The organism is Rodentibacter caecimuris (genome assembly GCF_010587025.1).
Lineage (GTDB): Bacteria > Pseudomonadota > Gammaproteobacteria > Enterobacterales > Pasteurellaceae > Rodentibacter > Rodentibacter caecimuris.
This window is the reverse complement of the sequence record NZ_CP040863.1, coordinates 173,015-288,357: the sequence shown is the minus strand read 5'-3', so window position 1 is coordinate 288,357 and position 115,343 is coordinate 173,015. Positions and strand designations below refer to the sequence as shown.

Annotated in this window: 104 protein-coding genes, 1 other RNA gene, 4 pseudogenes and 1 riboswitch (1 of these 110 cut by a window edge); of the genes and pseudogenes, 56 read left to right on the top strand and 53 right to left on the bottom strand. The window is 40.5% G+C overall.

The features are described from left to right. Positions 1-353: 353 nt before the first annotated feature. The 3 genes from FEE42_RS01365 to FEE42_RS01355 form a co-directional block, all read right to left on the bottom strand. Positions 354-11,888, bottom strand: coding sequence for a two-partner secretion domain-containing protein (locus tag FEE42_RS01365; RefSeq protein ID WP_164027527.1), 11,535 nt, complete (start codon positions 11,886-11,888; stop codon positions 354-356). A gap of 30 nt (positions 11,889-11,918) precedes the next feature. After that, on the bottom strand, positions 11,919-13,607 hold the full coding sequence (locus tag FEE42_RS01360; protein WP_077663997.1) for a ShlB/FhaC/HecB family hemolysin secretion/activation protein: 1,689 nt from the start codon (positions 13,605-13,607) through the stop codon (positions 11,919-11,921). Positions 13,608-14,267: 660 nt separating this feature from the next. After that, positions 14,268-14,954: a hypothetical protein gene (locus tag FEE42_RS01355; protein WP_135969251.1), complete on the bottom strand. Its 687-nt coding sequence runs from the start codon at positions 14,952-14,954 to the stop codon at positions 14,268-14,270. Between the two features lie 123 nt (positions 14,955-15,077). On the opposite strand from FEE42_RS01355, the gene yfaE reads away from it, so the two are divergent. Next, positions 15,078-15,326 carry a class I ribonucleotide reductase maintenance protein YfaE gene (yfaE, locus tag FEE42_RS01350; RefSeq protein ID WP_059368822.1) on the top strand — a complete coding sequence of 83 codons (249 nt, stop codon included), beginning with the start codon at positions 15,078-15,080 and terminating at the stop codon, positions 15,324-15,326. On the opposite strand, the gene dapB is transcribed toward yfaE, so the two are convergent. The 7 genes from dapB to FEE42_RS01315 all read right to left on the bottom strand — a co-directional run bounded on the left by dapB (position 15,321) and on the right by FEE42_RS01315 (position 19,806). Next, positions 15,321-16,133 (bottom strand): 4-hydroxy-tetrahydrodipicolinate reductase, encoded by an 813-nt coding sequence (gene dapB, locus FEE42_RS01345; protein WP_164027526.1) that lies wholly within the window; start codon positions 16,131-16,133, stop codon positions 15,321-15,323. The genes yfaE and dapB overlap by 6 nt on opposite strands. 15 nt (positions 16,134-16,148) lie before the next feature. Next, the gene (locus tag FEE42_RS01340; protein ID WP_164027525.1) at positions 16,149-16,778 is read right to left on the bottom strand and encodes a homoserine/threonine efflux transporter; all 630 of its coding nucleotides are present in this window, start codon (positions 16,776-16,778) and stop codon (positions 16,149-16,151) included. A 3-nt stretch (positions 16,779-16,781) separates the two neighbouring features. Further along, a complete protein-coding gene (locus FEE42_RS01335; RefSeq protein WP_164027524.1) occupies positions 16,782-17,270 on the bottom strand; it encodes a phosphatidylglycerophosphatase A family protein in 489 nt (162 codons plus the stop codon). Positions 17,271-17,274: 4 nt separating this feature from the next. Beyond that, positions 17,275-18,273, bottom strand: coding sequence for a thiamine-phosphate kinase (gene thiL / locus FEE42_RS01330; protein WP_164027523.1), 999 nt, complete (start codon positions 18,271-18,273; stop codon positions 17,275-17,277). A 61-nt stretch (positions 18,274-18,334) separates the two neighbouring features. Continuing rightward, positions 18,335-18,769, bottom strand: a complete 435-nt coding sequence (gene nusB / locus FEE42_RS01325; protein ID WP_164027522.1) for a transcription antitermination factor NusB — start codon at positions 18,767-18,769, stop codon at positions 18,335-18,337. Positions 18,770-18,772: 3 nt separating this feature from the next. Beyond that, the gene (ribH, locus tag FEE42_RS01320; RefSeq protein ID WP_164027521.1) at positions 18,773-19,246 is read right to left on the bottom strand and encodes a 6,7-dimethyl-8-ribityllumazine synthase; all 474 of its coding nucleotides are present in this window, start codon (positions 19,244-19,246) and stop codon (positions 18,773-18,775) included. A 119-nt stretch (positions 19,247-19,365) separates the two neighbouring features. Then, entirely contained in the window at positions 19,366-19,806 is a 441-nt protein-coding gene (locus FEE42_RS01315; protein WP_174435485.1) for a YcgN family cysteine cluster protein, read from the bottom strand. 287 nt (positions 19,807-20,093) lie between these two features. Here FEE42_RS01315 and pxpB point away from each other — a divergent pair, with 287 nt between their 5' ends. The 4 genes from pxpB to FEE42_RS01295 are packed head-to-tail and all read left to right on the top strand — an operon-like array spanning position 20,094 to position 23,628. Then, positions 20,094-20,744, top strand: a complete 651-nt coding sequence (pxpB, locus tag FEE42_RS01310; protein WP_164027520.1) for a 5-oxoprolinase subunit PxpB — start codon at positions 20,094-20,096, stop codon at positions 20,742-20,744. Then, positions 20,741-21,673, top strand: a complete 933-nt coding sequence (locus FEE42_RS01305) for a 5-oxoprolinase subunit C family protein (RefSeq protein ID WP_164027519.1) — start codon at positions 20,741-20,743, stop codon at positions 21,671-21,673. The genes pxpB and FEE42_RS01305 overlap by 4 nt, the downstream gene beginning before the upstream one ends. Further along, entirely contained in the window at positions 21,660-22,403 is a 744-nt protein-coding gene (gene pxpA, locus FEE42_RS01300) for a 5-oxoprolinase subunit PxpA (RefSeq protein ID WP_059366144.1), read from the top strand. Before FEE42_RS01305 ends, pxpA begins: the two co-directional genes overlap by 14 nt. A 37-nt stretch (positions 22,404-22,440) precedes the next feature. After that, positions 22,441-23,628, top strand: coding sequence for an NRAMP family divalent metal transporter (locus FEE42_RS01295; RefSeq protein ID WP_164027518.1), 1,188 nt, complete (start codon positions 22,441-22,443; stop codon positions 23,626-23,628). A 177-nt stretch (positions 23,629-23,805) separates the two neighbouring features. On the opposite strand, the gene glnS is transcribed toward FEE42_RS01295, so the two are convergent. After that, positions 23,806-25,479, bottom strand: coding sequence for a glutamine--tRNA ligase (gene glnS / locus FEE42_RS01290; protein WP_164027517.1), 1,674 nt, complete (start codon positions 25,477-25,479; stop codon positions 23,806-23,808). Positions 25,480-25,723: 244 nt separating this feature from the next. Between glnS and FEE42_RS01285 the strand changes: the two genes are divergently transcribed. The 4 genes from FEE42_RS01285 (at position 25,724) to FEE42_RS01270 (ending at position 30,971) form a co-directional block, all read left to right on the top strand. Continuing rightward, positions 25,724-26,899 carry an efflux RND transporter periplasmic adaptor subunit gene (locus FEE42_RS01285; RefSeq protein ID WP_164027516.1) on the top strand — a complete coding sequence of 392 codons (1,176 nt, stop codon included), beginning with the start codon at positions 25,724-25,726 and terminating at the stop codon, positions 26,897-26,899. A gap of 17 nt (positions 26,900-26,916) precedes the next feature. Beyond that, complete coding sequence (locus FEE42_RS01280; RefSeq protein WP_164027515.1) at positions 26,917-28,848, top strand: MacB family efflux pump subunit; 1,932 nt, start codon at positions 26,917-26,919, stop codon at positions 28,846-28,848. 70 nt (positions 28,849-28,918) lie between these two features. Continuing rightward, positions 28,919-30,286 (top strand): toxin/drug exporter TdeA, encoded by a 1,368-nt coding sequence (gene tdeA, locus FEE42_RS01275; RefSeq protein ID WP_164027514.1) that lies wholly within the window; start codon positions 28,919-28,921, stop codon positions 30,284-30,286. A 55-nt stretch (positions 30,287-30,341) separates the two neighbouring features. After that, on the top strand, positions 30,342-30,971 hold the full coding sequence (locus tag FEE42_RS01270) for a histidine phosphatase family protein (RefSeq protein WP_164027513.1): 630 nt from the start codon (positions 30,342-30,344) through the stop codon (positions 30,969-30,971). A 172-nt stretch (positions 30,972-31,143) separates the two neighbouring features. On the opposite strand, the gene rnm is transcribed toward FEE42_RS01270, so the two are convergent. Beyond that, entirely contained in the window at positions 31,144-31,968 is an 825-nt protein-coding gene (rnm, locus tag FEE42_RS01265; protein WP_164027512.1) for an RNase RNM, read from the bottom strand. Next, positions 31,968-32,987, bottom strand: coding sequence for a quinone-dependent dihydroorotate dehydrogenase (gene pyrD, locus FEE42_RS01260; RefSeq protein WP_164027511.1), 1,020 nt, complete (start codon positions 32,985-32,987; stop codon positions 31,968-31,970). Before pyrD ends, rnm begins: the two co-directional genes overlap by 1 nt. Positions 32,988-33,312: 325 nt before the next feature. Between pyrD and FEE42_RS12735 the strand changes: the two are divergent. Beyond that, positions 33,313-33,537, top strand: a pseudogene (locus FEE42_RS12735) (type I restriction-modification system subunit M N-terminal domain-containing protein); the annotation flags it as partial. Then, a pseudogene (locus FEE42_RS13005) lies at positions 33,462-34,399 on the top strand (DUF3387 domain-containing protein). The pseudogenes FEE42_RS12735 and FEE42_RS13005, both read left to right, overlap by 76 nt. Before the next feature lie 47 nt (positions 34,400-34,446). On the opposite strand, the gene aroG reads toward FEE42_RS13005, so the two are convergent. The 18 genes from aroG to FEE42_RS01160 form a co-directional block, all read right to left on the bottom strand. Then, complete coding sequence (gene aroG / locus FEE42_RS01245; protein ID WP_164027508.1) at positions 34,447-35,532, bottom strand: 3-deoxy-7-phosphoheptulonate synthase AroG; 1,086 nt, start codon at positions 35,530-35,532, stop codon at positions 34,447-34,449. Positions 35,533-35,642: 110 nt separating this feature from the next. Continuing rightward, a complete protein-coding gene (gene lolE / locus FEE42_RS01240) occupies positions 35,643-36,893 on the bottom strand; it encodes a lipoprotein-releasing ABC transporter permease subunit LolE (protein WP_164027507.1) in 1,251 nt (416 codons plus the stop codon). Beyond that, a complete protein-coding gene (gene lolD / locus FEE42_RS01235) occupies positions 36,890-37,576 on the bottom strand; it encodes a lipoprotein-releasing ABC transporter ATP-binding protein LolD (protein ID WP_059365246.1) in 687 nt (228 codons plus the stop codon). Before lolD ends, lolE begins: the two co-directional genes overlap by 4 nt. Before the next feature lie 96 nt (positions 37,577-37,672). Continuing rightward, positions 37,673-38,314 carry a dethiobiotin synthase gene (gene bioD / locus FEE42_RS01230; RefSeq protein WP_164027506.1) on the bottom strand — a complete coding sequence of 214 codons (642 nt, stop codon included), beginning with the start codon at positions 38,312-38,314 and terminating at the stop codon, positions 37,673-37,675. Positions 38,315-38,323: 9 nt separating this feature from the next. Then, positions 38,324-39,097: a malonyl-ACP O-methyltransferase BioC gene (gene bioC / locus FEE42_RS01225; RefSeq protein ID WP_164027505.1), complete on the bottom strand. Its 774-nt coding sequence runs from the start codon at positions 39,095-39,097 to the stop codon at positions 38,324-38,326. Next, positions 39,088-39,732, bottom strand: coding sequence for a pimeloyl-ACP methyl esterase BioG family protein (locus FEE42_RS01220; RefSeq protein ID WP_059365249.1), 645 nt, complete (start codon positions 39,730-39,732; stop codon positions 39,088-39,090). Before FEE42_RS01220 ends, bioC begins: the two co-directional genes overlap by 10 nt. Before the next feature lie 7 nt (positions 39,733-39,739). Then, on the bottom strand, positions 39,740-40,882 hold the full coding sequence (gene bioF, locus FEE42_RS01215) for an 8-amino-7-oxononanoate synthase (RefSeq protein ID WP_164027504.1): 1,143 nt from the start codon (positions 40,880-40,882) through the stop codon (positions 39,740-39,742). 8 nt (positions 40,883-40,890) lie between these two features. Next, positions 40,891-42,180: an adenosylmethionine--8-amino-7-oxononanoate transaminase gene (gene bioA / locus FEE42_RS01210; protein ID WP_164027503.1), complete on the bottom strand. Its 1,290-nt coding sequence runs from the start codon at positions 42,178-42,180 to the stop codon at positions 40,891-40,893. Positions 42,181-42,206: 26 nt separating this feature from the next. Continuing rightward, positions 42,207-43,388: a lipoprotein-releasing ABC transporter permease subunit gene (locus FEE42_RS01205; RefSeq protein ID WP_164027502.1), complete on the bottom strand. Its 1,182-nt coding sequence runs from the start codon at positions 43,386-43,388 to the stop codon at positions 42,207-42,209. 1 nt (position 43,389) lies between these two features. Then, on the bottom strand, positions 43,390-44,337 hold the full coding sequence (locus FEE42_RS01200) for a 2-hydroxyacid dehydrogenase (protein ID WP_164027501.1): 948 nt from the start codon (positions 44,335-44,337) through the stop codon (positions 43,390-43,392). 67 nt (positions 44,338-44,404) lie between these two features. Further along, positions 44,405-45,259, bottom strand: coding sequence for a 3-deoxy-8-phosphooctulonate synthase (kdsA, locus tag FEE42_RS01195; protein ID WP_164027500.1), 855 nt, complete (start codon positions 45,257-45,259; stop codon positions 44,405-44,407). 12 nt (positions 45,260-45,271) lie between these two features. Beyond that, entirely contained in the window at positions 45,272-46,075 is an 804-nt protein-coding gene (locus tag FEE42_RS01190) for a SirB1 family protein (protein ID WP_059365255.1), read from the bottom strand. After that, positions 46,075-46,953: a peptide chain release factor N(5)-glutamine methyltransferase gene (gene prmC, locus FEE42_RS01185; RefSeq protein ID WP_164027499.1), complete on the bottom strand. Its 879-nt coding sequence runs from the start codon at positions 46,951-46,953 to the stop codon at positions 46,075-46,077. The genes FEE42_RS01190 and prmC overlap by 1 nt, the downstream gene beginning before the upstream one ends. Next, positions 46,953-47,381, bottom strand: a complete 429-nt coding sequence (locus FEE42_RS01180; RefSeq protein ID WP_135969231.1) for an RDD family protein — start codon at positions 47,379-47,381, stop codon at positions 46,953-46,955. The genes prmC and FEE42_RS01180 overlap by 1 nt, the downstream gene beginning before the upstream one ends. Positions 47,382-47,430: 49 nt before the next feature. Further along, positions 47,431-48,513 carry a peptide chain release factor 1 gene (gene prfA / locus FEE42_RS01175; protein WP_059365258.1) on the bottom strand — a complete coding sequence of 361 codons (1,083 nt, stop codon included), beginning with the start codon at positions 48,511-48,513 and terminating at the stop codon, positions 47,431-47,433. Between the two features lie 165 nt (positions 48,514-48,678). Next, positions 48,679-49,215, bottom strand: a complete 537-nt coding sequence (locus FEE42_RS01170) for an elongation factor P hydroxylase (protein ID WP_059365259.1) — start codon at positions 49,213-49,215, stop codon at positions 48,679-48,681. Between the two features lie 38 nt (positions 49,216-49,253). Continuing rightward, positions 49,254-50,321 carry a DNA polymerase IV gene (gene dinB / locus FEE42_RS01165; RefSeq protein WP_164027498.1) on the bottom strand — a complete coding sequence of 356 codons (1,068 nt, stop codon included), beginning with the start codon at positions 50,319-50,321 and terminating at the stop codon, positions 49,254-49,256. A 111-nt stretch (positions 50,322-50,432) separates the two neighbouring features. Further along, on the bottom strand, positions 50,433-50,927 hold the full coding sequence (locus FEE42_RS01160) for a hypothetical protein (RefSeq protein WP_059365261.1): 495 nt from the start codon (positions 50,925-50,927) through the stop codon (positions 50,433-50,435). A gap of 107 nt (positions 50,928-51,034) precedes the next feature. Here FEE42_RS01160 and ssrA point away from each other — a divergent pair. The 20 genes from ssrA (at position 51,035) to FEE42_RS01060 (ending at position 66,384) form a co-directional block, all read left to right on the top strand. Further along, positions 51,035-51,399, top strand: a transfer-messenger RNA (tmRNA) gene (gene ssrA / locus FEE42_RS01155). A 199-nt stretch (positions 51,400-51,598) separates the two neighbouring features. After that, positions 51,599-52,792, top strand: coding sequence for a tyrosine-type recombinase/integrase (locus FEE42_RS01150; RefSeq protein ID WP_164027497.1), 1,194 nt, complete (start codon positions 51,599-51,601; stop codon positions 52,790-52,792). 780 nt (positions 52,793-53,572) lie between these two features. Beyond that, entirely contained in the window at positions 53,573-53,785 is a 213-nt protein-coding gene (locus FEE42_RS01145; protein WP_164027496.1) for a helix-turn-helix transcriptional regulator, read from the top strand. Then, on the top strand, positions 53,775-54,443 hold the full coding sequence (locus FEE42_RS01140) for a hypothetical protein (RefSeq protein WP_164027495.1): 669 nt from the start codon (positions 53,775-53,777) through the stop codon (positions 54,441-54,443). Before FEE42_RS01145 ends, FEE42_RS01140 begins: the two co-directional genes overlap by 11 nt. Before the next feature lie 64 nt (positions 54,444-54,507). Beyond that, positions 54,508-55,245: a GPO family capsid scaffolding protein gene (locus FEE42_RS01135; protein ID WP_164027494.1), complete on the top strand. Its 738-nt coding sequence runs from the start codon at positions 54,508-54,510 to the stop codon at positions 55,243-55,245. Then, entirely contained in the window at positions 55,238-56,260 is a 1,023-nt protein-coding gene (locus FEE42_RS01130; protein WP_164027493.1) for a phage major capsid protein, P2 family, read from the top strand. Before FEE42_RS01135 ends, FEE42_RS01130 begins: the two co-directional genes overlap by 8 nt. Before the next feature lie 2 nt (positions 56,261-56,262). After that, entirely contained in the window at positions 56,263-56,907 is a 645-nt protein-coding gene (gene gpM, locus FEE42_RS01125; protein WP_164027492.1) for a phage terminase small subunit, read from the top strand. Positions 56,908-57,019: 112 nt separating this feature from the next. Further along, entirely contained in the window at positions 57,020-58,204 is a 1,185-nt protein-coding gene (locus FEE42_RS01120) for a hypothetical protein (protein ID WP_164027491.1), read from the top strand. Between the two features lie 191 nt (positions 58,205-58,395). Then, positions 58,396-58,584 carry a helix-turn-helix transcriptional regulator gene (locus FEE42_RS01115; protein WP_164027490.1) on the top strand — a complete coding sequence of 63 codons (189 nt, stop codon included), beginning with the start codon at positions 58,396-58,398 and terminating at the stop codon, positions 58,582-58,584. Then, entirely contained in the window at positions 58,577-58,879 is a 303-nt protein-coding gene (locus FEE42_RS01110) for a hypothetical protein (RefSeq protein ID WP_136126130.1), read from the top strand. The genes FEE42_RS01115 and FEE42_RS01110 overlap by 8 nt, the downstream gene beginning before the upstream one ends. Positions 58,880-59,024: 145 nt before the next feature. Next, on the top strand, positions 59,025-59,585 hold the full coding sequence (locus FEE42_RS01105; protein ID WP_164027489.1) for a host cell division inhibitor Icd-like protein: 561 nt from the start codon (positions 59,025-59,027) through the stop codon (positions 59,583-59,585). Then, complete coding sequence (locus FEE42_RS01100; protein WP_164027488.1) at positions 59,578-59,889, top strand: hypothetical protein; 312 nt, start codon at positions 59,578-59,580, stop codon at positions 59,887-59,889. The genes FEE42_RS01105 and FEE42_RS01100 overlap by 8 nt, the downstream gene beginning before the upstream one ends. Positions 59,890-59,951: 62 nt before the next feature. Further along, entirely contained in the window at positions 59,952-60,176 is a 225-nt protein-coding gene (locus FEE42_RS01095; RefSeq protein ID WP_164027487.1) for a hypothetical protein, read from the top strand. Further along, positions 60,166-60,480: a hypothetical protein gene (locus FEE42_RS01090; protein WP_164027486.1), complete on the top strand. Its 315-nt coding sequence runs from the start codon at positions 60,166-60,168 to the stop codon at positions 60,478-60,480. The genes FEE42_RS01095 and FEE42_RS01090 overlap by 11 nt, the downstream gene beginning before the upstream one ends. After that, positions 60,477-60,674: a hypothetical protein gene (locus FEE42_RS01085; RefSeq protein WP_164027485.1), complete on the top strand. Its 198-nt coding sequence runs from the start codon at positions 60,477-60,479 to the stop codon at positions 60,672-60,674. Before FEE42_RS01090 ends, FEE42_RS01085 begins: the two co-directional genes overlap by 4 nt. A gap of 9 nt (positions 60,675-60,683) precedes the next feature. Further along, a complete protein-coding gene (locus tag FEE42_RS01080; RefSeq protein ID WP_164027484.1) occupies positions 60,684-61,688 on the top strand; it encodes a tyrosine-type recombinase/integrase in 1,005 nt (334 codons plus the stop codon). Positions 61,689-61,697: 9 nt separating this feature from the next. After that, a complete protein-coding gene (locus FEE42_RS01075) occupies positions 61,698-62,000 on the top strand; it encodes a hypothetical protein (RefSeq protein WP_164027483.1) in 303 nt (100 codons plus the stop codon). A gap of 42 nt (positions 62,001-62,042) precedes the next feature. Next, a complete protein-coding gene (locus FEE42_RS01070) occupies positions 62,043-63,410 on the top strand; it encodes a DNA primase family protein (protein WP_164027482.1) in 1,368 nt (455 codons plus the stop codon). 858 nt (positions 63,411-64,268) lie between these two features. Continuing rightward, positions 64,269-65,519 carry an integrase arm-type DNA-binding domain-containing protein gene (locus FEE42_RS01065; protein WP_164027481.1) on the top strand — a complete coding sequence of 417 codons (1,251 nt, stop codon included), beginning with the start codon at positions 64,269-64,271 and terminating at the stop codon, positions 65,517-65,519. A 70-nt stretch (positions 65,520-65,589) separates the two neighbouring features. After that, positions 65,590-66,384: a Fic family protein gene (locus FEE42_RS01060; protein WP_237184447.1), complete on the top strand. Its 795-nt coding sequence runs from the start codon at positions 65,590-65,592 to the stop codon at positions 66,382-66,384. Positions 66,385-66,731: 347 nt separating this feature from the next. Here FEE42_RS01060 and FEE42_RS01055 read toward each other — a convergent pair whose 3' ends face one another. Continuing rightward, positions 66,732-67,229 (bottom strand): DNA-binding protein, encoded by a 498-nt coding sequence (locus FEE42_RS01055; RefSeq protein WP_135969227.1) that lies wholly within the window; start codon positions 67,227-67,229, stop codon positions 66,732-66,734. Positions 67,230-67,507: 278 nt separating this feature from the next. Here FEE42_RS01055 and FEE42_RS13000 point away from each other — a divergent pair, with 278 nt between their 5' ends. The 3 genes and pseudogenes from FEE42_RS13000 to eno all read left to right on the top strand — a co-directional run. Beyond that, positions 67,508-67,579: a hypothetical protein gene (locus tag FEE42_RS13000; protein ID WP_110890483.1), complete on the top strand. Its 72-nt coding sequence runs from the start codon at positions 67,508-67,510 to the stop codon at positions 67,577-67,579. Positions 67,580-67,795: 216 nt separating this feature from the next. Continuing rightward, a complete protein-coding gene (locus FEE42_RS01050) occupies positions 67,796-70,315 on the top strand; it encodes an autotransporter outer membrane beta-barrel domain-containing protein (RefSeq protein ID WP_164027480.1) in 2,520 nt (839 codons plus the stop codon). A gap of 146 nt (positions 70,316-70,461) precedes the next feature. Next, positions 70,462-70,669: pseudogene (gene eno / locus FEE42_RS01045) on the top strand (phosphopyruvate hydratase); the annotation flags it as partial. A 161-nt stretch (positions 70,670-70,830) separates the two neighbouring features. On the opposite strand, the gene folC reads toward eno, so the two are convergent. The 3 genes from folC to truA form a co-directional block, all read right to left on the bottom strand. Continuing rightward, a complete protein-coding gene (folC, locus tag FEE42_RS01040; protein WP_059365264.1) occupies positions 70,831-72,135 on the bottom strand; it encodes a bifunctional tetrahydrofolate synthase/dihydrofolate synthase in 1,305 nt (434 codons plus the stop codon). Between the two features lies 1 nt (position 72,136). Continuing rightward, the gene (gene accD, locus FEE42_RS01035; RefSeq protein WP_059365265.1) at positions 72,137-73,042 is read right to left on the bottom strand and encodes an acetyl-CoA carboxylase, carboxyltransferase subunit beta; all 906 of its coding nucleotides are present in this window, start codon (positions 73,040-73,042) and stop codon (positions 72,137-72,139) included. An 85-nt stretch (positions 73,043-73,127) separates the two neighbouring features. After that, entirely contained in the window at positions 73,128-73,922 is a 795-nt protein-coding gene (gene truA, locus FEE42_RS01030) for a tRNA pseudouridine(38-40) synthase TruA (RefSeq protein WP_135969225.1), read from the bottom strand. Positions 73,923-74,264: 342 nt separating this feature from the next. On the opposite strand from truA, the gene FEE42_RS01025 reads away from it, so the two are divergent. After that, the gene (locus FEE42_RS01025) at positions 74,265-74,981 is read left to right on the top strand and encodes a hypothetical protein (RefSeq protein WP_059365267.1); all 717 of its coding nucleotides are present in this window, start codon (positions 74,265-74,267) and stop codon (positions 74,979-74,981) included. Positions 74,982-75,245: 264 nt separating this feature from the next. Here the strand turns inward: FEE42_RS01025 and rplY are convergent, their stop codons facing one another. Next, positions 75,246-75,533: a 50S ribosomal protein L25 gene (gene rplY / locus FEE42_RS01020; RefSeq protein ID WP_059365268.1), complete on the bottom strand. Its 288-nt coding sequence runs from the start codon at positions 75,531-75,533 to the stop codon at positions 75,246-75,248. Between the two features lie 210 nt (positions 75,534-75,743). Here rplY and FEE42_RS01015 point away from each other — a divergent pair, with 210 nt between their 5' ends. Further along, positions 75,744-76,349: a DedA family protein gene (locus FEE42_RS01015; RefSeq protein WP_059365269.1), complete on the top strand. Its 606-nt coding sequence runs from the start codon at positions 75,744-75,746 to the stop codon at positions 76,347-76,349. 50 nt (positions 76,350-76,399) lie between these two features. Here FEE42_RS01015 and FEE42_RS01010 read toward each other — a convergent pair whose 3' ends face one another. Next, on the bottom strand, positions 76,400-77,011 hold the full coding sequence (locus FEE42_RS01010) for a riboflavin synthase (RefSeq protein WP_059365270.1): 612 nt from the start codon (positions 77,009-77,011) through the stop codon (positions 76,400-76,402). Positions 77,012-77,061: 50 nt separating this feature from the next. Between FEE42_RS01010 and FEE42_RS01005 the strand changes: the two genes are divergently transcribed. After that, positions 77,062-78,456, top strand: a complete 1,395-nt coding sequence (locus FEE42_RS01005; protein ID WP_135969224.1) for an MATE family efflux transporter — start codon at positions 77,062-77,064, stop codon at positions 78,454-78,456. An 86-nt stretch (positions 78,457-78,542) separates the two neighbouring features. On the opposite strand, the gene FEE42_RS01000 is transcribed toward FEE42_RS01005, so the two are convergent. The 6 genes and pseudogenes from FEE42_RS01000 to FEE42_RS00975 all read right to left on the bottom strand — a co-directional run bounded on the left by FEE42_RS01000 (position 78,543) and on the right by FEE42_RS00975 (position 83,078). Continuing rightward, a complete protein-coding gene (locus FEE42_RS01000) occupies positions 78,543-79,853 on the bottom strand; it encodes an MFS transporter (protein ID WP_129582196.1) in 1,311 nt (436 codons plus the stop codon). A 51-nt stretch (positions 79,854-79,904) separates the two neighbouring features. Then, positions 79,905-80,573 carry a thiamine phosphate synthase gene (gene thiE, locus FEE42_RS00995; protein ID WP_077581651.1) on the bottom strand — a complete coding sequence of 223 codons (669 nt, stop codon included), beginning with the start codon at positions 80,571-80,573 and terminating at the stop codon, positions 79,905-79,907. Next, a complete protein-coding gene (gene thiD, locus FEE42_RS00990; RefSeq protein WP_135969223.1) occupies positions 80,574-81,404 on the bottom strand; it encodes a bifunctional hydroxymethylpyrimidine kinase/phosphomethylpyrimidine kinase in 831 nt (276 codons plus the stop codon). Continuing rightward, the gene (thiM, locus tag FEE42_RS00985) at positions 81,397-82,188 is read right to left on the bottom strand and encodes a hydroxyethylthiazole kinase (RefSeq protein WP_164028792.1); all 792 of its coding nucleotides are present in this window, start codon (positions 82,186-82,188) and stop codon (positions 81,397-81,399) included. Before thiM ends, thiD begins: the two co-directional genes overlap by 8 nt. A 19-nt stretch (positions 82,189-82,207) precedes the next feature. Continuing rightward, positions 82,208-82,855, bottom strand: a pseudogene (gene tenA, locus FEE42_RS00980) (thiaminase II). A gap of 13 nt (positions 82,856-82,868) precedes the next feature. Continuing rightward, complete coding sequence (locus FEE42_RS00975; RefSeq protein WP_059365277.1) at positions 82,869-83,078, bottom strand: hypothetical protein; 210 nt, start codon at positions 83,076-83,078, stop codon at positions 82,869-82,871. Positions 83,079-83,154: 76 nt separating this feature from the next. Beyond that, positions 83,155-83,246: riboswitch (TPP riboswitch) on the bottom strand. A gap of 165 nt (positions 83,247-83,411) precedes the next feature. Here FEE42_RS00975 and FEE42_RS00970 point away from each other — a divergent pair. Together FEE42_RS00970 and FEE42_RS00965 are read left to right on the top strand one after the other, a co-directional pair. Further along, on the top strand, positions 83,412-85,583 hold the full coding sequence (locus FEE42_RS00970) for a TonB-dependent receptor (RefSeq protein WP_164027479.1): 2,172 nt from the start codon (positions 83,412-83,414) through the stop codon (positions 85,581-85,583). Between the two features lie 57 nt (positions 85,584-85,640). Beyond that, the gene (locus tag FEE42_RS00965) at positions 85,641-87,401 is read left to right on the top strand and encodes an ABC transporter ATP-binding protein/permease (RefSeq protein WP_164027478.1); all 1,761 of its coding nucleotides are present in this window, start codon (positions 85,641-85,643) and stop codon (positions 87,399-87,401) included. Positions 87,402-87,674: 273 nt separating this feature from the next. On the opposite strand, the gene FEE42_RS00960 is transcribed toward FEE42_RS00965, so the two are convergent. Beyond that, positions 87,675-88,571 (bottom strand): DMT family transporter, encoded by an 897-nt coding sequence (locus FEE42_RS00960; protein ID WP_135969219.1) that lies wholly within the window; start codon positions 88,569-88,571, stop codon positions 87,675-87,677. Between the two features lie 326 nt (positions 88,572-88,897). On the opposite strand from FEE42_RS00960, the gene FEE42_RS00955 reads away from it, so the two are divergent. Next, positions 88,898-89,338: a nuclear transport factor 2 family protein gene (locus tag FEE42_RS00955; RefSeq protein ID WP_135969218.1), complete on the top strand. Its 441-nt coding sequence runs from the start codon at positions 88,898-88,900 to the stop codon at positions 89,336-89,338. A 30-nt stretch (positions 89,339-89,368) separates the two neighbouring features. On the opposite strand, the gene FEE42_RS00950 is transcribed toward FEE42_RS00955, so the two are convergent. The 6 genes from FEE42_RS00950 to FEE42_RS00925 all read right to left on the bottom strand — a co-directional run bounded on the left by FEE42_RS00950 (position 89,369) and on the right by FEE42_RS00925 (position 97,213). After that, a complete protein-coding gene (locus FEE42_RS00950) occupies positions 89,369-90,709 on the bottom strand; it encodes a replication-associated recombination protein A (RefSeq protein WP_135969217.1) in 1,341 nt (446 codons plus the stop codon). Positions 90,710-90,770: 61 nt separating this feature from the next. Then, positions 90,771-91,403, bottom strand: coding sequence for an outer membrane lipoprotein periplasmic chaperone LolA (gene lolA, locus FEE42_RS00945; protein ID WP_164027477.1), 633 nt, complete (start codon positions 91,401-91,403; stop codon positions 90,771-90,773). A 25-nt stretch (positions 91,404-91,428) separates the two neighbouring features. Continuing rightward, positions 91,429-94,212 carry a DNA translocase FtsK gene (locus tag FEE42_RS00940; RefSeq protein WP_164027476.1) on the bottom strand — a complete coding sequence of 928 codons (2,784 nt, stop codon included), beginning with the start codon at positions 94,210-94,212 and terminating at the stop codon, positions 91,429-91,431. A gap of 2 nt (positions 94,213-94,214) precedes the next feature. Next, positions 94,215-94,694, bottom strand: a complete 480-nt coding sequence (gene lrp, locus FEE42_RS00935) for a leucine-responsive transcriptional regulator Lrp (RefSeq protein ID WP_059365285.1) — start codon at positions 94,692-94,694, stop codon at positions 94,215-94,217. Positions 94,695-94,768: 74 nt separating this feature from the next. Beyond that, entirely contained in the window at positions 94,769-96,145 is a 1,377-nt protein-coding gene (gene radA / locus FEE42_RS00930; protein ID WP_059365286.1) for a DNA repair protein RadA, read from the bottom strand. 18 nt (positions 96,146-96,163) lie between these two features. After that, positions 96,164-97,213, bottom strand: coding sequence for a CYTH domain-containing protein (locus FEE42_RS00925; protein ID WP_164027475.1), 1,050 nt, complete (start codon positions 97,211-97,213; stop codon positions 96,164-96,166). Between the two features lie 351 nt (positions 97,214-97,564). Between FEE42_RS00925 and FEE42_RS00920 the strand changes: the two genes are divergently transcribed. From FEE42_RS00920 to FEE42_RS00845, 16 genes are all read left to right on the top strand, one after another. After that, entirely contained in the window at positions 97,565-98,245 is a 681-nt protein-coding gene (locus tag FEE42_RS00920; RefSeq protein WP_059365288.1) for a TIGR00153 family protein, read from the top strand. A 25-nt stretch (positions 98,246-98,270) separates the two neighbouring features. Continuing rightward, the gene (locus FEE42_RS00915) at positions 98,271-99,533 is read left to right on the top strand and encodes an inorganic phosphate transporter (protein WP_164027474.1); all 1,263 of its coding nucleotides are present in this window, start codon (positions 98,271-98,273) and stop codon (positions 99,531-99,533) included. 87 nt (positions 99,534-99,620) lie between these two features. Then, the gene (locus tag FEE42_RS00910; RefSeq protein ID WP_077581666.1) at positions 99,621-100,244 is read left to right on the top strand and encodes a TIGR04211 family SH3 domain-containing protein; all 624 of its coding nucleotides are present in this window, start codon (positions 99,621-99,623) and stop codon (positions 100,242-100,244) included. Positions 100,245-100,292: 48 nt separating this feature from the next. Continuing rightward, positions 100,293-101,543, top strand: coding sequence for a multifunctional CCA addition/repair protein (locus FEE42_RS00905; protein ID WP_135969214.1), 1,251 nt, complete (start codon positions 100,293-100,295; stop codon positions 101,541-101,543). A 66-nt stretch (positions 101,544-101,609) separates the two neighbouring features. Continuing rightward, positions 101,610-102,233 (top strand): lipoprotein insertase outer membrane protein LolB, encoded by a 624-nt coding sequence (gene lolB / locus FEE42_RS00900; protein WP_164027473.1) that lies wholly within the window; start codon positions 101,610-101,612, stop codon positions 102,231-102,233. Beyond that, positions 102,233-103,150, top strand: coding sequence for a 4-(cytidine 5'-diphospho)-2-C-methyl-D-erythritol kinase (ispE, locus tag FEE42_RS00895; protein WP_164027472.1), 918 nt, complete (start codon positions 102,233-102,235; stop codon positions 103,148-103,150). Before lolB ends, ispE begins: the two co-directional genes overlap by 1 nt. Before the next feature lie 17 nt (positions 103,151-103,167). Further along, positions 103,168-104,115: a ribose-phosphate pyrophosphokinase gene (locus tag FEE42_RS00890; protein ID WP_059365294.1), complete on the top strand. Its 948-nt coding sequence runs from the start codon at positions 103,168-103,170 to the stop codon at positions 104,113-104,115. A 154-nt stretch (positions 104,116-104,269) separates the two neighbouring features. Further along, positions 104,270-106,165 carry an FTR1 family protein gene (locus FEE42_RS00885; RefSeq protein ID WP_077581670.1) on the top strand — a complete coding sequence of 632 codons (1,896 nt, stop codon included), beginning with the start codon at positions 104,270-104,272 and terminating at the stop codon, positions 106,163-106,165. 23 nt (positions 106,166-106,188) lie between these two features. Continuing rightward, on the top strand, positions 106,189-106,707 hold the full coding sequence (locus tag FEE42_RS00880) for an iron transporter (RefSeq protein ID WP_077581671.1): 519 nt from the start codon (positions 106,189-106,191) through the stop codon (positions 106,705-106,707). 117 nt (positions 106,708-106,824) lie between these two features. After that, positions 106,825-108,231, top strand: a complete 1,407-nt coding sequence (locus FEE42_RS00875; protein WP_164027471.1) for a Fe-S-containing protein — start codon at positions 106,825-106,827, stop codon at positions 108,229-108,231. A 2-nt stretch (positions 108,232-108,233) separates the two neighbouring features. Beyond that, positions 108,234-109,565, top strand: coding sequence for an ABC transporter permease (locus tag FEE42_RS00870; protein WP_164027470.1), 1,332 nt, complete (start codon positions 108,234-108,236; stop codon positions 109,563-109,565). Continuing rightward, positions 109,552-110,685, top strand: a complete 1,134-nt coding sequence (locus tag FEE42_RS00865; RefSeq protein ID WP_059365299.1) for an ABC transporter permease — start codon at positions 109,552-109,554, stop codon at positions 110,683-110,685. The genes FEE42_RS00870 and FEE42_RS00865 overlap by 14 nt, the downstream gene beginning before the upstream one ends. A 52-nt stretch (positions 110,686-110,737) precedes the next feature. Beyond that, positions 110,738-111,409 carry an ABC transporter ATP-binding protein gene (locus FEE42_RS00860; RefSeq protein WP_059365300.1) on the top strand — a complete coding sequence of 224 codons (672 nt, stop codon included), beginning with the start codon at positions 110,738-110,740 and terminating at the stop codon, positions 111,407-111,409. Further along, a complete protein-coding gene (locus tag FEE42_RS00855; protein WP_059365301.1) occupies positions 111,399-111,881 on the top strand; it encodes a TlpA family protein disulfide reductase in 483 nt (160 codons plus the stop codon). The genes FEE42_RS00860 and FEE42_RS00855 overlap by 11 nt, the downstream gene beginning before the upstream one ends. A gap of 18 nt (positions 111,882-111,899) precedes the next feature. Beyond that, positions 111,900-112,217 carry a c-type cytochrome gene (locus FEE42_RS00850; RefSeq protein ID WP_059365302.1) on the top strand — a complete coding sequence of 106 codons (318 nt, stop codon included), beginning with the start codon at positions 111,900-111,902 and terminating at the stop codon, positions 112,215-112,217. 108 nt (positions 112,218-112,325) lie between these two features. Then, positions 112,326-112,943: a hypothetical protein gene (locus FEE42_RS00845; RefSeq protein ID WP_059365303.1), complete on the top strand. Its 618-nt coding sequence runs from the start codon at positions 112,326-112,328 to the stop codon at positions 112,941-112,943. 47 nt (positions 112,944-112,990) lie between these two features. On the opposite strand, the gene FEE42_RS00840 is transcribed toward FEE42_RS00845, so the two are convergent. The 3 genes in view from FEE42_RS00840 to FEE42_RS00830 are tightly spaced (at most 26 nt apart) and all read right to left on the bottom strand, a layout consistent with a single transcriptional unit that may run on beyond the window. Then, complete coding sequence (locus FEE42_RS00840) at positions 112,991-114,097, bottom strand: lytic murein transglycosylase (protein WP_059365304.1); 1,107 nt, start codon at positions 114,095-114,097, stop codon at positions 112,991-112,993. 26 nt (positions 114,098-114,123) lie between these two features. Continuing rightward, complete coding sequence (locus FEE42_RS00835; protein WP_059365305.1) at positions 114,124-114,927, bottom strand: glycosyltransferase family 2 protein; 804 nt, start codon at positions 114,925-114,927, stop codon at positions 114,124-114,126. Between the two features lie 14 nt (positions 114,928-114,941). Next, a protein-coding gene (locus FEE42_RS00830) for a glycosyltransferase family 2 protein (protein ID WP_059365306.1) crosses the window boundary here: on the bottom strand, positions 114,942-115,343 show its end. It continues 480 nt past the right edge of the window; only the last 402 of its 882 coding nucleotides appear in the window; the start codon falls outside the window, past its right edge; its stop codon occupies positions 114,942-114,944.

Here is a 115,343-nt window from a genome sequence, read left to right as displayed (position 1 = left end):
CTTCTCTTTCAATGCCATAAATGGTATTCCATTTTGAATGTACTAACTTGCTTAAGTATAGCGTAGATCATGGAACCGAAAATCGCTTTTTTAGGAATACCATTGCTTCTGCACCTAATGATAATGCTCTTGCTAACTTAATATTATAGGCAGATTACTTTTGTGAGTAGCTTTGTAGTTAAATTTTGGGAGATTATTGATAAAACAATAACAAGGCGTAACAAATGAATTTAAAAAAATGAGTAAAAATAATTTATCGCACTTTGATTTTAAACGGAGGAATTTTGTATTTGAATATTTTGATATAACAATCTGCCCATTTGATGGGCAGATTGCTATTTTAGACATGATGTTTAATTAAGATCTAATGACTTAAGCGGGTTTTCAATAACCTGATCCTTAATGGTAAACTTCAAGTTCGGGTTATCTCTGTAGTTTTCATACAGGTAACGTAACTCCCTTGATGTCACCGAATTATAGAATTCATAGTTCGGATCAAATAATTTCTTCAGATTACCCATATCTATTTGAGTTTTATCTTTATTGAACGTCGTTGTATCCGTTGCTAAACCATCTAACGCAAAATAGACTTTTCCGCCTCTTTCAAGGGTTTCTTTAGCAATCAGTTTGGTTTTTTCTGAAAAGAAATCTTCGCGACTTCTGTTCAGTTCACCTACTGCTGACAGATATTGTTCAATCGCTTCATTTTGCTCTTTAGTGAAAGAAGGTGAGGTTTTCGGATTATCTAAATCCAAATTCTCATTTTGTTTCAGTTTTTGAAATAACTGTTGCTCCTTTTCATTAAATTCAGCGATCCGTTTGAGAGAATCTACTGCAACCGGATTGTTGAGCAATTCCGTGATAATTTTTTTATTATCCTCGACATTGGCTTGATTGATACGGCTGCGAGAAGATGTTGCTAAGGCATTATCCGCCCCCAAATCTTGGAAGTTTGCAATATGATCAATGTCTTGTTGCGTCACTTTCCCTTGTTTAACCTTATCTGCCAATTTAGACAAATTACCAAATTCGTAGCCTAAATTTAACTCACCAATGTAACTATCCGCAAGAATTGGGTTTCGTTTCCCTTTATCGGCTTGGTTAGCACGGTTAATCAGTTCCTTACGCCCATCTTTTAAGCCATAAATCAAGGTATTATTGCCTAAATCTGTGCTTTGTGGTTTAAGGGTTTCCAGGTTGCTATTTGGGCTTGGTAAATGCTCAATCGATTGAATCTCCCGTTTGGCACCAGTATAGCCTTTATCCACCAATTTACTCAGTTGCTCACCTAATTTATGACCCGAGAAGAACGCCTCTCGCTCTTGCGGCTGCTTTTTATACTGCTGCATATTAGTCAGCCCCGAATTGATATAATAAACACCATTTAGCGCCATTAAATTCGCATCCGGTTTCATATGCTCTGGTAACTTATCCTTATGACGGATAATTTGTGCCTGATCGTGATGCGTTAATTCGTGAACGATAGTATCCAAAATTTCTTTGTTATTTTGTTTTCTCGTGCGTAAGAAGCTCAAAATAGGTGTCGCATTCATTTGAACAAGATCATTACCGTAAGAACCTTGTTTCATTGAAAGCGGGTTATTCCCCGTAAACTCCACTTTAGCACGGCTACCTTCAACGCCAGTGACTTCTTTTAGAGCTTCGAACTTCGCTTGTTCAACCAAACCGAATAAGCGTTTAATGCCTTCTTCATTGCCAGAGAGTTTTTGTTTCATTAACTGATGGAACTCTTGGTTTGAGTCCAGTTTATCTACAATCTTTTGGTTAATTTCGCCACGAGATTGTAAATAGGCAGCATCAAGCTCAATTTTACTCATCACTTTGCCCATATTTTTCACATTCTGTCCTTCAAATCCCTCAATAGTATCCGGACGGTGAATCTTATTACGCGTTTCTTTTGCTTTATTTGTTAAAGCCGTCGCTTCTTCAACACTTGAGCCATATGCTAAATCTTGTAATGCTTTTAATAAATGCTCTTTCGGCAAGCTTTCAGCATTTTCAGCCAAAATCTTTAATTTCTTTTCAGCCTCTTTCGCACTATCACGCTCACGCGCTTTTTGTTTCGCTTGTTCAAATAGCTTTTTGGAATCAATTTTCGGTTTATTTACGTCGTTACCGATTTGATTTTCCTCAGCAAGTCTTTGATTATTATTGCTGTTATTGCTATTGACTTTATTGCCAACCACTGCAGGGATTTCTGCGTAATCACTTTCAGCATTCTCGGCTTTGGCCTTATTTCCAACCACTGCCGGAATTTCTGCATAATCACTTTCAGCATTCTCTGCTTTGGCTTTATTGCCAACCACTGCAGGGATTTCTGCGTAATCACTTTCAGCGTTTTCTGCTTTGGCTTTATTGCCAACCGCAGCAGGAATTTCTGCGTAATCACTTTCAGCGTTCTCTGCTTTGGCTTTATTGCCAACCGCAGCAGGAATTTCTGCGTAATCACTTTCAGCATTCTCCGCTTTGGCTTTATTGCCAACCACTGCCGGAATTTCTGCGTAATCACTTTCAGTGTTCTCTGCTTTGGCTTTATTGCCAACCACTGCAGGGATTTCTGCGTAATCACTTTCAGCATTCTCCGCTTTGGCTTTATTGCCAACCACTGCAGGGATTTCTGCGTAATCACTTTCAGCGTTCTCTGCTTTGGCTTTATTTTCAATTACAGCTGGGCTTTCTGTAGAAGCGTTTGCTTTAGTTGGTTGATCAACGTCAGCCATATCCTCTTTTAAGCGTTTGATCGTCATATAATCACTGTTATCTTCACGCTGTACAGATTGCTTCTTCCCTAACGTTTCATCTTTCTCTTTCGAAATTCTAGCCGCTTTTTCCGCTTCTGATTCGGTTTTTACCCTTTTCTTACTCGGATCGATTTGAGCATAGATATCTTCCTCCTGACCTGCTGAATTTGAGGCAGCTTCAGTTGGCGCAAATTTAGGTTTAGCCTCATCGACCGATTTCTCACCTAAGAGACGTAAGAATTCGCTAATCACTTCCGGGCTACTTGCGCTGTCTTTGGTATTATCCGATTGCGGAATAATGGTTTCCTCAAATTTACTGCTAAACTTCGTAAACGGCGGGTATCCCGCATCCAGCAATAATTTATTGACAATAACACGAGCAACACGTCCATTACCTTCAGCAAACGGATGATAAGCAATCACACGTTGGTAAACCATACCGGATAACACACTTGGTTCAACCCCTCTGGCTTTAGCGTCATTAATAAACTCAACCATCTGTGCAAGTTGTAATTTAGATGCCTGCGGTCCAGAGAAAATTGCATCTTCTTTGGTTAAGGATTCTTTTTTATACAACGTTCTGTTTTCACCCTCGTCCGGACGTAAACCATGATTGAGTTTTTCAATACTTTCTACGGTTAGACCATTTTTGGTATCGTTTAAAAACTCTTCTACGGCACCTTTAAGCTTATCTTTTAACTCTGGTGAACGTTGAATCGTTTTTGACGTTTCCGCTAACGCATCGACGATACGTTGAGTTTGCTCCGGCACGCTCATAATTTCATCGCTTTTCGGCAATTTTTTCACTAATTGCTGGATAGCGTTAAATTCCTGTTCGCTTGGTTTAAAGTGTAAGGCTTCGTTGATCTTACGTTCGGTTCTTTTCGCACCGTCTGTGAGAATATCATCCAGCTCAGGTGAGCCTGCCATTTGTTTTAATACCGCTTCAGGGACGCTTTTCTTCGCTGCTTCACGGGCTTCGGCTAAAAACTCACTGTTATTGAGAATTTTTTGTTCAAATTCATCATAACGTTTTGCCTCAAGACTGAGTAACTCTTTCAAATTCAAATTGTCCTCAAGCTTCTCGTAGTTAGGTTTCCCGTTCGCTTGAGCTTCGGTGTCTAATGTTTGATTGCCTTTATTCGCATTTTCCTCTGCCTTTTTGGACGAAGTGCGGTCAGTTTTGAAAAAGTTTTTAATCTTTTGGAAAAATGACGGGGCACTTTGCGCACCGGTTTGTTCCACGTTTGCTGTTTCAGGCATTGTAGGCAATACACGGCTATTGTTGTTATTGCTATTTGCCTGTGCAAGGGAAGACTCGACATTATCGGATTTATTGCCGGTTTTGGCTAATGCAGGGATTTCTGCATAGTCACTTTCAGCGTTCTCCGCTTTAGCTTTATTGCTAACCACCGCAGGGATTTCTGCGTAATCGCTTTCGCCACTATTCGCTTTTGTATTACCACTCTGTGGTAACTCAGGTAAAGGACGTTTAGCTTTATTTTCCTGAGTTAAAGCAGGAATCTCTTCATAAATCGGCTCAGATTTGCCAGATTTAGCTTGAGCATTGCTATCGCCTAATTTTGCATACGGGCTATCCGGAATCTCTTCGTAGATAGGCTCTTGCGATTGTTTCGGTTTTGTCACTTCGCTGTAAATCGGATCGGACTCAGTTGATTTACGCTGAGCATTGGCATTTGCATCACCTAATTTCGCATACGGGCTATCCGGAATTTCTTCGTAGATAGGCTCTTGCGATTGTTTCGGTTTTGTCACTTCGCTGTAAATCGGATCGGACTCAGTTGATTTACGCTGAGCATTGGCATTTGCATCACCTAATTTCGCATACGGGCTATCCGGAATTTCTTCGTAGATAGGCTCTTGCGATTGTTTCGGTTTTGTCACTTCGCTGTAAATCGGATCGGACTCAGTTGATTTACGCTGTGCATTGGCGTTTGCATCACCTAGCTTCGCATAAGGGCTATCCGGAATTTCTTCGTAGATAGGCTCTTGCGATTGTTTCGGTTTTGTCACTTCGCTGTAAATCGGATCGGACTCAGTTGATTTACGCTGTGCATTGGCGTTTGCATCACCTAGCTTCGCATAAGGGCTATCCGGAATTTCTTCGTAGATAGGCTCTTGCGATTGTTTCGGTTTCGTCACTTCACTGTAAATCGGCTCGGACTCAGTTGATTTACGCTGGGCATTGGCGTTTGCATCACCTAATTTCGCATACGGGCTATCCGGAATTTCTTCGTAGATAGGCTCTTGCGATTGTTTCGGTTTTGTCACTTCGCTGTAAATCGGATCGGACTCAGTTGATTTACGCTGAGCATTGGCGTTTGCATCACCTAGCTTCGCATAAGGGCTATCCGGAATTTCTTCGTAGATAGGCTCTTGCGATTGTTTCGGTTTCGTCACTTCACTGTAAATCGGATCGGACTCAGTTGATTTACGCTGTGCATTGGCGTTTGCATCACCTAGCTTCGCATAAGGGCTATCCGGAATTTCTTCGTAGATAGGCTCTTGCGATTGTTTCGGTTTCGTCACTTCACTGTAAATCGGATCGGACTCAGTTGATTTACGCTGAGCATTGGCATTTGCATCACCTAATTTCGCATACGGGCTATCCGGAATTTCTTCGTAGATAGGCTCTTGCGATTGTTTCGGTTTTGTCACTTCGCTGTAAATCGGATCGGACTCAGTTGATTTACGCTGAGCATTGGCGTTTGCATCACCTAGCTTCGCATAAGGGCTATCCGGAATCTCTTCGTAGATAGGCTCTTGCGATTGTTTCGGTTTTGTCACTTCGCTGTAAATCGGATCTGACTCAGTTGATTTACGCTGAGCATTGGCGTTTGCATCACCTAGCTTCGCATAAGGGCTATCCGGAATCTCTTCGTAGATAGGCTCTTGCGATTGTTTCGGTTTTGTCACTTCGCTGTAAATCGGCTCGGACTCAGTTGATTTACGCTGAGCATTGGCGTTTGCATCACCTAGCTTAGCGTAAGGGCTATCCGGAATTTCTTCGTAGATAGGCGCTTCCGATTGTTTCGGTTTTGGCAATTGATCATTATTTGAAGCAATATCGTTCAATCCTCTTGCACTATTTTGATTTGATTTTTTATTTAATGCTTGTTTTGCCTTATTTAGGCCTTTTTGCCCCAATTCAGCCAAATCACCTAGTTCAAACCCAAAACTGGTACTTGCTAATTGTTCATCTCGATGAACGGTTTTAGATTTATTCAAATCCTGATTAATTGGTTTTTCAACAGGCTGAGAATCAATACCTGACAGAGTTGAGTGCTGGGTCGCGTCATAATGTTTTTGTGCCGAACGACCTCCTCTTATATTGGCTTGAGACGTTCCCCGTTCATTTAACCCTATAGATGCACCGAACTCACCACCATCTTTATGATGATAGTCTTCTAAAGAGCGATGAGTAACACTGCCCGTAGTGGTAAGGTCGTTATTCCCACTTTTATCAACAAAATAACCAGCGGTTAAATCCAAGTCTTTAATTTGACCAATCATTTTTCCAGCTTCAATGCCTGATTGCTGATTAACCATCCGACTCGTTTCATCTTCCTGACCATAACCCACTGTTACGCTACCTGTTGGTTTTACGGTTAAAGCCGTGGTTACCGAAGCCCCTACAGAGACACCCACATCCAAGCGTTTATTATGTCTTTCATAGGTATCTTGTTTAGATTCAATTGAGGTTTTCCCTTCCACTTTTGTACGATAAACATCCGCTTTAATATTAGCCCCCGATAGGGTGAGATCGCTTTCTGTATTGATCTCAATTTCATCACCCAACAATTGGCTATTTTGATAGGTAGTCGCGTTGGTATTTGTTGTAGAATATCCTGCTTCAACACCATTAGTTACACCAACTGCACAGCCTTGAGACATCACCCCACAAGACACTGTACCTCCAGCGGACACTTTTGCATGCCAAGATTCATCCGACTCTGTTCTTTCTGTTTTACCCGCATTTATGGTAACTTTATCTTTTGCATTTAGAGAAAGTTTGCCGCTCTTACTGCGTTCAACGTTATTTAACTCAATTCCCCCTTCTGTTGCACTCAAGACCAGATTACCGTTTAAAGTATTACGATTATCCGATTTTTCGTTAAAACCCGTATTAGATTGGCTATAGCCAGCTTGGGCTTTAACTGAGCCACCAACTAAATCACCTGTCACTAAATTAGCGATGTCACTCGTCACTTGTAATGCAGCCGTACCGTCTTGTTTAATGCCTTTTTTAGCATCTTCTGCTTGTTTAATTGAATGGCTGACAATATCAGCAACTGCAGAGTGGGCTTCGCCGACTAAACCTAATTTAAAAGAAGATTTAGACGATTTAAAATCAGTTTCATCTTGGTATTTGGTTGAAATAATTTCTTTGGCGGTTAATTTCAACTTATCATTACGCAGGTTTTTCTGAGCGTCAAAAAAGGCTTGATCTTTTTCCGCCATCAGTTCTTCAATTTCTTCTTTAGATAGCTTGCGTAAATTTGGATTAGTACCTTTTGTTTGATTATTTTCTACAGGCTTCTCTACTTCTGAAGCTTTATCTGTAGAATTGTCATCTTCTGTTTTATTCGCTTCTTCGTTGGTTGTTGACTGCGTTAATTCAGATGCGGATTCAGACATTGATTTATTAATATCAAGTCCACCGATATCTAAAGTCCCTAAAACCTGTAAATCACCGCTTTTCGCGTCAAGTTCGCTATTGACGTTTTTCAAGTCAGTTCTCGATGATTTTTCTTGCTCAAACTTTATGCCTAATTCAGCATTAGCCCCGGTGTAATCACTTTCTGATATTTGAGTCAAGACACCATCGACACTATCAGCAGAAGCCGAAACAGACTTACCGCCACCGGCAGCTAATGCGCTTGCAAATATACCAAAGACGCCTTTTGATTTATCCGTATGTTGGATATTTTGCCCTGTTTTAGTTTTATAATCACCTTGTATAACACCGGTTACACGATCTGCTTTTATCTTGCTACCGGTCTGTTCTACATCACCTTTTACAGCCAAATGAAGATGATCAAATTCTAATTCTGAACCAACGGATTCCGCACTATAAGTATCTTCCGTTTCTCCCCCAACTTTCTTTTGTATTCCAAACAATCCAGTAGCTAATATCTCTTTCTGTTTATGACTACTGCTAAATTTATGAGAATCTTTAGCTTTGAGATCTTTAGTTTTTACAAAACCAGTTTTTGCTTTTACATCAGAGGCTGTAATATTGATATCGCTATCTAAATCAGTTTCTAAATGTAGGTGTTGTTCTGAAGCTATCCTTGATTTCTGAATAACCGTATTTCCTTTCTCGTCAGCATAGGAAGTCGCGCTTGATTCAATTCCTTTATGACCTTTTAGACGAACCAATTCTTTGCCTAAAATATCCCCTGTATTTTTAATTTTATTCTCAGCCTCAATATCAACTCGGCTGCCTGCAATCGTGCCGGAATTTTGTACGTCTTTCGCCTTCAATTTCAATTCTCTGGCCTTTATGACCGCACTTCCTAATCCTTTATATTTTTCCGCATCTTCTAAAGTTTGTTTTGCAAAATAAACTTGAGGAATATACGTCTCTTTTCCATTAATGGTTGATTTGACATACCAAATAATATCCTCTTTTAAGTTATCTTGCTGTTCTTTAGTTAATGCTTTACCTAAGGTTAGATTTAGATCTCCAGACGTATGGTACGCATTATCCATTAAACGTTTAACCAACTCGACATTAGTCAAATCGTATTTTAGTGCCAAATGATTATCGACCTTTTTCTCAATACTACGAGTAATCAATTGGTGTTCAAAATAGCTATCGCCAATGACACTTACTTTGTCTTCCGTTCCTCTTGGAGCAATATTATTAAAGAAATAATCAGAACCGACATAATCATTTTGATTAATATACTTCATTCTGGTGTGATAAAGCGGATCAACCTCTACTCGAGCTCGATCCTTATCTAGCGGAATTTCTTTTTGTTTTGCCAATTCATCAGCTTTTCTTTTCTCTTCGGCTAATTTTTTCTCATACTCTTCGAGGCGTTGTTTTTCCTGTTCAGAAAGCGATTCTAGTTTTTTCTGTTCCTCTTCTAATTGTTTTTTTCTACGTTCTGCTTCTTCTAAACGCTCTTTTTCAAAAAGACGTTCTTTTTCTAGACGCTGTTTTTTCTCTTCTTCAGTTTCACCTAATAGATCTGTATCTTCTTTCGGAACTAAGATATTGGTGTTGTCCTCTTTTTTCTTATTAAACGAGCGATCAATGAATAAATTCGGATTAGACAATAATTCTAATAATGTGGATAAATCAATTTCGCTATTGCCATTATTTTCCGGCTGTACAACAAATGGTTTTAATTGAATCGGCGGTGCTTGGATTGTATGCTTCCCAATAGACACTTTATCATCAAAAGCTCCTTCCTCGCCTCTTTTACCATTTACTAAAATATTAGTATCTCCAATAAAAGAGCCGGCTAGTATTTTTGATTTTTTATTAGGATAAAGCTCTATATTTTTAGAACCAAGTTTACTTGCTCTTTCTGAAGCCTCATATGCTGCTTTTAATTCCATCAAAGATTTACTTTCCCAATTAGCACCTAATATAGTTGTTAATGTGGATTGTAATAATGGAGATCTGACTGATCTTAATAGTTTTAAAACTTGTACTTTATCTAGTGAGACAGGGAAAGCACGAGTTTTTTTTATGTAACGCTCAGTACCTTTCGTTTCAAAAAAGAATTTTATTAATTGAGCTACAGAGTTAAATTTATATATCATATTGCCCTGTAATGGAATTTCGATGCCATTGACAATAGGTTGGAATTTTATAGTAATATTTGCTGGTGAATTTAAATAATAATCAAATATATTAAATTTGGCACTTCTCATATCATTAATGATGCTTTTTGCTCCATTAGAAATTAGATTTCCTTGAATGTTAATAATGCCGTGATTAGTTATTCCTGCATCACTTAGCTTGGAATCTTTTTGAATAAATTCAAAGTCACTTTCACCACGAATATTACCTATATGAGAAATTTTTAAATTATTCCCTAATCTTGGAATAGAGCCGGAAATGCTATAATAATCCGTTCTGCTTGACCCTGGATCGATAATTGTCAACTCAATATTTTGATCATAATGGTATACACTGCCCTGAAACTCAATATCATTCAATAACTTTTCTGCTGATACAGTGATTTTTCCTTTTGAAAGAATTTCTCCCCGATTATGAATAATATCATCGGCATTTAAATTCATTACACCATCTGAATGTAAAACGCCAGTAGCATTATTGGTAATATTTGAGAAGGAAGTTAGATTTAAGCTGTTTTTTGCCCCTAATAAACCTTCGTTTATAATTTTTTGACCCTTTACAGATAATTGATTAGCGCTAGTTAATACCCCTTTATTGATAAAAACATCATCGTTTGAGTTGATATCCAGTGAAGATGATAATTGGTTTTCCGAACCTTTATCAAAAAAGATTTCTTTAGCAGAAAGCGTTAATTTTTCTCTAGCCTCCGGTAGTTTATGAGAAGCTGAGTGGAAATGGGTGACTCTAAACGTAAGGTTCGCAGTTCCTTTACTTTGAATAGTCCCATTATTGTGATAACCATCATCCGGAGTAATATTATTTTGGGATAAAATATTACCAAAGGTAGATATATCAAGCGTCTTTTCAGCTAGAATATCTTTCTTATTATTTAGCTTTTCTACATAAATTTTATTAAAACGAGCTGCAATCGTACCGCTATTTTCTAGATTCTTACCCTTAATATCCAGATTTGTTGCAATTACAGTTGAGTCCTTACCAATTTGAGTTGATTGACTATTGATATTAACGTTTGTACCTCTAATTTTGGCATTTTTGTCCGTTGCAGTTTTATCCGCAGAAATATCAACTTTTTGACTGCTTACCTTTGTATTTTGTTTTAGATTAACTTCAGTTGAGTTTAGATTGATTGCTTTCCCAGCCGAGATTTGGCCATTAATATCAAGCTTTTTACTGCCCTTTGAGGATAAGTTCTGTTTAGCTTGTAATGTAGCAACTTCAACCTTACCTTGTTCATTCTCAATTTGGATATCTTTCTCGGAAAGAATGATACCTTTGTGATTTACCCCTGCACCCGTATCTGTTGTGATAAATTGGATATGATTACCATACATAGCGCCGGCTTCTGTACCGGTAATTGCGATTTCCGTGGATTTAGCCTGCTTAGATTTCACCTTTCTTGCTTTCACATCGTATTCTGATGAACCTGCTACAAAGGTTATATTGGTTTCAACAGGCGCTTTATCATTAATGTTACGAACTGCTCCTTTTTGCTCAATTTTTTTCGCAACAATATCTAAATATTTCAATCCGTCAGTGGCAATCCCGTCTTTATCAATGGTTACGGTTCCTTTCTCAACAGACAGTTTTAAGCCGTTTTTCGGATCAATCACATTACTGGTTGAAGCTACAAAACGATCCGTATTGAATGTTTGTACACCGTTAATATTAATTCCGTTCGGGTTAATAATTAATAGATCTGCTTTATCACCAAAAACTTCTAATCCACCTTTAATTTTACTCATTTGGTTGCCTGTTACCTGAGTTAAAATAGCTTTGGCTGTATCTTTATCAAAGTTTTGGTTTTTGTCTAAATGACCGACTAAATAAGAACTTCCTTCCTTATTGCTGTTATTAAATACCGCACCATTGCCTACATTGAATTTTTGGAATTTATTATCAGAAATACCATCATATTGAGGTTTGGCAATCTCAATAATATGTACGCCATTGGTTGTTTCAGATATTTTTGTTTCATGATTACCTTTATCTAAAACGATATCCTTACTATTTACATTAGCAAATACGGTATTTGGTACAACAAATAAGAAGGCTAATGCTGCATTTCCCAGGTGCAACAAGCGTGATTTAATAAGACAAGAAAATGTAGATAGACGGAAGATATGTCGTCCTTCACTGCTAGATTCGCATTCTTCTTTATTTTCTACACTACCTGTGTCACCTGATTCATAATTAATATATTCAGCGACAGGAACCAAACATGATTTTGATTTACTAAAAATCAGTTTATATCTATTTTTATTCATACTAAGTTTCTCCTATATTAAAAATATGAATTAAAATGAAATTGAGCCGTTTACATAGTAAATGTGGGCATCACCTTTATTTACTTTTACATTCTTAATTGGCTTGGAATAAGTGAAAGATAAGTTAAGGCGACTGATTTGAACTTTTGTTCCAATAGCCATCCCTGCAATAGTTTCGTTACCTTGATTGAGATGTTTAAATATGCGACCGAAATCAACGCCTAAGAAAGGTTTGATTTGGGAAATAGACATTTTTTGAGGATAAAATGGGATATCAAATGTTTGCGAAATATAATAGCCACTGTCTCCAGAAGTAATTCCACCTTTAAATCCTCTTACGGTATATTCATCTCCGATAGAGAATTGATTATCAGAATACAAACTATAAGGAGAGTATTGGAATCCTAAACGAAGTTGATAATTAAGCGCTCTTTCTTTAACCAAAAAAGCTTTATACCAGCTCATTGTGCCTGATAATAAAGAGAGTGTTTTATCTCCTTTTGAATTATATGCAAGGCTATCGGCGCCAAACCAACCTAAACCGTTTGAATAAGAAATATCGTTATACAGTTTTCCTCCTAAAACATTTGTAATATAGGATAATCCGACTGTGAGTTTATTATTATTGTAATGGCTGACTAAACGATCCCCAATATAGTTTTTCTTTGTTTTAAATTCTAATTCGCCGTAACCTGAAAAAATCATATCTTTATTACGAGCAAGAACTTTAGCAAGTTTAATATTTGCAGTTTTAATTTTCCCCTCGGAGCTATAACTGTGAATACCTTTTATTTCTTTCTTACTATCCGATTGTGAAACTCTTAAATCTAATGTATAAGAAGAGAATGGTTGGCTATAACTTAATAGATAGTTTTGTTGATTATTTCGTTTATGTTTTTTGTATAATCGATATCCCGTTGAAAAATACCAACTATCATTAATTCCCAGTAAATCGCTCCAGCTAATACTTGCCGTAAGTTGATTCCGTCCGTTTTCGTTGTTTTCTGCACCGGAGTTATTAAAACCTAATGTAATACGGGGCAAATAGGTACGCTGAGTGATTAAATTAAAGTTAGACTCACCATCTTTCTCTGCCGCAATAACTTTTATTTCTGTGGATTTATTTGTTGTATTTAAAATTTCAACTAACTGATCAACATCATAGACATTAAGTAATTTATTTTTTAAATTAGGCAATACAAACAGCATTGCTTTATCTTTAAATGTTTCCGGAAGAGCACCATTGACAAAATAATCGCTAACATAGCCCCAATGAATAATAAAATCCAATTCGTTTTTATCGGTAACATTACTCTTTAAGCCAACGGCACTTGTTACATAGCCTGCACGGTACAGTACATCGGTTAAATCTTTAACTAATGCAAAAACTTGCTTAGTCGTCAGTGGCTTTCCTTCATACTGTTTAATGACAGAATCAAAATCCAAGCGAACGCTTTGTCCTGCTTGATCGACGGTAATGCGCTTAATGGTTCGATCTGTTTGTGTATCATCGGTCAATGTATTATCCGTTTTCGGATCAGCCTCTTTGCGCAGGAATTTCTCCGCCTTTTTTAAAGCTTCGTCAGTTTCTTGAATTATTCTTTGATGCTTTAACTGCTGCTGTTCTTGGGTAAGAACGTCTGTTGCAAAAGCCGTTCCCGAGAATAAAGATAAGTAAAATAAATAGCCGATAGATTTTCTCGCTATTGAAGATTTCATTAATTGGTCTCCTTAATATGTAATATGCCTAAGTTATTCAATTAGTAATAAAAATTAAGACGATAAGCTACTTTCTATGAAGTAGCCCTGATTCTGCTACTACAATATGTCAACGAACCTGTATATCCGGCGAAGGTCGAAACTTTATTACTCTACCGGACATAGCATTATGAGCTAAACTTAGCGGAGATGATTTTTCACCGTTTGTAGATTTGTATTTTTCAATAAGCAAAATCACACCCATATTAGACGGAGCTTTTCTTCAAAAATGACAAAAAAATGTAATAAACCTTCCCAAGCGAGCAAATAATAATCAAAATGATTATCACATAATCAAATCTTCTCAAATTTTTCCAAAAAGAAATGAGTTGAAATCAATTCGCCCTAAAATTTCATACTATTTTTGCGTTAAACAAGTTTATCAATGTGTCTTTCGCAAGTTGCAGAACGTTAAACTGTTACAGAGTAAAATGAATTGGTAATTTGGCATGGCGGTTGTGTGTGAAAATTTGATAGGAATAATGTTTATATATAGATGTTTGAACATTGGTTAAGTCTTAAAAAGTGGCTAGAGTTTCCCCTCTCCTCAGTGAGTTCAAACCTCACTTCCCGCCATCAATAAAAAATCCCTTAGTTAAAAAGCTAAGGGATTTTTGTTTTTTACCAGCAAAACCTTTCATTTACATGATTTTCCGATCGCTCTTTTTGCCACTTCGCTTTATTTTGTGGATCAGCAAAAAACTCATCCTGTGCCTTTAAACGAAGCTTCAATTTTTTTTCGGCTGCTTTTAATGCAACTTTGCGATCTTGAAATTTGGAGGGTAATGCTTTTATAAAAACCGTTTCATAAGGATGGGAAATCACCCAATTTACTGCCTCTTCCGCAGTTTTACGTTGTTTGTTTAAATCACAAAAAGCGTAGGGATTCACAAATTGCTCTACCACTTGGCTAAATCCCGTATTTTCCGCCACAGTTGCCTTTGGTAAATCCAACACATAAAATGCTGTAATTAAACGGTTTTGTCCACGATAAAACCATTTCACCGCCTCATCACGTAAGCCGAAATCATAAGCACGGGCTGCTAGAGTAAACAAGGTGATTGGCGAAATCCGTGCCGGATTTCTTTGCACAAATTCGACCGCACTTTGATACCCGTTTAAGGTATTTTCCCGCAACATCGGATCAAGTTGCTTATGTACAAATACGTTTCCTGCATTGCCCTTTTCCGAGGAATAATAAGGTTTCACATAAATATCAATAGATTTCACCGGCTCTTTGCTGATCGAGCTACAAGCGGTTAAACCAAGTGCGGTCAAAATTACAGGAATTTTTACGGCTAATTTCACAATGCCTCCAACAGGAAATAATCCTTGAAATGAACTTATATCTCATCAAAATTTTGGTGAATTTTAACAGAGTTTTCACTTTTTCCTATATAATTGGGCAACAAACCGAACATTATGCAGCATATGAAAATCCACTTAATTCGTAGTCAGATAACCCTTGATTTTAATAATGAAAGAAGCCTACTCGATCACCTCAAACGCAACAATATACACCACGAATACCAATGCCGTAGCGGTTATTGCGGTTCTTGTCGGGTGAAGATCAAAAAAGGCAAGGTATCCTATTCGGAAACTCCCCTTGCCTTTATCCAACCCGATGAAATTTTATTATGTTGTTGTCGTGTAGAAACGGATCTTGAATTGGAATTATAAATTATTCAAATCCAACACATCCGTCATATCAAATAAACCATGGGATTTATTTTCCAACCATTTCCCCGCCCGTACCGCACCGTTTGCAAAAGTCATTCGGCTTGAGGCTTTATGGGAAATTTCCACTCGCTCCCCAATATCGGCAAACCATACGGTGTGCTCACCCACGACATCAGCGGCACGAATGGTTGAAAAGCCGATTTCATCAGGCTTACGCTCGCCTGTAATGCCCTCACGACAAAATACGCCATGGGTTTTCAAATCACGTCCTAAAGTTTTTGCGATATGTTCCCCCATTGAAAGTGCCGTACCTGAAGGAGCATCGACCTTATGACGATGGTGTGCCTCAATAATTTCAATATCGCAATAATCGCCCATCACCTTGGCGGCTTTTTCCAATAATTTGAATACTAAATTCACGCCGACACTGAAATTAGAAGCAAATACAATGGCAATTTTTTTAGCGGCAGATTGAATTACATCTTTACCCGCCTCATCAAATCCTGTCGTACCAATCACCATTTTTTTATTATTCGCCACACAAAATGCAATATGTTTAAGCGTGCCTTCCGGACGGGTAAAATCAATCAGCAAATCAAAATTGTCTTTTTGTTCGTGAAAATCATCAGACACCTTAATACCTAAATGCCCAATACCTGCCAACTCACCGGCGTCCGTTCCTAATAATGACGATCCTTGACGCTCAAAAGCAGCACCCAAGGTGACGCCATCCGCACCATGAATCGCTTGAATCAATTGACGTCCCATTCTGCCGCCCGCACCGGCAACCGCAATTCTTAATGTCATATTTATACCCTTCTTTTAATTAATCATCTCAGTGATACCACTATAGATCAGTACACAACCAAAAAATAAAAATACCACGCCTGCTACATTATCAATATAACGGCTATATTGGCGATAAAATTGTTTCGCTACATTCCGTGAAAAAATAAATGAAATCAGGTAAAAATACAAGAATGTTACAATGACAATTAAACCGAACGCCAGCCCCATTTCCCATATTTCCGTCATTTTCGCTAAAACCAAAGACATTACACTGGAAAAATAAACGACGGCTTTGGCATTGGATAAATTCACAAGCAAACCTTTCAAAATTTCTTTTTTTGCATTGGTTTGTTCATTTAATTCTTTCGCTGAAAGCGGTGCAAATTCTGCATTTTGTCTGCTACGAATCAATAAAAAACCGAGATAACTCAAATAACTGCCGCCCAAAACCATAATAAGCCCATGTAAAGCCGGCATCATGGCGAATAACACCGTTAATCCCAGCATTGAAAGCGCAGCCCAAAATGACACCCCTAAGGTGATACCGATAACCCCATAAAAGGTATTTCGACGGGAATTACTCGCTGCCATTCGGGTAACATAGAAAAAATCAGGCCCCGGCGTCATTAAACCAAACAAATGAACAATCAGTAAATTTAACATCTTTTACCACACTATATTTAACAAAAAAATCACCATTACTGCATAAATAGCGGCAATGACATCATCCACCATAATACCGAAACCACTTTCCAGTTTTTCATCAAAATAACGAATTGGAAAAGGCTTGAGAATATCGAACAACCGAAACAACACAAAGGCTGTGAAAATCCATTGCCAAGACAAGCTCGGCACGGTAGCAAGGACGATAAACATGCCGACAAACTCATCCCACACAATAGAACCATGATCGTGTACGCCCATATCATCAGCGGTTTTTTGACATAAATAACAGCCTAAAACAAAACAAAGTGCGGTCAAAATTAAGAAGGTTTTTGTTCCTAAAAGCATGAGTAAAATCACGCCTAATAAGGTACCAAGCGCGCTGCCCCAGCTTCCCGGTGCGGGATGAAGCAAACCGGAACCCAACCCCACTGCAAGCAAATGGATAGGATTTTTTAAAGAAATTCGTTTTAACGGATTCTCTTCTCTCATATTTTTATTCCTTGAAATGATCGAAGCCAACATTTGGTGAATAGTCAATCGGCTGCCCATCACGCAAAAAACGGATGGAAAACGGACCGCACTTTTTCTGCTCAAATGCCGACACAACATGCCCAATACAGGTACAAGGCACATCAAGATTTTTTAGGCGAGACTCAAGTAAGGCTTGATTTTCGGGTGGAACGGTAAAACACAATTCATAGTCTTCTCCACCACTTAAGGCAAATTGCTCTGCTTGAGTGCGATCATAACGATTTAATAATGATGATGAAAGTGGCAAGTCGGAAAGATTAATTTCCGCCGCACATTGACTACGTTTAAGAATATGTCTGAGATCGGAATTTAACCCATCGGAAAGATCAATAGCTGCATGGGCAATATCGGCTAATGCTTGTCCAAGTGTAATCCGTGGCGTTGGGCGAAGATGGCGTTGCTGTAAAAATTCTTCGTCAAAACCGACCGCTCTTTTACCCGATAAAATTTGTTGCAAGCCTGCGGCACTATCGCCCAATGTGCCTGAGACATAAATTAAATCCCCTACTTTGGCTTGATGTCGGCACAATGCACTTCCTTTTTCAACAAAACCTTGTGCAGTAATCGTAATGGATAACGGGCCTTTTGTCGTATCGCCGCCAATTAATGTGACATTGTGGTGTTTTAACGTGCGTAACAAACTTTGACTAAAGCGGGTAAGCCAATTTTCATCAATGTTTGGTAAAGTTAATGCAAGGGAAACCCATTTAGGTTGTGCCCCCATTGAGGCTAAATCGCTTAAATTAGTGGCAACCGCTTTATAGGCTAGATCTTCCGCTGAAATGGAGGGCAAAAAGTGGGTATTTTCTACCATCGTGTCGGTGGTGATCGCAAGCCGGCTATTTTCCGGCACAGAAACTAAGGCACAATCATCGCCAATGGATAAGGCAACAAAGTCATCCGCTTGTCCCTGTGGCTGCTCAAAATAATGTTTAATTAAATCAAATTCACCCATTGCCATTGTTACCCTCCAAAATAAAAAGCACGCGTAAACACGCGCGCCATTTATAGATCATCTAAACTTATTTACGCCCTAATGCCGGTGCGATTTTATCCAATACGCCATTAATATATTTATGACTGTCGTCCGAACCAAACACTTTTGCCACCTCAATCGCTTCGTTAATCACGACTTTGTATGGAACATCAAGCTCAAAACGCAATTCATACACCGCTAAACGTAAAATGGCTTTTTCAATGGGATCAAGTTCTTCAAACGAACGGTCAATATAAGGAGCAATAGAAAAATCCACCTCTTCAATATTATCTACGGCTTGACGAAATAATTTGCGGAAATAAGGTTTGTCCACCCCCTCCATATCTTGATCAAGAAAGAATGCCAACTCCACCTGTTCTGCCGTATTGCCGGAAACCGCCCAAGAATACAATGCTTGCACGCTACATTCACGAGCCCGACGGCGAGCCGACGGTTTTTTCACTTGTTTTTGTTCCGCCATTGTTTATGCCACATCAATTTGTTGAAGAAGATTAATCATTTCAAGTGCGGTTAATGCCGCTTCCGATCCTTTGTTGCCCGCTTTTGTACCGGCACGTTCAATAGCCTGATCAATATTCTCCGTGGTTAAGACACCAAATGCTACGGGAATTTCAGCTTCCATCGCTACTTTGCCTAAACCACTGCTTGCTTCGCCCGCAACATATTCAAAATGCGCCGTACCGCCACGGATAACCGTCCCCAAGGCAACAATCGCATCAAACTTTTTGCTTTCCGCCAAACGACGGGCAACAAGTGGAAGTTCATAGGCACCCGGTGCACGCACAAGAGTAATATTTTCGTCTTTTACTTGGCCGATACGCTTTAATGTATCTACCGCACCTTCTAATAAGCTTTCATTGATAAAACTGTTAAAACGGGCAATAACTACTGACACTTTTGCGTTAGGTGCCGCGACTACGCCTTCTAAAACTTTCATACTTTTTCCTATGTTATTCGTCCTAATAAATTGGTGGCAGATTCTAGCATAAAAATTACCGCCTATCAGCATTTATCTTGTCTGTGCCAAAACTAAGTGCGGTCATTTTTGTATAAGTTTTATTCCTCATCAAGAACAAATTCAAACCAATCTATCACTTCATTTTCATGCACGCCGTTTATAATTAAAATGCCGGCATTTTTTACACTCCGTTCATCACCGGAAATCAATGGATGCCAATCAGGCAAAGGTTTACCTTCGTAAAGCAGCCGATAAGCACAGGTATCCGGTAACCAATGAAAATCAGGTAAATTCTTTTTGGTGAGTTTTGTACAATCTTTTTCGATGCTAAAACGTTCCGAATAATTACCGCACTTTCCACTTTCTATATCCAATAAATTACAGGCAATACGGGTGTAATAGAGTTTTTGTCGTTTTCCGCGACCTTGAATATATTTGCGATAACAGCATTTTCCGCAACCATCACACAACGCCTCCCATTCGGAGTCGGTCATTTCAAGTAGAGATTTGGTTTGCCAAAAATTAGGAGATAAATTCATCATTTTGGAACTTTTAAGTATAAAAACACATAACTTCAGATGACGTAAACTAGGCGCCATCCACCGAGAACCGCTCGATTATATTCAACGATCTCAAATCGAATAATCTTACCATTATATCCCTCAAAAAAACCAAACAATGCAAGATTATTCCCACATAGCCTAATTAAAATCTTGATATCGCTCACAATTTTGAAAATATTCATAATTTTTATAAGCCTTTTTATTGACTAGACAAAAAAATAGGAGTAAAAATTTTTAACAAAAAAGCAACGTAAGGACAACATATGCTAACCATTCATCACACTAGTGAATATTCCTTGATTTGCTCACTTCCTCCCCCTGCCGAGCTGTCAAAACAGCAGTCTATTTGGCAATTATCAGAATTGGTACAAGATCTTCCCGACGTAGTTGAAACAGTCGTCGGAATGAATAATCTGACACTTTTCTATCAGTTTCATATCGATCCTCTACCGCTTATTCATGAATTGCAGCAACTTTGGGAAAAAGTTCAATTACAAAAAACACATTTTCAAGGAAAATTAGTGGAAATACCCGTGCATTATGGTGGGGAGTTTGGTGAAGATTTACATTATGTGGCGAAATATCATCACACCACAGCAAAAGAAATTATTAATCGCCATACAGCCCCTGTCTATACGGTCTTTATGATGGGTTTCCAACCCGGCTTCCCTTATTTAGGCGGATTACCCGAATCACTCCATACACCACGCCGCGATGAGCCGAGAACAAGAGTACCCGCCGGTTCCGTAGGCATCGGAGGAAGCCAAACCGGAATTTATCCTTTCACTTCTCCCGGCGGGTGGCAACTATTAGGTAGAACTGAAATTCAACTTTTTGATGTGAATCAAAGCCAGCCCATTTTATTAAAAGCAGGCGATCAAGTACGTTTTGTTGTGGAGGATATGACCCTATGATTTATATTCAACATCTTCAAGGCTTTGCTCATCTACAGGATTTAGGCCGCTTTGGCTTACGCGGATTTGGTATCGGACATTCCGGTGCTATGGATTGCCTTGCATTGCAAGCGGGAAATTTATTATTGAAAAATGCCAATAATTTACCCGCACTTGAAATAGCTTTAGGAAGCCTGACAATAACCTTTGACTGTGACACACCATTTTGTTTAACCGGCGCATTATGTGAGGCGGAACTTGATGATAGCCCGATTTCACCTTACTGCCGTTACACGGCAAAAGCGCGCCAAACCCTCAAAATCAAACGAATTACCCAAGGCAACTATGCTTATCTTTGTGTCGCCGGAGGCTTTAAAGTACCTAAAGTATTAGGATCTTATAGCACCAATTTACAAGCAGGTTTTGGCGGATTTCAAGGACGTTTACTCAAATCCGGCGATCATATTGCGACAGGATTAAGAGATACGGTGCTTAGTCCCTTAGGTATTGAACCTATTCCTTTTACAAAAACCATTCATGCAACCACTTCATCAGAGTACGAGGCATTCAACCAAGAAACCCAAACATTGTTTTGGCAACAGGGCTGGATATTACAACGAAATAGCAATCGTATAGGGTATCGCTTTTCCGGTTCTCAAAAATTAATGCTTAATTCCCATCTTGAAATGCTTTCTTATGCCGTACCAATCGGCACAGTTCAAGTTCCTCCGGACGGTCAGCCGATTGTATTAATGGCAGATGCTCAAACAACGGGCGGTTACCCAAAAATTGCCTGTATTATTCAAGCGGATATTGGCAAATTAGCACAAATACCTTTTGGAGAAACCGTTTATTTTAAACAGGTTACCCATCAACAAGCGCGAGAATTGTACCGACAAGATCAAGATTATTTGACCTACATAAGGAGAAAAGTAAATGAAACGCGTTGATTTAAATGTTGATCTAGCCGAAGGCTATGCGAATGATGAAAAATTGTTGCAGTTAGTCAGCTCTGCAAATATTGCCTGTGGCTTGCACGCCGGTAGTTATAATGAAATGCGTAAAGCTATTTTATGGGCGAAAGAAAATAATGTGACAATCGGGGCACATCCGGGCTATCCCGACCGAGAAAATTTTGGTCGCCTTAATATGGATTTAACCGATGCAGAACTTCAAGCCAGTTTACTTTATCAGCTTGGTGCAATTAAAGCCTTATGTGAGGCTGAAGGTGTTGTATTAAATTACGTCAAACCGCATGGCGCACTATATAACCAAGCAGCAAAAGATCCGGCTCTCGCCCGTTTAATCGTACAAACCATTAAAAAATTTGATCCCGATTTAGCCCTAGTGGGATTATCCGGAAGTGCGATGCTCTCTGCCGCACAAGAAATCGGACTCAGAACCATTTCGGAAGTATTTGCCGATCGACACTATCAAGCCGATGGTTCATTAGTACCGCGCAGTTGTAATAATGCCTTGCTAGAAAATGATCAAGAAGCGGTTGCACAGGTTCTACAAATGGTGATTAAGGGAACCGTTCCTACTGTCGAAGGTTTCAATATACCTATTCAAGCCGACAGCATTTGCTTACACGGCGACGGTAACCATGCGATTGAATTTGCGAAAAAAATTCGTGCAGCATTACAAGCAGAACAAATCATCATTTCGGCAAAATATTAATAGCCTCAAGTTGCATAACAACCTATCGGAGATCAATATGGCAAATAATAACCGTAGCGCCCTACTCGGAGCGGCATTTTTAATGGCAACATCAGCTATCGGCCCGGGTTTTCTCACCCAAACCGCAACCTTTACCCAATCTTTACTCGCCAGCTTTGGCTTTGTGATTTTACTCTCTATCTTGCTTGATATTGGAGCTCAATTAAACATTTGGAGAATTATCACCGTTTCAGAAAAAAAAGCCCAAGATATTGCGAATGCTATTTTACCCGGCACAGGATATTTTCTTTCATTACTTATTGTTATGGGAGGATTGGCTTTCAACATCGGAAATGTTGGAGGCGCAGGATTGGGCTTAAATATTCTCACAGGTGTGTCACCTGAAATAGGGGCGATAATCAGCGGATCAATTGCCGTATGCATATTTCTTGTAAAAGAAGCCGGTAAAGCAATGGATCGTTTTGCTCAAATAATGGGATTCGTAATGATTGCCTTAACTATTTATGTCGCCGCCCAAACCAACCCTCCTGTTGGAGAAGCCGTATTCAGAACTTTCGTACCGGAGAAATTAGATGTCATCTCTATTGTTACCCTTGTAGGCGGAACTGTGGGCGGTTATATCACTTTTGCGGGGGCTCACCGTTTATTAGATGCCGGTATTAAAGGCAAAAGCTCTCTAAAAGAGGTCAGCAAAAGCTCAGTATCAGCAATTCTCATTTCTTCCATAATGAGAATTGTATTGTTTTTAGCCGTTTTAGGCGTCGTCTCACAAGGCATTACTCTCGATCCTAAAAACCCTGCCGCGAGCCCATTTTCATACGCAGCCGGTAATATCGGATTAATGATTTTCGGTATTGTCATCTGGGCGGCTTCAATTACCTCCGTTATCGGTGCAGCTTACACTTCCGTTTCTTTCATTACCAGTTTTTCACCTAAAATAGAAAAACATAAGAATTGTTGGATAGTGGCTTTTATTGTTATCTCGACTGCGGTGCTTGCAACTATTGGTCGTCCTGCCCAAGTATTAGTCTTTGTCGGCACATTAAACGGTTTAATTTTACCGATTTCTCTCGGTCTCATTTTGCTCGCCGCCTATAACACTAAAATTATTGGTGATTATAAGCACCCTATTTGGATGACTATTTCAGGTGCTATCGTTGTTATTTCCATGGCAATATTAAGCATGATAACGCTTGTGAAATATATCGGTAATTTATTGGCTTAGAGAGCTTTATTTAACTCGCTCCACGTTAAGTGTTTTCGGCTAAGAGGATATATAAATAAGATCTATAACAATTTTGCCGACAACACCGAAGAGCAAAACGTCCATAGATCCTAGATAATTGAAAAAAAGAGCGGTCAAAATCACGATTGTTTTTGACCGCTCTTACAATGATAAAAATTAAAAACTTTCTTTTAAGCTAACAGTAAGGTTAAACACCAAATGTTCCGGGTGGCTATCTTTGCTGTCCGCGCAAAAATAACCCTCGCGTTCAAATTGATAACCTTTTTCCGCTTCTGCATTACCAAGACTTTGTTCCACTACACCGTGTTTTACCACAAGGGAATTTGGATTGGCGACCGAACAAATATCTTCTTCCGCTCCCGGATTTGATACGGTGAACAAACGGTCATATAAACGGAATTCTGCTGGATGATTATATACCGCCGACACCCAATGAATCACCCCTTTCACCTTACGACCATCTGCCGGATTTTTGCCTAACGTATCCGGATCATAGCTACAAAAAATTGTGGTAATTTCACCATTTGCGTCTTTTTCCACACGTTCCGCTTTAATCACATAAGCATTACGCAAACGCACTTCTTTGCCAAGTACGAGACGTTTGTATTGCTTATTGGCTTCTTCACGAAAATCCGCACGATCAATATAAATTTCTTTGGTGAAAGGTAATTGACGTTCGCCTAATTCCTGACGATTTGGGTGATTTGGTGCCGTCAACATTTCTTCACCTTCAAAATTTTCAATGACTATTTTCACCGGATCAATCACTGCCATTGCACGGCAAGCATTTTGGTTGAGATCATCACGAATGCAGGCTTCTAATGCACTATATTCCACCACATTATCTTGTTTGGTGACACCAATACGGCGACAAAATTCACGAATTGATGCCGGCGTATAACCACGGCGACGTAAACCTGAAATGGTTGGCATACGCGGATCATTCCAACCATCAACAATGCCATCTGTTACCAATTTCAATAATTTCCGCTTAGAAGTTAATGTACCTTCCAAATTTAAACGTGAAAATTCATATTGGTGCGGTAAAGGACGTTCAATGGAAATATTATCCAATACCCAGTCGTATAAACGGCGGTTATCTTGGAACTCCAATGTACATAATGAATGAGTGATACGCTCAATCGCATCGGAGATACAATGAGTGAAATCGTACATCGGGTAAATACACCATTTATCACCGGTTTGATGGTGCTTGGCAAATTTAATCCGATAAAGTACCGGATCACGCATGACCATAAAAGGCGAAGCCATATCAATTTTTGCCCGTAAACTGGCTTTTCCTTCGGCAAACTCACCATTTTTCATTTTTTCAAATAAAGCCAAGTTTTCTTCTACACTACGATCACGATAAGGACTGTTTTTACCCGCCTCTGTTAAAGTGCCACGATATTCACGCATTTCTTCCGGCGAGAGTTCGTCCACATAAGCCAAACCTTTTTTGATTAATTCAATGGCATAATTATAGAGTGCGTCAAAATAATCCGAGGCATAATGCACTTCGCCCGCCCATTTGAAACCCAACCATTCCACATCTTCTTTGATGGAATCCACATATTCCACATCTTCTTTCAAAGGGTTGGTATCGTCAAAGCGTAAATTGCATAAACCGTTATAATCTTTCGCAATGCCAAAATTTAGACAAATTGATTTTGCATGCCCAATATGTAAATAACCGTTGGGTTCAGGTGGAAAACGAGTATAAACCTCGTTATGTTTACCGCTTGCCAAATCTTCATCAATAATTTGGGTAATGAAGTTATGCGAACGTGTATCTTCCGAATTTTCTAAGGTATGTTCTGTATTACTCATAGCTTTCTCGTAATAGAAAAAATAATCGGCTATTCTATATGTTTTATAAGAAAAAAGCGAGATATGAGAAATTAAGCGTTTGCTTCCTAATTTTCAGCTAATTTTGTCATGTAAAAATTCACCACCAAGACAAACTTTTTGAAAGAGACTTTGTCTCATCACCCAAATTTTTCGTGCAAAACACGAGATTTATCATTAAAATGCGCAAGCTGAACAAACGTTCATTATTTGGAATTTACGATCAATGAAGAAAATTTTAGTTGTACTCGGTTTATTAATTTTAGGCGGATTTGCCTATTACTTTTTTTCGTATAGCCATCATCAACAAGCCGCCTACCTCACCGAAAAAGTCATTCGTGGTAACGTTGAAAAAACTGTTGTTGCATCAGGATCTATCAGTAGTATCAATGAAGTAGATGTGGGTGCCCAAGTTTCTGGTAAAATCACTAAACTTTACGTCACTCTCGGACAAGAAGTGAAAAAAGGCGACTTGATTGCAGATATTGACTCCACTACACAAATTAATAATCTTAATACCAAAAAAGCTGCCCTTGCCAGTTATCAAGCACAATTAAAGGCAAAAGAAACCGCACTTAGCGTCGCGCAATCCGCTTATTCCCGTTATTCAAAACTATATGGACAAAAAGCGGCGTCTCTTGATGATTTGAACAATGCAAAAAATACCTTTGACACGGCAAAATCAGAAGTAAATGCCCTAAAAGAATCCATTAAACAAGCGGAAATTGAAGTGAACACGGCAGAAACCAATGTCGGCTATACACAAATTACCTCTCCTATTGACGGCACAATTATTTCAACGCCGATTTCCGAAGGACAAACCGTCAATTCTGCACAAACCACCCCAACCATCGTCACGGTCGCTGATCTCAGCAGAATGTTGGTGAAACCTGAAATTTCAGAAGGCGACATTACCAAAGTCAAAGCCGGACAAAAGGTAAGTTTTACGATTTTGTCTGATCCCAACACCTATTACCATGGCGTGATTTCCTCTGTTGATCCGGCAACTACCACAAAAAGTGACAATACCTCCACGTCCTCAAGCAGTTCAAGTTCCTCAAGTACGACAACAGCGGTTTATTATTACGCCAATCTCATCGTCGATAATCCTGACCGCACTTTACGCATTGGTATGACAACAGAAAATAATATCAAAATTGCCGATGCACAAAATGTTTTGTTAGTTTCCAATATGGCAATTCAAAAGAAAGAAGGGAAAACCTTTGTTAAAGTGCTCAATGAGAAAAATCAACCTGAAAGACGTGAAGTGGTAATCGGTGTACAAAATGATTTCCAAACAGAAATTAAATCCGGTTTAACGGAAGGCGAAAATGTCATCGTGTCACAAGTGGCTGCCGGCGAACAAGTTGGCAATAGCAACCGTGGCCCGAGAATGTTCTAAAGTGCGGTAGAAATTTGATGAATATTATTGAAATTAATCAGCTAAACCGCTACTTTGGCGAAGGCGAAAATCGTGTCCATATTCTCAAAAATATTTCCTTTAATATTGAGAAAGGCGATTTTGTGGCGATTATCGGGCAATCCGGTTCGGGAAAATCCACACTAATGAATATCATTGGTTGCTTAGATACAGCAACCAATGGCTCTTATAAAATTGACGGTAAAGAAACCCACCAACTTTCGCCTGATCAACTTTCCGATTTACGAAGCCAAAAATTCGGTTTTATTTTTCAACGTTATAATTTACTTTCCAGCCTTACCGCCGCGGAAAATGTAGCTCTACCCGCCATTTATGCCGGTATCCCTCAAACTCAACGTCTTGATCGAGCAAAACAATTACTCGAAAAATTGAGACTAGGCGATAAATGGCAAAATAAACCCAACCAACTTTCCGGCGGTCAGCAACAACGTGTGAGTATTGCCCGTGCCTTAATGAATGGCGGTGAAATTATTCTTGCCGATGAACCCACCGGTGCATTGGATTCCCACAGTGGACAGAATGTGATGGAAATCCTGCGTCAGCTTCATCACGAAGGGCATACCATTATTATGGTCACTCACGACCGAGATATCGCCGCCAGTGCAAACCGAATCATTGAACTGAAAGACGGCGAAATTATTGCCGATTCACAAAAAGAACCGATTAAAAGTGCGGTTAAAAATCAAAGCAAAATGAAACCGCACTTTGGCTTTAGCAAAGATCAGCTCATTGAGGCTTTTAGGATGTCCGTCAGTGCGATTGTGGCACATAAAATGCGTTCTTTACTCACCATGCTAGGGATCATCATCGGCATTACCTCCGTGGTTTCCGTAGTGGCACTGGGAAACGGTTCACAACAAAAAATTCTTGAAAACATTAAAGGTATCGGCACTAGCACCATGACGATTTTCAATGGAACAGGCTTTGGCGATCGCCGTGCGGAACAAATGCAAAACCTCACCATTAACGATGCCGATGCCCTGAGTAAACAAAGCTATGTGCAAAGCGTCACCCCCAATAGTTCATCTAGCGGGATATTGGTATATGGCAATCAAACCTTCTCCTCTACTAGTCTAAGAGGTGTCGGAGAACAATATTTTGATGTGGAGGGATTAACCCTGAAGCAAGGTAGTTTATTTTCCATTGAAGATGTGAAGGAAAATAATCAGGTCGCCTTAATTGACGAAAGTGCAAAAAAATCCATTTTTCCGAATGAATCGCCACTAGGCAAAGTGGTGATATTTAATAAACGCCCACTGCGCATCATTGGAGTGGTTTCCGACAGACAAATGGGTGGCGCAAGTAGTTCTCTGACTATTTACGCACCTTACAGCACAGTGATGAATAAAATTTCTGGCAGTAAAAAAATCGGTTCTATCACCGTGAAAATTGCCGATGATATCAATTCCACGGTAGCAGAAAAAAGTATCACCGAGCTACTGACCATACGCCACGGTAAAAAAGATTTTTTTGTGATGAATAGCGATACCATTAAACAAACTATTGAAAGCACAACCGGCACAATGAAATTATTGATCTCCTCCATTGCTTTTATTTCCCTCATTGTAGGTGGCATAGGGGTGATGAATATCATGTTGGTTTCAGTTACTGAACGCACCAAAGAAATCGGTGTGCGTATGGCAATTGGCGCCCGTCAGCACAATATTTTGCAACAATTCTTAATTGAAGCCGTGCTCATTTGTTTAATCGGCGGACTAACCGGTATTTTGCTCTCCGGTTTAATTGGTTTGCTATTCAATTTATTTATGAATGACTTTACTATGGCATTTTCAAGCGCTTCAATCATTACAGCCGTCTTGTTTTCATCACTGATTGGCGTAGTGTTTGGCTATATGCCGGCAAAACGAGCGGCACAGCTAAATCCGATTACTGCCCTCGCCCGCGAATAGATTTTGTAAAACCCTAAAATGCGGTTAAAATCAACCGCACTTTTTTAACGATTTTAATCAAGGAAAAACAATGTTAAAAATGAAAACACTCACACTTGCCATCGTGATGGCAGCAACGCTTAGCGGTTGTGCCAATATTGGCGATTCTTATCAAGCCAGCCAAGCAGACTATCAAAAATACGAAGAAATCACCAAACAGTTTAATGTCAAAGAAAACTGGTGGGCACTTTACAATGATGCCCAACTTAACCGAGTAGTAGAACAAGCGCTATTAAATAATAAAGATCTTGCCAAAGCAGCCGTTGCGGTTAATCGTGCGCTTTATAATGCGAATTTGGTCGGTGCGAATTTAGTGCCGACATTTAGCGGCTCGACCTCATCAGGCGCGCAACGCCGAATTGATACCTCCGCAAGCTCAACCATTTCACACCGCGGATCATTAAACGTGGCTTATACCCTCGATTTATGGCGTCGTTTAGCAGATTCCGCCGATGCCGCAGAATGGACACATAAAGCCACGGCACAAGATCTAGAAGCAACAAAATTGTCTTTAATCAACTCTGTTGTAACAACCTATTATCAAATTGCCTATTTAAACGATGCCATCACGACCACAGAAGAAAGCATCAAATATTACAATGACATTAGCAACATTATGCAGCGTCGTCTAAACCAAGGTGTTGCCGATGCCGCAAGTGTCGATCAAGCCCAACAATCGGTTTTAACCGCACGTAATAATTTGATTACTTACCAAACCCAACGTAAAACAGCAGAGCGAACTTTACGCAATTTGCTTAATTTAAAACCGGAAGAGGCTTTAAATATCAATTTCCCACATATTCTTAATGTGAAAAATGTGGGGGTGAATTTGAATGTGCCGGTTTCTGTGATCGCTAATCGTCCTGATATCAAGGGCAATCAATATCGCTTAAGCAGCGCATTTAAAAATGCCAAAGCGACAGAAAAAGGGTGGTTTCCTGAAATTACTTTGGGAGGAAGTTTAACCTCAACCGGTAACAAAGTAGGCAATGCTCTTCACAGCCCGATTGCCGGAGGTACTATCGGCATCAGTTTACCTTTCCTAAGCTGGAATACCGTAAAATGGAATGTGAAAATCTCTGAAGCCGATTATGAAACCGCACGTTTAAATTACGAGCAAAGCATTACGACCGCGTTAAACGATGTAGATACCAACTACTTTGCCTTTACACAAGCACAAAGTGCTTTTGCGAACCAACAAAAAACGTTCAATTACAATAAACGTATCACCCAATACTATCGCAATCGTTATAATGCCGGCGTATCGGAATTACGTGAATGGTTGAACGCAGCAAACACTGAAAAAGCGTCACAACTTTCCATTTTACAAGCGAAATATAACGTAATTCAGGCAGAAAATGCCGTATATAGCTCAATGGCGGGTTATTACTCCCGTTAATTATTCTCCATAAGGAAGTTTCGGCTTCCTTATTTTTTAACTCGGTTTAATGAAAATGAAAAAACAATTGACTTTTTACTTCATCCGCCACGGCAGAACTGTTTGGAACGAACAGGGTTTAATGCAAGGACATGGCGATTCCCCCCTCACAGAACAAGGCATTTTAGGCGCACAACAAGCCGGCGCCGCATTACAACAGATTCCTTTTGCAGCGGCTTATTCCAGCATGCTAAAACGCACGATTGACACGGCAGAACAGATTATTGGCAAACGCAATATTCCGCTTTTCCAACATAAAGGTTTAAACGAACAATATTTTGGAAAATGGGAAGGGCAATCGGTTGAACCTTTGCGTGAGCAGACCGAATTTAAACAAATGATCAGCGATCCGGCAAATTACAAAGCCGAAACAAACGGCGGCGAAACCTACCAACAACTCGCGGAGCGGGCAATGAAAGCGATACAAGACATCATTCAAATCCATGATAAAGGCAATATTTTAGTCGTTTCTCACGGCCATACACTACGCTTACTCATCGCTCTACTTGGCGGTGCGACTTGGCAAAATCACCGTCAAGCAGGACAATCCGTTTCTTTACTCAACACAGCGATCAGTATCGTGCATTATGATAGCGAAAAAGGCTTTACCGTTGAAAAAGTGAATGATACGGAGCATTTGATATAAAAGAGCGGTCAATTTTCACCTTATTTTCGCGATTATGCCGAGTTGCATTTGAATTTCGTTTATTCTGTAGGGACACCACGCTGGTGTCCGTTATGAAAGCCAAGCAATTCAATATATTAAAAAAAGACGCCAGCGTGGCGTCCCTCCAAGTTTTCGGCATAATGTCTAAAAACTAAAACCGTTCCCAAACCGTACTCACGCCATCCGGCAAATCCAAATTTCTCCCTAGTTCCACCCAGCCACAAGGAAAATGGAAATCCGATCCCACCGAACCGAGCAAGCCAAACTCATTCGCCCAACGTGCAAGCATTTGGCGTTGATCTTTGGTTTGTCCGTAGCCGGAAATTTCCATTGCATCACCACTCCACACTTTGAAATCTGCCATTAATTTTCGAATCCATTTGCCCGTCAAGTTATAACGTAAAGGGTGAGCAATCACCGCAACGCCACCTGCAGCATGAATCGTTTCAATGGCGGTAGGAATATCAACCCATTCTGCTTTAACAAAAGCGGATTTGCCTTGCCCCAGATAGCGTTTGAAAGCTTGCCCATCGTTTGATACTTTGCCGATTTGTACCAAATAACGGGCATAATGGGCGCGGGTTACTTCCCCATTTGCTAAGGCTTTTGCACCCTCATAGGCATTAGGAATTCCTGCTTTTCCCAATTTCTCGCCAATACTGACCGCTCTTTTTTCACGTAAATTTTTTTGCTCTGCTAAAAGTGCGGTCATTTTGGGATGAGTTTTATCAAAATTAAGCCCAACAATATGAATACCTCGCCCTTGCCAATTTGTCGAAATCTCCACCCCGTTAATTAATTCAATGTCCACCGTCTCTGCTGCGATTTTGGCCTCATCAATACCATCAACTGTATCATGATCACACAATGCAAGAACATTCACACCTTGTTCCGCCGCCCGTTGCACCACTTCGGTCGGACTTAATACACCGTCGGATGCCGTGCTGTGACAGTGTAAATCATATATCTTTGCCATTATTTTATTGCTTCAACCAATGCTTTTACCAATTTCGGGCCGTGATAAATCAGCCCCGAATACACTTGCAACAATTCTGCGCCCGCCTCCATTTTTTCTTGCGCATTTGGCACGCCGTCAATGCCGCCGCAGCCAATAATAGGGATCTGCCCTTTCAATTCTTGGTGTAATCGCTTAATCATCGCCGTACTTTTTTGTTGCAACGGCTTTCCACTTAATCCCCCCTGCTGATCGGCATTTTTCAAGCCAACGACATTATCACGGGAAATAGTGGTATTAGTGGCAATCACACCATCCATTTTATGACGAAGCAAAGTATCGGCTATTTGAACCAACTCCGCCTCCGATAAATCCGGTGCAATTTTTACTGCTATCGGCACATATTTATTATATTGCTCCGCCAAAACCGCCTGACGCGCCTTAATGCTTTGCAACAAATCATCAAAATAATCGCCATATTGCAATTGGCGCAAATCTGGCGTATTCGGTGATGAAATATTCACCGTAATATAACCGGCATAGTTATAGGCTTTGTTCAAACAAAAAATATAATCATCTTTACCGTGTTCCAATGGAGTTTGTTTATTTTTACCAATATTAATGCCAATCACACCGCGATAACGCGTCTGCTTAACATTTTCGATCAAATAATCAATGCCGTTATTGTTAAAACCATTGCGATTAATAATGCCTTCCGCTTCAACCAAACGAAACTGACGTGGCTTAGCATTGCCATCTTGCGCAAGGGGGGTAACCGTTCCCACTTCCACAAAGCCGAATCCTAATGCGCCAAAACCATCCATCGCCTCGCCATTTTTATCCGCTCCGGCTGCCAAGCCGATGGGATTTGGAAAACGCACGCCCATGACGGTTTTCTCCGTGCCTTTCGGCGTACTAATGATAGATTTCAATATCGGTTGCAACAACGGATGACCGGCAAGTTTTAAACATTGAAGGGTGAAATTATGGGCATTCTCCGCATCCATTTGGAAAATGCACTGACGGAATAATTTATACATACTCGTTTATCTCTCAGGATAGTTGACTGTAAAAAAGTGCGGTCAAAATCAACCGCACTTTGAAGATATAAGCGGTATTATGTCGCTACTGCACAATCTTAACTTCATTTATTCCGTAGGACACTCTACAAGCCCCTACACTCATAAATCAATGTTTGTGTATTTACGACATAATATTGAAAAAACCCGTGTATTCTACGAGGAAAAGGACTGATGTGCAATGAAATGTAAAATCAAAAAAAGCCCATTGAAACCTTTAAAATCAAATTGTTCGCGCTTCAACTTTTATATAAAATAACCGCACTTTTTTCAAAAATATTCATATATCCACTTTACAAAGGACAAATTTTATGCAGAAGTCAGAAGTCAGAAGTCAGAAGTCAGAAGTCAGAAGTCAGAAGTCAGAAGTCACCAAGATTGTGACAATAATGCGCTAACACAGCAAGCCTTTCTTAATAATTTAGATCAAAAACTTTGGTCTGCTGCAGACCGCCTCCGTCAGCAACTGGAGGCCGCCAACTACAAACATATCGTTTTAGGCTTTATCTTCCAGACGGCGAGCCGAGCGAGAGCGAAAAGAAAACCCCAACCCCACGCAAAAATGCGTACCTACGGGCGGTCAGTTCGGCGAAAAAGGGCTTTCAACTCTGCGGGACATTACCGGAAGCACAAACCTATCGGCGGGAATTGGCATTTTTTGACGGTGTGCGTGCCATTATTACCAAAAAAGAAGATAATCCGACCGCTTGTAATGCCGAAGATCGCCAATTAAAACTGGTGAAACTGCTCGATCAAGCGGTGGAAGCGCAAGGCACGGTGAATTTGCTTGAACTGCTCAACCGAGATCGTCCGAATTTGAATTTGCTCTCGGACGAATTTTTGGAAATGGTGAAAAACGCCAAACCAAAAACCTATGGCTAATGGCAATAGAACGTTACCTTGCCCAACAAATTCGGGATAAAGCCGCCAATAATATCACTGCCCAAAAAGACTTTGAGCAACGGCTCAAAGAGGCTTTGACGAAATACCATAATCAAAGCCTATTAGTGCTTGAAGTGTTGGAGGAACTTATCCGCTTAGGCAAAGATTTTGTCGAACGCTTAGCACGAGGCGAAAAATTAGGGCTTTCCACTGCGGAAATCGCCTTTTATGATGAGTTGGTGAAAAACAATAGCGCCATAGAAGGCTTGGGCGATGAGGCATTAAAAGCGTTAGCTAAAGAGATTACCGCCCAACTACGTCAATCCGCCACGATTGATTGGCAGTATAAAGAAGCGGTGCGTGCCAAAATGCGCACTCTCGTCCGCCGTACGCTAAAACGCTACAAATATCCGCCAGATCTAGAGCCGGAGGCTATCGCTCGTGTGTTAGAACAAGCGGAAGAAATTGCAGAAGAATTAACAACCGAATAAAACAAAGGGGCGCAAAATACGCCCCTATCACTGCAATAAAACTAAAATTATGCCTTGAGTTTGCGACGGGCAATCACGGCATCGGATAACTGTTTGAGCAAGATTTCCGTATCTTCCCAACCGATACAAGCATCCGTAATGCTCTGCCCGTAAGTAGCAACTTTACCATTGACTAAATCTTGGCGACCTTCAACTAAGTGACTTTCTACCATCACTCCAAAAACCTGTTTTGAACCGCCGGCAATTTGTTTACTTACATCCTCACAAACTTCCATTTGCTTTTTAAATTGCTTGCTACTATTGGCATGACTGAAATCCACCATAACATGCGGAATGCGACCGGATTTTTCAATATCGGCACAAACTTTTGCTACGTCTTCCGCACTGTAATTTGTGCCTTTATCTCCACCACGTAGAATGATATGACAATCTTCGTTTCCTTTCGTCGAAACGATAGCAGAATGACCAAATTTTGTTACAGACAAGAAATTATGCGGTGCTTCGGCTGCCCCAATTGCATCCAATGCCACTTTTACGCCGCTATTCGTTGCATTTTTGAAGCCGACGGCACATGATAAACCTGAAGCCAGCTCACGGTGAACCTGTGATTCGGTTGTTCGTGCACCGATTGCCCCCCAGCTCATAAAATCCGCAACATATTGTGGTGTAATCATATCTAAAAATTCGCCGGCTGACGGAACACCAAGATTATTAATATCAGAGAGTAATTTACGAGCAATTCGTAAACCGTCGTTCAAACGATAAGTATCATTTAAGTAAGGATCGTTAATCAGACCTTTCCAACCTACTGTGGTACGCGGTTTCTCAAAGTAAACACGCATAATAATTTCTAGGCTGTCTTTATATTTTTCGCGTAAAGGTTTTAAGCGATTGGCATATTCAAGTGCCGCTTTGGGATCATGAATGGAACACGGGCCGATAATCACTAATAATCGATCATCTTTACCATGAATAATATTATGTGCCTCTTGACGGGTTTGTTTAACTAATGCGGCAGCTTCTTCACTTGCCGGAAATTTTTCTAATAAGGCGATTGGAGGTAAAACCTGATCGACTTTTTCGATACGTGTATCATCATTTGCTACGATGATTTCAATTTTTTCTTTTGTCATACATCACTCTCTTATAATTGTAAAAATGTTGTGTTTAAAAATTGCAAATACTCTACACTTATTTCTTGTACTAGTAAACTAGTTCACAGCAAAAAAATTAACAGTTCTGTTTACTGGCTGCTCAATACCCGAGCCGGTTGAAGTTTGGCAGCCCGACTTGCCGGATAAAGGCTTGCCAAGAGGCTTAAAACTAACGCAGCAACTAAAACTAACAAAACATCTTGCCAATGAAGCTCGCTAGGAAGAAAATCAATAAAATAAATGCCGTCCGACAGCAATTTCTTTCCGAGTAAATATTCTAGGCTTTGAATAAGCGAGGTTAAATTCAACGCCAATATCACGCCAAGAACGATCCCTATTAAACACCATTTCATCCCAGCTTGCAAGCCGTACCAGACGAAAATACGTTTAATAAAACCGTTATTTGCACCAAGTGTACGCATAATCGCAATGTCGCCTTGCTTATCTTTTACCGCCATAATCAAGGTGGACACTATATTGAAACACGCTACACCGATCACTAATACCATCGCAATATACATTACGGTGCGAATAAGCTGAATATCGCGATACATATAACCGAATTTAACAATCCAATTTTGCACATAGAGCAACTGTGGGTAATCCCGTAATGTTGAATAATCCACCTCTTGAACCTTAAAAGGATCATCAACTTTAATCGCTAAACCGGTAATTTGATCTGCCTGATAACCTAGCAATTCTTGTGCCTGTGGCAATGCCAACAACGCATAACTGTGATCCAATTGTCCGTCTAAACGTAAAATACCGCTAATTTGCACGCGTTCACGGTGAGGTTGAGATAATTGCTCCTCATTATTTTGTTGTGAAACCAACAAAGAAACCCAATCACCGACTTGTACATCAAGCGCCTTGGCAATGCCTGAACCGAGAACTAACCCGCCCTCTTTTCCAAATTTCTGCCAGCCCTCACCTTCGACAAATTTCCCCAAAGAGCTGACTTTATCTTCTGCATTTTTATCAACCCCTTTTACCTGCACTACTTTGAGTTTACTCCCATTCTCAACCAATGCGGTAAAACTGACAAAAGGAGAAAGTGCAGTAATTTTTTCATTTGTTTTTAAACGGGTGGCGAGATGTTGCCATTGGTTAATGGTCTGTTCATCACCATAAGGATTAATCACAATCTCGGCATGAGGTACAACAGCGAGAATTCGCTGATTCAACTCGCGTTCAAAACCGTTCATCGCACTCAATCCCACAATTAACACGGCCACACCAAGGGCAATGCCAATAGATGAAAATTTTGAAATAAGCGATACTAAGGGATTTTTTTGCTTGCCAAGCTGGTAACGCCAACTGATAAAGAAAGGGGTGTTCATTGTGTTCCTTCCCTCAACACGCCATCTTGCATAGTAAGACAACGGGATAATTTTTTCGCCAATGCCATATCATGAGTAACCAACAAAAAAGCGATTTGTTGTTCTTGGTTTAAGGTTTGAATCAACTCAAAAATACTTTCTGTCGTTTTATGATCCAAATTTCCGGTCGGCTCATCGGCAAGCACTAAAGACGGGTTATTGACTAAAGCACGGGCTATCGCAACACGTTGGCGTTCTCCACCGGAAAGCGCAGAGGGACGATGAGAAATTCGATGGCTTAGCCCCACCGCACCGAGCATTTTTTCCGCCCGATCTTTCGCTTCCGTTTTATTTTGCCGACCAATCAACATCGGCATCATCACATTCTCAAGGGCTGAGAAATCCGCCATTAAGTGATGAAATTGGTACACAAAGCCTAGATTCTGATTACGCAACTTTGCCAATTCCGATTCAGAGGCTTTTTGCAGTGATTGCCCTTTAATAAAGACTTCCCCACTACTTGGCTGATCTAATCCCCCCAACGTGTGTAAAAGTGTACTTTTTCCGGAACCGGAACTGCCCACAATCGCAACCAATTCATTAGGTTTCATGGCAAAAGACACACCTTTTAGTACTTGTGTTTGGTTATCACCTTCTTGATAGAATTTGTTAATATCTTTACATTCTAATAAATACTGATTCATTTTTTACTCATAGTTTGAACTACAATTAAGATAGATTAAATTTAGATAAGTGACGATAATGTGCGCCAGTCTATCATATTTCCATATCATCCCTGATCAAATCGACACTTTTTCAAAGACCTCAAATTGTGTGTTAGGAAAAAAGCGCGCAAGATAATGTTTTAAATACCGCTGTGTTTCTTCAGAAATAATAGGATCATATTCCGGATAACGATTATATAACACGCGCAACACATTAATATTTCGTATTTTACACGCATCTAAACTGAGCAATGTATGATTAATACTCCCGAGCTTGCCCGATGTCACCAGTATCAACGGATAGCCGTGAGCTTGAATATAATCCAACGTAGTTTCCCTGTCATTGTATGGAACCATCAATCCACCGGCACCTTCAAGCAATACATAATCGTATTTTTCAGCCAAAAGTGCGGTTGATTTTTCGATCTTTTTTGTATCAATAACACATCCTTGTTTTTTCGCCGCTAAATGCGGTGAACAGGGATATTCAAAAAGATAAGGGCAAGTCGTCCCGTCAAGATCATAGTTTGTGAGATCGATTTTCTGAATTTTACGATGCACCAATAAATCATCGGCTATCTCTCGACATCCGGTCTGAATCATTTTTTGCGTAATGACGGAAAAGCCCTGCGCCATAAGTGCTCTGGCATAAAGTCCCGTTGCAATTGTTTTGCCCACATCCGTATCAATCCCGGAAATAAATATTACCTTGCCCATATATCCTCTTTATCGTTTATATCGTGCAACAATCCATAGCGGTTGATAAGTCAGTCGTACCTGTTGGCTAGGTAAAGAAAAATGCTGTTGGTATTGCTCAATAAATGTGTGTAATTTTTGTTTTGTCCAAATACCTTGCCTTGTTGCAGTCACACCGGTTTGCTTAAGGTGTTTTAGCACATCAAGCGGCGTTGGAAAAAACAGCTCTTCTGTTGTTATTTCTGCATACAGCAATTCAAAATCATCTTGTAGCCACGCTTTCCAATCAGACAAACTCGGGTAAATCAACCAGATATTTGTTAAGGCACGAATTTCATACAAATTTTCCTGACCGAAAGTCGCTATCGCCAACAAACCGTCTCGGCTTAATCCTTTTTTACAATGTTCAATAAATGACGATTGATTGTGAAACCATTGTACGGCGGAAGCACTCACAATCAGATCATAGGTTCGCTTAAAGGAAAACTGCTCGGCATCACCACAATGAAATTCAAAGGGTTGAGATAACTTTTTCTTTAGCCGATCTTTAACATCGCAAAGATCATTAAACATCCAATAATTGGCGTGAATATGTTGTTGTAACTGTTTGCTTAATTGCCCCGTGCCACAACCAAGTTCTAACACATTTTCAAGTGAACAGCTCGGTAAGCTCGCCATAATGTAAGAAAGCAGCCGCCGATTGATTTTCTGCTGTATCCGAGCATGGTCATCATAACAATCAAGGACTTTATGGAAATGCTGCCGAATACGTTGTTTTTCAATGAATTTCGCCTCTAATTCCATAGCTGCGCCCAATGCGTTAAACGGGAAAATAAATAATGTTCCCCCTCTATCTCGTTAATCTTACAACGTGTAAACCAATAGCGTTGCTGATTTTCAGGAGAAAAAATTTTATCCTTAAGCCCAATAATAGCGTTTGTCCACAAAATTAAATCCGTGCGTCGATCTTGCTCAATCGCATGGAAAAGTGCGGTCAATTCTTGCTGAATTTCTTGAAATTCCCGCATAGGCAACGAATGATAAAACGCCAGATTAGCCTTATCACCACAAATCCTCCGTTCAAATTTTGCTCTTGTCGTTTCATTTAGATTATCTAACGTACCTTTAAAAACAGCAAAAGGAATGCCAACCTGATCATCACAGGGTAATCCGGTTCCATTGATCGCCGTTGCTGATTCGAGCGGAATCCCTTGTAATACTCTTTCGGCCACCCACACGCCCATCGACCACGCGAAGACACGAATTTTTTGATAGCGTGAAAAATCAAAATCCAAGAAAAGATCTCGATAATCGTAGCAAATTAATAAATCGTAATTTTCAGGTATCGCTAAATGAGAAACGGCGGAGATTGGTGTTCCCCAACCGGCAAAATAGACCAGTAAGTTCTCAGCCTGACGATCTTCAAATTTTATTTTCATTTTTTGCCTACAAATAGGTAATAAATTCTGTGATTTCTTCTTTTGTCATATCTGCCGTCACCGATAAGCGTATTCTGGATGTTCCTTTTGGCACGGTTGGCGGGCGGATTGGCAAACAATAATAGCCTTGTTGCTGTAGCCGATGTGCTTTCGCCAGTGTTGCTTCGTTATCGCCTAAAATATAAGGCACTATACAGGTCGAACTTGGCATATTCCCTGTGCGATGTGCCACTTCATAACGCAAAAAAGCACTTAATTCATTTAAGTGTTGTCTTGTTTTAGCAAATTGCGGCAGACGTTCAAAGAGAAAATAAGTCCATGCCACATTAAGCGGAGGTAACGCCGTTGAAAAAATCAATGGACGCATTTGGTTAATTAAGATCTCTTTCAACAGTTTATCACAGACCACATAAGCGCCCATTGAAGCCAATGCTTTACCAAAAGTCCCAACCAGTAAATCAATCTCCTTAATCGTGCCGGTTTGTTCTGCAATCCCTAAGCCCTTTTCCCCATAAACGCCTATGGCGTGCGCTTCGTCCACATAAAGATAACTATTAGGAAATTGCTTTTTCAAGTTTACCAGTTTGGCTAAATCCGCCACATCGCCATCCATACTAAAAACAGATTCGGTAACGATAAAAGTGCGGTCAAATTTACCGTCGTTTTTTTCTAAAAGTTGTTGCAGATGATCATAATCATTATGGCGATAACGAAAAAATTGGCATTGGCTTAACCGAATACCGTCAATTATGCTGGCATGTACCAATTTATCTGCCAAGATTAAACTTTTGGGGGTCGTTAATGCCGGTAAAATACCCAAATTAGCATGATAGCCACTGTTAAATAATAAACAGCTTTCCCGCTGAAACTGATGAGCAATAAGCTGTTCAAGATCATTATAAATGGGAAAATTACCGGTCAATAAACGGGACGATGAGCTGGTCAAAGCCGGTAAATCCGTGTCATATTGCTGGAAAAAAGCACGCTGTAACGTTTCATTTGATGCCAATCCAAGATAATCATTAGAAGACATATTCAGCATACGTTGATTGTCTCGTTCAATATAACGTCCATGATGTGTTAAGTAAGGAATCGAACGATATTGATTCATGCTTTTTAGATAGGCTAATTGCTTTTGGAAATCTTCCATTTTATTCCTTATTTCTCATATTCCTGCATTAAGGCATTAATCATACTTTGTGTAAGTTGAGTTAATTCTTCATCTTGAATAATAAAAGGCGGCATCACATAAACCAATTTTCCGAAAGGGCGAATCCATACACCATTTTCCACAAAACGCGGAACAAGCGTTTTCATATTCACTTCATTGTGCATTTCTACTACGCCAATTGCGCCTAATACCCTTACATCTTTAACATACTGTTTTTCTGCCAATGGCGAAAGCTGCTGACGTAATACTTTTTCAATATGTCGAACCCGATCTTGCCATGGACTTTCCAACAATAAACGAATGGACTCGGCGGCAATAGCACAAGTCAAAGGATTTGCCATAAAAGTCGGGCCATGCATAAAGCATTTGGCTTCACCACTGCATATTACTTCTGCAATTGTTTCGGTTGTTATGGTTGCCGATAAGGTTAAATAACCGCCCGTCAATGCCTTGCCAATACACATAATATCGGGAGAAATGCCGGCGTGCTCTGCGGCGAATAATTTACCAGTACGCCCAAAACCGGTCGCAATTTCATCAAAAATTAACAGAACACCGTATTTACGACATAACGCTTGGGCTTTAACAAGGTATTCCGGAGAATAAAAATACATACCGCCCGCCCCTTGCACTATCGGCTCTAAAATTAAGGCGGCGATTTCTTTATGATGTGTTTGTAATAAATTGGCAAGGGGGGCAATGGCGCGCTCATCCCAGTGTTCATAAAATGTGATACAAGGCTGAGGCAAAAAATATTGAATCGGTAAACTTTGACGAAATAGATGATGCATACCGGTTATCGGATCACAAACCGACATCGCATTCCAAGTATCGCCGTGGTAACCGGAGCGGATTGTGGCAAATTTTTGTCGTTGCGGCTCACCTTTCGCATATTGATATTGAATAGCCATTTTCATTGCCACTTCAACGGCTACCGAACCACTATCGGCGAAAAAAATTTTATCCAGTCCCGCCGGTAATATTTTCACCAATAGTTGCGCTAACTCGACTGCCGGTGCATGGGTAAAACCACCAAACATAATATGGCTCATACGGGCTAATTGATTTTGTGCCGCCTGATTTAAACGCGGGTGATTATAACCGTGTAACGCCGCCCACCAAGAGGACATTCCGTCAATTAACGTTTGCCCGTTTTTGAGTGTAATTTTCACGCCATCGGCACGCTCTACCGCATACAACGGCATATCGGAATAAATCGAAGAATAGGGATGCCAAATATGCTGACGATCCAAAGCCAAAAGTTGTTGTTCGTTCATTCTTTATCTATATCTTATGAAGATGGCTATTCATATCTTAAGGCTTCCGCCGGTTCTGTTTTGGCTGCTCGATAAGCGGGATAAATTGTTGATAATAAAGATAACAACAAAGAAAACAGAATCACAATCACCACTTGCATCGGTTCGATTGAGGTCGGTAGAAAAACCCCATTCGTATTGACCGCACTTATTATCTCTGCCAGATTTAATGTCATCAGCACGCCGAATAAACTCCCAATCAACGTACCAACCAATCCCACTAACAAGCCTTGATAAATAAACACCGAACGCACCTGAGATTTTGTTAGCCCTTGGGTTTGTAAAATTGCAATTTCCCCTTGTTTATCCACCACCATCAGGCTCAAAGAAGTCACGATATTGGAAATCGCCACGACAATAATCAAGCTAATCAATAGCCCCATCATATTTTTTTCCATACGCACGGCTTGGAAAAATTCACCTTTTTGCACACGCCAATCGCTGATTTGATAATGTGGAAAATAGTCAGGCAATTCGGTAATGAAGAAAGGATCGCTCAAGAATAAACGATAACCCTGCGCCTGTTCCGGCTGAATACGCATTAATCGGCCGATATCCGATAAATTGGCAAATGCGGTGTAACCTGATACTTCGCTGCTATCGAAATAAATGTTGCTCACGGTAAAAAGGCGTTGCATTGGCACTCGCCCAAAAGGCGTATATTGGCTATTTTCCGTAATCATTAAACGGATTTTATCGCCTACATTGACATCAAGTTTTTTTGCAAGCTGATCGCCAATCACCAATTTAAACTCACCCGTCGGTAATGTATCGCTAAAACTTGCATGATCTAAAGTTTCTAATAAGGGATCATCAGAAAACGACCGCACACCAATGATTTGTCCCGCGCTCACACCTTTAGAGGTTTGATAAATCACATTTGTGGTATTAATCGGCACCGCTTTTTGTACAAAGTGCGGTAAGTTTTGCAATGATTTTTCCGTAGCAATCGGCTGTTCTTGGCTGATAATGGCGTGAGGAATGGAAGAAAGCACCTGCTGCTTTTGATAGTCCTCCAAACCATTCATGATTGAGAGGACAATAATTAATGCCATCACACCTAAAACGATGCCGAAACTGGCAAGATTTGTTACTAATCGCCCAAAACGATCGGCGCTTTTGGCACGCCAATAACGTAGGGCGATATAAAGAGAAACGGGAAAACGCATATTACTTTTGTTTGAGTTGTGCAACAAAATCTTCAATATTTTGCGTTACTTTTTTCACGAGTGTCGTAACGGCACTATCACTTGCCCAAGCAATATGCGGGGTAATAATTAAGTTCGGCATCGTTTTTGCCGCAAGAATCAGCGGATTGTCTTTTTCCGGCGGTTCTTTAATCATAACATCGATGGCGGCACCGCCTAAATGCCCACTCGTTAATGCAGCCAATAAAGCGTTTTCATCCACCAAAGGCCCTCGCCCCGTATTGATTAAAAACGCCCCTTTTTTCATTTGAGACAGGGTTTCCGCATTAATTAAGTTTTCTGTCGTTTGGGTTAATGGGCAATGCAAGGTGACAATGTCCGCTTGCTTTAAGACTTGCTCAAAAGGCGTATAACCTTCACGGCAAGTTGCTGCATCTTTATGCTCTGCGTAAAGCACATTCATTCCCAAGGCTTGTGCCAATCGTCCGACTTCCGTCCCCAGACAACCTTTTCCAAAAACGCCAAGGGTAGAACCCCGAACATCAGTAATCGGATAATCAAAGTAACAAAACTGCTGACTTTCTCCCCATTTTGCCGAGGTTTGATCACGCAACCAACCGGCAAGACTGTGTTTTAAAGAAAAAATCAGTCCCATCACATGTTCGGGTACGGTGACGCTGGAATACCCTGTCACGTTTTTGACTTCGACGCCTAATTCTTTTGCCGCAATTAAGTCAATATTATTGGTTCCCGTTGCGGTAATCGCGATGAGTTTAAGTTTTGGCAATTGCGCTAAGGTGTTACGATCAAAAATGACTTTACTGGTAATCACAATATCCGCATTTTTAGCCCGTTCAATAGTTTGTTCAGCCGAAGTATGAGGATATTCAATCCATTCATGCTCAAAATTCGGGCGAGGAATAGGAATGTGTTTTGGAATAGCGGTACTGTCTAAAAATACGATTTGCATAATGTTCTCCTTTTTTACTTAAAAAAGTGCGGTCAAAAATGTTGCTGTTTTTAACCGCACTTCGCCATTAAATTGAGGTATCTAATTCAGGGAAAGATTTCACTAAATCATCAATGGTTTTCATTTGTGAGACAAACCCTTCCAACGCTGATAACGGTAAGGCTGACGGACCGTCACATTTGGCTTGATTCGGATTCGGGTGGGCTTCTAAAAATAAACCTGCAATCCCTACCGCCAAACCTGAACGGGCAAGTTCCGTTACTTGCTCACGGCGACCACCGGATGCAGCACCGAACGGATCACGACATTGGAGTGAATGCGTGACATCAAAAATCACAGGGCTACCTTTGGAAGCTTTTTTCATGACACTGAAACCAAGCATATCCACAATGAGATTATCATAACCGAAGTTAGTACCGCGATCACAAAGAATCACTTGATCATTGCCGCATTCTTCGATTTTTTCCACAATATTACCCATTTGACCGGGGCTTAAAAATTGCGGTTTTTTCACATTAATCACTGCCCCTGTGCGTGCCATCGCTTCCACTAAATCCGTTTGACGGGCTAAAAATGCCGGAAGTTGAATCACATCTACCACATCTGCCACGGGCTGGCATTGGTAAATTTCATGTACATCCGTGATGATTTTTACACCGAACGTTGCTTTCAATTCTTGGAATATTTTTAACCCCTCTTCCATACCCGGCCCGCGGTATGAATGAATAGACGAACGGTTGGCTTTGTCAAAAGAGGCTTTAAATACATAAGGTACATTGAGTTTTTCGGTAACCTTAACATAGGCTTCGCACACTTGCATCGCCATATCACGACTTTCAAGTACATTCATTCCACCGAAAAGAACAAAAGGCTTGTCGTTTGCAACATCAATATGACCGATTTTTATAATTTTATTTTGCATAAGTTTTCCTTATTAATGAATCGCGTGAGGAGCTTGTTCAAGCTCATTTTTAAGTTCTGAAAGTTGTGTACGAATGAACGTTGAAGTCGGATCTTGCGGGCATTTATCAACAAAATATTTTAAATCTTTCAATGCGGTAGGATATGCCCCCATTTGTGCCAGCACTAAACCGCGGTCGCGGATATTATAGGGATCGTCAGAACGATGAACCAGCGATTCAATGTAGAGAAACGCCATGTCATTATGCTCTTCGCGAATGAGCGCATTTTTGGCAAGCTGTTCAAAGCGAGAAAAAAGCAGTTGGAGATCCGCTCGCGCAAGTTCTTCCGGCTGAATTTGCGCACCGAAACCAAAAGCGCCTTCATAAAGTTGCTGTAATTTTTCTTGAGAAATATAGCTACCGTTCCAAGGATCAACAAATATCACCTTGTCATCAAGTTCCACACGTAAAATAAGCTGCGTTGGAAAATTGACGGGATATATCGGTAAATCCAACGCTTCCGCGAGATACAAGATTATCGCACCGAGGCTTACCGGCATTCCTTCTCGATATTCTAAGATATAAGGCAAATACAGATTTCTTGAACGGAAATAATTATTCGGGTCACAATGAAAGCCCCAATCCCGATAAACCAGCTGCAACAAACGCTGAATGCGCTCTTCTACTGACCAATCCGGTGAAATTTCACGGCGTGCTTTGCGTACTAAAGCCCCCATTTTTCCCCGAATTGCGACCTTTGATTCGCCGTAATTATCAAAAATAATATGATAAAAACTGACAAATTGATCGAACAATGCACGTCTACTATATTTCATCATCTCTTCCAAAAACCGTATGTTACGCGTTCATTGTCGCCATAATCACGCACGGTTGCAATCGCTTGCCAATAATTTTCCGCAAAAATAGACCGCACTTTTTCACCTTGTTGCCAACCGTGTTCCACCAACAGCGCACCGTTATCTTTTAAATAAGTCGGTGCATATTCAATAATATGGCGCAAATCCCCATAGCCTTGCTCGCAAGCAATTAAAGCGGACAGCGGCTCAAAACGCACATCGCCTTGTTTTAAATGTTCATCCTTTTCATCAATGTAGGGAGGATTACTCACAATCAAATCAAACTTCCCTTCTACCTTTTCAAACCATTTACTTTGTAAGAAAACCACATTAAGCCGATTTTTTTCCGCATTGGATTTTGCCAATTCCACCGCATTCGGGATCAAATCCACCCCAATAATTTTTAATTCGGTCTGTTGTTTTTCACAAATCGGTAGTAATTCTGCCGCCAAGGCTAAAGCAATCGCGCCTGTCCCCGTGCCGAGATCCAATATGCCAAAGTGCGGTGGATTTTCTTGCAGTTTTTCCCTCGCAATCTGTAAAGCGGATTCCACTAAAATTTCCGTATCGGGGCGAGGAATCAAGGTATCTTCAGACACATTTAGAGAAAGTGACCAAAATTCTTTTTCACCCAAAATATAGGCGATGGGTTCACCTTTTAAACGACGTGCTAAAAGTGCGGTTAAATTTGTCCGCACTTTTTCATCTATTTCCGTCTCATCAAAAGCCAAAATTTGTGTACGGGATTTATCGGTAGCCTGTTGTAATAAAATCAATGCCTCATTTTTGCCGTTCTCATAAGGATTGGCTTGATCTAAAGCTTCTGAGGCTTGCGCCAGCCATTGTCGATAATTCATTATTTTCCGTCTTGAAATACCACAGAACCAATGACTAAATCGGTTAAAGATCGACGATCATCACGTATAAGCGCGACAATCCCACTGATAATGATCAAAAAACTTGTCCATGCAAGCAATTGATCAATCAGCTCACGACCAATATATTTGCCAAACGCTATCGGCTGTTGGGTGGCATAATCAAATACACGTAGCCCCAGCCAACGTTTTGCAATGGTTTGCCCATAAGTTTTCATAAAATAGATTTGTAAACCTAAATACAGCAAAACTGAAAGCAATCCGGTAAAGCCTCCAAATACAAAGCCGATAGTTAATATTACCCATAAAATGGCGCCGTTAATCATACTGGCAAGCCAGCGTTTAAAACGGCTGGCGGGGGTGGTCGATAAAAATTGAAATTCGGTATTTTTGGGGTTTTCAACTAACATGTTATTTCTCTCTAAGCAAAAAAGAGTATCCGAAACGGATACCCTTGTTTTAGTTATTTTCAGATAATGCCGCCAATTGATCCGCCTGATATTCTGTAATGATCGGTTGGATCAGCTCATCAATTTTTCCGTTCATCACTTCGTCTAAACGATAAATCGTTAAATTGATACGATGATCGGTAACTCGCCCTTGCGGATAGTTGTAAGTACGGATTTTATCCGAACGATCGCCCGATCCCAACAGGTTACGACGCATATCCGTTTGTTCTGCCGCTTGGCGTTCTTGTTCGGCTTGCACAATTCGTGATGCCAATACAGACATCGCTTTGGCTTTATTTTTGTGCTGTGAACGTTCATCTTGACACTCAACGACAATCCCCGTTGGAATGTGGGTAATACGCACCGCAGAATCTGTCGTATTAACGTGCTGACCGCCGGCTCCGGACGAACGATAAGTATCAATACGTAAATCGGCGGGATTAATTTCCGGCATTTCCGATTCAGGTAGTTCCGGCATTACCGCTACCGTACAAGCGGAGGTATGAATACGCCCTTGAGATTCAGTTTTCGGCACACGTTGCACACGGTGTCCGCCGGATTCAAATTTCAACTGACCATATACCGCATCACCGCTAACTTTTACAATGATTTCCTTATATCCGCCCTGTTCACTTTCATTGGCGCTTAATATTTCTACTCGCCAACGTTTACTTTCCGCATAACGGCTGTACATACGGAATAAATCGCCTGCGAAAATCCCCGCTTCATCACCACCGGTTCCGGCACGAATTTCCAAATAGCAGTTGTATTCATCATTCGGATCTTTTGGTAATAAAAGAATTTGAAGTTGCTGTTCCACTTCTGCAATTTCCGCTTTGGATTCTTCAATTTCCATCTGCGCCATTTCTTTCATTTCCGGATCGTCTAATAATATCTCCGCTTCTTCAATATTTTGGTTCAGTTGTGTCCAGCGGTTAAAACATTTCACCACATCTTCAAGTTGTGCATATTCTTTGGAATAGGCGCGAAATTTATCTTGATCACTAATCACTGAGGCATCACCAAGTAATGCCTCTAATTCTTCATAACGTTCTTTTAAACTTTCAAGTTTTGCAATAATGGAATCTTTCATAAATTGTCTTTAGTTAAACCAGAAATAAAACCGGCATATTCTAGCTGATTTTAGGGAAAATTGACAGTATGCAAAGTGCGGTCACAAAAAACAACATTTTTTTGAATGTTGGCTTTGCCAACAGCGGCGAAGCCATAAATATTATGGATAAAACCGACCGCACTTTTAAATACGCGTCACATCAAATTTGCTCAAATCAATACGATCTTCCGTGCCATAAAAATCCGCCAAGGCTTTTCGTAAGGTCTCCGCCCGTTTCGGCAAACCTTTTGTCGCATAACTTTTTACCTGTTCATACACGGCTTGTTTAAAAGGTTGGGTATCACCGGGATTACCATTGAGATTATCGGCACTGGCAAAATAGCGAAAACCGGCAGCAGTTGCCAAAATCCATTCCAGTGCCTGCGGTTTCACTTCGACTTTTTCAAAATCACGCTGACGTGCTTCCGAGCGACCGTCCGGCTCATACCAATAACCGAAATCTTCCAGTTTACGCCGTTCTTTGCCGGCAACCAACCAATGGGCAATTTCATGCAATGCACTGCTGTAGAAACCTCGCGCAAAATAAATGGCGTTATAGGGGACATTTTCATTTGCCGGAATGTAAATTGGTTCTTCTCCCCCTTTCACAAGACGGGTATTATATTCTTGCTCAAAACATTGATTAAAAATGGCGATAATATCTTCTAACTGATGTTCCATAATTCTCTATTACTCAGGCTGTAAAGCTTTGGATTATATCACCAAAGACTCATTTGCTCCTGTTTATTTTCTTCCGGTAATGCCACATTCAATCCGACCAAACGAACTGATTTGCCTTGGCTACGCTGCCAAATTTGTATGAGTAATTGCTGAAAACTTGCCAAGCAAAACGGCAATCCGGTTTTTTCTAATGTGGTAACCTGAAAATCTTCAAATTTCAGTTTCACCCCAATTTTACGAAAAGCCGTCAAAGGGATATTCGGGGCGGCACGTTCAAGGCGGCGAAGAAGTTCAGCATACAAGTTATCCAACAGCGCAATCCCCTGTTCCGACCGTTCGATATTTTCTACAAGGGTACGCTCTACGCCAATAGATTTACGTTCGCGATGGGCTTGTACTTCACGTTCATCAATGCCATGACTAAAATCCCAAATTCGTTTGCCTATTTTGCCAAATTGATTGAGTAATACAGTTTGCTCTAATCTTTGAACATCAGCACAGGTTTCAAGCTTCATTTCTAATAAACGCTGTGATGTGATTTTTCCCACACCGGGAATTTTCTTTAGAGGCAAAGCTTTAATAAATTCCGCTACCTCGTTCGGTTTAATCACAAATTGTCCGTTCGGTTTATTCATATCAGAGGCAATTTTGGCAAGAAATTTAAGAGGTGCAATGCCTGCCGACGCCGTCAGCTTGAGTTCATCAAAAATCGCTTGGCGAATTTCTTGCGCAATCCAAGTGGCGGAACCCGAACATTTTTCGCAATCCGTTACATCCAAATAGGCTTCATCTAAAGAAAGAGGCTCAATAATATCGGTATAACGATGAAAAACTTGATGAATTTGTGCAGAAACCTGTTTGTATAACGACATATTAACCGGCACAAGAATAAGATGAGGACATTTTTTCACTGCCTGTGCGGTAGGCATCGCACTATGTAAACCAAATTTTCGAGCTTCGTAGTTACAGGTTGTCAATACCCCTCGTTGGCGCGAATCGCCACCAACCGCAACAGGTTTTCCCTGTAATAAGGGATTTTCCCGTATTTCCACTGAAGCATAAAAACAATCCATATCAATGTGAATGATTTTGCGCGCTAAAGACATAAAGAAAAGTGCGGTTAAAAAGATGAGGCTTTAGTATAGCGAAAAGCAAAACACTGTTCAACCATACAGTAAAAATAAACCTGCGCATTGGCAGGTTTATATCAGAAAGGATTATTTACGTTCATGAAGCTCTTTTTTGTCATTAAATCGAATAATACGATCAATCGGATAGACATCAATTCTAGATTGCGGATTGGTAAAAATAGGTCTAAATTTTTCCTCAATTTGGACAAACGGAATTTGTAGATTAATGGTGACTGATTTGCCCGGCATTAAGGTGGATTCCAGCTCAAGCTGCATATTTTGACTATGAACAATCTCACGTTTGCTCACATAAGCACTTATCCATTGAATATTAGAAATAGGCTTATTTCCGGTATTTGTTACCACATATTTAAACATCACCAAAGCTTGGCCATTGTTATCAATCACTAATTGACGATCTTCAACATTGATTGAAACGGCTTGTGAAATAGCCTCTACCTCAGCAACATTCTCTTTTTTGGCTGTTATTTTCGAGGCTGTTTTTGTGGGCGCTGCCAATGTATTCATAGCCAAAAATAGTGATACCATTGAAACAGCAATAAAAGGTTTTAAATTTTTCATTTTATTTTTCCTTTAATAGAAAGTGCTCGAATTCTAACCCAACGCAAAGGATTAATAAATAGGTTCTTTTATTAGGTTCTTTTTTTTGCTACACTTACCGAGTTTTTGGGGCTGATTCTGGATTCGACGGGATTAGCAAAGCCCAAGGTGCACGTCGAGGTGCGGTAGGCCTCGTAAATAAACCGCAAAAAAATAGTCGCAAACGACGAACAATACGCTTTAGCAGCTTAATAACCTGCATTTAGCCTTCGCGCCCCAGCTTCCGCTCGTAAGACGGGGATAACGCGGAGTCAAACCAAAACGAGATCGTGTGGAAGCCGCCGTTTGAGGATCGAAGCATTAAATTGAATCAAACTGGCTTAAGTTTAGCGTGTCTGTCCGCATACTTAAGTGAAATCAAAGATTGACTAAACGTGTAGTACTGAAGGTAGAGTAATTTCGGACGCGGGTTCAACTCCCGCCAGCTCCACCAATTATTTGTTTTTTAACGTTTTTTGTGTTTTTTCTGTTCTTATAATTCAATAAAAACAACTATTTATACGTTTTTATTGTTTTTTCTGTTCACCTTAGTTTTTAGTGATTGTTCCCTAATTGTTCCCTAGTCTATTTTTTTGGGAAAACCAGGGAACAATTGAGAGATAAATTTTTATTTTTCAAAGGCTTAAAAACTAATGGCTAATCAAAAACTAACGGATAGCTTTATCCGCTCAATGAAACCCGGTCAAACTAAAGGCGATTTAATCGAAAATCTTTACATTAAGGCGAATCAGGCTAAGGGCTCTTATCGTTGGCTTTATATTTTTACTAATCCCGACAATAAGCAAGAACGCCCGAAAATGACGATTGGCAGCTATCCGATGATGTCACGTGCGGAAGCGTTAGAAATTGCGGTAAAGTACAATGCGCTTTTAAAGAAAGGGATTAACCCTAAAACCTACGAAGAGAAAGAAGCAGCAGAGGCTGAAATTCAGGCGATGACGTTCAAGCAAATCGCCGAGATGTTTAGAGACTATCACCGCCATAATGTGAAAGATATTAATGACTCGATGCGGCGGGTTGAACTTTATCTTTATAAAAAATTTGGTGATATGCCGCTGAATAAAATCAATTTGGCGGAATGGCATTTACATTTAAAGCAATGGGAAACGCTGAAAAACGATACCGTAAAGAAGGTTGCGGGCACAGCTAGGCAGATTTTAGACTATGCGCAGATGTGCGGCTATATTGCGCATAATCCTTTAATCACGCTTAGAAGATCACTTGCAACCATAGAAGCAAAGACAAACCCAACGATAAAGCCGGAAGAATTACCCGCTTTTATGCGTGCATTATGGCTTTCTAATGCCGAACGGCAAACTAAGCAGCTTATTGAATGGCAGCTTTTAACCGCTACACGGGCGGGGGAAGCCGTGCGCGCTCGATGGGATGAAATTGATTTTGTGCGCAAGGTGTGGACGATTCCCGCCGAAAAGATGAAGGCGGGTAAAATTCATTTGATCCCTTTGAGTTCTCAAGCTCTCGCCCTACTCGATGAGATGCGGACAATGAACAGCGATCATGAATACGTTTTTTATAGCTCACGCAGTAAAACCGGACATATGAGCAGCCAATCCGCGAATAAATGTATCGGTGACGGCGTAGGCTATAAAAGGGTACTAACCTCTCACGGCTTGCGCTCGATATTTAGCACCTATATGAATGACCTACACGACCCGATGATTCATCATGAACATATTGAATCTTGCCTTGCGCACGTTACGGGGAACGGGGTGAGCCGCCGTTATAATCATTCAGAATATCTTGAGCCAAAGCGATACATTATGCAACGTTGGGGCGATTATATTGCACAATGCAAGCACCCTTAGCCATTACCACACAGGCGGCAGCATTGCCGCTTTTCTTTTATCCGGTGATGACGACCGGCGGGGGTTAGCTTGTTGCACTATATGCAACGCTCTTTTATCGGTAAAGCCCAAGCCCTACGGGTTACCGCAAGCGGTAAGGCTTGACCGCTAACCGCTTATGCATAACGTTTAACCAAGCCAACGCCCACCTATATAGCTGACGCTATCAATCTATATGTTAATCATACCAACCCTACCCGACTAAACAAGCGAAAAACCTCAATTTACCTCGATTTTTAAACGAAAACCCACGCACGAAAAATCGCTAGCAAACCTTCGCCACGCCCGCACGCTTTTTATAGTGATTTCAACGCAAATTTTAAAAGCCGTTCACGCCTTGCCAATACTGGCGCGCCTTGATGTTTTAAATGCTCGATTTTTAACGCAAACCCACGCAGCAAAACGCACGCAACCGCCATTTTTAACCTTATTTTTTAAAACTCTTTGAAAAAAACTTCACTTTTTTCACTTTTATCACTTAACTTTTATTAATTTATTGATTTATAAAGAAAAAATATAAGTGATAAAAAGTGAAAAATCAGTGAAAAAAGTGGAAAAAGTGAAAAATTGAGATTTTAGGCAAAATAGCCGGAAACGAAAAAATGACAAATTCCGCCCCATTTTGTGAAAACGCCAACCACACCGACAATCAATCGCTATTTTTTGCCAAGCCGATAAGATGGCACACATACAAAGGCACGTTATAGAACGTAGAGAGAATCACGATATGAGTTAAATCCTATGATAAGTAAAGAACGCTTTTTAAAGTTTGAAGAAGTGATTGCGCGCACCGGATTAGCGAAAACCACAATTTACAAGCGAATGGCGGCGGGATTATTTCCGCAAAACATAAATTTAGGCGGTCGCCGTGTGGTATGGCTTGAAAGTGAAATCAACGAATGGATGCAACAACAAATAGAACGAAACCGAAGAGAAGAACCAAATGCAGCATAAGATCGAACAATTTACCCAACACCAAGCGGAATTTTCAGCCGGATTGCACCAATTGGAAACCCTAGACAAAGAAATTGACCGACAAAACAAAATTATCTTAGCCCTTGATAATGAGATTTCAGAACTTGAAGAACAAGGCAAAGCGACCAATGGGCAAGCCTTGCCGGATTCCGATCTTTTTATGAAGTTTTACAGCAAAGAACGGGAAGCACGTGATAAACGTGCAGGCGTGCGCCAATTTGTCAAACAGTTACAACATAACCGTGAATGTTTAACCCTTGATTTATCCGAAACAAAACGCCGTTTAATTCATGCACATTCTGATTTAGTCGAAAGTGCGGGCGAAAAAATCATTGATGAAATCACCTCGCAAATTTGCCAGCCGTTGGCGAATGCCCTACAAGCCATCAGCCTATCAGAAGGCTTTAAAGCAGACTTGCGAAACCGTGAAAACATTTTGCGGAAAAATATCGACCCGCTCGATTTTATACTCACCCTATTTATGCAAAAGCTCGAACAAAAGGGCGTGAAATTATTAAATCAAAAAGACCGCACTATTTTAGCGTACAAGCTGGATTTTGAGCAGCTGGACAAAATACCTGACATTTCACCAATTAAGGCAAACCAGTTACGCCAAGCCTTAAGACAGGGCGAATAATTCACCCCGTGGCGGCGTGGATTGCAAATACCTTTATTATCAACTTTAAATGAGAGTTAAAGCCATGGCTAAACAATCAAAATTTTTCAGAGTTGCCAAAGCTGGCGCAACCACAGACGGGCGAAAAATCAGCCCGGAATGGATCGAACAGATGGCAAAAAATTATAACCCGGCAGTCTATCAGGCACGCATCAGCATTGAGCATATCAAAGGCTTACACCCGAATAGCGATTTTCGCAATATGGGCGACGTGCTGGCACTGAAAACCGAAAAGAAAGGTAAAGACTTTTATTTATTGGCTCAAATTGCGCCGACAGATGAACTCGTTGCCTACACCAAAGCAAAACAAAAGAATTTTACTTCAATCGAAGTAAACCCAAGTTTTGCCGATACCGGCGAAGCCTATTTAGTGGGGTTAGCCGTCACCGATAACCCGGCAAGCCTAGGCACGGATTATTTAGAATTTGCGGCGAAAAACACCACGGCGAACATTTACGCCGCACGCAAAACCGACCCGCAAAATATCATCACCGAAGCCGTTGAATTTACTGCCCAATGGGAAGAGGTCGCCGACCCCCCCCCCAAGAAAAACCGGTTGAATTTAGCTCGCTACTGGCAGAAATCCAACAATTACGCGCGGAAAATGCCGCCATGCGTGAATCAATGGAAGAGATTAAAGCCACCTTTAAACGCTTGGAAAAAACCCCGGCACCGGGCTATAAAGAACGCCCGCTTGTCGCCGGTGAAATGCCATGTGATAACCACTTTAGTTTTTAACTTAAAAGGATCTTATTATGCGTAACGAAACCCGCAATAAATTTAATGCTTATCGTGAATCTGTTGCCTTGGCTAACGGCTTATCCGTTGCTGATACGGATAAAAAATTCACCGTAGAACCCAGCCTACAACAAACCCTAGAAAACAAAGTGCAGGAATCATCTGCTTTCTTGCAAATGATTAATCTTGTCCCGGTTGCAGAACAACAAGGCGAACGCCTAGGCTTAGGCGCGGCCAGCACCTTGGCAAGCACCACCGACACCACGACAAAAGACCGTGAGACCCAAGCGATCACCAATATCGACAGCATTAAATATCACTGCCAACAAATTAACTATGATTCACATTTAACCTATGGGCAGCTCGACCAGTGGGCAAAATTCCCTGACTTTGCCGCCCGTATTGCCGCCGTTAAACAGCAACGCATCGCCCTTGACCGGATTTTAATCGGTATGAACGGCACAAGCCGCGCGGCAACGTCAAACCGTGCATCAAATCCATTATTGCAAGATGTGGGCATTGGTTGGCTTGAAAAAATCCGCACCGAAGCCACAAAACGCAATATGAAGGAAGTCGAAAGCGGCAGCGGTAAAATTTATATCGGTAAAGGTCAGCACTATCAAAACCTTGATGCACTTGTTTTTTCAGCCGTAACGGATATTTTGGAACCGTGGTTCCATGAAGATCCGGAATTGGTCGCGATTATGGGGCGCGATTTATTGGCGGATAAATATTTCTCGCTAATCAATAACAACAGCGACAAAGCCACGGAACAGTTAGCCAATGATTTAATCATTAGCCAAAAACGCGTAGGCGGTTTGCCGGCGGTGCGCGTTCCTTCTGTACCGGCCGGCACAATCCTCATCACCCGTCTTGATAATCTCTCGATTTATTATCAAGAAAGCGCGATGCGCCGCAGCATTGTAGAAAATGCGAAGCGTGACCGCGTGGAAGATTATCTATCAAGTAACGATGCTTTCGTGGTAGAAAATTATGACTGCGTCGCCTTGCTTGAAAACATCGAATTCAAGGACAAATAACAATGCGCCCCACACAAGCCCACGTGTTAAAAATGACCGCACTTGCTGAAAGTGCGACAGAAAATGAAGATTTTGCGGATTTAAGCGGCTATGAAAAAATGCTTAGAGTGTTATCCCGACACAAAAAGGATTTAAAGCTGATTCAATCCAACGAACGCAAAGCCGCCTTCAAAAAGCAAATTTTACCCGACTATATGCCGTGGATAAATGGCGCACTGGAAGCCGGCAGCGGAAAGCAAGACAACATTTTAATGACTTGGCTTGTGTGGGCGATAGATTGCGAAGAATACGCCCTCGCCCTCACCCTTGCCGATTATGCACTTTTTCATTCCCTCGCCTTGCCGGATAATTTCAACCGCACTTTAGGCACGCTTTTAGCGGAGGAATTTTCAGACCGTGCGCAATTTGCCCAAAATGAGCAAGCCGCCTATTTACTCACTTATTTATTACGTATAAAACAGCTCACAGATGGCGAAGATATGCCCGACCAAAGCCGCGCAAGGCTTTATAAGGCGATAGGCTTACTCGATGCCGAAACTAACCCACAACGCGCACTTGAACACCTCACCCGCGCCAATCAATTAAATCCGAATTGCGGCGTGAAAACATTAATTAAACGCTTGCAAAAACAAACCGCCCTTTCTTAAAATGATGGCGTGATTTTATGATGAAATAGCGCAGTCTTTTCATCATAAAATCTCGTCTATTCTCCCCTATCCGCTCGCACCGGATCTTTTTTATTTTACAGGCTTATGACTTATGGAATTTAAACCGCACTTATTTAAAAGTTGGTTCACTTTGGCAGAAACGCAACAACTTTTAAAAAACAATTACAAATTTGAATATAGTAAAAAAGAAATTATTGCTACATTATCTAAATATCCGAAATCAGCATTACTTTATTTTGATGCAGAATACAACGACGAAATAAATCAATTAACCGTTACGGGAAAAAAGCAAAAATTCGCAAAAATGGAATTTATTATTAACCCTGATTTTGATATTCAAAATGCACCAATCATTTTTAGAAATGCGCTAGATAAAATATTGAAATCCCCTCGGAGTATTTTAACTTCCAGAGAATCAGAAATTATTATAACCGCAATTCAAGAAAAGCCCTTCATACATTATTTTAAAGGGCTTTTACATATTCCTGAAATTTGTTTTGATGACGTAATTTTTAATTTAAGCACAGATGAAGAGCTGATTTTACCCGAAACCGAATTTTATAATCCCATTAATAAAAAATACTCCTTAGAGTTGGAAGATGAAGAAAAAGAAAAAATAAGAAAAGAGCGTAAACTATTTAACAGTTTAATTGGTGAACAAGAAAACTTATATGAAAATGGATTAATTACCATTCAAGAATATGATGCTAAAGTGCATGAAATATATAATAAGCATTATACGATTTATGAAGATTTAGAAATATATTCTAATTTTATCTTCATTCGATTCAATCCCGCTGCACTAGGTTCAATTATTTTAGATAAAGTGCAAATTTTCGCACATGATTTTTCCTATATCGCCAACCTTTTTGAATATGAAAATGAACAACGTGCAACCAATGAAACGGAAGAAAATGAGAAACTGACAGAACAATCCGACACACTACAACCGCCAAAAACAGAAAAAACGGTTAAAAATAAATCGAACCCGCCGCCACAAAATCCGACACTCCGCAGTAAAAAGGAGTTTTTTACCCCGATGATTTTAGCCAGTATGCACGCCACGGCGAAAGCCTACCCACATTTAGGCGGCTATCAAATTATTAATGCCATTATTGCGCGGCTGATTGATGAAAGAGGCTTTAGAACGCCCGATTTTTACACGCCTGAAGCCTATTTGAAGAAATTTAAGAAAATCTACGATCACCCATTTCCCCGCAATAGCGGGCGCAATAAAGCGCAATTTACCGCCATTATCGTTGAATCTGACGATTAAAAAAGAACCGAAAATTGATTGAAAGAAAATCGAACAACCGCTTTTTAAGTTGTTCGATTTTTCACATTTCTATTTGATTTTACCCGCCCTTCCCTTTCCCTATGATGCACTTGCTAGGGTTGAACAGCCAAGCACAGAGAAAACACAAAGAACACATTTTAAGCAACATTTAAACAAACATAGGGCAGCTTATGGAAACAAACCAAATCTATTTTAATGCGCGTGAAATCGCTGAAAAATTGGGCGTAAGCCGCAGCGGGATTTATTCCCTTATGCGTTCTAGTCATTTTCCGGCACCAATTAAGATCGGGCGTTTAAGCCGTTGGAAAGTGGCAGACGTAACTCAATGGCTAAACGAAAGGAAAACCGCCAATGGGTAAAAATAAAAAGCCCCGAATGAAGCGCAATCATTCAGGGCTAATCACACCGCCAAAGGCGGAATCAATGCAAGACAATTTTAGCAACTTCCCAGTGATTGGCAAGTTATTAACACAATTAAACATAGGGGAAAATATGAGTACACAAGGCGCAGATGAAGCAGGCAAAGATATTTCAGACGGCTTTAAATTCTTTCTAAAAGCCGTGGGCGCTGGCGCGTTTATCGCTTTAATTTGTTGGCAAGCGCCGAATTTAGCGGATGCATTAATTCAGCTTATTACAGCGATAAAACAATAAGCCAAAAGAAAGCCCACACTCGCACAGTGTGGGCAACAGGCTTATCACTAATGGCTTAGTGAAAATAACTTGAAATGTCTTAAACCTAAGGAATGCCAATTAAACCCTAACCAAATGTAGCAAAAAAATCAAAATAGGATTCAATATGAACAACGTTATTTTAACCCAATCAACAAACCACACAACCCCAAAAGCACAAAAACCGCTTGCACCTTGCTTTAGATTGCATTATATTAAATCCGCTTTAGCAAAATCTAAAGTACGAGCCTCGAAACTCGTTTTGTTAGAAATGGCGAACAGCACGCCAAACCGTGCTTTTTTTGTTCGTAGCGTTTACGCACCTATTCAATATAGCCTATTTTCTGATAGTCTATTCTCAATGGTAGCGCATAATGGGAAAGGTTCCGCCCTTTGCCGTTCTACATTTCTAACGGTTTTCGAGCCCGTTATGTGCTACCGCCCAAGCCTCGAAACTTTAGCGGTAGTTCCTCAAAATTTAGAAATGGAAACCGCAGAGATGATCTACAAATTTCTATGCGTGAATCGCACGTACCCGCACTTTAATTTGTGCGTTCAAACTATTCAAGCCAACAACGAAACTAACGCGCGCCTAAGCCTTAGCGCCGATTTTCAATGCCTTTCACTTATCGCCAAAATCAACCCGAAATTTAACCGCACTTTTGTGCAAGGGGGGATTTATGCCTAACTATGCAGAAATAGAGCGTGAAGTTCAACGCCGTATCAACAACCCAACCCCAGCCGAACAAGTGCAAGACAAAATCGAAGCATTTCACGCACAAAATATCAACATAATGACGGAATTTTACCCCGATTTAGTGTTGGCTCTTGATGAATATTATCGATCAGCAGAAATGAAGGAAGCCAAACGACAAGGCGGAATGCTTTGCTTACACGAAATAATGAAAAACCATAGTCAAACTGTAGATGAGCAATATAGCCGGTTATTGGCGGATATTCGGGCGATTTTAGCGGGGGGGAAAGATGAATAAAACATTGATCACCCCTAACGGTATTTCCTCCTCCTTTTCTACTTTTACACAAGGGGGCGTTTATGGCAGAGGTTAAATTTAACTGGTTCGAATTCGATGCACTGGTTATCGAGATGAACAATTTACAAGAGTTGATCAGCGTAGCCAATCTTTATATCGCCGAAGAACACGAGACCGCCGGGCAAGCCGTGAGCGCCATTCAAAGCCTCACCAAACGCATTTATCTTGATTTATTGGCAAAACAAGAACAAGCCACACAAGACAGAGGGGGCAAAAATGGCAATTAGTCTCTACTCTCTCACCGATGCCAACAATGAAACCGCTTACTATGCCGTAGTGAAAATTCAAATTAAACGGAAAAAATTCATTTCATGCCGCTATTTTGAATCAGACAAAGCCATTGCCCGCCAATGGGCGAAAAGCGAAGAAACAAGGCTGAAGTTAGAAAATGGCGGAAAGGTGAGCCAAACCGAAAAAGCCAAATATCAACATCACGCTGCTTTACAACAAAACAGCCACGCACAAGCCTTTAACGATTTATTCAAAATCATGAGCGGAAGAAACCCACACCCACAAGGAGCGACAGCATGAACACCTATTCTTTACACTTTCCCAACGGCGCAGAATTGGAATTTTTCGCCAGTGATAGCGCGCTATTTAATGAAGCTTTCTTTGGGCTTGAATTTCCTAAAAATGAGCAACTCAATTTTTACGAAAGACGAATGAATAAAATTAAGAATAAACGCAAAGCCCAGCGCATCGCACGCCGGAAAAATCGGAAATAAGGGGGATTTATGGCAACCATTATCAAAAGAAATAAAGGATGGCGCGCACAAGTGCGCCGTAAAGGGATTTCAAAGTCAGAACAATTCCGCACTAAAGCCGAGGCTATCGCATGGGCTAAAGCGTTAGAGGAAAAAATCATTAATGGCACTTATCACACGGGGATCCCTTATATCACCTTTGCGGATGTGATTGATAAATACATCAAAGAAGTCAGCCGCTATAAGAAAAGTTACCGTGAAGAACGCTTGCGCCTCTTCCGCTTAATGGATATGCCGCTAGGGCGCGTTTATTTAGTGGATTTAAAGGAAGATGATTTTAGATTATGGCGTGATGAACGCCTTTCTAAAGTCAGTGTAGCCAGCGTTTTACGGGAATGGAATACCCTTTCCCATATTATGACAATGGCATGCGGTGAATGGAAATTCCTGAAAGAAAATCCCCTTAAAAACGTGCGCAAACCGAAAACCCCGCATGCACGCACACGCCGTTATAGCCATGAGGAAATCGAACGCTTGAAATTTGTTTCCGGCTTTTCACCTAACCGCACCCCGCTCACCGCATTAAGCCGAGCGGGGGCAGCGATGTTATTTGCCCTTGAAACCGCCATGCGCGCCGGTGAAATTTGCAATGCAAAATGGAAAAATTACAACCGGCAAACGAAAATTTTACATATTCCGACCAGTAAAAACGGACACCCGCGCAATGTTCCGCTTTCAACAAAAGCCGTAGCGATTCTCGACACAATGGAACGTTTAAGTTTTGGAGAAGAAGAACCCATTTTTCAATTAACTGCCAAAAACCTCGATGCAAATTTCAGAAAATTGAAAGAGCGGGCGGGGCTTGATGATGCCGATTTACATTTTCACGACACAAGACGGGAAGCCTTAACCCGCCTTGCGGAAAAAGTGGACGTGATGACATTAGCAAAAATCAGCGGCCATCGAGACATTAAAATTTTACTGAATACTTACTATTCGCCAAAAATGGAAAATGTAGTCAGTTTATTAGGATAAGGATAAAAAATGACCGCACTTACTATCGACCAATTAAATAAAACCGTTGAACAATTAAGCCGGCGCGTTGCGTTATTGGAAAATAATAAAACCAAATCGCAAACCGGGTTAGATATGAACCCTCAAGCAATATGGACACCGAAACACATTGCAAAATATTCCGGCTTTAGTTATGGCTATATCCGCAATCATTTAATTAATGCAGCGGATTTTCCCAAACCTATCCAACGCAACACCGGCACAGCACGGCAGCGTAAACTTTATTTAGCCGGTGAAATCATTCAATATTTTAGCCGTAACAATAAAAACTAAGCAAAATAAAGGCGGGATAATTCCCGCCCAATAAGGTTTATTATGAGCAAAGACAAACAACCGGATTTTAAGAAAATATTCAAACAATCAAAAGATAATGAACGATTTGAATATTTTATTAATTGGTATAAAAAACCATTATTCAAAGATGAATTAACCGATTTTCTTTATTTTTATAATGGTAAAAAATGGGAATTATTAAAAGATAATGATGCGCTTTCTTTGGTGATTAAGTTTTTCGATGAAATGAACGTTAATTATAACGTATCAAATGCAAAAACACTTCTCGAATTAATTGTTTTAAAAATGCCTAAGTTAGATAAACCAAATTTAGAATTTATCCCTTTTTCTAATGGCGTAATCAATCGTAAAACAGGGGAATTTTTACCCCATAGCAAACATTATTTTTTACGTTCTTTTATTGATATTGAATACACCCTAGAAAATAAGCCCATGCCAAATTTTGAAAAGTGGATAAATTGGGCAAGCAAAAATGATCATGAGAAAAAATGCCGCATTCTTGCTGCCTTTTATATGATTTTAACTAATAGCTATAAATGGCAATTATTTTTAGAAATCACCGGTGAAGGCGGGAGCGGTAAAAGTATATTTAATGAAATTGCGATGATGTTGGTAGGCGAGGAAAATTCAACCAGCATAAATTTAAAAGATTTAGAAAAAATTTCATCCAGAACCAAGCTATTAGATAAAACTTTAATCTTTGCACCCGATCAAGGGAAGTTAGTCACGGATGGAGCAATTTTAAAAGCCTTAACCGGCGGTGATGTAATGAGCTTTGAACCAAAATATAAAGATCCTTTTGATGCTCGAATCCAATCGATTTTTTTAATGACGAATAATGAACCAATCGTATTTACCGAACATAACGGCGGAATCTCCCGCCGCCGTGTGCTTTTTCATTTTGCGGATAAAGTCCCCGATAATATGGTTGATGACAATCTAGCAAGAAAGATAAAGCAAGAAATGCCCAGTATCATCAATCTATTAATCAGCACTTTTAAAGATGATCCATTAAAAGCGAAAAAGCTATTAGAAGCGCAACGAGACAGCAAAGAAGCAATAGGGATCAAAATGGAAACCGATCATATTATGCACTTTGCGTCATTCTTTGAAACCAGAGAAAAAACAGGCGGATTAAGACCGGGAAAAATTCAAGATGCGTTAGCATGGCATAAAGGACTTTTTTCTCTTTATGGCGAATATTGCAAAATAGCTGAAATAAAATATCAGCTAAATAAAGCCACATTTTTGAAATCATTCATTAGGGCATTGAAGGATCATAAAAATCTATACCCTTACAAAGAAAGCATAAATGACGGCTACAAATTAACCAACGTTTACTTAAAAAATGATTCAATTGAGGAACTCAAAAAAGAGTGGGAAAATTAGGCAAAATAGCAACAAAAAGGCGGTTAAAAAACCGTCTTTTTTTGTCTATAAAAAAAGCTAAATTTAGTGTAAGTGAAAAAATTTTCCACTTTCATCACTTAAAAAGTGAGTTTTCCACTTGAAAAAATCCTTTAAAATCAAAGGCAAAGTGAAAAAGTGGAAAAAGTGAAGATTTTTTCTAAAAAGTTTTTGAAACAGAAAAAATCTATAATTATTTAAGCCTTTTTATGTTGCTTTAGATTGCTTTAAATTGACTTTTAAAAAACCGCCTTTTACAATCCAAAGCCGCTAAGTGTGAACAAAATTTAATCGCACAATTCAGACGTTAAACAGGGAACTGAATCGTCGTCCGATTTTTTACTACAACGGCAGAGCCATTCCCAAAAAATTGGGAAGCTGGTTCAATTCCTCAAAATAGCAATTTTTACTGTTCCCCAATTGTTCCCTACTTTCAATACAGGAACTTTATAAATTATTATAAAACAATGATTTATAGTATAGTTGGATTTCCGCCAGCTCCACCAAATTGAAATCCAAACCAATCCGATAAGAACCGACAAAGCCTTGAAAATACTGACTTCAAGGCTTTTTTTATTGTCCAATGCGAGCCAATGAGATACGATTAAATCCTTGAGTTTTAGTAGTACGTTTAGTAGGATCTTACTACTAAGGCGAAAAAGCGTACTACTAAAAACGCCGTAAGCCTTGTAAATACTGGATTTATCTTAGTTTTATCGTACTACTAAGAAGTTAACTAAGAAATGACTATTTACGACCAAAGGCGAGCAAGAACCCAATTAATAAAGGGCTTGAGCTTGTTTTGAGGCGTACTACTAAAAAGCCGGTTATCGTACTACTATGGCACGTACTACTAAACCACTTTCAAACACTCAAATAGAAAAAGCAAAGTCGAAAGATAAAGACTATTTGCTATCAGACGGGAAAGGGCTTTATTTATTGATTAAATCCACCGGTGCGAAACTATGGAGGTTTAATTATTACAAGCCTATCACCAAGAAACGCACCGAAATTAGTTTAGGTGCATTCCCTACTGTTCAATTAGCAGAGGCACGGACAATACGTGAAGAATATCGGGCATTGTTGGCGCAAGGTATCGACCCACAGATCCACCATCAACAAAAACTACAAGCCAAGCTAGATGATTTTAATAATACCTATGAATCTATCGCTTGGGCGTGGTTCGAGTATCGAAAAACCAAAAAGAACTTTTCGCTTGATTATCAAAAAGACGTAGAAAGCCTCATTAAACGGAATCTACTCCCCCACTTTGGACACTTGCCTATTTCTCAAATTACCGCCCCTTTAGCCTTGAAAGCCTTTAAGCAATATCAAGACGAAGGCAAATTAGAGAAACTCAAACGCACGATTCAAAAGCACAACGAAATAATGACCTACGCCCTACACCGTGACATTATATCGGTGAACCCTACCGCCAATATCTCAAAAGAATTTGATAGTCCCACAGTCGAACATTTCAAAACCATCAAGCCGGAAGATTTGAGCGAGTTTATTTACACCTTAAATCACGCTCAAATTCACTTACAGACCCGTTATTTAATCTTATGGCAACTTTTCACGATGACACGCCCAAATGAGGCGGCAACGGCACGCTATGAGGACATTGACGAAACCACAAGACTATGGACGATTTACATTCAAAAAGGCATTAAAGAAAGCGATAAGGGACGCATTCATAAAATAACCCTGTCACGCCAAACCCTCGCCTTACTGCGAGAAATCAAGAAATTGAGCGGTGGCAAAACCTATCTATTCCCCAGTGTGAAAAATCCCCAAACCCACGTAAACACACAAACCGCAAATGCGGCAATTAAGAGAATGGGCTATGCCGGCAAGTTGGTGGCGCACGGTTTACGCAGCATTGCCAGCACTTACCTTAATGAGCAAGGTTATGACAGCGAATTAATCGAAGTGGCGTTATCACATATGAAATTAGACCGGATAAAAGCGGCTTATGATCGTGGCGAACGATTAGAACAGCGATTCAAGCTGCTACAGGTATGGGGAGATTTTATCGAGGAATGTTCTCAAGGTGCATTACCTAAACATCACTTGCAAATGGTTGTTTAAATCTGAAATAAAGTGCGGTTAAATTTAGCCGCACTTTTTCTTTTGACTGGATATAATAACAGGTTATACTATGCCTATCAGTTCCTTTCGAGTGTTATACTATCCAATGACAAAAAATGCGATACTTTTACAAGAAATAGACGAACTCAACCAAAAGCGGGCAACATTCCCACCTTTAAGCCCTGATGAATTGAACCGTTTGCGTACAGAGTTTTTAATTGAAAGTACCTACAATTCTAATGCAATTGAAGGGAACACTATCACCCTTAGAGAAACGGCACTCATTTTAAATGATGGCGTGACGATTGCAGAGAAACCGATTAGAGAGCATTTAGACATTATCGGTTACAAAGACGCATTAAGTTTTCTTTTTTCGTTGGTGGATGAAAAAATGCCCTTAACCGAACGGGATATTAAAGCCATTCATTCCCTTGTTTTAATGGGTAACGCCGAACACAGGGGGAAATATCGACAAATTCCCGTGAAAATATTAGGGGCTGAAAACGAACCCACCGCACCGCACTTTATTGCGGAAGAAATGGCGAAATTGCTTGATGAATATCAAAACAGATTAAGCCACCAGCACCCGCTAGAAGCGATTGCATGGTTCCATTTAGTTTTTGAAAGCATTCACCCGTTTATAGACGGCAACGGCAGAACGGGGCGATTACTCCTCAATTTTGAGTTAATGAAGTGCGGTTATTTGCCGGTGGATATTAAATTTAAAGACCGTGCAGAATATTATGCTTGTTTTGATGACTATCACCGAACAGGCAAAGCAGGCGAACTGTTAAATCTCATTGCAAATTATGAGAAAAGCGAATTAGTGCGTTACATTGAAGTACTAAGCGCAAAACAAGAATAAACCAATTTACACGGCTAGGCGTGGCTTAATTACCCACTCTAAAAGAGAATACTCACCTCACCTTTCCCTCGTTGATTAGCTTCTCTTTATAGTAAATTAAGTTCATTCGCGACCGCTGTAACAGAAATAGTGAAATGGGAAAAATTTCCCTAAGTAGCAATTTAACCGCTAAAAGTGAGAAACAAACACCACGCGTTAAATATATTCAAACGGTGAACAATCTGATCCCGTTCAAAAAATAAAACACCCGCTCTTATCATGGCAGGTGCGATTTCCTGTTATTTTCAGACAAGGGCATTTTTTAAACAAGTCAACGCCCTCAGTGTAGTTTGCCCTAAAACATTAGGCTATTTATGATCCGTCAACGGCGCTAAACGCCCTTTTTGTTCGTTTAAAGTCATCTCCGCAAATACTTCGGCAGATGAAAGCAACATTGCCTGCCTATCCTTATTACATAGCCTAAACCAACGTATAAGCCGCTTTTCTGCGTTATCCAGCGTGTCAGGCAAGTTATCCCTCGGTTCTTCCAGCTCCTTAACCTTCTTTTCAAGTGAATTGACGGCTTCCATTATTTTATCAATGGTGTTTTTATTGGTTTTATATTCGCCAGCAGACTCCTCTATGCTATTTGGGCGACTAAGCGCAAACCCCAACGCCTTTTGCACGCTTTCAGGCATATCGCCGACATAGTATTCATACGTTTTCCCTTTTACACCTGTCCGTTGGCGCTTTTCCCAGCCTTCTCTTTCCGCTTTTTTACTTATTCCTTTGTCCGATTTAGGAAGATCTTCAAATTTTCTCTCTAACAATTCCGTAATAGAGAGCCATTCATCTAAGTTCTTCATAAAAAACCTTATAACGAACTCCTATTCCTTACAGGAAATGAGATCTTAAGTATTTGATATTGTAAAGAAATAAAAAATAGTTAAAATTTTTTGAAAAGAACTATTGAGTTCGTTAAAAAATAATAGTATAGTTCTTTTCAGTTACTCACAATATTAACTTTTAAAACTAAATGCAAGTGGCAAGGATAACACATAATGAAAGGAGTAAAAAGGGAATGCACCGCGCCTACATTATCGCTGCGATATGAGAGAAAGGCTGTACGCTAACCCAATTCTCCATTGATTCAGGGTTACATTCTAGAACATTAGCGAATACCTTAACGCGAAAATACCAAAAAGATGAAAAATGATTGCTGATTTTCTTGGTATTTATCCTCAATAGGTAGGTCGTGTCGTCCCGTTACCAATTTCCTAAGGAATACTTATGGATAATTGGTTTTCTATTACCGAATTAATCAGGCTTACAAGCTTACCAAATAGTGATGTTTATTAATCGCAATGAATTAGCAAATAAAGCGAATTTCATCGCAGGGTTAATAAATATTTACCTAAGGATACCAATATAAATGAAAAAACATTCTAAAATTTATACCGCACTTGTGTTAAGTGGTGCAATGTTTGGTGCTAATAGTGCTTTTTCTGCAAGTTGTTCTCATCCAACTTTATCACAATCAGAAGATGGTTCTGGCAACATTACAATTGGCTACGTTTCGCATGATCAAATTTTAAATTGCAAATTAACAGCGGGATTTGTTAATAACATAATCATTATTGATAGTAATGATGTATTAATGCAAGACAGCAAAATAACTACAGAAGGGTATACTTTGCTCACGGTAGACCAAAGTCAATTCACCATGTTAAATAGCACGCTTATATCAAGTGGTGATAATGAGACCCTAGCAATTAGTTATGATTCATCAACTATAAATATTAAAGATAGCGAGTTAATTAGTAAGGGAAACGGACTACTTGCCGGTATTGCTATTTCATATTCAAAACTTGATATGCAGGATAGCCGTTTAACGACACACGGGAATGGAGATGACAGTGTAAATTATTATTCTCCTTTGCGTGCAAATGTATATGCATTAACAATAACTGAGGTAGATGCCACGCTCGGAAATGTAACGCTATCCGCACTAGGGGAAAATTCTATTTTATTTGCTACTGACGGTGGTTCCGTTATCGGGAACAATGTTACAGCCAGTGTGAAAGGAAAAAATAGTCATCTTTTCCTTAACGAGCCGCCAAGAACAAGCTCAAGTACAATTTCGTTAACCGATTCAACGCTTTCTTCAGACAGTTATGGTTTTCTTGGGTCAGAAATACACTTTGGTCTTAGTGATTTCCATCCCACTCTTAATTTATTATTGAATAACAGCAGTCTCACAGTAGAAAAAGATCTGATTAAATTGAGAGAGTCTTCGCGATATATTCGTGACGACGAAAGATGGGGTTTTACCAATAGCACGAGCCACTTTATTTTCAAACTAACCAATAATTCAACATTATCAGGCGGAAATTTTACCTCTTCCGATCAACTGATTAGCCGATTTGAATTAGCCGATTCCACTTGGAAGGTTACAAAACCGGTAACAATAACCGATTTAACTCTTAGCCAAGGGGAGGTGAATCTGACTAAAGCATATGGATTCCAAACCTTCACTATTCTCGGCAACCTCTCCGGCACAGGTTCGTTTTCCCTTAACACCAATATTGCCGACCAACAAGGCGATAAAATTATTGTTAAAGGCTCCGACAGCGGGAACTTTGGCTTAAAAATTGCCGATAGCGGCAATGAACCAAACGCACCGGACGGGCGGCTAACCTTAGTTGAAACGCAAACCGGTAACGCACAATTTAAACTACAAGATCGTGATTATGTAGATGCCGGCGCATATCGTTACCGTTTATTAAAAGAGGGAACAAATTGGGTATTATCAAATAAACAAGGGGAACCAAGTATCACCACGCCAACCCAACCCGTTCCCCCTGTTCAACCGATCGAACCGAATACACCGAATATCCCAACGGAAACGGTAAAACCAATCGAACCGAATACGCTGAATACCCCGACGGAAACAGCGAAATCGATCGAACCGAATACACCGAGTACCCCAACGGAAACGGCGAAACCGATCGAACCGAATACACCCAATACCCCAACGGAAACGGTAACAACACCGCCTAATCCGTCTGTTACAACACCGACACAGCGAATGCTCAGCGAGCGTACTAACGCCTTTGTTTCACTCCGCCAAGCGCAGTTATTACACGTGGAACAAAGTTTAACCGGCATTCACCAACGTTTAGGCGAATTAAAAGACGGTAAAGCAGGCAATGTTTGGGTGCGACATATAAACACACGGAATAAATTAGGCGAATTAAACGTCTCGGATACCAGTCGTTCCTCAGGCTTTAAACAGGATTACCACAGTCTGCAAATTGGAGCGGATACGGCATTGAGCGAAAACTTCCGCCTTGGTGGATTTATCGGCTCTGCACGTTCTAATATTGACTTTAATGGCGAATACAGTTCGGGCAAAATCCATTCCCAACAATTCGGTCTGTATGGCACATTAATGTTAAACAACGGCTTTTACTGGGATAATCTCTACAAATATGAACGTTTAAAAACCGAATCGGTAAGCACAGGCAAACAGCAATACCATGCCAATACCCTTTCTACCGAAATCGGGCGGATTTACCGCTTGGCAGACTGGACGATTACCCCGCAATTACAAGCCGCGTGGACAAAAATTTCCGGCAAAAATAATGTGGAAAATCTGACCGCACTTTACGGGCGTATCGGGTTGCGCATAGGAAAAGCCATGACTGTAAACAATTGGACGATTCAACCTTATGCCGAAATAAATGGCGTAACAGGCAAAAACAGCGCCGGTTATGTTCACGTCAATCAGCACAAATTTGAAATCGAAAATGCCAAAGGACGATTAGAAACCGCATTGGGAATTAACGCGGCAACAGGCAATCACCGTTTTGGTATCGAAGCCAAAACAACCAACGGTAAGCATTTAGCTCAGCCATTTACCGTTCAGGCAGTTTATCGTTACCAATGGTAATCAAATTTACTGAAAAATAACCCAAAAACCGACCGCACTTTCACCTAAACAAAAAGTGCGGTCGGTTTTTATGGTGTTTTAGTCTTTTATTCGGTTGCAGATTCTTTACCCCGTCGATTTCGCTTAAGGTAGGGAAATTTTTTAACGTATTGGGCGACAAGGTTTAATTAGTAAGCGATGATTTATTCGTAACCAATACGAAGCTCCTAAACAGAAGGGAACGAGAAAAGTATCGCTAACTCAATCTTAATCACATTCAATCAGATCGATTCATTAACAGAAATTTTGACAACGATCAAAATGGTAAAAGATGCTGATTATACTTCGGTCATTTCTCATCGTTCAGTCGAAACCTGATCTAGCAGTAGGTCAAATCAAACCGGTTCAATGAGCAGTTCAGACTGGGTAGCGATTAATCCTTAAAGACGCGCAAGCGTTCTAGCAAAATTACTCACTTTAAACACAAATTTTTATTGTAAAAATTTGTAAAGATAAAAGTGATAATCCCCCTGCCATTATTCTACTTCCTGCCAAAATTCTGCTACCGTATGAAATGATCCAAACACTAAAATAATGTCATTTTTAACCGCACTTTTTAACGCAATCTGTACAGCATTCATCACTGAATTTTGTGATTTTGCTTTGACATCAGGGAAAAACTCGGTGAGTTTTAACTGCAACTCTTCCCCTGTTTGCCCTCGATAGCCCCCTAAAGTCGCACAATGCCATTCATCTACAACGGGAACAAGATGAGTAAAAACGCCTTGAGCATCTTTATCTTTTAACATTCCGCATACGGCAATTAATTTACCTTGTTTTTGCGTTTTAAGTGCGGTCAATTTTTCACTCAAATATGCCGCTGCATGAGGATTATGCCCAACATCAACGATCACCGTTGGTAAATTATCGACTTTTTGATCAAATAAATTTGCCAGTTTTTCACACTGCTTTTCCTTGATGGTTTGAAAACGTCCGACTAATTCAACGCTTTGCAATGCCTCTCGAAGCGTGCTTTCCTGAATATCAAACGGTAACTGTTCAACCACCGCTAAGGCGGTGGCGGCATTCATTAATGGGATTTGACAAAACGGTAAATTTTCTAACCGCACTTTTCGGCTTTGCCATTGCCAACTCTTTGAATTGATTTGAAATGACCAATCCAGTTCACGGCGTGATACCTGACAGTCTAAATGGGCGGCTTGTTCCAACATTGTATTGGGTACATTTGGCTCTCCAATCACAGCCGAACAGTTTTGACGGAAAATACCGGCTTTTTCAAACGCGATTGCTTCCCTTGTGTTCCCTAAAAAATCCGTATGATCAATATCAATGCTGGTAATCACCGCTAAATTGCTATCCACAATATTGGTTGCGTCTAAACGTCCGCCTAAACCCACTTCTAAAATTACGACATCAAGCTGGTGTTGTTTAAACAAATGCAAAGCAGAAAGGGTGCTGAATTCAAAATAGGTCAATGATTCCGTTTTATTTTCTTCAATAAAAGCAAAGGAAGCGGTATGCGCTTCACCCGGTAAATCTTGATTTTGAATACGTACACGTTCGTTATAACGTAATAAATGGGGAGAGGAATATACGCCGACACGCAAACCATGCCGAAGCAAAATAGTTTCTAATAAACGGCAGGTTGTTCCTTTGCCATTGGTTCCCCCAACGGTGATCACATAAGGTGCAGGGTGTAAAAGATCCAGTTTTTCTGCGACAGATTTAATTCGTTCTAAGCCAAGATCGATGGCTTTAAAATGGCTATTTTCTAAATAAGAAAGCCACTCAGCGAGTGGCGAAGTGGCTTTTAAATTCATATTATTCTTCATGTGTTTCAATGTTATCTTCAATTAATTCAGGTTCGGCAAAGGGTGAAGGTCGATTTGTTAATTTACTTAATACACTGGCTAGGGTATAACGCATATCACCACGTTTTACAATCATATCAATCGCCCCTTTTTCTAATAAAAACTCGCTACGCTGAAAACCTTCCGGTAATTTTTCACGAACGGTTTGTTCTATCACCCTTGGGCCGGCAAAACCAATTAAGGCTTTCGGTTCGGCAATGTTTAGATCACCTAACATTGCGAAACTGGCAGATACGCCGCCTAAAGTCGGATCGGTTAAAACCGAAATAAAAGGCACACCCTTTTCACGCATTTTGGCGAGCACCGCACTGGTTTTTGCCATTTGCATTAATGAGAATAATGCCTCTTGCATACGAGCCCCACCACTGGCGGAAAAACACACAAACGGACAGTTTAATTCCATAGCTTTTTCAGCTGCTTTTACAAACTTAGCGCCTACAACAGAGCCCATTGAGCCGCCCATAAAAGCAAAGTTTGAGGCAGCCACGACAATCGGTATATTATAAAGTGTTCCTGTCATGGTAATGAGCGCATCTTTTTCACCGGTTTCTTTTTGAGCTGCACTGATACGATCTTTATATTTCTTTAAATCTTTAAATCTTAAAATATCTTTTGGCTCTAAGTCCGCTGCAATTTCTTGGCTTGAATCTTCATCCAATAAACGTAAAAGACGTTCACGCGCATCAATACGCATATGATGACCACACTTCGGGCATACATAAAGGTTACGTTTTAATTCTTCACTATAAAGTACCTGTTCACAGGAGGTACATTTTGTCCAAACGCCTTCAGGCACGTTAGACTTACGTGCTGAAGAAGAAGGGCTTTTATTAAAAATTCGGTCAATCCAGCTCATTATTTTTTACCTATTTATCCACTAGAAAATCCAGCGTATTAAACCATAATTCGGCGAACCTTGCTAGTCAGACAAGCGCATCAAACTAAGTCAATTCATCTTCAAGGAAAAGCGGGCCTAATTTTTGTTGTGGAAGCGCAAATTTTTCAGGATACATCACATTCACTAAATAAAGTCCTTCCGGTTTTGCTGTTGGTGCGGCAAGTTTGCGATCACGCTGTTCAAGTAACCATTTAAGCCACTCAACCGGCTGATTTCCTGCACCGACTTCAATTAAACTCCCGACAATGTTTCTAACCATGTGGTGTACAAACGCATTGGCTTGAATATCAACAATAATATATTCGCCTTTTTGTACAACATTCAGATGATGCACATTTCGCCACGGTGTATTTGATTGGCATTGTGCCGCACGGAAAGAAGAAAAATCATGTTCACCTAATAAAAATTGCCCTGCTTGATGCATTTTTTCCGCATCTAATTCCAAATGGCAATGGGTAATGCCGGCGGGTAAAATAGCGGAGCGTAATTTATTACAATATAGAAGGTAACGATAACGACGTGCAGTAGCAGAAAAACGGGCATGAAATTCATCATCCACGACTTTTGCCCATTTCACCGCTATATCATCAGGCAGGTTTGCATTTGTACCAAACGCCCAAGCCTTTTCAGGACGGACCGCATCCGTTTCAAAATGCACAACCTGCCCTGTACCATGCACACCGGAATCCGTTCTTCCCGCACAAAATACGTCAATTTTTTCATTTGCCACAAAAGACAGCGCATTTTCCAATGTTTCCTGTACCGAACGTACTTTTTCTTGTCTCTGCCAACCAAAATAATGTTGGCCGTTATACTCAATTCCTAAGGCAATTTTCATTTCTACCTCATTTTTCATCAAAATTAAAAATTATGTACGTTTGAAATCAATGTGTTCAATTTTAATTTCACCAAATTACTTTAATAGTACCAATGAAGAAAAAAATTCATTACTTCCGAAATCAACTATATGTCTAAACTTCTCAAAGTATGGTATCGGAGTAATCACATCATTAATTATGCCATATAAATATTTGAGATACTGCCTTATCTCATCTAAAAGATATTCGTCTAAAATTAAAGCGAATCACGACAACAAAATGACTAAACAATTGACAATACAAAGCAATTTATGTAGTTTCCCCCCTCCTATATCCTACTACACAGGTTAGAACCTATTAGAATGAAAACAAATTCAACCATTATCATCAACTCTTCTGTTTTTCTCGCTTATATCTCCTTTCTAGGCTGGTCTGTGGCTTACATATACGGATGGGCTAAGTTTTACTACTATAATTATCCTTGGGAATTTGTAGAGGTTGGTATCAATAACATTGCTAGAGCGCTTGGTTATATACTATTCGTTTCAATGATTGTAGTCATAACTTGCGCCATAGGCTGGATCATTATTAGGAGTGCAAAACAAGTATTCTCAAGAGCAACTGTTGCATCTATTCGAACGTTTGTTGTGTTAAGTATTGTATTTACTCCATTATTAGTTCAGTTATCACTAGTTACACATAAAACTGACCATGTCATCATTTCTGTTTATTTGCTTGGCGCAATAACCATATCGCTTATTTGTAAAAAGCATAGCTACCACATTAGTATCCGAAAAATTATTCGTGATATTAAAAATCATAAAATTCACTTACTTACTGCGCTTACTATAGTGTATTTTTACTTTGCTTTATCCGCTTTTATGATTGGTTATTATGCTCAGATTTTCCCCAAAACTTATGCTCAAATTACATTATTTGAAGAGGATTATTACATCTTTGGAAGATGTAATAGCACCTTTATTTTGATTCAAGACATAGGAAAGAAGAATAATGAATTTTTTATTTATCCTTGCGTGAACAATATAAAACCTTGCCGAGTAACAGTTCAAAATAAATAGGAATGCCCAAGTGTGGGCTTTTTATACAGAAATCTCGACTTTTCGGGAGAACAAGGGATAAAAGCAGTTCCATCGTCAATACAAACAACACTGCATTACACGATAAAAGAGAAACTTTTCCCCCACTAAATAACAAAAGCTCATTGTTAAAACAATGAGCTTTTATCTTAAAACGTACTTCTGAAACGATTTTTTGTCTTATTGATTTGATTAAATCAAAGGTTGTTTCGGAAATAAATGACTTAAAACCGTGTAAATATCGGATTATGCACGTTTGAAGTCAATGTGAACCAATTTTGGTTTGAACGGGTGACGTTGCATTGCTTGCACTTTTACCGCCACTTCTTTACCGTCAATGACAAGTGTAATCACATCAGAGTAGAAAGACTCGTGAGCTTGTGCATTGTTTAATTCATCGTGATTTAAGATGATTGAAACCGGTTCTTCGCTGCCACCATAAACGATTGCAGGAATTTGACCGTTATGACGCAGGCGGCGGCTCGCACCCTTACCTTGCGCTGTACGAACTTCAGCGTTAAATTTAAATGCCATTGTTATGTTCTCTTTAAAGTAAGATTAAAAATTAAAAAATTGCAGGCGACCCAGCAATTTTCCTAAATAGACTCAAAGCCTAGCTTTGAGGGCGAAAATTATAGAGGATTCAACTTGCTAACGCAAACTTTTTCTAGAAAACTCAGGCTGAAACGATTAGAATGATCCCCAATTTTTTAAAATCTATGAAAACTTAAATAACTCGAACAAATGGAATTTCTTATTAATTTTTTCACCGACTACGGCTATTGGGCTGTATTTTTTGTCTTGATTATCTGTGGCTTTGGTGTGCCCATCCCTGAAGATATCACTCTTGTTTCTGGCGGCGTAATTGCCGGGCTTTATCCCGAAAGCGTTAATTCCCACCTTATGTTACTCGTCAGTATGGTCGGCGTACTTGCAGGCGATTCCTGTATGTACTGGCTTGGTCGCATTTATGGTACAAAAATTTTACGTTTCCGCCCAATGCGTAAAATTATCACTTTACAGCGCCTTAAAATGGTACGTGAAAAATTCGCTCAATACGGTAACCGCGTATTATTTGTCGCACGTTTCCTACCGGGCTTACGCGCGCCAATTTATATGGTTTCGGGTATCACCCGACGGGTGAGCTATACCCGCTTTCTCTTAATTGATTTTTGTGCCGCGATTATTTCTGTGCCAATCTGGGTGTACCTTGGAGAATTAGGGGCGAGAAATTTAGATTGGTTGCATGAGCAAATTCAGAAAGGTCAAATGGTGATTTATATACTGGTTGCCGCCGTTGCCCTATTCTTGCTTTGGAAATGGAAAAAATCGAAAAAACAGAAAAATTAATGTTATGAAGTGCGGTCAAAAACAGTGAGATTTTTGACCGCACTTTTCATTTAACAACGCGCAGCTAAATAACGTTCTACTGTGTCCACAATTGCTTGCGTTTGCGGATCAATTTCAATATTCACAACATCCCCCATTTTGCGTTGTCCCATCAAGGTTCGTTGTAGCGTTTCCGGAATTAAGTTCACACAAAATTGATTGTCTTTAACTTCACCGATCGTCAAACTAATACCGTCTACTGCAACAAAGCCTTTGGTTAAAATATATTTCATTACTTCGGCATTCGGTAATTCAAACCAAATTTGGCGATTATTCTCCGTCGCAATAATGTCAGAAATCACCGCCGTGCAATACACATGACCGGACAAAATATGCCCGCCAATTTCAGCGCCCATTTGCATTGCACGTTCAATATTAACGAAATCGCCGGCTTTTAATGCCCCAAGATTGGTAATACGCAACGTTTCTTGCATTAAATCGAAGCTAACGAGATCGTCATTAATTTCAGTAACGGTTAAACACACGCCATTATTAGATACCGATGCACCAATTTCTAAACCTTTTCGCATTTCAGGTGGCAATTTTACTACCTGTGTTCTAAAATGTGTGCTTTCTGTAATTGAATGAATCCGGGCTATGCCCTGTACAATTCCGGTAAACATAATTTTCCTCAATCTTTTTCAAAAAAATTTTCGCATAGTGTATCAAATTTATGAATATTCGTCTTTTATCTGAATACCAAGCTGATATTAAAAAATTGATAAAAATCGCTACACCGATTCTATTCGCTCAAGTCGCACAAAACTCGATGGGGCTTGTGGATACGATTATGGCAGGGCGTGTCAGCTCTACGGATATGGCGGCAATTTCTGTCGGTGCGTCAATTTGGTTGCCACTGGTGTTATTCGGACACGGTCTATTGCTTGCACTACCGCCAACCGTGTCATATCTAAACGGATCGGGACAACGCCACCGCATTGCCCACCAAATTCGTCAAGGTATTTGGATCGCCCTAGCCAGTTGTCTTCCTCTTGGCGCACTTATTTATTACAGTGATTTTGTCTTGCAATTTATGCAAATGGATCCTCAAATGGCACAAATTGCGCGAGACTATCTGCGTGCCATGATTTGGGGACTACCCGCTTATTTATTGCTGATTAATTTTCGTTGTTTAAATGACGGTATTGCAAAAACCAAGCCCGCCATGGTGATTACTTTTCTTGGTTTAATGGTAAATATTCCGCTGAACTACATTTTTATTTACGGTAAACTCGGCGTGCCGGCATTCGGTGCGGTGGGTTGCGGTATTGCAACGGCAATAGTGAATTGGTTAATGTTTTTTATGATGATTAGCTACTCTTACTTTAATCGTCAAGAACGTGAGCTAAAAGTATTTAGCCAACTCATTGAAAAACCTCATTTTGTTACATTAAAAAAACTTTTGCAGCTAGGTTTACCTATCGCTCTTTCGATTTGTTGTGAAGTGGCACTGTTTGCGATTACCGCATTATTGCTTTCTCCGCTTGGTGCAACTATTGTGGCAAGCCATCAAATTGCGTTAAACACCAGTTCCTTTATTTTTATGTTTCCGATGTCGATCGGGATGGCAACTACAATTCTTGTTGGGCAGGCACTCGGCTCCGGCTCACCGCAAAAAGCTAAAAATATCGCGTATTCCGCCATTATTCTCGGTTTAACCATCACACTAATCACAGCATTTATTACGGTATTCTTTCGCTATGAAATTGCCGGCATTTTTGTGACGGATAACACCGTGATTAGTATGGCTGCCGGTTTATTACTTATTGCCGCTATTTACCAGTTTTCCGATACGATCCAAGTGGTGGTAAGCGGTGTGTTACGCGGTTATAAAGACACCAAAGTAATACTCTATATTACGCTTTTCGCTTATTGGGTGATCGGTGTGCCGTTGGGTTATACGTTGGCTCGAACCGATTGGCTTATGCCAAGCATTAGCGCGCAGGGTTTCTGGATTGCGTTTGTGGTCTCACTCACTTTTGCCGCTATTTTATTATTCTATCGAATGAGAAAAACACAAAATTTAGGTGATGACGTATTGATGGCTCGATTAGAAAAACTGAAGTAAGGTTGTTACGCCATCAATTAAAAAAGTGCGGTCAAATTTCATAATGTTTTACAATATCGTGAAAAATGACCGCCTGTTATTTTAAATCAGCATTCCTCTAGTTTCGTACCTTTCGTTTCCCGAATAAACCATAAACCAATCAGGCTCAACAGGGCGTTTAATGTCAAATAAATTCCCACTGCTTTTAAACCGTAATGGGCATTTAACGGTAAAGCGATAATAGAAGCCACACTCGCACCAAATAACCCTGCAATATTATAAGTCAGTGAAGCCCCTGAATAACGGGCGTGGGTTGGGAATAATTCCGGTAAAAAACTGGCAAGCGGCCCATACCCCATTCCAATTAATCCCATTCCGATAACTAAGAACCAAAACAAACTGTGAGCCGTGCCGTTTTCAAGGAAAAACGGCAATGCTAAACCAAAAATCGCAACACCGACGGTAGTCCAAATCAGCCAAAGCCGACGACCAATTTTATCAATGTATTTGCCCGAAATGACAATCGTGCCCGCTAAAGAAAGCGCACTTGCCATTAATAAGGCAGTGAAAATATGAGGGGAAAATCCCAATCCCATTGCATAACCGGCATCCGATACGGTTGGTGCGGATTTCGCATAGATTTGACTAAATGCGATCATGACATAAAACAACACGTAACCGGCAATACAAGTGAGCATTCCCAAGAAAAAAGATTTGAAATGGTTTGTCATGACTTCTAACATTGGCAAACCTTTAGCTTGCGGTTTATTTAATCTTTCAAGAAAAATCGGGGTTTCAGTGAGTTTTAACCGCACATATAAACCGATACCAACCAATAGAATTGAAGATAAAAACGGAATTCTCCACGCCCAATCTAACATTGCCGCCTGTCCGAAAATGGCGCCGATCAACAAAAATACACCGTTCGCCAATAATAAGCCTAACGGTGCACCAAGTTGTGGGAACGTACCATACCAACCACGTTTGCCCTCCGGCGCATTTTCAACAGCCACTAATGCGGCACCGCCCCATTCTCCGCCTAAACCGATGCCTTGTCCGATACGGCATAAACAGAGCAAAATTGTTGCACTAATACCGATACTTTCATAACTCGGTAATAATCCGATAATCACAGTAGAAACGCCCATTAACAATAAGCTCATCACAAAGGTATTTTTGCGCCCGATACGATCGCCAAAATGCCCAAACAATGCGGCACCTAAAGGGCGGGCAATAAAAGTTAAAGCGAGTGTAGAAAGGGCTGCAATCTGCCCTGAGAGAGGATCGGCAGCGTGAAAAAATTGCTGGTTAAACACCAACACGGCGGCCATTGCGTAAATATAGTTGTCGAAATACTCAATCGCCGTACCAATCATTGTTGCCATTGCGATTTGTTTCGGACTGTTTTGTTTCATTATTTTTCTCCAAGGAAAGGCATTCAAATTTAACGCATACTTTTGCCAGCCAATTTACCGGCTAGCCTCTCTTAACGCTCTAGCCATCATTTCAACATTTTTTGCCTGACTGATCGCTGAAATTACCGCCACACCATCAGCCCCAAATTCCCTTAAAGTGCGAACGTGTTCCAACTTCACACCGCCAATCGCAACAAACGGTTTCGTTATGCCTGATTTTCGCAAATCTTGAACAAACCCCATACCACGTGTCGGTTTGGGATTTTCCTTTGATTGCGTTGGGAAAATCGGCCCAATACCAAAATAATCAATCTCCGCCATTGCTTCGCCTATTTTGGCTTCTTCTAATAAATTAACCGACCACCCCACAATCATCGCTTTATTCGCTTTTGCCCGAATAACCTGTACCGCCATATCGGTTTGTCCCACATGGATACCGTCTGCCTCAAGCTCAAAAGCTAAATCAACATCATCATTGACGATAAACGGCACGCGATATTCACGGCACATATCCCGACAGCTAATGGCTAACGCTTTTTGTGCTGCCGGCGAGTGTTCAAGGGAAAATTTGCCTTTATCCCGAAATTGGAAACAAGTAATACCGCCGTCTAATGCTTGTTTTAATACAGAAAGTAAATTTTGTGCATTATTTTCCCCCAAATGCCGACAATCTTGCGTTCCCGCTACAAAGTAAAGCGGTAGGATTTCTCGAATTTTTTGCATTTAATCATTCCTCTTTAAATTAACTAAATCACGATAAGCCCAATGGTTTGTCGGCCCGTGCCCATGACCGATATTGAGCGGCTGACTAATTGCTGCCGTAATAAAATCTTTGGCAATTTTGACCGCACTTTGCAACGGTTTTCCCTTCGCCAATTCTGCCGTTAAACAAGCGGAAAAGGTGCAACCGGTGCCATGCGTATGTGGCGTATAAAAACGTGGGCTTTCCAATACAAAATAACCACCATCGTCAAGCAAAACCCAATCTTGGCATTGTTCACTCTGCGAGTTCAGGGAATGCCCGCCTTTGATAATCACATTACGTGCCCCTAACTTTTGGAGGGATTTTGCCGCTTTTTGAATGCTCATTTCATCGTAAATCGTCATCCCCGTTAAGGCTTCCGTTTCAGGAAGATTGGGAGTAATCACATCCGCCAGCGGGAGCAAATGTTCAATAAGTGCCGAAACCGCCTGCGATTGTAAGAGTGGTGCGCCGCCTTTCGCGATCATCACAGGATCAAGAACCAAATTGCCAAATGGACGTTCTTTAAGAGATTCCGCCACACATTCAATAATTTCCGGCGTTCCGAGCATGCCAATTTTCACGCTTGCAATATTGAAATCGTTTTTCACCGCTTGTAGTTGTGAACGAATGGTTTTCAATGGAATAGTGTGAATATCAAATACTCCCTGTGTATTTTGAGCCGTTACGGCAGTCACCACTGAAGTACCGAACACACCTTGCATTTGAAAGGTTTTTAGATCGGCTTGAATACCCGCACCGCCGCCACTATCCGAACCGGCGATGGTTAATACTTGGGGAATATTACTCATTGATCCGCCCTTTATGTGCAATCGTTTCAGGGGAAAGCGCCGCTAATTCATCTAATAAACGAATTTGGAATTGGCCGACTTGAGTAGTCAGACCTTGAGCGGCAAGTTCGCCCGCAACGGTATAAGCGACACAGGCTTCGAGGGTTGCCGCAAAATGATCGCCCGAATCCACAGCTAAGAAAGCCCCACAGACCGCACTGAGTAAACAGCCCGATGCCGTTACTTTAGGGAACAACGGCGTACCATTATGCACCGTAGCGGTTTGCCTACCGTCGCTGATGACATCAACTTCCCCACTAATCAATACAACACAGCCATGCTGCTTTGCGACACGTTGGGCAACGGCTTTCAAATCGACGTTACCTTGTCCGGCATCCACGCCTTTCGCTTGCCACGCTTCACCTGCAATTGTTGCCAATTCACCGGCATTACCACGAATTAGTGCAAATTTTATTTCAGACAACAGCTGACGTATGGTCTCTCGCCGATAGCTCGTTGCTCCTACGCCGACAGGATCAAGCACAACAGGGATCCCTTTCGCATTTGCCGTTTTACCTGCCAACAACATAGATTTTTGTTCTTTGCCGATCAATGTGCCGATATTAATCACGAGAGCTTGGCTTAAATTTGGCATTTCGACCATCTCCCCTTCGCTATCGGACATCATCGAGGAAGCCCCTAATGCCAATAATCCGTTGGCACTAAAATTAGCCGCAACAATGTTGGTAATATTATGAATGAGCGGATTTTGCTCACGGATTTTTGTAAGATAAATAGATTCCATCATAGTCTCCTTTTTGTGGTTAAGATAAATCTAATCCCATTTGCCAGAAATTAATTTCCATACGTGTCGCCGTGGTAAAAATGTTCTGAATATGGGTAAGTTGAGTCGGGTTTAATGATTGACAAAGTGATGTCAAAAAATCAGCCGTTTCTGCTGCGGCTTGCTGAAAATCAGCACTTGAATAAACATCAATCCAAGACTGATAAGGATTATTCGGCAAGCGTGGATAATGCGTTGTGATATAGTAAGCCGCTTGAGCATAACCAACGGCACAAGGCGTAATAGCGGCATAAAGCTACGCCAATCCGCCCGTCATTCCCACATCCAATAAGTAACGCGTATAAGCCACACAAGCCGGGCTTTCCGGCGTGTTTATCATCTCTTGTTCACTGATCCCCCACTGCTTGCAATAATTAATATGTAATTGAATTTCTTGGCTAAGAATGTCTAATGTTTTGCGTGGCACCGCCATTTCTGCAAAGTTTTTTGCTTTAAAAATACCCAATGCAAAAGCGCGGCTGTAATGAAAAAGATAGCGATAATCTTGTTTCAAATAATGTTGAAAACAACGTTTAGCTAACGTGCCTTGAGCCAGTTGCCGAACAAATTGATGCTCAATATAGTGTTGCCAATGAGGTTGTGCCCGTTCAATAAGTTGAGTGATCATTTTGTCTCCTTATTTAAAGTTCTAGCGTAAACCACGCTATACATAGATTAGGTTCAACATTGATTTGTTCTTGAACCGAACCCTGAATATCAATACTTTCGCTCAAACGTAACAACGTCGATTCGCCTGATGAACCTAATAATTTTTTAGAAAGAAATAAATTAAGCCGCTCAAATAAGGCTTGAACAGCAAAGTTAAGACTTAAATTCCGGATATACGCCATTGCCGACTCTCAAAATTAATAAGAGATTTGAATAGGCGAGAATGAAAAATTAAGAATGGAATGAAAAATGAAAAGATAATTTGGCATATTAGTTTCCTACGTCAGTGCTAACTGTTTCAGGTTCACGGGTATCATCTCAGCCACATCGTGGCACCCCGACTAAAGTGATTAAGAGTCTATACCGCCGCTGAAGAAAAAACAAGCAAAAGTGCGGTTATTTTTCTCTAAATTTTCATTTAATAGCAAATACAAATTATTCCTATTGAGGCAAATAATTATTTTCAGTTATACTTACCGCTCTTTTTTATTACATCAATTTTAAGGAAAGCAAATATGGCGTTTAAACACAGTATTCTTTACACCGCACTTTTTACCGGTGTATCTGTTTCAGTGTTGGCGGAAACACAAACCGATGTCAGCTCAAGTTCCGAAATGGTATTGGATCAAGTGAATGTCGTCACCGAATTGGAAAAAGCAAAAGCCGCTGGTGAAAAACAAAAAGAAATTGTTAATCTCAGTTTACTTGGGATGCAAACTGCATTTACTTCGCCTATTGCGGTTGTTCACTATGATGAAAAAGCCTTTGAAAATTCTCAACAACGTAATCTTTTAGACGGGATTGCTAAAATTGATTCTTCAGTAATGAATTTCGGTGGAGAAACCAATACGTTATCGGGAATTTATGTGCGAGGATTACAACTGGATGCCCGTCAAATTACGGTTAACGGATTAGCGGGACTTTATTCTACTTATAGCTCCCCAACCGCTGCCGTTAGCTCGGCTCAGTTAATTAAAGGTGCTTCAACGGCTGTCGCCGGAATGGATCCTGAGGGTGCCGCCGGTTCTTCCTTAAATGTTGAGACCAAACGGGCGACTGATAAAGACATTAATCAACTTGGTTTTGCTTGGTACAGCAACAATCGTTTACAGGAAACCTTTGATTTTGGTCGCCGTTTCGGTGCAAATAAAGAATGGGGTATCCGCCTAAACGGGAAATATCGTGATGGTGATACGGCACGCCGTAATTATGACGAACGAAACAAAGAATTTGCTGTGGGTTTAGACTATCGTGGTGAGAAATTCCGTGCCGGTATTGATTATATGTACACCAAACGGGCAACACATGGCGGTCGTGCACGTATTCAAGATATTCAGCGCTTAAACTATCGTTTACCAAGCTCCCCAAGCGGCGATACAAATTTTGTGCCGTATTGGAACGGTCAAACCACTCAAGATCAAACCATTATGGGAACCTTTGAATATGAGCTGCCTTATAGCATGGTGTTATCCGGTGGCTTGGGTTATATGGAATCACGCTATTACGGCAAATTCGGTCAAGTTCGAATGATGGATGAAACCACCTATACCGAACAATATCGTTTACAACAACTAAGAGCGATGGATTACCATATTCGTACAACAAGCGGAAATCTAAAATTACAAGGTGAATTTGAAACCGGTTCGATCAACCACAACTGGAATTTAGCGTTTGATGCGGTAAGACGCCAACGTGATTTCGATCAGGGGGCGGTTTTAAATCAAAATGTTTATTCCAATATCAACCTTTATCACCCGCAATTTATTACATCCCGTCAGCCTAATAGTGCTGTAACGCAGGGCGCAACGAACGAAAAACTAGCGAGTTACAGCCTTGCCTTTGCAGATACCGCTTCATTTATTGATGACACAGTTCGTTTAACACTCGGCGGACGTTTCCAGTGGATTAAACAACACGCCCTGCCTTATCCGGCAAAACCAAGCCGAGATGTTCGTTATCACGAAAATCGTTTTAGCCCAATGGTGATGGCAGCCTATGTACCTAATCCAAACTTAACTTTTTATGCCAATTATTTAGAAGATTTGGAACCGGGTGCAACCGATGAGGATACCGGCGTTATGGCAAAACCGGTTGTTAGCCGACAAATCGAATTAGGGGTGCGCAAAAACTGGAAAGATCTTGCGACCACAACCTTAAGCATTTACCAATTATCACGCCCCGGTATTCATGCTAAAACCGGACAGGAACAAGGCAAAGAACGTAACCGTGGCATTGAATTAAATATCTACGGAAATCTGCTAAATAGTACATTACGCCCAAGTTTAGGTATCACTTACAATCAAGGAAAATTAATTGATTACCCAAGTTTTGCCGGCTCGATTATCAACGGCTCACAAGTTGCCAGCCCTCGTTGGATTGCTAAAGCCGCCGTTGAATGGGATACCCCGTTTATCAGAAATTTAACACTCAATGCGGCAATTCAATACTATGGAAAATCCTATCAAGATTATTCTGAAAAATTTGCCTTTCCATCTTATACAACGGTTGATGCAGGTGCCAAATATGTGGCGAAATTAAGTGAGCAACAAAGCCTAACATTCCGTGTTGGAGTAGAAAATTTATTTAATAAATCATACTGGCAGGTTCAGCGCGGCCGTTATGATCGCAGCTTTGCCGTGTTAGGTATGCCTCGCACTTATTGGGCTAACGTAGAATATTCCTTCTAATTCATTGAGTCTTATCAGGGCGAAACACTCTCGCCCTTTTTTCATTGATAAACATTTATGAACTGGCAAACCGAACTCAATAATAGTTTAAACTGGATTTTGACCGCACTTTTTTGGGTGATAATCTACTTTATCCTTACAATTACGGCATTAAAACAAACAACTTTCGGCAAAAAATTTTGGCGAATTGCCTCGCCGTCCATTACCAAGCAAAACCGGGTTAAACTTATCGCCATATTGCTATTGCTTTTCCTAATGATTTTACTTGAAGTACGGTTTAGCGTGCTGAATTCATTCTTTTACAATGGCTTATACAGCTCAATGCAAGAATTGGCGTCGGATAAATTCTGGTTCTTTGCCAAACTTAATGCACTTTTGGCACTCATACAGGTGCTTCACGCCATTGTCGATTATTTTCTTCGCCAAGTATTTGAAATCCGCTGGTTAGAAAGCCTTAATGCTATTTTGGTGAAACGCTGGCTGGAAAATAAAAAATATTACCGTCTCAAATATGAGCAAGATCTGCCCGACAATATCGATCAACGTATTGAACAAGATGCCCGTGAATTTATCGGCAGTACCGTACAAATTGTGCGGGGTATGATTAACTCCGTGCTGACGACCATTGAATTTACTATTATTCTCTGGTCGCTTTCAGGCGTTCTCAGTCTATTTGGTTTACCGATTGAAAAAGGTGTAGTGTTTTTCATTTATGCGTTCATCATTTTTGCCACACTGATGTCTGTCTGGATCGGGCATCCGCTCATCAAACTTAATTTTAATAAAGAAAAACTCAACGGCGATTATCGTTATTCGTTAATTCGGGTGCGTGATAATGCGGAAAGTATTGCCTTTTATCATGGTGAGCCGAAAGAGCAAATTTTACTGAAAGATAAATTTTCGCAAATCATTGGCAATCGTTGGGCGATTGTCTTAAAAATGCTTGGTTTGGACGGTTTTAACAACGGTGTTACTCGTTTCGCCAAACTATTACCATTAATGCTACAAGCCCCCCGCTTTTTTAGCGGACAAATCAAACTGGGCGATATGCACCAAACCGTGCAAGCATTTAATCGATTAATGACCGCACTTTCTTTCTTCCGCTTATTTTATGAAGAATTTACCTTATATCAGGCACGTCTTAACCGTCTTTATGGTTTTATAACCAAATTAGATGAATTGGATAAGTCGGGAATCTCCCAACCTTATACCTGCTCCAATCGAGTGGCATTAAAAGATTTTGGTGTAAAAGATGAACAAGGACGCATTTTATTAAATAACATAAATGTGGAACTTGAAAATGGTGATGCACTACTCATTCAAGGGGCGTCAGGTACAGGTAAAACCACCTTACTCAAAGCCATTGCCGGCATCTATCCTTTTGAAATTATCGGTATTGCAGAACACCCCTGTATGGGAAGTTTATTTTTACCGCAACGCCCTTATATGCCACAAGGAACGCTGCGTGAAGCTATTTGTTATCCGGACATTAATCCTCATCACCCGGGCTTAATCAACATAATGCGCGATTGTTGCTTGGAAAAATATCTCCACGCACTTGATATAGAAAACGACTGGCAGGCTATTTTATCGCCCGGTGAATTACAACGGGTCGCCTTCATTCGTATTTTGCTCACCAAACCTGATGTGGTTTTCTTGGATGAAACGACTTCCGCACTTGATGAAGCCACCGAATATCAGCTTTATAAAATCATTAAAGAACGTTTACCGAATATGATTATTCTCAGTATCGGACATCGCAGCACACTCCATCAATTCCACAATAAACAATTGAAATTGGAAGTCTGTATTGTGTAGATAAAAGTGCGGTTAAAATTAACCGCACTTTCAGTATTATGTAGAAAATGATAGAACCGGTATTTTAATATGATTATAGGGACACACGGATTATTATATCCAATATCAATAACTTTAATGGCTTATAAACAAAGGGCATACTCAGTACGCCTTATATTTTGTATAAATTTTCTATTTTGTGTATTTGCCACATAATACCGAGAAACCAATAGAATATTATCAAACTCTTATTAATTGATGATTCTTTTATATCTTCAATAAATTTCATTGATTCTATTGCTGCTTTTTTCTCAATGAAAAAACACATCCCACAATAACTATCGCGGCACCAAAACCTTGATAAACCGAAATGGTTTCCCCCAAGGTGACATAACTAATTAAAGCCGTAGATAAAGGTACGGTTAATTGAATAATGTTAAAAACAACAATACCTTGCTTTTGAACGATATAAAATGCCAACAACATTCCCGTTAGCATTCCATACATTCCTGCAAAAATTAACCCTATTAATAAACCGAAACTCACATCCTGCAACTGATAAATAACGCTGCTATTTTTAGCTAAAATCAGATAAAAAATACCGGATAACGTAGCGGTAAAAGCACTGATAACGACTGCATTTAATTTTTTTGAAATCTTTTTAACAACAAGATTTTGGATAGATTGAATAAATATGGCGGTGCCTAAAAAAAGTGAACCCGTTATAAAATCGTTACCGCCACTCGAGTTATTCCCCTCAATGACAAATAGCAAAGAGCCAATGATCGCCAACACACTCCCCACATAAAAACTCTTCTGTTTTACCTTTTCCCTTTCATCGCGAAAGAAAATTGCCGCCATAATAACGGCTAAAGGCATGGATATAATACCAAAAACGCTCCCCGCTAAAGCCGAAGTATATTTAAGACCATTAATAAAAAAATACATATTGGCCGTCATAAAAACAGCCAACAAAAGAAGATAAAAAATGATTGCCGGTTCTCTTAACAACTTAACTAACTCATTCCTATATTTTAAGACACAAATAAAAACAAATAATAAACCACCAGAGATAAATCGAACCGCATTATTATTTAGTGTTTCAAAATGAATACTCATATAACGCATAATAGGAAAGCCAAAACCCATTAATAAAACATAAGAAAATCTTATTAGAAAATCATTACTCATAGGAAAAATTAATATAAAGGTAAGTAATATTGATGATTATAAGATATTTTGATGTTTTACCAATAAAAAAATGTAGATATGGTGTAGAAATACAACAACGCATAAGAAGGAAAATTCAATCATATCCTCAAGTAAGTAAAATTAGCTTAGCTAATAATCGAGATTCAAGGGTTCGGTGGAATTGATTGTTAGAATCTGCAATTCAATCAATTTTCGGTCTTAATTATTTCATAATAAGAAAAAGTCTATTTCCAAATACACACTAGCTTTAAGATTTAATTTCATTATAATGCGAAGCCTTTTTAATAGAATATGAAGGATTTTCAATGAAAAAAGCGCTTTTCACTACCGCACTTTTTGTATTTTCAACAAGCTTATTTGCTTCAACACCAGAACAAAACAAAGCCGCTGCGCTTGATTTCTATGAAATGGTGTTTAATCAACATAAGTTACAAGAAGCCAGTGACAAATATATCGGTAAAGAATACTTGCAACACAATCCAACCGTAGCGGACGGTAAACAAGCCTTTATTGACGCGTTTACGCCGTTCTTAAAAGCCCATCCAAAATCAAAAGCAACCGTAAAACGTGTATTAGCTGATGGCGATTTAGTTGCCCTACATGTTCATAGTCAGTTAAATGATGAAGATCGTGGTGAGGCGGTTGTGGATATTTTCCGTTTTGATAAAGACGGCAAAATTGTGGAACACTGGGATGTGATTCAAACCGTACCGGAAAAAACAGAGAGCGGGCGGAGTATGTTCTAAAGAAAAATGCGTGTCTCCAACACGCATTTTTTATTTGTACCGTTTTTTAACCGCACGTTTATCTTGCTCACGCAATCGTTCCAGTTTTTCTTTGATCTGAATTTCCATTCCACGATTTGTCGGAAAGTAATATTGTGTCTCTTTGAGTTCCTCAGGGAAATAATTTTCACCGGCAGCGTAAGCATTTGGTTCATCATGGGCATAACGATATTCCGCACCAAACTCCAACTCTTTCATTAGGTTGGTCGGTGCATTGCGTAAATGATGCGGTACATCATAATCCGGTAAGTTTTTGGCTTGCTCTTTTGCCGTGTTAAAAGCGGTATAAACCGCATTGCTTTTCGGGGCAACGGCAAGATAAATGATCGCTTGCGCTATGGCACGTTCCCCTTCATAAGCCCCTACACGGGTAAAACAGTCCCAAGCAGCAAGCGCCACTTGCATTGCTCGAGGATCGGCATTCCCCACATCTTCCGAAGCAATTGCTAAAAGCCGTCTTGCGACATAAAGAGGATCACCGCCCGCCGTTAAAATTCGCGCATACCAATATAATGCCGCATCCGGTGCGGAACCTCGAACAGACTTATGCAATGCTGAAATAAGATCATAAAAACGATCCCCCTGTTTATCAAAACGGGCTTGACGCTCTCCCAGTACCGCTTTTAACAAAGTGCGGTTAATTTTTTTGCCGTTTTCCGTTTCATCAGCCATATCGACCATCAATTCAAGGCAATTCAAGGCGAGGCGGGCATCACCATTAGCATATTCGGCAAGCGTCCGTAATAAATTCTCTTCTAAAATTAACCGCTCTTTTGCTAATCCACGCGCCGAATCTTGTAACGCTTGCTGAAGCACGGATTCTATTTCATCAACAGTTAAAGATTTCAACACATATACCCTCGCACGCGAAAGCAATGCGTTATTTAATTCAAAAGAGGGATTCTCTGTTGTCGCACCGATAAAAATAATGGTGCCGTCTTCAATATGAGGAAGAAAAGCATCCTGCTGACTTTTGTTGAAACGATGAACTTCATCTACAAATAAAATTGTTTTTCGAGCGGCAAGACGATTTTGTTTTGCACGCTCAATGGCTTCACGAATTTCTTTTATCCCACCGGTAACCGCTGAAATACGTTCCACATCTGCGTTAATTTGATTTGCAATAATTTCTGCCAATGTGGTTTTGCCGGTTCCGGGAGGGCCCCAAAAAACCATAGAATGGATATGCCCCGCTTGAATCGCTTTACGTAACGGTTTACCTTCACCGATAAGATGCGATTGACCAAAATATTGATCGAGATTCGTCGGGCGCATTCTAGCGGCAAGCGGACGAAAATCATTTTCCGAAAAATCAAAACCAAGATTAGCCATAACAGGATTCCATTGGAGAATTTAAAACAACATTGAGGGCGTAATCAATACGCCCCGAGCATTACTTTTTACGTTGATCGTCCAACTCTACCCCTTTTGGCGGCTTGAATTGGAACAAACTATCCGAGAGAGGCTGATTGGTAATATTGCGCAACACATAGAGATTGGTTTGACCGTCTTTCTCCGTGGTACTGAAATTTCTCAATATGCCATTTTCATCCACTCGAATATCAAATTGTTTGATATTACTTTTCGTTGATTTAGGTTTTAACACAAAAGTATCCGCCTGTTTTGTCACCGAATATTGATTCCAATGGCTCTTATCATCACTGGTTAGCAAGACAAAGGGAGTATTATTTATTGCCTCTTTCACCCACTGTGCCGTCACTTGCTGAACAAAAGGATCGTAATACCAAAGGGTTTTACCGTCTGCAATAATCTGTGTTTCTTGTGGCGATGTAGTCTCCATACGGAATAAATTCGGGCGTTTAATTTGAATTTTCCCATTCCCTTGTTGCACGTTTTTACCTCCGGCAGAAGTCACCGTTTGGGAAAAATCCGCACTTAATACATTCACTTGGCTTAAGCGTGATTGCAATTCACTTGCGACATCGGCAAGCGCCATATTGGCGAACCCGATTAAGCCCAATCCGATTAAACTAAGTGTGGTCAATTTTGAACTTATTTTTTTCATTTTACTTTCCTTTTTAAAGTAGCAATTAATAATCCGGACGACGCGCAAGAATTTCACGTTTTCCGTTTTGCATGGCGCTCACAATACCTTGTTCTTCCATTTGATCCATAATTCTGGCGGCACGGTTAAAGCCTACGCTGAATTTACGTTGAAGGGCAGATACGGAAGTGGTACCTGTTGTGAGGACAAACTCCATTACTTCATCAAATAGCGGATCTAACTCGCCACTGTTTCCCACTGATTTTTCAGCCGTTTCTTCGTCATCGGCACTCTCTAAAATGCCATCAATATAATCCGGTTTACCCCGTGCCCGCCAATCATCGGCGATACGTACCACTTCATCATCACTCATAAAAGCACCATGTACACGAATCAGATCCGAAGAGCCCTGCCCTGAATAAAGCATATCGCCACGCCCCAATAAGGCTTCGGCTCCCCCTTGATCCAAAATGGTGCGAGAGTCAATTTTACTTGCCACGGTAAAGGCAATACGGCTCGGCACATTCGCTTTAATTAATCCGGTGATCACATCTACTGACGGACGTTGTGTTGCCAAAATCAAGTGAATCCCAATTGCCCGTGCTTTTTGGGCTAAACGAGCGATTAATTCTTCAATTTGTTTACCCGCAACCATCATCAGATCGGCAAACTCATCAACGATCACAACGATATAGCTTAATTTTTTCAGTGCCGGCGGCATTTGATCCATAGTATCGCCCGGTTTCCAAATTGGATTCGGAATCGGCATTCCCATGCCTTCATATTCATCAATTTTTTCATTAAAGCCTTCAATATTCCGTACCCGAAGGGCTGAAAGCAATTGATAGCGGCGCTCCATTTCATCGACACACCAACGCAGTGCATTCGCCGCTTTTTTCATATCGGTGACAACCGGTGTGAGCAAATGCGGAATATCGTTATAGACGGAAAGCTCCACAACTTTCGGGTCAATCATGATAAATTTCACTTCTTCCGGTTGGACACGGAAAAGCAAACTTAAAATCATGGTATTCACGCCAACCGATTTACCGGAACCCGTTGAACCGGCCACCAGTAAATGAGGCATTTTTGCCAAATCCACGACAACAGGCTTACCACTAATATCTTTCCCCAATGCCATTGGTAAAAGTGCTTTAGAATCACGAAATTCGTTGCTATCCAGCACATCACGTAACGGTACAATTTGACGATGCGCATTCGGCGTTTCAATACCGATATAAGGTTTGCCCGGAATCACTTCCGCCACACGAATAGAACGGAACATCAACGCACGTGCTAAATCCGTATCAATATTTGTTACTTTTGAGGCTTTCACCCCCGGTTGTAATTCAAGCTCGTAACGCGTTACCACCGGCCCGACCAATACATCTTTCACCACTGCTTTTACATTAAAGTTCCGAAGCTGTTGTTCAATACGTTGCGACGTATCATGAATTTCCTCACGGGTGATATCCTGAGCTTGGGTCGGTCGATGTTCCAATAATGCTAAACTTGGTAATGGCGTACTCGGTTTTTCCCGTTTTATGGTGGGTTGCTGAAACGCCGGATGAACCAAAGAATCGCCATAGGGTTTATAAATCGGCGCGTCAGATTCCGCCAGAATCACTTGTAACGCCTCTTCGGCATTTAACGCTTTAGCACGGGCTTCCATCTCTGCCAAGCGTTGTTTCTCCTGTTCGGCAAATTGACGGGATAAATCATCTTCCAAACGATTGTCTTCTGCTACATCGGGATACTGCAATTCAGCCTCCAATGAAATCGCTTGCTTCATTGGTGCTAGCGTCACTTTTGGAATAGCGGGTTTATCTAAAGTAAAATCATCTTCACTTTGTGAATTTTCTTCCGTCTGTTTATTCCCCTGTTCCCACGACATCATAAAATCCGATTGTCTTGACATATTTTCCGGCTCGGAAATGGTGACTTTTGGCAATTCATCTAAATTTTCCGTTTTAAAACCATCAAATTTTTCGTCAAATTCAGATATTGATTTTTGATGTTGGGAAGACATATCCAAAGACGGTGATAATCCCCGAATATTGATCAGTTTTTCCGGTTGAACCAGAGGATTTTCTATATTTGTATCCGTTTCTGTTTCTTTGAAAGGTTGATTTTCATCTTTTTCCTCTGTTTCTTCCGACAATTTGTTATCTTCTTTAACCAAACTCAATGGTTTACGAATCACAATTTGTTCTAGTTCTTCAACAGATTCAGACGACTGCTCAAGCTCTTGGTGAGCGTCATTTTTCATCGTGAGCCAATTATAAAAACGCCCGATCAAGCGAATTAATGAAGCGCCTGAGCAAAAAATAAAGCCCAGAACAGCCAGTCCGAAACCGCCAAGAATACAGCCGATTTTTCCTAAAGTCGGATAAAGCGAAATCACCAGACTACCGCCTAATACACCGCCGGATAAGTAATAATTGGTATTGGAAAGCAGCAAGGTTGCCATAATGGTTAAGCCAATTAATAATGTAACGAAACCAAAACTACGCAACACAATTTTTGTGATTGATAGCGAACGGACAGCTTTTGTTTTTAGTAGAAATACCGGTACGAAAAAGATCAGAAAAGGCAGTAAATGCCCTACGTAACCCAAAAAAACAAAGAGGGCATCAATTATCCACGCCCCGAAAGCCCCCGCCTTATTAATTGTTTCACTCTGAAAACTGGCGGTTGACCAAGAATTATCCAATGGTGTGTAGCTTGACCACGCCACAATCAGATATAACCCGAAAAGTGCGGTCAATCCCAAGATTAATTCACCCAAGTATTGTTTAGGGGTGAAACGTTCAGTAATTCGTTTAATCATTTTTATTTTAAAACTAGATAATTGGTTTGTTTAACTTCTTCCATCACAACATAGGTACGTGTGTCATTCACTCCCGGCAAACGAAGTAAGGTTGTACCGAGCAATTTACGATAAGCCGCCATATCCGCCACTCGCGTTTTTAACAGATAATCAAAATCGCCCGACACCAAATGGCATTCTTGGATTTCATCAAGAGCTTGAATCGCCTCGTTAAATTCTTCAAATACATCGGGCTTGCCCCGTACAAGCGTAATTTCAACAATCACTAAAAGCGGGGCATCAAGTAATTCGGGGTTCAGCAAAGCACGATAGCCCATAATCACCCCCTGCTTTTCCAAACGTTTTACCCGCTCTAAACAAGGTGTCGGAGATAAACCGACTTTTTTGGAAAGATCAATATTTGAAATTTTGCCATTACGTTGCAATTCATTGAGGATTTTAATATCGATCGCATCTAACGCTTTGTTTAATTTCTTTTCCATTTTGTTTACTATCCATTTTTACACAGGCGTATTTTAGCGAATTTTGCCGAGGTTTTCAGTATGACAATGAATTTCTAGAAATTATCCAACACGTCTAATGCGTCCGCTAATTTTTTCACGGTAAAAACTTGCATATTTTCGACCGCACTTTTCGGTTTATTCCCAAAAGGAACAATAGCACGTTTAAAACCGTGTTTTGCCGCTTCACTAATGCGTTCCTGCCCGCTCGGTACCGGACGAATTTCGCCGGCAAGCCCCACCTCACCAAAGATCACTAAATCTTGCGGTAAGGGACGGTTGCGAAAACTGGAAATTAACGCCAGAAGCAAGGCAAGATCCGCACTGGTTTCCGTAACCTTTACCCCGCCTACAACATTCACGAATACATCTTGATCCGCCATTTGCAAACCGCCGTGGCGATGCAATACCGCAAGCAATAATGCTAAACGATTTTGCTCTAACCCCACCGCCACACGACGTGGATTTGACAACATAGAATGATCCACTAAGGCTTGAATTTCAACCAAAAGCGGGCGTGTACCTTCCCATAACACCATCACCGAACTACCCGGCGTTTGCTCGTCTCCACGGCTTAAAAAAATGGCGGAAGGATTTTTAACTTCACGTAAACCTTGCTCTGTCATACCGAATACGCCAAGTTCATTCACCGCACCAAAGCGATTTTTATGGCTACGTAAAGTACGATAACGGGAATCCGCCTCCCCTTCCAAAAGTAGGGAACAATCAATCGCGTGTTCCAACACTTTCGGGCCGGCAAGGGTGCCGTCTTTGGTGACGTGCCCCACCATAATAATCGCCACTTGACGGGTTTTCGCATAACGTGTCAAAAAAGAGGCGCATTCCCGCACTTGCGCCACACTACCGGGCGAAGATTGAATATCCGCTAAATGCATCACTTGGATAGAATCAATCACGATAATTTGCGGTTTGAGTTGATCCGCCAAATTACAGATTTGCTCTACTGAAGTTTCAGAAAGCATATTCAGTTGATCGTTCGGTAAACCAAGACGGTTCGCCCGCATTGCCACCTGCTGTAAAGATTCTTCCCCTGTGACATAAAGTGCGGTCATTTTTTGTGCCAAACCGCACATCACTTGCAACAACAAGGTACTTTTTCCCGCACCGGGATGACCGCCGATCAAAATCGCACTTCCCGGTACAATGCCTCCGCCCAGCACGCGATCAAGCTCTTTAAAGCCACTGCTGAAACGGGGCGTTTCCTGTAAACTAATTTCTGACAGCGTTTGAATTTTTGCCTGCGTTTCACCTGCATAACCGCTGAAACGATCATTTTTTGGTTTTGTGGCGGAAATCAACCGCACTTCGCTAATCGTATTCCACGCTTTACAGGCAGAACACTGCCCTTGCCAACGGGGAAACTCCGCACCACAATCATTACATACATAGGCTGTTTTCGGCGCTTTTGCCATTCTTTCACCCTTAAATTTTTACAATGCGAGATTCATCAATTTCACCACTCTCTCAACATAAAAACGGTTTTTAAAAAGTGCGGTGAGTTTTTCAATGGTTTTTTCATTATCTTTCGTTTCGCTATGAAAACGAATCAATGCCTGAATTTTATTAAGAAAATACTGATTGTTTTCTAACAATTGCGGCAATATATTATCGTCCGTTAAGTTTTCTCCTTTACTTTTTACGACGGCCTCAAACAATCCCTTATTTTCATCATAATAGTGATATAAATTAAAAAAAGCGCCTACACGTTCTACAGTTTTCATAAAATCTTGGCAAAAAACCGATTTTGGCAATGACAGGGTTTCCTCCACCAATTCTTGTTCCATTTTCAGTACAGCATTAAATTTAGCCTGAAAATCAACCGCACTTTCTTCCCGTTCCGCTCTTAAAAAATCACGCCATTTATTTAACCAATCGGTCATTATAGGGAGATGTCCTAATTGATAGCCCCGTTTTGCCTTGCTGGCACTGCTGAAATACATATCGGTTAACATCGGCAATTCTTCAACAAAATAAAACAGATCGCCAATTTCCCCCTCTTTTAATTCAAGCTCAATTTCGCAAATCGGTTGTGAACGATCGCCATTCACAATTTCTCCCTGGTCAAAAGCCACCTCAATTTTGGAATCTCGAAATTCAATCAGCCATAAAGTGCGGTTAAAATCCGTTGAGAATATGGCATTCAATGGTGCATTGGGTAACTGCTCAAAGTGGTACAGTTTCCGTAACTGTTCATTTGTCGGCGTTTCTTTTTCTTTCAGCGGTAAATTATATTCCGGACGCTCGTGCAAACCACCGACAACTCTCCCATTGGCTTTCAGGGTTAATGTAAATTGTTGATCTTCTTGTCGAATACGCAATCCCATTTTCTGTTTAGCAAGAAAATGATCAGGGTAATCATAATAAGTATTACCAAGAAAAAATCTTTTATATTCCAATAAGGTGAATTGTTTGAGATGCTGTTCCAATAAATTGAATGCTTCCACTGAAACAACAAGCTTGAGTTCGATTTCATTGTTCATGAGGATAAATCCTTATTAATTTAACTGGTTAAATATACAAGTAAATATAAATAAATCAAGGTTTTTGTGCCTTATCGCTTTTCAACGAAAACATAACGAAATTTCAAAATGTTAGCCAATCTTTTGACTTATTGAGTGAAAATCAGCCTAATTTTTTCATTTCCGAGCAGTATAAATATATCTCAACCTAAAGCTAGCCCTTAGCTTTACTCTTGTCAGATTACAATCTGTGCAAGAATTGAGCTTTAGCCAATATGGCGATGGTTGTTGTCTTAAAATCAATTCTATTTCAAATAAAAATCAGGTAATATGCGCACGAATTTCAACCCCCTATTATGGAGTAAATGAGATATGGCAATGAATAATATCCTTGGATTATTTGCCCACTCGCCTTTAAAACCGTTGCAAAAACATTCGGACAAAGTCACTGAATGTTGCAATCTTTTAATTCCTTTTTTTGAAAAAACTTTCTCAAAGGACTGGGAAAATGCAGAAAATATGCGTTTAGAAATTTCCCAACGCGAACGTGAGGCTGATACTCTCAAACGTGAAATCCGTTTGAAATTGCCACGCGGTTTATTCTTACCTATTGATCGTACCGATTTATTAGAGTTGGTCACACAACAAGACAAACTCGCAAACTTCGCTAAAGATATTGCCGGTCGTATGATTGGCCGTCAGCTTAGTATCCCTGAAGAAATGCAGGAAGATTTTTTGAACTATGTTCGTCGCAGCTTAGATTCCATTCATCAAGCTCATTTGGTGATTGAAGAAATGGATAAATTATTGGAAACCGGCTTTAAAGGTCGTGAATTACAATTAGTGAACAATATGATTCAAGAATTGGACAGCATTGAAGACGATACGGATCAAATGCAAATTAAACTGCGTAAGATGCTTTACATCATCGAGAGCCGTTACAATCCGATTGATGTGATGTTCTTATATAAAATCATTGAATGGGTAGGCGTCCTTGCCGACCAAGCACAACGTGTTGGTTCACGTATTGAATTAATGTTAGCGCGTTCATAAAACTAATATACATAGGAAAAAGACTATGGAAATAATTAATCAATATGGTACATGGTTGGTGTTAATCACCGCTGTGTTTGGTTTTTTTATGGCGTTTGGTATTGGCGCTAATGATGTATCGAATTCTATGGGGACCTCTGTAGGGTCAGGCACAATTACAGTAAAACAAGCGATTATTATCGCATTAATTTTTGAATCTGCCGGTGCTTATCTTGCCGGTGGCGAAGTCACGGAAACCATTAAAAGTGGTGTGATTGACCCTATGCAGTTTGTCGATACACCGGAAATTCTTACGCTCGGCATGATTTCCGCCCTCTTTGCTTCCGGTGTTTGGTTATTTATCGCAACCAAAATGGGGTGGCCGGTTTCCGGTACACATACTATTATCGGTGCAATTGTTGGCTTTGCTTGTATCACGATCGGGCCCGGCTCGGTGGATTGGTCAACAATCGGTAGCATTGTAGGAAGTTGGTTTGTGACACCTGTAATTGCAGGGATTTTGGCTTATGCCATTTTTGCCAGCACACAAAAGCTCATCTTTGATACGGATCAACCGCTGAAAAATGCCCAAAAATATGGCCCTTACTATATGGGTATCACTATCTTTGTGCTTTGTATCGTAACAATGAAAAAAGGTTTGAAACACGTTGGCTTACACCTGTCTAACGGGGAAACATTAGTGATTTCATTTGCGATCAGCCTGATAGGGATGATTTTCTTTCACTTCTATTTCCGCAGCAAAACCTTCGCTCAATCTGCAACAAAAGGCACATTTGGTGCGGTCGAAAAAGTATTTAGTATTTTAATGCTCTTAACCGCCTGCGCTATGGCGTTTGCTCATGGTTCTAATGATGTAGCAAATGCGATTGGCCCGCTTTCAGCCGTAGTATCTATTGTTGATGAAGGAGGCAAAATTGTTTCGGGCGGTACTCTGGCTTGGTGGATTCTGCCACTGGGTGCACTAGGTATCGCAGTAGGGTTAATTTCCATGGGGAAAAAAGTGATGGCGACAGTAGGATCGGGTATCACCGATTTAACCCCAAGTCGTGGTTTTGCTGCTCAGTTTGCCACCGCGATGACGGTGGTTGTGGCTTCGGGTACAGGTTTACCGATCTCCACAACACAAACTCTTGTTGGGGCAATCTTAGGTATCGGTTTTGCACGAGGTATCGCCGCCTTAAACTTGACAGTAATCCGCAATATCATTAGCTCATGGGTCGTCACACTACCGGCGGGCGCTTTCTTTGCTATCATGATTTTTTATATCTTGCGGGCAATTTTTCACTAATTAAAAAAAGTGCGGTTAAATTTAATCGCACTTTCTTTCTTAATTACGGTCTGTAGCAAAGTGACTTAAAATAATTAAAGGATAACTATGCCAAAAATTTCCTCAATACTGACTCAATTTTTACTCCCTAGCGTTTTACTCGGTTCAGTAATAAATTCTGCTTATGCGGAAACCCAATACGTGACAGAAAACCTCAATACTTATCTCCGTCGCGGTGCTGGCGACCAATTTAAAATTGCCGGAGCGATTCAAGCCGGTGAACAAGTAAATGTATTAGAACGACAAGGCAAGTATAGTCTCATTCGTGACAGCAAAAACCGTGAGGCTTGGATTTTAACTGCCGAACTAAGCAATACACCAAGCAGCAAGCTTGAAAATCCAAAATTAAAAGCCCAAATTCAGGAATTAACATTAAAACTTAATCATTTAGACAATGATTGGCAACAACGCACCGTAGAAATGCAGCGGCGTACCAAGCAGTCCGAGCAACAAAGCAGCGAATTATTGGAACAGAATTCCCAGCTCAAACGCGAGTTAGAAATTACCAAAAATAAAAATCGCGATTTAGAAGCCATGCTTGATGTCAGCAAACGTGAAATTGCAATCCAATGGTTCATTTACGGCGGTTCGGTACTTGGTGTCGGATTATTACTTGGCTTAATTATTCCTCATATTTTACCAAGACGTAAACGCCGTGACGGCTGGGCATAATCAATCGCACCGAGCAAATGTTCGGTGTTTCTTTTTTAGGGGAGATCAATGGAAATTTATTTAGTCGGCGGGGCGGTTCGCGATCAATTATTAGGCTTACCGGTAAAAGATCGCGATTGGGTTGTTGTTGGTGCAACCGCCGAAACTCTATTAGTTCAAGGCTACCAACAAGTCGGTAGAGATTTTCCGGTTTTCCTTAATCCCGATACCAAAGAAGAATATGCCCTTGCACGCACTGAACGCAAATCCGGTAACGGCTATACGGGGTTTATTTGTGATTTTTCGCCAAACATAACATTAGAACAGGATCTCATTCGACGTGATCTTACAATCAATGCGATGGCACTTGATGAAAAAGGCAATCTTCATGATCCTTATCACGGAAAAAACGATTTAGATAATCGAATTTTACGCCATGTTTCCCCAGCTTTTGCAGAAGATCCTTTACGGGTGCTACGTGTTGCCCGTTTTGCCGCACGTTTCCATCATTTAGGGTTTAAAATCGCACCGGAAACACTGTCATTAATGGAAAATCTGGCACAAAGCGGTGAACTGTCACATCTAACGGCTGAGCGTGTTTGGTTAGAAACAGAAAAGGCATTGAATGAAAAACACCCTGAGATTTATTTTGAAGTGCTACGTAAAATTGGTGCTTTGAGTACCCTTTTTCCTGAACTTGACGCACTTTATGGCATACCGAATCCGGTACAACATCATCCGGAAATTGACAGCTTTATTCACACCATGTTGGTATTGCAACAGGCAGTCAAACTGACACAGAATCATCCTGAACTCAACCAAAGTGCGGTGCGTTTTGCGGCGATTTGTCATGATCTTGGTAAAGCCCTTACCCCCAAAGATATTCTTCCCCACCACTACGGTCACGAACAAGCGGGCATTAAGCCAACCCGTCATCTGTCTAAACGATTAAAAGTATCAAACTATTATCAAGAACTTGCCGAACTCACTTGTGAATATCACACACACATTCACAAAGCTTTTGAACTTCGCCCCGAAACAGTGATGAAATTATTCAATCGCTTTGATGTATGGCGTAAGCCACAACGTTTCCAAGAATTTCTGTTAGTTTGCCTTGCCGATACACGAGGCAGAACCGGTTTTGAAATGCGAGAATATCCACAACGAGATTATATCAATGCCTTATTAAAAGCCGCTGAAAAAGTGGATGTGCAACAGGTGATCGCAGACGGTTTTGAAAAACAAGAAATTCGGAATGAGTTAAATCGTCGTCGGATCAAAATAATCAGTGAGATGAAAAGAGCCTATCAAGCGCAATAAAAACAGGCTTTACTAAATAGTAACGACCTCTTACAATAAGCACAGTTTTTTGGCTAAACAAAACCTATGAAAGCATTAAAATTTTTAACCGCACTTTTTATCACCACAATTCTTACCGCCTGTACATTGGATTCAGAGCGTCCAACCAATGTACAATACCTTGATAAAACCGATGCGGCTTGGTTGCAACATTTACAAAAAATAGAAAAAATCCAACAATATCGTGCCAAAGGGCAAATCGGTTACATTAGTCCGACAGAGCGTTTTTCCAGCCGTTTTGAATGGCAATACCAACATCCACAATTCTATACGCTTAAATTGTATTCTCTTATCAGCAAATCCACCTTACTTCTTGAAATGCGCCCGCAGGGTATGACGATTTCCGATAACAATGGCAATCGACAATCGGCACGCAATGCAAAATTATTGCTACAAGAGATGATCGGTATGGATATTCCCTTAGAACACCTTGCTTATTGGCTAAAAGGACAACCTGCTGTCAATTCCGACGATTATAAAGTCGGGCTGAATCACTTACTTGGCGCATTCAGCTATCCCCTTGACGGTTCGATTTGGACTGCTGACTATTTAACTTACCATACTGAAAATACTATGCCGGAAAATATCCTACTAAAAAATAAAAATACCTCCCAGACCCTCAAAATTCGTGTGGACGAGTGGGTATTTTAATGAAAACACATCAATTTTCGACCGCACTTTCTTCACAACCTTCACTAGGAAAACCCTGCCGTTTTCCTAGTCCTGCAAAACTTAATTTATTCCTTTATATCAACGGTAAACTACCAAACGGTTATCACGAACTCCAAACCCTGTTCCAATTTCTTGATTTCGGCGATTGGCTTGAGATCAAGGTTAGAGAAGAAGATAACAAAATTTTAATTTCACCGAATATCACCAACCTTAAAATAGAAGATAATCTGATTTATCGCGCGGCAAAATTATTACAAGAGAAAGCAAAAATTCGACAAGGCGCGACCATTCGTTTGGAGAAAATACTTCCCATAGGCGGCGGTGTTGGTGGCGGCTCGTCTAATGCAGCAACAACATTAGTTGCATTAAATTATCTGTGGCAAGCCAATTTATCACTTAATGAACTTGCCGAACTGGGGTTAAGACTGGGTGCGGACGTCCCGATTTTTGTCCATGGTCATGCCGCTTTTGCGGAAGGCGTAGGCGAAAAAATCACTTACTGCTCCCCTGCTGAAAAATGGTTTGTGGTATTAAAACCGGAAAGTTCCATTTCCACTGCGGTCATTTTTAATGATCCGAATCTACCGTGCCATACCCCAAAACAAACTTTAGATGTGCTGCTTGATTCGTCTTACGAAAACGATTGCCAAAAAATTGTGCTAAATCACTATTCAGACGTTGAAAAAGCCCTAAACTGGTTGCTACAATATGCCCCGGCAAGATTAACCGGAACCGGTGCTTGCGTATTCGCTGAATTTGACAACGAAGCAGATGCTCAAGCATGCTTTCAACAAAAACCAAAAGAATTATTCGGTTTTGTAGCAAAAGGACTCAATGTTTCGCCTTTACATCAACTGTTGAAATGCCACAATCTCCCTAATTCATCTACAATCTAACCTGAGGTCATAAACTAATGCCAGACATTAAACTCTTCGCAGGGAATGCAACGCCTGAACTTGCAAAACGTATTTCCGAACGTTTATATATTTCCCTTGGTGATGCGACAGTAGGTCGTTTCAGTGATGGCGAAATTCAAGTTCAAATTAACGAAAATGTGCGTGGTGCGGATGTATTTATTATTCAATCTACCTGTGCGCCGACTAACGATAATCTCATGGAATTAATCGTCATAGTGGATGCCTTACGCCGTGCGTCGGCAGGCCGTATTACTGCCGTAATTCCTTATTTCGGCTATGCGCGCCAAGATCGTCGCGTCCGTTCCGCCCGTGTACCGATCACCGCTAAAGTTGTCGCCGATATGCTTTCCACTGTCGGTATCGATCGCGTGCTAACCTGTGATCTCCATGCCGAACAAATCCAAGGTTTCTTTGATGTGCCGGTCGATAACGTATTCGGCTCACCTGTACTCATTCATGATATTTTGAAAAAAACCGATCTTGAAAATCCGATCGTTGTTTCTCCAGATATCGGTGGCGTGGTACGTGCCCGTGCGGTAGCAAAACTATTAAACGATACCGATATGGCGATCATTGACAAACGCCGTCCACACGCTAATGTCGCACAAGTTATGCATATCATTGGAGATGTAGCGGGACGTGATTGTATTCTTGTAGATGATATGATCGACACCGGCGGTACATTATGCAAAGCGGCGGAAGCCCTCAAAGAACGTGGTGCAAAACGCGTATTTGCTTATGCAACCCATGCGGTTTTCTCCGGTGCGGCGGCCAAAAACCTTGCAAGTGGCTCAATTGATGAAATTGTCGTCACCGATACGATCCCGCTTTCAGCCGAAATGAAAGCACTTGGAAAAGTACGTGTGCTGACCCTTTCTTCTATGCTGGCCGAATCGATTCGTCGTATTAGCAATGAAGAATCCATCTCTGCGATGTTTAACTAATATCGATCAATAAAAAGTGCGGTCAAATTTGACCGCATTTTTTTATGTTCTCCTTTTCCCAAAACTTGCCCTACATCACAAAATAACAGTTGAGATTTTTTCATATTAGAGGATAATACGCAGAAATAAGAATAAATTGCATTTGGAGCTTTCAATGTTGCGTGTTGTGCGTTATTGCGCAGTATTATTTACTTTTTTCTTTTCTCAACTGGTTTTAGCACAAGATAACTATCAACAATGGGTAGCGGATATTACAACAAGGTTAGACAAAACAACCGCATTCCTCCAACAAAATAATCCTGATGATGCCCGAACCGAAGTACAAATGGCGTATTTTGAAGTCTTTGAAAATTTAGAAGGCCCGATTCGCATTAATTTTTCCGCTCAGAAAAGCTATCAAATGGAATCCACCTTTGGCGAAATTCGTAAAATGATTGGAGAAGGCAAGCCCCTAGATGAAATTCAAGCCAAAATTAACGGGTTAAAACAGGCATTACAAGAGGTATTACCCGCTTTAGCAGAAGGTCATCAACTTAATGCTGACAGCCAACATAGCGTCTATCAAAATGATCAGATTTTGCCTTACTGGCAACAGAATTTTAAAACCATTGATGATTTAGTGGCACAAGCCATTGAGGCTTATGAACAAGGCAATTTCGCCAAAGCCAAACAATCCTTTCAACAAGCACAATATGACGGCTATAAAAATTCAGAAATGGAAATGGCGGTACGCACCCACCGTTCTTCCGAACAATCCGCCGCGATTAATCAACAATTCTACAATTTAATTCGTTTAAGCGAACAAGCGGAGCAAATGACGGAAATCGCCTATCAAAGTACAAACCTTCTACAAGATATTGAAGAATTACTACCGGCATTGCCGACCACCCGTGAAGAACAGAATCAACCGGATAATAACGCGCAATCAGTAGAAAATCAGTCGCAAGATTGGCAAAAAATTGCCGATCAAGTCAATCAAGGTATCCAACAAGCTATTTCACTTTATGAAAAAGGCGAACAGAAAAAAGCCATTCTTTCTGTACAAGACACCTATTTTGACATATTTGAAAACAGCGGAATGGAAAATAAAATCGGTTCTCGCGATAGTAATTTCAAAGCAGAAATTGAAGGCTATTTCACACGTATGGTCAGCCTAATGAAAGCCAACCAAGGAGACAAATTACAACCCCAAGCAGAAGGCTTAGCCCAAAATTTATCCAAAGCCGTCAATATGTTACAGGGGGGAGAACAAAGTGATTGGTCATTATTCTTATACAGCCTGTTAATCATTCTACGCGAAGGCTTAGAAGCTTTACTCATTGTCGCAGCTATTGTGGCATACCTCGTCAAAAATAACCATCGAGATAAATTGCCAACCATTCGTCAATCCGTTTATGTTGCCCTTGTAGCAAGTGTCATCACTGCTTTTATTTTCCAACTTATTTTTGAAAACTCCGGTCAAAATCGAGAATTGTTGGAAGGTTTCACGATGATGATTGCCGTCGTTATGCTTTTTATGATGAGTTACTGGCTTCTTTCTAAAGTTGAAGCACAAAATTGGAAACGTTATTTAGAAGGCAAACTTTCCACCGCATTAACCGCAGGCTCTTTGGCCGGCTTATGGCTCACCAGCTTTTTAGCGGTTTATCGCGAAGGGGCGGAAACCGTCTTGTTCTATTACGCGCTTGCCAGTGATGCAAAAAGTGCGGTCGGTATAGCTTATCTTTTTGCCGGTTTTCTTGTCGGTGTATTGCTACTGGCAATTTGCTATTTCATCATGCGTTATAGCGTGGTGAAACTTCCTCTTAAACCGTTTTTTATGTTCACCGGCACATTTATGTATCTAATGGCATTTGTATTTGCCGGCAAATCTGTCTTAGAGCTGATTGAAGGAAAATTATTTGAACCAACCTTAGTGAACGGCATACCGGAAATTTCGTGGTTAGGCATTTATCCTTATCTAGAAACATTAATTCCACAAGGCATTTTAATCATCGCTGCACTTTTTGCTTTAGCCGTTATGAAATACCAAAGTAAAAAAGCAGCATAACCTTAAATCTCAGGAGATCTAATATGAAAAAAGCACTAATTACGACCGCACTTACCGCCGGTTTATTTGCTGCAAGCGCACAAGCCTTTACCGAATATCCTATCGGTGAAGCCGTGACAATGAATGATATGGAAATTGCCGCCGTTTATCTGAAACCGATTGATATGGAACCGCGCGGTATGGGCTTACCTGCTGCAAAATCCGACATTCACTTAGAAGCGGATATCCACGCAGTGAAAGGTAATAAAAACGGATTTGGTGACGGCGAATGGATGCCTTATCTCACAATCAATTACACCTTAGTCAATACCGATACCGGCGAAAAACAAGAGGGTACCTTTATGCCAATGGTTGCCGGTGACGGGCCGCATTATGGTGCAAACGTAAAAATGATGGGTGTGGGTAACTACAAATTAACCTATCATATCGATCCGCCGTCAAAAGCCGGTATGCACCGCCATACGGATGGAGAAACCGGTGTAGGTCGTTGGTGGAAGCCTTTTGATGTAAACTATGAATTTAAATTCACAGGAATTAAATAATCCTTTACAACGTGCGTGAATAGATTATATTCACGCACAAATCTATCTACCATAGAGACTTAACCAAATAATATGTTGTGCCAACATATTTTATCACGATGATATTTTTTGACTTATATGACTTACTTTTTCGTTTTTCTGCTTCAATCGCTCTTACCTATTTCAATTTTACTCGGCGCCTCCTGGGCAATAAAACCAACTACACCCGGTTCAAAAACAATCATTTGGTTAAGTCTTTTCGGCTTAATAAGCGGTGTGACATTACGTCTTATCTTGCCAACCAGCCAAGTGGCAAATCTTATCGTCACCGTCATTTTTCTAAGCGCTTTCTTACTTTTTGCCCTCAGTCAATGGACAAATTCAAGCAAACTGGCTCTGTGTTGGCAATTTATCTTAATGCTGATTGCAGGTGCGACTTGGGCAAAAGATCCCAATATCACCGCACTTACCAATACGGATATTATTAATACTGATTTTATCTTGAATCTCAGCGCGGTTATTTTTGGTGTCATTTTATGCTTTGCCGTATCAACATGGCTCTACTTCTTACTTAAACAACAGCAAAAAACAAAAGGAAAATCCACCGCACTTTTTGCGCTGAGTTTTGTGCTTTGGTTCGCCTTAGTGATACCACTGGCGGGCGAATTATTACTTATTTTTATGAAATTACAGCTAATTGAACTCACCAAAGTGCGGTTAAGTTTTGCCGCAAAATCAGGGGCTGTCACGACTTGGCTTAATGTTATCTGCCTTTCTGTCATGTTCATAAACTTAGGGATTTTCATCTTTCAAACTCATGTTAAACGGGCTTTACAAGCCAAAATTGAACAAGATCCTATCGAAAAACGCAAAAAATTAGCATTGGTGCAAATATCAAAACGTCTGATTAATTGGGGAACATTGGCAATAATTTTTATTGGCGCAAGCCAACTTTATTGGGTACAAGTGGCTTCACGCCCACCACAACTTTCCGAAGCCGTACCCGTTACGCTGAATCAAGCACAACAAGTCCGTATCCCGATTGAACAAGTAAAAGACGGAAAACTACACCGATTTGTTTGGATCGCAGACGATGGCAAAGCCGTACGCTTTTTTATTATTAACCGCCAGCCGAATAAGCTCAGTCTTGCAGCAGTATTTGATGCCTGTTTATTATGCGGTGATCAAGGTTATGTGATGCAAGGTAATCAAGTCGTCTGCGTAGGATGTGGCGTCCATATGTTCATTCCGTCCATTGGCAAAGCGGGGGGATGTAATCCCGTACCGATTGAAGATTGGCAACAAACGGAAAATGAGCTTATTATTCACCGCACCTCATTGGAAGACGGGCTTAATTTATTCAGCACTATCGTAGAAATCGAGGTGCAGGATCCTATTAGTGGCAAAAAATTAAAAAATACCCAAACGGAACATAAATACAGCTTTGAAAACCGTACTTATTTCTTTGAAAATGAAGAAAATCTTGAACTGTTCCGTAATAGCCCTGAAAAATACCTCAGCAATGAAAATGGGAAAGAGGAATAACAATGTTAGCGAGAATGTTATTTCAATCTTGGCGTTTTGGTATCAAGCGAAAATTATTAGCCATTGTCACCATTTTCTTGGCAGCCGGTTTAGTCTCCGCCTTGCTTGCCGTTTCTATTGATATTGGCGATAAAATGGCAAAAGAACTAAAATCTTACGGCGCGAATATTTTGATTGAACCGGCAAGTAATGCTGCCTTACCGGATGAACTCAATACAAACATCGCCCTTTCCGGTCAAGATTTTCTTGATGAAAAAGAGCTGCCGAACATTAAAGATATTTTCTGGCGTAATAATATTGTCGGCTTTGCCCCTCAATTAACGGCAACCGTTAATGTAATAAAAACAGCGGAAAAATCGACCGCACTTTCAGACTCTGTTTCAATTCTAGGCACCTTTTTCGATCACAACATTGCGATTCCCGATGAAGAAGATTATCACACCGGGCAACGTATTATCAGCCCTTATTGGCAGGTGCAAGGCAATTGGGTAAATGATGAAAATGACAATTTCGGTGAAATCATTCCTGTTCTTGCGGGCACGCAGCTTGCCAAAGTGAACGGCTGGAAAATTGGCGATACACTTCATTTAAGCTATCAAGAAAAAGAGTTTTCTGCTCAACGTGCGGTCAAAATTCAAGGTATTTTAACCACAGGTGGAACGGAAGATAATCAACTTGTTATGCCGTTAAGTGCAGCTCAAACCCTACTGGGTTTAGAAGGTAAAGTCCAATCGGTGAAAGTTTCCGCCCTCACCGTACCGGAAAATACCCTCTCCCGTAAAGCTCGCGCCAATACCGATGCCCTTGACGCGGAAGAGTATGATCGTTGGTACTGCACTGCCTATGTCTCTTCGATTTCCCATCAACTGGAAGAAGCCATCTCCGGTGCGATTGTGCGTCCTATTTGGCAAGTTGCCGCCTCCGAAGGCGTGGTCATCAGCAAAATTCAGTTATTACTCTCAGTCGTCACGCTTGCGGCATTAATTGCAGCGGCAATGGGTATTGCCTCGCTGATGAGTTCCAGCATTATTGAACGAAGCAAAGAAATCGGTTTAATGAAAGCCTTGGGCGCTTACCAATGGCAGATCGTTCTGTTGTTTTATTGCGAAGCCGTATTAAGTGCATTAATTGGTGGTATCTTGGGATGTTTAGCCGGTTGGAGCTTGGCAAAATTTATAGGTATCACACTCTTTGGCGTACCGCTCAGTTTTGCTTGGATTGTGATCCCTTGCGTACTGGTACTGTCAATATTCATTGCCCTGATTGGAACTTGGTTCCCCGCACATCGTATTGCCAAACTTTATCCTGTTGAGGTGCTTTATGGCAGACAATAACAGTATGTTTTGGCGGCTAATTTTCCGTGCGCTTCGTCTGCGTTTACAACGGGTGATGATTATTTTTACTGCCTTAACGGTGGGAGCAGGCATTGTTACCGCCATGGCGGCCGTTTATTTCGATATCAACACCAAAATGAGCCAAGAACTTCGTACCTTTGGAGCCAATTTCTATATCGGTTCGACAAAAGGCGAAATGGTTTCTGTGAGTCAAATTGATGAAATTTTGCAACAAGCGCCACAGGGATTAATCACCGCAGCCAGCCCCTATCTTTACGGCGTAACACGCAGTGAGTTGGAAAAAATCGTTATTATGGGCGTTCGTTTTGAAGATATGCGGGTTTTAGCCCCTTATTGGCAAATTAGCGGTTCCGCCATTAATGTGAATTTTGATGATCGCAATGCAATGATTGGTAAAACCCTTGCCGAACGCCTTAATTTAAAAATCGGCGATAAACTACAACTGTCAAAAAATGCGGTAGAAAAACATCAATTCACCATTAAAGCTATTGTAGAAGCCGGTGATGCCACAGATAACATGCTCATCGTCAATCTTGATTTTGCGCAGAATTGGTTGGAAAAAGAAGGGCTTGCCAACAATGCGCTACTCAATGTCAGAAATGAACTGGGGCAGGTCGATCAGTTTGCAGAAAATATTATGCAACAATATCAAGATCTCACCGCCCACCCGATCCGTAAGGTTTCCGCCTCGGAAGGGCAAATTTTAGATAAAATCAAAGGGCTAATGGGACTAATCTCTTTAGTGATTTTAGTGTTGGCTACACTTTGTGTGAACACCACATTGATCGCAATTGTCGGCGAACGAGCCAAAGAATTTGCCCTACAAAAAGCATTAGGGGCAAAACAGTCGGATATTATTAAGCAAATCTGTACAGAAATTCTTATTATTGCCGTCTGTGCCATTTTAGTCGGATTAATATTTGGTTATTTACTCGCTCAGATTTTAGGCTTAACGGTCTTTAAATCTTATATTGATATGCGTTTACCGGTCTTCCCTATTACCATTATGCTCTCCTTGTTGGTCGCATTTATCGCCGTTATCCTACCAACACGTCGTGCATTAAGTATTCAGACGGCGAATGTATTAAAAGGTGAATAAATCTAAGGCATAGATTGAGAAAAAATCGCCTAACAAAATAAAAGAGAAAGCTATGACTCAATTTGTTATTGAAACAAAACATTTATATAAACGCTTCGGTCAAGTGACCGCACTTGAAGATATTAATATTCAAATTAAACAAGGCGAATTTGTTGCCATTATGGGCGCCTCCGGCTCAGGTAAAACGACCTTGATGAACATTCTCACCGGGCTGGACACCGCCAGTGAAGGGAATGTTATTTTAGCCGGCATTGATGCCGCCCAATTAGATGAAATCGGTCGCCAACGTTTTCGTGCGGAAAAAATCGGCTTGGTGTTTCAACAGTTCCATTTGATTCCCTATTTAACCGCCCTTGAAAATGTCATGCTCGCCCAACATTATCACAGCGTCATTGACGAAGCGGCGGCAAAAGCGGTGTTAGAACAAGTGGGATTAGGACATCGTATGGATCACCGACCAAGCCAACTTTCCGGCGGTGAGCAACAGCGCGTTTGCATTGCCCGCGCCCTTGTCAATCAGCCCCCTGTTATTTTTGCCGATGAACCCACCGGTAATTTGGACGAAAAAAATGAGGCATTAATCTTAGACTTATTGCAAGAGTTAAACCGCCAAGGCAGAACCATTGTCATGGTGACCCATAATCCGGAACTGGGCGAACTCACTGATCGTACCATTTATCTGCAACACGGGAAGTTTTTACGGGAAGAACGAAATGAACATTAAACTTTTACTCAAATCACTTTGCTTAAGTGCGGTCATTTTCAGCACCGTTTCTTGTAAAGAAGAAAAGGCAACTCTCGGTAACGCCGCACCTGAACTTGCCGCCTATGATCTACAAGGTAAACAAGTAAACTTAAAAGATTGGCAAGGCACCCGATTACTCACCTTTTGGTCGGAAACCTGCGGTCATTGTATGGCAGAACTAAAAACATTCGAGCAACTTAATAAAGCCTATCCAAATAAAGTCCAACTTATTGCCATCAATGTTGATGGTGAAAATATGGACACCAATGCCGTGGTTGCCAAACATCAACTCACCCAATCGGTGATTAAAGATCAAATGAAAATCACCTCCGAGCGGTATCAATTAGTCGGTACGCCGACTTCTTTTATCATTGATGATAAAGGCTATATTCAAGCTAAATTTGAAGGTAAAATTCCTCAGGAAGAATTGGATAACTTATTCAAAAAATAACAGTTAAAAGGATCATCAATGAAAGGGCTTCATTTATTTCTCGTAGGCTTGCTCTGTATTGCTTTTTTTGCTCAAGCCGAGAGCGCTAATAGTCCTGTTTTCACCAAAGCAGAAAAGATTTACAAACGTTCCTGCGCCACTTGTCACGGGAAAAAAGGCGAGAAAGCGGCAATGGGTGAATCTAAAATCATCAATCAATTAAAAACAGAGGAAATTTCAACCGCACTTTTTGAGCGCAAAAAAGAAAATATCATTGGAGCCGGCAATCCGGCAAAACAACGTTTAAGCGAAGAGGAAATAAAAGCCTTATCCGAGTTTGTCCCTACGCTAAAATAAATTTCTTGAAAAATTTTTAAACTAATCTGAAAATAAGCGGTCTCAGGAATCCGTGGATTTAATCATCCAAGGAATACTTTTTAATTTCAACTTAAAGGATTATTTTTTATGAACAAATTAACAAAAATTACTGCAACTGCATTGTTTGCTTTATTTTTAACTGCTTGTGATAAGGCAGACAAAACGACAGATACGGCTAAACCTGAAGCAGCCCAACAAACAGAGGCGGCAAAAGCGGCTGAAGCTGCACCGGCAATGAGTGCGGAAGCACAAGAAAAAGCGGATTACGAAAAATTAATCGCGTGGAACCAAGAGCAAGGTGTAGTGCAAGCTCAAAATCAGCAAAAACTTCAACAGGAATTAAATGCTGCCGCTGAAGCAAAAGATGAAAATAAAGCAAAAGCTGCAATTGAAGCGTTTAATAAAACTGTTCAAGCAAGCATTGCAAGTTTAGATGCTCTTGATCTGAAATCCGATTTAATCGGCAGTGCAAAAAATCAAACTAAAGAAGTATTGACTCTTGCGAGCCAATTATTGGTTGCTCAAGCAAACGTGAAAACCGAAGCAGATCAAAAAGCCTACGCTGAAAAAGCGGCTGAATTGCAAAACAAAATGCAATCTTTAGCGGAACTTGGCGCACAAATTGAAGCTAAATTCAACCCGGCTCCGGCACAACCGGCTGCACCTAACGCAGAACAACCGGCTCAAGCACCGGCTGCAAAATAATTTACCTAATCAAACCAAAAAACAGCGGTCAATTTGACCGCTGTTTTTTATAACCCTACTCTTTCCTTAATTTGATCGGCAAACATACCGATACTCACAGCAAAATAATTGGATTTATTCCAATCTAAAATCGTGCGGAAATTATTCGACACTAAAAATGCTCTCCCCACCTGTTTATCCGGACGCACAAGCCAAAGATCCGTATGGGAAAGTGCGGTCAGTTTTGCTTGTTCTTCTGCACCAAAACTTGTTGGTATCACACCTTGAGCTTGCCAATCACGCAAAGAACGGGCTTTATTTTTCTCAATACCGGAAAGGGATAAATCAATGGGTTGGGTTAATGTCACTTCGATACCCCAAGGCAATTTATTGTCCCAACCTACGGTATGTAAATAATTTGCAATGGACGCAAAAGCATCAAATTGGTTTGTCCAAATATCTTTTACCCCATCACCGTTACCATCAGCCGCATAATTTAAGAAAGCACTTGGCATAAATTGGGTTTGCCCCATTGCTCCCGCCCATGAACCCAACATTCTAGGGCGCTGAATATAATGACTATCCAGCATTTTCATCGCATTGACGAACTCTCTACTAAACAAGGCTTCACGTCTGCCGTCAAAGGCTAGGGTCGCTAGGGCGGACAGTACATCATAGTTTCCTTGGTAATGCCCGAAACTACTTTCCATTCCCCATAAAGCAAGAATATATTCTTGTTGTACGCCATAACGTCGGCTAGCCTGTTGAAGTGGAAGTTGGACTTCCCAATAACGTTCTTCAGCCACACTCACTTTATTGTTCGTGAGTACTTTATTGAGATAATTAGTGGTCCCCTTCGGATTCAACACCGGAGGTTGGTTTGGATTACGTTTTACTAACCGCCCCATTTGCGCACGATCTAACGCCACGGCTTTTTCCATATACCCAATATTATTTTGTGCATTTAAGGTAGCAAGAGAAACGCCTTCCGCCGCAGCTTTACCTTTTAAAAATTGAACATAATCATTAAAGTTACCCAGTGTGCGCGGCTTAGAATAAACCGCATTACGACTAATTGTAGGAATATTTTTAGCCGATGTGCTTTGACTACTGCCGGAACAGCCTACGAGTAAACAAGATAAAAGTGCGGTTGATAATAACGAAATTTTTTTCATTGGTTTTCTTTCCTTCAACATCATTTTTATTTTCTTAAAAATTTGTTATAAGCCGCTTTTAATAATGAGGTCGGCAATAAACGGGAAGCGGATCGTAAAATAAAAATAAATAATCCTGAGGCGAAATCTTGTATGCCCAAACGATATTTTAATTTAAATAACCGCCACTCCGCCTTAGCCTGATTCAATCCTCGGCGACGTCCGACCATTCCATTGCCTACCCGTGCATAAACTAAAATATCGGGCAAGTTTGCCACCGCTTGTTGCTGTGCGACAAGTTTAATCCATAAATAATAATCTTCTTGCAGATCCTCATACCCCCCGCAATTTATCACCGCACTTTTTTGATATGCCACCGTCATATGGTTAAAAGGACAACGTTTTTGAGTAAATTTCACAATATCCTGTGCTTCTGTCGGCACACGGCGATAGGCAACAATATCATTTACATTTTCACCAAACTCGGCAATTTGTCCGCCAAAAATAATTGTGTCGGGATGTTGTTCGATAAATGCCACCTGTTTGGCAAAACGTTCCGGCACGCAAATATCATCCGTATCCATACGGAAAACCCAGTCATAAGAACAATGTTTCAATCCTTCATTTAGCGCATTGCCTAATCCTTGATTTTTCGGCAATTTAATTAATTTTAACGGTAACTGTTTTTCAAACTCAGCGACAACGCGCTCCAATTCCGGAGTAACCGCCCCATCAAACACTAACACAATTTCATCCGCCTGATGGGTTTGAGCTAACAAACTTTCAAAACATTCCCGTAAAAATCGTGGATTTTCCTTAATATATAAAGACATTAAAACTGAAAATTTCATGACTATCCTTTCTATTACATAAACCGTTTCAAATTCAGAGCCAGTTCCGGCGAAATAAGCACAATCATCGCAAGCACTAATTGTTTAATACTTTTGGTTTGTTTAAAAATATCAAAATAATAATATGCTGCTTTGCGTGACAAATTCATGATATGCGGATAAGCCAAAATATAGCTGGCGTTGATGTTGAAATTATGCGCCTGCTCTGCGGTTTTCACATAGTGTTCACGAATATAATCAATGGCTTTTTCAGTATTGCTGGTGTCCGTTGAAACACTGGCACGTTTTGTATGGAAGGTACAATAAGTCAAAGGTTCGCCTATTTTATAAGGCTTAAACGTTGGATCTTTAACTAATTTCAACAAAAAATCATAGTCTTCCAATGAGCGAAGTGCGGTAGATAATCCGCCAATTTT

Excerpts from the sequence above, each read along its gene's own strand:
- FEE42_RS00905 (WP_135969214.1), top strand. The coding sequence starts at position 100,293 with ATGGAAATTTATTTAGTCGGCGGGGCGGTTCGCGATCAATTATTAGGC.
- FEE42_RS00835 (WP_059365305.1), bottom strand. The coding sequence starts at position 114,927 with ATGAAATTTTCAGTTTTAATGTCTTTATATATTAAGGAAAATCCACGA.
- bioA (WP_164027503.1), bottom strand. The coding sequence starts at position 42,180 with ATGAACGAACAACAACTTTTGGCTTTGGATCGTCAGCATATTTGGCAT.
- yfaE (WP_059368822.1), top strand. The coding sequence starts at position 15,078 with ATGAAAATCCACTTAATTCGTAGTCAGATAACCCTTGATTTTAATAAT.
- ispE (WP_164027472.1), top strand. The coding sequence starts at position 102,233 with ATGAAAACACATCAATTTTCGACCGCACTTTCTTCACAACCTTCACTA.
- FEE42_RS01335 (WP_164027524.1), bottom strand. The coding sequence starts at position 17,270 with ATGAGAGAAGAGAATCCGTTAAAACGAATTTCTTTAAAAAATCCTATC.
- FEE42_RS00855 (WP_059365301.1), top strand. The coding sequence starts at position 111,399 with ATGAACATTAAACTTTTACTCAAATCACTTTGCTTAAGTGCGGTCATT.
- FEE42_RS00910 (WP_077581666.1), top strand. The coding sequence starts at position 99,621 with ATGCCAAAAATTTCCTCAATACTGACTCAATTTTTACTCCCTAGCGTT.
- FEE42_RS01305 (WP_164027519.1), top strand. The coding sequence starts at position 20,741 with ATGATTTATATTCAACATCTTCAAGGCTTTGCTCATCTACAGGATTTA.
- FEE42_RS01130 (WP_164027493.1), top strand. The coding sequence starts at position 55,238 with ATGCGTAACGAAACCCGCAATAAATTTAATGCTTATCGTGAATCTGTT.
- FEE42_RS01025 (WP_059365267.1), top strand. The coding sequence starts at position 74,265 with ATGAAAACAAATTCAACCATTATCATCAACTCTTCTGTTTTTCTCGCT.
- FEE42_RS01150 (WP_164027497.1), top strand. The coding sequence starts at position 51,599 with ATGGCTAATCAAAAACTAACGGATAGCTTTATCCGCTCAATGAAACCC.
- FEE42_RS00955 (WP_135969218.1), top strand. The coding sequence starts at position 88,898 with ATGAAAAAAGCGCTTTTCACTACCGCACTTTTTGTATTTTCAACAAGC.
- kdsA (WP_164027500.1), bottom strand. The coding sequence starts at position 45,259 with ATGCAAAATAAAATTATAAAAATCGGTCATATTGATGTTGCAAACGAC.
- FEE42_RS01105 (WP_164027489.1), top strand. The coding sequence starts at position 59,025 with ATGAACAACGTTATTTTAACCCAATCAACAAACCACACAACCCCAAAA.
- lolA (WP_164027477.1), bottom strand. The coding sequence starts at position 91,403 with ATGAAAAAAATAAGTTCAAAATTGACCACACTTAGTTTAATCGGATTG.
- FEE42_RS01135 (WP_164027494.1), top strand. The coding sequence starts at position 54,508 with ATGGCTAAACAATCAAAATTTTTCAGAGTTGCCAAAGCTGGCGCAACC.
- ribH (WP_164027521.1), bottom strand. The coding sequence starts at position 19,246 with ATGAAAGTTTTAGAAGGCGTAGTCGCGGCACCTAACGCAAAAGTGTCA.
- truA (WP_135969225.1), bottom strand. The coding sequence starts at position 73,922 with ATGAAAATTGCCTTAGGAATTGAGTATAACGGCCAACATTATTTTGGT.
- FEE42_RS01360 (WP_077663997.1), bottom strand. The coding sequence starts at position 13,607 with ATGAAATCTTCAATAGCGAGAAAATCTATCGGCTATTTATTTTACTTA.
- FEE42_RS00865 (WP_059365299.1), top strand. The coding sequence starts at position 109,552 with ATGGCAGACAATAACAGTATGTTTTGGCGGCTAATTTTCCGTGCGCTT.
- FEE42_RS01070 (WP_164027482.1), top strand. The coding sequence starts at position 62,043 with ATGAGCAAAGACAAACAACCGGATTTTAAGAAAATATTCAAACAATCA.
- FEE42_RS01055 (WP_135969227.1), bottom strand. The coding sequence starts at position 67,229 with ATGAAGAACTTAGATGAATGGCTCTCTATTACGGAATTGTTAGAGAGA.
- FEE42_RS00860 (WP_059365300.1), top strand. The coding sequence starts at position 110,738 with ATGACTCAATTTGTTATTGAAACAAAACATTTATATAAACGCTTCGGT.
- FEE42_RS00840 (WP_059365304.1), bottom strand. The coding sequence starts at position 114,097 with ATGAAAAAAATTTCGTTATTATCAACCGCACTTTTATCTTGTTTACTC.
- thiM (WP_164028792.1), bottom strand. The coding sequence starts at position 82,188 with ATGGAATCTATTTATCTTACAAAAATCCGTGAGCAAAATCCGCTCATT.
- prmC (WP_164027499.1), bottom strand. The coding sequence starts at position 46,953 with ATGAATTATCGACAATGGCTGGCGCAAGCCTCAGAAGCTTTAGATCAA.
- nusB (WP_164027522.1), bottom strand. The coding sequence starts at position 18,769 with ATGGCGGAACAAAAACAAGTGAAAAAACCGTCGGCTCGCCGTCGGGCT.
- FEE42_RS01280 (WP_164027515.1), top strand. The coding sequence starts at position 26,917 with ATGAATATTATTGAAATTAATCAGCTAAACCGCTACTTTGGCGAAGGC.
- lolE (WP_164027507.1), bottom strand. The coding sequence starts at position 36,893 with ATGAACACCCCTTTCTTTATCAGTTGGCGTTACCAGCTTGGCAAGCAA.
- FEE42_RS00870 (WP_164027470.1), top strand. The coding sequence starts at position 108,234 with ATGTTAGCGAGAATGTTATTTCAATCTTGGCGTTTTGGTATCAAGCGA.
- FEE42_RS01180 (WP_135969231.1), bottom strand. The coding sequence starts at position 47,381 with ATGTTAGTTGAAAACCCCAAAAATACCGAATTTCAATTTTTATCGACC.
- FEE42_RS00970 (WP_164027479.1), top strand. The coding sequence starts at position 83,412 with ATGGCGTTTAAACACAGTATTCTTTACACCGCACTTTTTACCGGTGTA.
- FEE42_RS01315 (WP_174435485.1), bottom strand. The coding sequence starts at position 19,806 with ATGAATTTATCTCCTAATTTTTGGCAAACCAAATCTCTACTTGAAATG.
- FEE42_RS00885 (WP_077581670.1), top strand. The coding sequence starts at position 104,270 with ATGTTGCGTGTTGTGCGTTATTGCGCAGTATTATTTACTTTTTTCTTT.
- dapB (WP_164027526.1), bottom strand. The coding sequence starts at position 16,133 with ATGACATTAAGAATTGCGGTTGCCGGTGCGGGCGGCAGAATGGGACGT.
- accD (WP_059365265.1), bottom strand. The coding sequence starts at position 73,042 with ATGAGCTGGATTGACCGAATTTTTAATAAAAGCCCTTCTTCTTCAGCA.
- lolB (WP_164027473.1), top strand. The coding sequence starts at position 101,610 with ATGAAAGCATTAAAATTTTTAACCGCACTTTTTATCACCACAATTCTT.
- bioD (WP_164027506.1), bottom strand. The coding sequence starts at position 38,314 with ATGGGCAAGGTAATATTTATTTCCGGGATTGATACGGATGTGGGCAAA.
- FEE42_RS01095 (WP_164027487.1), top strand. The coding sequence starts at position 59,952 with ATGGCAGAGGTTAAATTTAACTGGTTCGAATTCGATGCACTGGTTATC.
- lrp (WP_059365285.1), bottom strand. The coding sequence starts at position 94,694 with ATGGAAAAGAAATTAAACAAAGCGTTAGATGCGATCGATATTAAAATC.
- FEE42_RS01065 (WP_164027481.1), top strand. The coding sequence starts at position 64,269 with ATGGCACGTACTACTAAACCACTTTCAAACACTCAAATAGAAAAAGCA.
- FEE42_RS01340 (WP_164027525.1), bottom strand. The coding sequence starts at position 16,778 with ATGTTAAATTTACTGATTGTTCATTTGTTTGGTTTAATGACGCCGGGG.
- thiE (WP_077581651.1), bottom strand. The coding sequence starts at position 80,573 with ATGCAAAAAATTCGAGAAATCCTACCGCTTTACTTTGTAGCGGGAACG.
- FEE42_RS01115 (WP_164027490.1), top strand. The coding sequence starts at position 58,396 with ATGGAAACAAACCAAATCTATTTTAATGCGCGTGAAATCGCTGAAAAA.
- FEE42_RS00890 (WP_059365294.1), top strand. The coding sequence starts at position 103,168 with ATGCCAGACATTAAACTCTTCGCAGGGAATGCAACGCCTGAACTTGCA.
- FEE42_RS01145 (WP_164027496.1), top strand. The coding sequence starts at position 53,573 with ATGATAAGTAAAGAACGCTTTTTAAAGTTTGAAGAAGTGATTGCGCGC.
- FEE42_RS01005 (WP_135969224.1), top strand. The coding sequence starts at position 77,062 with ATGAATATTCGTCTTTTATCTGAATACCAAGCTGATATTAAAAAATTG.
- FEE42_RS01015 (WP_059365269.1), top strand. The coding sequence starts at position 75,744 with ATGGAATTTCTTATTAATTTTTTCACCGACTACGGCTATTGGGCTGTA.
- rnm (WP_164027512.1), bottom strand. The coding sequence starts at position 31,968 with ATGGCAAAGATATATGATTTACACTGTCACAGCACGGCATCCGACGGT.
- FEE42_RS01205 (WP_164027502.1), bottom strand. The coding sequence starts at position 43,388 with ATGCGTTTTCCCGTTTCTCTTTATATCGCCCTACGTTATTGGCGTGCC.
- gpM (WP_164027492.1), top strand. The coding sequence starts at position 56,263 with ATGCGCCCCACACAAGCCCACGTGTTAAAAATGACCGCACTTGCTGAA.
- bioF (WP_164027504.1), bottom strand. The coding sequence starts at position 40,882 with ATGGAAGATTTCCAAAAGCAATTAGCCTATCTAAAAAGCATGAATCAA.
- FEE42_RS01285 (WP_164027516.1), top strand. The coding sequence starts at position 25,724 with ATGAAGAAAATTTTAGTTGTACTCGGTTTATTAATTTTAGGCGGATTT.
- FEE42_RS01075 (WP_164027483.1), top strand. The coding sequence starts at position 61,698 with ATGACCGCACTTACTATCGACCAATTAAATAAAACCGTTGAACAATTA.
- FEE42_RS01090 (WP_164027486.1), top strand. The coding sequence starts at position 60,166 with ATGGCAATTAGTCTCTACTCTCTCACCGATGCCAACAATGAAACCGCT.
- aroG (WP_164027508.1), bottom strand. The coding sequence starts at position 35,532 with ATGACAAAAGAAAAAATTGAAATCATCGTAGCAAATGATGATACACGT.
- rplY (WP_059365268.1), bottom strand. The coding sequence starts at position 75,533 with ATGGCATTTAAATTTAACGCTGAAGTTCGTACAGCGCAAGGTAAGGGT.
- FEE42_RS01085 (WP_164027485.1), top strand. The coding sequence starts at position 60,477 with ATGAACACCTATTCTTTACACTTTCCCAACGGCGCAGAATTGGAATTT.
- FEE42_RS00940 (WP_164027476.1), bottom strand. The coding sequence starts at position 94,212 with ATGATTAAACGAATTACTGAACGTTTCACCCCTAAACAATACTTGGGT.
- FEE42_RS00965 (WP_164027478.1), top strand. The coding sequence starts at position 85,641 with ATGAACTGGCAAACCGAACTCAATAATAGTTTAAACTGGATTTTGACC.
- FEE42_RS01365 (WP_164027527.1), bottom strand. The coding sequence starts at position 11,888 with ATGAATAAAAATAGATATAAACTGATTTTTAGTAAATCAAAATCATGT.
- FEE42_RS01190 (WP_059365255.1), bottom strand. The coding sequence starts at position 46,075 with ATGAAATATAGTAGACGTGCATTGTTCGATCAATTTGTCAGTTTTTAT.
- FEE42_RS01120 (WP_164027491.1), top strand. The coding sequence starts at position 57,020 with ATGGAATTTAAACCGCACTTATTTAAAAGTTGGTTCACTTTGGCAGAA.
- prfA (WP_059365258.1), bottom strand. The coding sequence starts at position 48,513 with ATGAAAGATTCCATTATTGCAAAACTTGAAAGTTTAAAAGAACGTTAT.
- FEE42_RS01100 (WP_164027488.1), top strand. The coding sequence starts at position 59,578 with ATGCCTAACTATGCAGAAATAGAGCGTGAAGTTCAACGCCGTATCAAC.
- bioC (WP_164027505.1), bottom strand. The coding sequence starts at position 39,097 with ATGGAATTAGAGGCGAAATTCATTGAAAAACAACGTATTCGGCAGCAT.
- pxpA (WP_059366144.1), top strand. The coding sequence starts at position 21,660 with ATGAAACGCGTTGATTTAAATGTTGATCTAGCCGAAGGCTATGCGAAT.
- FEE42_RS01110 (WP_136126130.1), top strand. The coding sequence starts at position 58,577 with ATGGGTAAAAATAAAAAGCCCCGAATGAAGCGCAATCATTCAGGGCTA.
- FEE42_RS01060 (WP_237184447.1), top strand. The coding sequence starts at position 65,590 with ATGCCTATCAGTTCCTTTCGAGTGTTATACTATCCAATGACAAAAAAT.
- FEE42_RS01050 (WP_164027480.1), top strand. The coding sequence starts at position 67,796 with ATGAAAAAACATTCTAAAATTTATACCGCACTTGTGTTAAGTGGTGCA.
- glnS (WP_164027517.1), bottom strand. The coding sequence starts at position 25,479 with ATGAGTAATACAGAACATACCTTAGAAAATTCGGAAGATACACGTTCG.
- FEE42_RS00850 (WP_059365302.1), top strand. The coding sequence starts at position 111,900 with ATGAAAGGGCTTCATTTATTTCTCGTAGGCTTGCTCTGTATTGCTTTT.
- FEE42_RS01140 (WP_164027495.1), top strand. The coding sequence starts at position 53,775 with ATGCAGCATAAGATCGAACAATTTACCCAACACCAAGCGGAATTTTCA.
- FEE42_RS01160 (WP_059365261.1), bottom strand. The coding sequence starts at position 50,927 with ATGAAAAATTTAAAACCTTTTATTGCTGTTTCAATGGTATCACTATTT.
- FEE42_RS01010 (WP_059365270.1), bottom strand. The coding sequence starts at position 77,011 with ATGTTTACCGGAATTGTACAGGGCATAGCCCGGATTCATTCAATTACA.
- FEE42_RS00845 (WP_059365303.1), top strand. The coding sequence starts at position 112,326 with ATGAACAAATTAACAAAAATTACTGCAACTGCATTGTTTGCTTTATTT.
- thiD (WP_135969223.1), bottom strand. The coding sequence starts at position 81,404 with ATGAGTAATATTCCCCAAGTATTAACCATCGCCGGTTCGGATAGTGGC.
- FEE42_RS01295 (WP_164027518.1), top strand. The coding sequence starts at position 22,441 with ATGGCAAATAATAACCGTAGCGCCCTACTCGGAGCGGCATTTTTAATG.
- FEE42_RS01200 (WP_164027501.1), bottom strand. The coding sequence starts at position 44,337 with ATGCAAATCGTATTTTTAGACAGTACCGCTATTCCAAAACACATTCCT.
- pyrD (WP_164027511.1), bottom strand. The coding sequence starts at position 32,987 with ATGTATAAATTATTCCGTCAGTGCATTTTCCAAATGGATGCGGAGAAT.
- thiL (WP_164027523.1), bottom strand. The coding sequence starts at position 18,273 with ATGGCAATGGGTGAATTTGATTTAATTAAACATTATTTTGAGCAGCCA.
- dinB (WP_164027498.1), bottom strand. The coding sequence starts at position 50,321 with ATGTCTTTAGCGCGCAAAATCATTCACATTGATATGGATTGTTTTTAT.
- FEE42_RS00875 (WP_164027471.1), top strand. The coding sequence starts at position 106,825 with ATGACTTACTTTTTCGTTTTTCTGCTTCAATCGCTCTTACCTATTTCA.
- folC (WP_059365264.1), bottom strand. The coding sequence starts at position 72,135 with ATGAATTTAAAAGCCACTTCGCCACTCGCTGAGTGGCTTTCTTATTTA.
- pxpB (WP_164027520.1), top strand. The coding sequence starts at position 20,094 with ATGCTAACCATTCATCACACTAGTGAATATTCCTTGATTTGCTCACTT.
- FEE42_RS00920 (WP_059365288.1), top strand. The coding sequence starts at position 97,565 with ATGGCAATGAATAATATCCTTGGATTATTTGCCCACTCGCCTTTAAAA.
- FEE42_RS01170 (WP_059365259.1), bottom strand. The coding sequence starts at position 49,215 with ATGGAACATCAGTTAGAAGATATTATCGCCATTTTTAATCAATGTTTT.
- tdeA (WP_164027514.1), top strand. The coding sequence starts at position 28,919 with ATGTTAAAAATGAAAACACTCACACTTGCCATCGTGATGGCAGCAACG.
- radA (WP_059365286.1), bottom strand. The coding sequence starts at position 96,145 with ATGGCAAAAGCGCCGAAAACAGCCTATGTATGTAATGATTGTGGTGCG.
- FEE42_RS00925 (WP_164027475.1), bottom strand. The coding sequence starts at position 97,213 with ATGAACAATGAAATCGAACTCAAGCTTGTTGTTTCAGTGGAAGCATTC.
- FEE42_RS01270 (WP_164027513.1), top strand. The coding sequence starts at position 30,342 with ATGAAAAAACAATTGACTTTTTACTTCATCCGCCACGGCAGAACTGTT.
- FEE42_RS00960 (WP_135969219.1), bottom strand. The coding sequence starts at position 88,571 with ATGAGTAATGATTTTCTAATAAGATTTTCTTATGTTTTATTAATGGGT.
- FEE42_RS01080 (WP_164027484.1), top strand. The coding sequence starts at position 60,684 with ATGGCAACCATTATCAAAAGAAATAAAGGATGGCGCGCACAAGTGCGC.
- lolD (WP_059365246.1), bottom strand. The coding sequence starts at position 37,576 with ATGAATCAGTATTTATTAGAATGTAAAGATATTAACAAATTCTATCAA.
- FEE42_RS00880 (WP_077581671.1), top strand. The coding sequence starts at position 106,189 with ATGAAAAAAGCACTAATTACGACCGCACTTACCGCCGGTTTATTTGCT.
- FEE42_RS00915 (WP_164027474.1), top strand. The coding sequence starts at position 98,271 with ATGGAAATAATTAATCAATATGGTACATGGTTGGTGTTAATCACCGCT.
- FEE42_RS00975 (WP_059365277.1), bottom strand. The coding sequence starts at position 83,078 with ATGGCGTATATCCGGAATTTAAGTCTTAACTTTGCTGTTCAAGCCTTA.
- FEE42_RS00950 (WP_135969217.1), bottom strand. The coding sequence starts at position 90,709 with ATGGCTAATCTTGGTTTTGATTTTTCGGAAAATGATTTTCGTCCGCTT.
- FEE42_RS01220 (WP_059365249.1), bottom strand. The coding sequence starts at position 39,732 with ATGAAAATAAAATTTGAAGATCGTCAGGCTGAGAACTTACTGGTCTAT.